Here is a 115,343-nt window from a genome sequence, read left to right as displayed (position 1 = left end):
ACTTTCTAAGCTGAAGTCTTATTTCCTCATACTTTAAAGGCTTAGCTAAGCATCTATAAGCTCTTGTTTCAAAAATATAATCTGCTGGCGTAGTAAACATTACCTCTACATTCTTATCAATTTCTCTTATTTTTCTGGCAATATCCGTGCTGCTTATTCCGTTAATTTTAATGTCTAAAAATAATATATCTAAATTTTTAGGATAGTCATTTAATAATTCTTCTTTACAAGAGTATTTAAGCAAATTATATTCTATACTCTCATCTTTTAAAATTTTATCTATATGCTTTTCTAATATTCCTATATTTAATACATCATCATCGCAAATGGCTAACGTAAAGCTCATATTTACTCCCCCTATGTTTCTATATTTAAATTAAAATAAATATCAATAGAGATTTATAAAATTAAAATCTTTATATGTAAAAAAATATTGTCATCTTTATATTACTATATTTTTAATTTATAAACTACTTTTATCTAATATATAATTAGTAGGATATACATTTTTGCATTAATTAATAAAACAAATAACTAATATAACCTTCCTAAATAAAAATAAAAGCCTTCTTTTTTAATATTTTAAAAGAAGGCTTTTGTTTAAGTTTAATCATATATTATATTTCTATTTTTTTCAAAACACCTAAAAATGTTGCTAAGTCATTATCTGGCGTACTTATATGTCTTATATTAAATGTATCTACTAAGTATTGAAGCACATTAGGACGTCTTGAAGTGCTGCTATTTCTGAAGTCTTTCCACATACTCCAACTTTAGTACATCCCTTACTTCCTGATGTTTGTTCACATTGATAACAAAACATTGGATAATCAATATAGTACCTCCTTATTTTTTCATTCTATAATAGATTTACTATATCTCGTCTATATATAATTACTTATAAAATTTTATTTAAACAAAAGCCAAGATTAAATTAATTTAATCTTGGCTTTTTCAATTTATATTTATCCTAATATTTGTATTTCTATATTTTGTCTACCAAAGTTTGTACATTGTTGCTCACTACCCATGAATATATCTATCTTATTACCTTTTATAGCTCCACCACAGTCTTCTGCAACGAATACTTTGTCAAACATAGGTATATAAACTTTAGTTCCATAAGGTATAACAGATGGATCTACTGCTATTGTTCCCCACTTAGGAGTAGTTCCTGTAGCTGTTATGCTATGTCCTGAATAAGCACTTGCATTTACAGTAAGTTTACGCCCTTTAGTGTTTGATGTAGCTTTCTCTTCCTTAACTGGCTCTTTTTTCTCAACTACATTAGATTTACTTGCTGAAGTCTTTGGACTATCTGACGTAGTATTTGATACTACATTATTTACTTTTTCTACTCTTTCTAATTGTTGCATTTGAGCTAATTCTTGTTGTCTTTTAGCCTCTTCTTCTTTTTGCTTTCTTTCTTGAGATTCTGTTAATACATATTCAGCAGAAACCCAACCAGTTTTTTCTTCTTTTTTATCATCATTTGAAGCTTCTTTTTCTGATTTTGTAGCTTCATCTTCTACTAACTTAACTTGGTGCCATACTTCTTTTGTATCTTTATTTTCATCTTTAATCTCTGCTGTTTTTAACACTTCAACAACAGTATTATTCTTTAATGTTTCTAACTTTTCTTCATCTGTAGATGGTCCTTTTCTTAAGTTTAATTCATCTACATTTACCTTAGCTTTTTCTTTAACTGTAAATTCACCACTTACCCAACCTTCTTTTCCATCAGAAAGTTTTATCTTATCCCATCCATCTTTAGTTTCTAATACTTCTACGACAGAACCTTCTTTTAAAGCACCTATTTTGTCTTCATCTTCAGATGGTCCTTTTCTTATATTTAATATATCTGCAACTACTATTTCATTGTTTTCTATTTTCATTTCTTGTTTTTTATCTGAATTTACTTCCACTTTGTTATCTGCATATATATTCCCAGCTGATGCGTACATCCCACCTATTACTAACCCTAATGCCAATATCGTTGATTTATTCATTCTCTTTTTCAAACTCATAAAAACCTCCTAATAAGTAAAATTATATATTATTAACTATCTCATATTTTTTAATTCATATTCTTTTGTTTGTTACTTTTTTGTAACTTTTCTTAACTTGTTATTAATCTTAATACACTTTTTAGGATTTGTAAACACCATTTTAGGCAAAAATTAAAAAAGGGTAACAAATTAGTTACAAATTGTAACAGTCTTAATCTATTGAAGTTCCAACGTTTCTTAAACATTAGATTTTGCTAAAAAATTTTAAAAAATTTTTTTTTAAAAATAGCTATTTAAGCATAAATTTTTGCCTAAATAGCTATTTTAATCATACTTACTAACTATTATTTTTACTAGTAATTAGTAAAAAATAGTTACAATATTAGCTTCATTTTTTATTTTTATATTCATATATAAATTTTATTAAAAACATTAAATTTATATATTAAATTTATAGTCAAATTAAGCTGTAACTTTTGCTTTTTTAGCTTTTACCATTCTTAGTTGATAATAATTTACTCTTAACAACTTATAAAAAATATTCATGTATAAAATCATCTAATGATAAAATATTTAATAAAAAATTAACGATATTATATGATTTAAAGTCTTATATCAGTGTTATTTTATCTGTTAATTTATACTAATATTTAATACTAAAATAAGTTTATAGATATCCATGTAAATTAATTTATAAAACCTAGTTATTTCAAGATATCCACCTTATTTTTTATTATTTTTTTCAATTTTTTCTTCTATTTAAAATGAAACCTGTAAAATATATTTATTTTTTATATTTAATATAAATTTTATAATTTAAGTCTATTAAGTTATTTTTAAAGTATAAGTAAACTATAAAGAACGAATATTTTGACTTTTGTACAATAATTAAACAATATCTTCAAATATAAAAGTAGTAGTTTTAAATCCTATTAAAACTACTACTTTATTTATATATTATTTATTTACCTACTTATATATATTATAAGAAATACTCACTAATTTACCATTTTCATCCTTGTTAATTATAGCATCAACTTCGTAGACTTCTTTTATAAGTTCTTTAGTCATAACCTCACTAGGAGTCCCATATGCTATAATTTCTCCATCCTTTAAAACATATATTTTATCACAGTACATTAATGCAATATTTAAATCATGTATTGCAGCTATTACTTCTATATTTAACCCTTTTACAATACTCATTAATTGTAATTGATGCTTGATGTCTAAATGATTTGTAGGTTCATCTAATACTAAACAATCCGTTTGTTGAGCAAGTGCTCTTGCTAGTATTATCCTCTGTTGTTCTCCTCCTGATAAAGTATTAAAACTTCTTTCCTTAAAATCTGTCATACCTACTTTTTCTAAAGCAGCATCAACAATCTCAAAGTCCTCTTTAGAATCTCTCTCCATTATCTTTTTATGAGGTGATCTTCCCATAAGAACAATATCATACACCTTAAAATCAAAATCATAATAGTTATGTTGAGATAATACAGCTAGTTTCTTAGCACTCTCCTTAATAGGTATAGTTGATAGGTTTTCATCACCTAACATAATAACTCCGCTAGATGGCTTTAAATTTCTGTAAATACATTTTAAGAGAGTGGATTTTCCACTCCCATTTGGACCTATTATTCCAACAAATTCTTTATTTTCAACATTTATATCTATTCCTTTTAATATGTTTTTGTTACCAATACTTAGTTTTACACCTTCTGTTTTTATGTTCATTAACTTTTACCTCCAAAACCATAAGTCTTTCTAATCATTAACCAAACAAAACAAGGTGAGCCTATAATAGATATAAGAATTCCTATAGGTATTTCCGTTCCTTTTATTATACTTCTTGATAATACATCTGCCCATATCAAAAATATTGCACCTAATATAGAAGCTACTGGAATTAATTTTTTATGATCTGTACCAAATATCATTCTAACTATATGAGGTATAATAAGACCTACAAATCCTATCATTCCAGATGAATAAACTAATAGTCCTATCATAAGAGAGGTTATAATAAGGTATAAATGTCTATATTTATGAAGATCAGTTCCTAGCGTAACTGCAACTTCATCCCCAAGTAACATTAAGTTTAAAATTCTAGATTGAGTAGCGAAAAATACTAACCCAATTAATATAGAAGGAAGTATAAATACTATTTGTTCCCATTTAGCACCAGCTAGGCTTCCCATAAGCCAAAAAGTTATCTTTTGCACACCTTGTGCGTCATCTGTGATATAAATTATAAAACTAGAAAATGCACTACATACAGAACTAAGTGCCATACCTGCTAATAATAATTTTACAGAGTTTGCTCTTCCTCCTATATTAGATATAATTAAGACTGATATAGATACTGCAAATGCTCCTATAAACCCTGCAATCCCAATATAGTTTCCACCAAATACACTTCCAACTCCTAACATTATGGCTAATGTTGCACCTAGTGATGCTCCTGATGATACTCCTAATATATATGGGTCTGCTAATGGGTTTTTTACTATAGCTTGCATAACTATTCCAACTACAGATAAACCTATTCCAACTGCAATAGCAAGAACTATTCTTGGTAATCTTATAAGCCATACTACATCATGAACTGCGCCATTTGATATTACTTCATTTTGACTTAAATTAAATATCTTATTTATTATAATAGTGTAAACTTCTCGAATGCTTATATCTACTGAACCGATTGTTACAGCAAATCCTATCGATAAAAATAATAATACTAATAATACAACAGAAACACCTATATATATAGGTGTCTCCTTAAATAATTTTTTCTTACTTGATGATAGATTCATTCTATTCTCCATAAAGTTGCTCCTACTTATTTAAGTTTGGATATAATCCTTTTGCAAATACATTTATTCCATCTATTGTCCTTATCCCACTGCAATACATATCTCCTAGTGGTATAGGGTTAACTCTATTATTTTTTACTGCTTTTAAGCTTGAAAGAGCAGGATTTTTTAGTATTTTATCAACTTCTTCTTGCCCTGCTTTTTCATCTCCTCTGTTCATGTAAACGACAAATATTGAATCTGGATTTAATTTTATTAAATCTTCTTCTCCAATATTTCCACCTTCAGGATTTAATACTTTACCACCTAATCTAGTTACCATATCTCCACCTAAAGTTTTTGCCCCATAAGTATATATCTTACCATCCATATACTCTATTATTAAAGTTGTTTGTTCTTTTTGGCCTTTAACATTTTTAGATGCTTCACCTATCTTTGTATTTATTTCATCAGTTATTTTCTCAGCTTTATCTTCTACATTAAATATTTTTCCTAGGTTTAGTATATCTGTAATTTCATTTTCAACGGTTCTTTCTTCAGCCACTCCACTATTTAGAGCCATATATGTATTTATACCATTTTTGTGCCAATAATCAACATCACCTAACTTCTTGTCATCAAATAAAGAGTGCCAAGATAATATAAAGTCTGGTTGCTCCATTAATACAGTTTCTTTATCTGGCGCAAATTGGTCTGAATAATTTATTTTAGAGAAAGCTTTTTTATATTCATCTTTAACTTCATGATCAAGTCCTGCTGCTAATTTTATTTTATCCTCTAACCCTAATGCTAACATAGTTTCTATTGAGTTTTGATATATAGCAACAACATTTTCTGGCTCTTTTTCAAAAGTTATTTCTACTGGTTCTTTTTTATAATTATGAGTTGTTATAGTAACTGGATAATGTGAATTAGTTTTACTTGATGACTTTACATCACTTTCAGTTTTTTCAGTTTTTGTTCCACTACATCCTGTTATTCCTAGTATCATTATAGAACTTAATATTATAGCTATACTTTTTTTCAATTTTTTCATATTATTCCCCCAAATTTTGTCATTTAACTATTGATATTATAACACACATTTATTTTGTTTTATTGTCGAAATTTACGAACAATTATGTCGTTATTGTGTCATTTTTAGGACATCTTATATAAATTTAATATTTGTTCAAATTTTATCTACTAATTATGTATTTATTTTGGGATATAAACCTTTTGCAAAAGTTTTTATAATAAAAGTATAATCACTTTATTTTAATGTTAGCTCTAAATAAAAATTTAAAAACACTATGTCCTAAGTATTGCCTTTAAAAATTTACATAAAAATAAATCTTAAGAATATTTTTTCTTAAGATTTATTTTTAGATAGTTATGTTTATTTTTAACTTAAAAATGCCGCTCCTATTATACCCGCATCGGCTCCTAAATTTGCACATACTATGTCTGCAAATTCATTGTTTTTGAATACAAGCTGCTCTCTTACTAATTCTTTTAATCCAGGAAGTATAATGTCACTAGCTCCTGACACTCCTCCACCTAGTGATATTATATCTGGGTCTAATGTACTTACCATATTAGCTATTGCCTTAGATAAGTAAAGTTTAAATCTATTTATAGTTTCTACTGCCACTTCATCATTTTCTCTATAAGCATCAAACACTATTTTAGCATTTATATCTTCTGCATTACCATTTGCCATATCTAATATTATACTTGCTCTTCCTTCATTTATTAGCCTTTGTGCATACTTTATTATGGCTGTTGCCGAGCAAAAGGTTTCTAAACACCCGTTATTTCCACAATTACAGTCAAAGTAATTCTCACCTATTATAACATGTCCTAGTTCAGATCCCATACCATGTGCACCTGAAAATGCTTTACCGTTTATTATTATTCCACCGCCTACACCAGTTCCTAGTGTATACATAACAGCACAATTTTTTCCTTTCATACTACCTGATTTAGCTTCTGCTAATGCTGCAACTGTTGCATCGTTTTCAGCATATACATCAATCTCATTAAATTTATTTTTTAAAGACTCTATAAAATTAACGTCTTTCCAACCTAAGTTTACAGCAGTTGCCATACCTTGTTTATTTATAAAACCTGGTACACCAAATCCTATAGACTTTATATCTCTCATATCTAAATTATTTTCTTTTAGTAATCCCCTCACTAAATATTCTATATCATTCATAACATTTTCAAATCCATCTAAAGAATTAGTCTTACACTCTTTTCTAAAAAGTATTTCACCATTTTCATTAACTATCCCTGCTTGTATTCCTGTTCCTCCAATATCCACTCCTACAAAATACATGCTTCTCCTCCTTAGTAAATCTAATTATAACATGGTAATTTTTTAACTTAATTATATTATAAATGCTACCTTAATTTAATTCTATCTTATATTATTAATTTTTTTACCAAAATTTAAATTATTTATTTTTTTCTAAAAATAAATTCCTTTTCAATTGAAAATACAATCTAAAAAAACATTTTCTTTATTATATATTTCCAATGATTTATACTATATAGTATATATAATAACAACTTAAGGGGGTTTATTATGGAAAGATTTGAGAGATTAAAGTTATTTAAAGATATACAAAAAGTATCAGATAAATATAAGAATTTGCAACTTAAAGATGGTAATAAAGAAATAGAAGACAATATAAAATTAAATTCACTACTTGGATTTTATAAAGAAAAAATAGATGATATAACAAACCGTTCTAATATTTTGTTAATAAAAACTAAGGATGAATTAAAAGACAAAAATTTTAAAGATATACATAAAGTTTTAGTAGATTTAAATACTTTCTCACTTCAAAAATTTAAATCAGTAAAAGATGAAAATATAGATTCAACTACTGTTATGGCAGTAACTCATGCTACAGTTGATGAACTTAATCTTATAAATGAATCTATAAGAAATAAAGAGTATTTAAACGATAAATATACATACTTTTATATTTATGAAAAAGTTTTATTAAATGCATTCATAACATTCCTGGCTTTAAAGGAGATGGATATGAATAAAAAAACTATCTCAGACCTTTCTCAGGGTATATTTACCCAACTTCAAACATTAGCGATAATATCTATATAAAATTAAAAAAATAGGAATGTATTTAAATATATTTCTATTTTTTATATAATATTTTGTTTTCATATGGTAATTTTTGGGTATGGTTTTTATAGAGGTGAAAAATTATTATGAACAGCATAGACAAAATATTTATAAAAGAATTTCTTTCAAAACTTGACTCAAGTACATTTGAGGTAAAACTTTGGGATGGAGAAGAATTCTTAATTGGGCAAGATGAGCCTAAGTTTAAGGTTTACTTTAATAAGCCAATTAGTAAAAAAGATTTATTAAATAGTACATCATTGGCTTTAGGGGAAGCATACATGAAAAAAGATATTGATATTGATGGTGATTTACTACTAGTCTTAGATGCTTTATTTAGCTGTCAAAAAGAACATTTTCATACTAACTTTGCAAAATTATCAAAACTATTCCATAAAGCAGGAAATGAAAAGAATCAAAAATTAGAGGTTTGTTCTCACTATGATATAGGAAATGATTTCTATAGCCTTTGGCTAGACGATACTTTAAGTTATTCTTGTGCTTACTTCGAAAATGATGATGATACTTTATACCAAGCTCAAATGAACAAAATACATCATATTTTAAAAAAATTAGATCTATCAGAAGGTGAAACTTTACTAGATATAGGATGTGGTTGGGGATATCTTCTTATAGAAGCCGCTAAGAAATATAAAATTAAAGGAACTGGTATTACACTAAGTGAGGAACAATATAAAAGATTTAATGAAAGAATAGTAGAGGAAGGACTTCAAGACTATTTACAAGTAAAACTTATGGACTATAGAAATCTTGAAACATCTGGTATGATGTTTGATAAAATTGTAAGTGTTGGTATGTTAGAACATGTTGGTCGTGAACACTATGATTTATACTTTAAAAATGTAAATAGTGTATTAAAACCTAAAGGGTTATTCTTATTACATTATATAAGTGGTTTAGTTGAATCTCCTGGCGATGCTTGGATTAGAAAATACATATTCCCAGGTGGAGTTATTCCTTCACTACGTGAAATTATAGACTTACTTCCTAAATATAATTTTTATACATTAGATGTTGAAAGTTTAAGAAGACATTATACTAAAACTTTAGTTGAGTGGTATAAAAACTTTGATAAACAAAGAGATGTTGTAGAGGATATGTTTGATGAAGAATTCGTAAGAATGTGGGACTTATACCTTTCTTCTTGTGCTGCTTGTTTTAATAATGGAGTTATAGACCTACATCAGATCTTAATGAGCAAAGGTGTTAATAATGAAATAAGTATGACAAGAGAATATATTTATAAAGATTAAAAAATGAGTAAATTTTATTCTATAATTTTTTAAATTATATTATGAAATGTGTACATTTTAAAAAAAAAGAGACATAGTTTAAACTATGTCTCTTTTATCTTTTGTTATATTTACTTGTTTATAAATTACTTTCTTTTAAACATGTCTTCTATTTTTTGTCCAAAAGTCTTTTTCTTTTCGTGAACATCTTCTCCACATTCTTTAGCAAATTCTCTTAGTATTTCTTTTTGCTTTTCATTTAATTTCTTAGGAGTATCAACTATAACCTTAACATATTGGTCACCTCTTGAGTTACCTCTAAGTCTTGGTATACCTTTTTCTCTTAGTCTAAATACAGTTCCAGTTTGAGTTCCTTCTGGTATTGTATACTTAACTTTTCCATCTAGTGTTGGAACTTCTATTTCATCTCCTAATGCTGCTTGAACAAATGTTATTGGCATGTCAAAGTATATATCAGTTCCTTCTCTTGTAAATAATGGATGAGGTTTAACATTAACTATTATATATAAATCTCCTCTTGGTCCACCTTTAGATCCAACTTCACCTTGACCTGATAATTTTATCATTTGTCCATCATCTATACCTGCTGGTATATCAACTTCTATAGTCTTAACTTTTCTATTATATCCCTTACCGTGACACTTTGGACATGGTGATTCTATAACTTCACCCTCTCCATTACAAGCACTACAAGGTCTGCTTGATGCTATGTTACCAAATGGAGTTCTTTGAACAGTTCTAACTTCTCCTGTACCATTACATGTTGGACAAGTTTTCTTAGATGTTCCTGGCTTAGCTCCGCTTCCATGGCATTCTTCGCACTCTTCACTTCTATTTATCTTTACAGATACTTTCTTTCCAAATGCAGCTTCTTCAAAGCTTATACTAACACTTTGTTTTATATCTGCTCCACGTTCTGGACCTCTTCTTCTGGCTCTACCACTGCTAAATCCACCTCCGAATATATCACCAAACATGTCACCAAATATATCTTCAAATCCACCGAATCCTTGACCACCAAATCCTCCTTGGCCACCAAATCCTCCTTGACCGTTTACACCATCATGTCCGAATTGATCGTACATTTGTCTTTTACTATCATCTGATAATACTTCGTACGCTTCATTTATTTCCTTGAATTTTTCTTCTGCTTCTTTATCACCAGGATTTCTATCTGGGTGATACTTCATAGCAAGTTTTCTATATGCTTTTTTAAGGGCTTGAGCATCGGCACTTTTATCTACACCAAGCACCTCATAATAATCTCTCTTAGCACTCATTATTTGTCACCACCTTTATTATTACAAAATAATAGCTTGTAGAATATCATACTACAAGCTATTATTATTTTTAAGCATTAGTCTATGACTATATACTTATGAAAAGATACTCTTTTCTATTATATATTAAACTATATATTTTCGTAACCTATTTTTCGTCATTTACTTCTGTGAAGTCAGCATCTACAACGTTATCGTCTTGAGCCCCTTGACCAGCTTCGCTACCTTGAGCCCCAGCTTCAGCTTGTGCTTGTTGATACATCATTTCAGAAACTTTATGGAATTTGTTCATAACTTCATCCATAGCTTTTCTTATTTCTTCACCTGTTGACTCTTCTTTATCTTTAACTGCCTTAAGTTCAGCTATTGCAGCTTCTATAGCGCTCTTATCTTCAGCACTTACTTTGTCACCTAATTCATTTAAAGTTTTTTCTGTTTGGTATATAGTTGAATCAGCTTGGTTTAATGCTTCTATTTTATCTTTCTTTTGCTTATCAGCTTCAGCATTCATTTCAGCTTCTTTAACTTTCTTTTCTATTTCTTCTTCACTTAAATTAGTTCCAGAAGTTATAGTAACTTTTTGCTCTTTTCCAGTTCCTAAGTCTTTAGCAGTAACGTGAACTATACCGTTAGCATCTATATCGAAAGTAACTTCTATTTGAGGTATTCCTCTTGGAGCTGGTGGTATATCAGTTAATTGGAATCTACCTAAAGTAGTGTTGTCATATGACATACTTCTTTCACCTTGAAGAACATGTATATCAACAGCAGTTTGGTTATCAGCAGCAGTTGAGAATACTTGTGACTTCTTAGTTGGTATTGTAGTATTTCTTTCTATTATTTTAGTCATTACGTTACCCATAGTTTCTATACCTAATGATAATGGAGTAACATCTAGAAGTAATAAATCATTAACATCTCCAGATAATACACCTGCTTGTATAGCAGCACCTGCAGCAACACATTCGTCTGGATTTAATCCTTTGTGTGGTTCTTTTCCTATGAATTTCTTAACAGCTTCTTGAACAGCTGGTATTCTTGTAGAACCACCAACTAATAATACATCATCTATATCAGAAGTTGAAAGACCTGCATCTTGTAATGCTCTTCTTGTTGGTTCCATAGTTTTTTCTACTAAATGAGCAGTTAACTCATCAAACTTAGCTCTTGATATATCCATAGTTAAGTGTTTTGGACCCTCAGCAGTAGCTGTTATGAAAGGTAAGTTTACGTTAGTTGTCATTGTTGATGATAACTCTTTTTTAGCCTTTTCAGCAGCTTCTTTTAATCTTTGAAGAGCCATATTATCATTTCTTAAGTCTACACCTTCAGCTTTTTTGAATTCTTCAGCTAAGTAGTCTATTAATACTTGGTCAAAGTCATCTCCACCTAATCTGTTGTTACCAGCAGTAGCTAAAACTTCGAAAGTTCCATCTCCTATTTCAAGAACTGAAACGTCAAATGTTCCTCCACCTAAGTCAAATACTAATATTTTTTTATCTTGGTCTAACTTATCCATACCATAAGCAAGTGCAGCAGCAGTTGGCTCATTTATTATTCTCTTAACATCAAGTCCTGCTATTCTACCTGCATCTTTTGTTGCTTGTCTTTGAGCATCTGTGAAGTATGCTGGAACTGTTATAACAGCTTCAGTTACAGGTTGCCCTAAGTAGCTTTCTGCATCTGCTTTTAATTTTTGTAAGATTATAGCTGATATTTCTTGTGGTGTATAATCTTTACCATCTATATTAACTTTGTAATCTGTTCCCATGTGAGTTTTTATTGATATTATAGTTCTATCTGCATTTGTAACAGCTTGTCTTTTTGCAGGCTCCCCTACTATTCTATCTCCGTCCTTAGTAAATGCTACTACTGATGGAGTAGTTCTCATACCTTCTGCATTAGTTATTATTTGTGGTTCTCCACCTTCTAATACCGCTACACAAGAGTTTGTTGTTCCTAAGTCAATTCCTATTATTTTTCCCATGACCAAATTCCTCCTAAATAATTTTTTATGATTTTTATTCTATATAGAATTTAGTTATTATTTATTTTATATATTTAAATATCTAAGTTCTAATTTTGCTAGAACATAAGATATATTTTAGCTAAATTCTTAAACTTTATTGCTATTTATATCAAACTAGCAAGATACTTTAACCATACTTGGTCTTAATACTTTATTTCCTAGTTTGTATCCTTTTTGAAGTACCATTACAACCTTATTTGCTTCAACTCCATCAACACTTTCTTGCATTACTGCTAAGTGTAAATTTGGATCAAAGTCTGCATTTTCAGCTTCTATTGCTTCAACTCCATACTTTGTAAGTATTCCTTGAAGTTGCTTATATACTAAGTCTATTCCTTGGTACATACTTCCTTCTTTGTCATCACAAGCTTCTAAAGCTCTTTCCATACTATCGATAACAGGTATTATATCGTTTAGTATTTTTTCATTTGCAAATAATCCTATAGTTTCTTTTTCTTCATTTGTTCTTCTTCTATAGTTTGCATATTCTGCTTGAAGTCTTTGATGCTTATCATTAAGAGCCTCTAATTCTTCTCTTAATTTATTTTCTTCTAATTTGTCATTTATATCTGTAACATTGTCTTCTACAACTTCCTCAGTCGTTTCTTCAATTTCACTTGAAGTTTCTAATTCTTCTTTTACATTTTCTTTTTCTAAATTATTTTCTTGCAATATGTTACACCCCTTAATCTATTTTTTGTTAAAAATCAAACTCATATAATTAACAATTGTATAAATCTTAGCATAGTCCATTCTTGTAGGCCCTATAAAACTTATACGCCCTACTAGATCTCTACTTATATTATAAGTTGCTGTAACTATACTACAATCTTGCGCTAACTCAAAATCATTATCACTACCAATGATTATATTAACATTATCCTTCTGTATACCTTTTGACTTAGCCATACTAGATATCATTTCCTTATGTTCTAGCATATGTAAAAATGACTTGGCCTTAAGTACATCATTAAATTCAGGATAGTTGAATATATTAGTTGCTCCACTTAGTGAAATTGATGTATCATCATTGGCATCAAAATTTAGTGCATCTATTAATTCATCTATTAACACTGCATGTTCACTTATTTCATATTTTATAAATGCTATAAGTTTTTCATCTAAATCAACTATACTTTTTCCTGATAATTTTCTAGTTAGATTGTCAGAAATTATGTTTAATTTTGATTGATCTAAATGAGTGTTAGTAGCTAAATTTACATTTTTTATATCACCTTTATCTGTAACAACTATTAATAAAATGTTGTTATCACTCATACTAACTAACTGTATGTGTTTTATAACACTTTGATTAACTAAGTTTTTAGTAACAGCTACAGTTGTATAATTAGTAATTTCTGACAATAGCTTAGAAGTCTCATGAATTAAATCTCTTATATCATTAACATTTTTATTTATACAACTCTCTATTAAAATTTTCTCTTCATCACTAAGTTCACTTTGACTCATAAGAGAATCTACATAAAGCTTGTATCCTTTCTCAGATGGAACTCTACCTGCCGAGGTATGTGGCTGGATTAAATATCCTAATTCTTCAAGGTCAGCCATTTCATTCCTTATAGTGGCAGCACTTACACCTAAGTCATGTTTTTTTGATATAGTTCGTGAGCCTACAGCCTCAGCTGTTTCTATATAATCTTTAACTATAGCTTTGAGGATCTTTAATTTTCTTTCATTTAATTCCATCACCTTCACTCCTCGCTGTTAGCACTCACTACTTTCGAGTGCTAAAAAGATTATATATATTATATATCATTTTATTTTATTCTTGTCAACACTTTCTAATTAATTTATGAATTCAACAAATACAGAATTTGATATTTCTCTCCCCTTTTGGGTAAGCTTAATACCTACTTTACTTTCTTTTATTAAGTCTTTATTTTTCAAATCCTCAATTTGCTTATTATATTTATTTTTGAATTCTATATTAAATTCTTTTTTAAAGTCCTCAAAATATATCCCTTCATTCATTCTAAGTCCCATAAATATTTTTTCTTGTATTTTATCTTCTATACTTAAATTTTCTAAATTACTTATAGGTTTTTCATTTTTTTCTATCATATGATGATACTCATCTAGATTTTCTACATTATTATATCTAATATTTCCTAGATATCCAGATGCCCCTGCACCTAACCCTATATAATGATAACACTTCCAGTATAGTATATTATGCTTACACTCAAAACCTGGCTTTGAATAGTTTGATATTTCATATTGATTGTACCCATTTTGTTTTAGGTAATTTATTGTGTGATTATACATATTTATATCTGTATCTTCATCTATAAGTTCAAATTCATTGTCTTCATACATATCATATAACTTTGTGCCCTCTTCTAATATAAGTGAATAAGCTGATATATGTGATGGGTTTAATGAAATAATTTTTTCTAAGCTTTCTTTCCATTCATCAATGTTATGATTTGGAAGTGCATACATTAAATCTACATTTATATTATCAAAACCAACATCTAAAGCTTCTTTATAATTTTTCTCAAACTCTTCATATGTATGGATTCTTCCTATTTCCTTTAGTTTATTATTTTGTACTGCCTGAAGACCTATACTTAATCTGTTTACTCCACACTTTTTCATAGTTTCTAATTTTTCTCTTGTTAATGTTCCTGGATTGCACTCCATAGTTACTTCAGCATTATCTTTTATATTGAAGTTCTTATAAATATTATTAAATATTTCTTCAATTTCATTAGATGTTAGTATGCTTGGAGTTCCTCCCCCTAAAAATATACTACATATTTCTTTTTCATAATTTTCTTTTTCTATATCTTTCTTATAAAGTTCCATTTCCTTTTTTAAATCATCTATGTATCTTTTCTTTAAGTTTACATCTAATTTGTATGAATTAAAGTCACAGTAGTTACACTTACTCACACAAAATGGAATATGTATATATAATCCTAACATTTATTTTTCTCCTATTCATATATTGCTTACATTATTAAATATATTTTACTATATTATAACAATATATATGTGATAGTTGTTATCTATTTAAAAATGCTTTATTAATTTAAAATAGATAAAAGGCACCTAAATGTAAAGATGCCTTTTACTTATCTTAATTTAATTTTATAAGAATATACTAGTAAACCAATAAGTGTAACTATTATTCCTCCTAATGAAACTAAAGTCATTGTTATTAATTGATTTATTATAACAAAAAGTCCACCTAGTATAGCAACAATAGGAACAATTGGGTATAATGGAACCTTATAAGGTCTTACCATATCTGGTTTTTCTTTTCTAAGCTTAACTACTCCATAGAAAGTAAATATATAAAATAACCATATTATAAATATAGTTAGATCACTTAACAGGTTAAATTGTCCAGATAAAGCATATATACATCCAAGACCGGCTATTAACCAAATAGAGTTGTATGGAGAACCACCTTTATTTAACTTAGAAAATATTTTTGATCCTGGTAATAATCCCTCTTTTGAAAGTACATATGGTACCCTAGGTGCTGTAAGTAAATATCCATTTAGAGCACCAAATACTGATATTAGTATACCTATGGATATTAATTTTCCACCTGTATTTCCAAATATTTTTTGTGCGACAAGTGCAGCTGGAGCTACTGATGTAGCAAGTTCTGATGCTGGCGCTACCCATAAATATGCTAAGTTTATCAATATATATACAGCCATAACTATTGATAAACCTCCAACTATAGCTAGAGGTAAATTTTTTTCTGGACTTTTCATTTCACCAGCTATAGCTCCAACATTTATCCAACCATCATAAGCAAATAGTGTAGCTATTAATACTTGTCCTAAAGATCCTATGACAGTAGTTTCACCTCCTACTAATGGTGTTAATATTAGGTTTCCATTTCCTTTTATAAATCCAAATATTATTATAAGTATTAAAGGTAATAACTTACAGATAGTAGATACAGTTTGTATAAATCCACCAAAAGATGATCCTACTGTATTTAGCAAAGCTATAAATATTATTATTCCTAAAGATACTGGTAAAACTACTACCATATTTTGCGGACCATACCCCATAATTTCTGATACCTGTTGCGAAAATATAACTGCAAGCGCTGCAATAGTACCTGGAAAATATAATACTGTTTGCATCCATCCTGTCAAGAATCCTATTTTTTCTCCATATATTTCACTGAGATAAGTCATCATTCCACCAGTTTTAGGTATGGCTGCTGATATTTCAGCTGCAGTTAATCCTGCTGTAATAGTTATAATACCACCTAATATCCATGCTATTATACCAAGACCTGGTGCACCATTAGTTGCCGTGTATATTGCTTGAGGCTTAAAAAATACTCCAGACCCTATAACCATACCAACAACTGTTGAAAGAGCTGCTGATAGTCCTATAGTACTATTAAGCTTGTCACTCATATATATCCTCCTTGTACTATTTATAGTTATGATATTTTGTATACTTTGCATTTTTTAGTATTCCCAAGTTTTTATCTATTATTAGAATTTAGATACGAGGACAGGTTTTACACAATATTTTAGTTAATATGACTTATAATTAAAAAAGTCAAAGGAAAAATCCTTTGACTTTAATTATTATTCATCTAATTTTAATACTGACATAAAGGCCTTTTGAGGAACTTCTACAGATCCGATTTGTCTCATACGCTTCTTACCTTCTTTTTGCTTTTCAAGAAGTTTCTTCTTACGAGATATATCTCCTCCATAACACTTAGCTAAAACGTCTTTTCTAAGTGCACTTATAGTTTCTCTGGCAACAACTTTATTTCCAACAGCTGCTTGTATAGGAACTGCAAACTGATGTCTTGGTATTTCATTTTTTAGCTTTTCACACATAGCTTTACCTCTTGGATAAGCACGAGATTCATGTACTATAAAGCTAAGTGCATCTACTTGCTCTTTATTTATTAATATATCAAGCTTAACAAGCTTAGAAGGAGTGTATCCCTTAATTTCATAATCTAAAGATCCATATCCTCTTGTCCTAGACTTTAATGCATCAAAGAAATCGTAAACAACTTCATTTAGTGGTAAGTCATAGTGAAGCATAACTCTCTTTTCATCTATGTATTCCATATTTATCATTGTTCCACGTCTTTCTTGACAAAGCTCCATAACAGTACCGACATAATCTTTAGGGACTATTATATCACCTTTAACGATTGGCTCTTCTATCATATTTATTTCTGATGGTTCTGGTAAGTTTGTTGGATTTTGTATCATTACAACTTCCCCATCATTTTTAGTGACTCTGTATATAACAGATGGTGCTGTTGTTACTAAGTTTAAGTCATATTCTCTTTCTAATCTTTCTTGGATTATTTCCATATGAAGTAGCCCTAAGAATCCACATCTAAATCCAAATCCTAATGCAGCTGAAGTTTCAGCCTCAAATTCTAGCGCTGCATCATTTATTTGCATCTTTTCTAATGCATCTCTTACGTTTTCGTACTTTTCACCTTCACCTGGGTATATACCACAATAAACCATTGGAGTAGCTTTTTTATATCCTGGCATAGGTTCATCAGTTGGATTATTTGCATCTGTTATTGTATCACCAACTTGACAACTTCTTATATCTTTTATACTTGCAGCTATGTATCCAACATCTCCTGCAGCTAACTCATCAAGTTCTCTTTGACCAGGAGCCATAACACCAACTTCAGTTACTTCAAACTTTTTGTTAGTATTCATCATTTTTATAGTCATACCTTTTTTAACAGTTCCTTCATAAACTCTAACATACGCTACAACACCTTTATATGCATCGTAATATGAGTCAAATATTAAAGCTTTTAAAGGAGCATCTTTATCACCTTGTGGTGCTGGTACTTTTTCTACTATGGCTTCTAATACATCTTCTATATTTAGACCACTTTTAGCTGATATTAAAGGTGCATCACTTGCATCAAGTCCTATTATATCTTCTATTTCTGTTTTTATTTCATCTGGTCTAGCACTTGGAAGATCTATCTTATTTATAACTGGTAGTATTTCTAAGTCTTGATCTAATGCTAAATAAACATTAGCTAATGTTTGAGCTTCAACACCTTGTGCTGCATCTACTACTAATAATGCACCTTCACAAGCTGCTAAACTTCTTGAAACCTCATAGTTAAAGTCAACATGTCCTGGAGTATCTATAAGATTTAAATAATATTCATTTCCATCCTTAGCCTTATAAACTAATCTAATATTTTGTAACTTTATAGTGATTCCTCTTTCTCTTTCAAGATCCATATTATCTAGTAATTGATCTTTCATTTCTCTTTCACTAACAAGTCCAGTTTTTTGTATTAATCTATCTGCTAAGGTAGACTTACCATGGTCTATATGCGCTATTATACTAAAGTTTCTAGTTCTACTTTGTTTACTGTCCACCTTTATTCCTCCTTTTTAATACTTAAAAATTTTATTCTTATTTATCATAACTTTTATTTTATAATATATCCGCATTTATGTAAATAATAAGGACAAAAAATAAGACTTAAGTGCCTATAAGTCTTATTTTTTACTATATATTAAGTTGAGAGATTAGTTTTTTAGTGTTATCTGAAAGTATCCCTAACTTATCTTCTATAAATTTTTGTAAATCTTTAATATTTTCTTCTATATTATATGTATCCTCACCTAACATACTTTTGGCACTTTGATTTATTGTAAATATACATATAAATAAGTTTGCAGTCATAATCAATATAAACAGTACTTTACTTATGAATTTTCTTTTTCTTTTTTTTATTTTTTTTTGTATATTTCTTTCAACTCTACTCATACTTCAAGTCTACTTCTTTTCTTTAAAATATTCATCTAGTATATTAGCTATATATTTTACACTATTTTGAGCCTGTTCTAAGGTTGTCCCATTACTTCCTACTTCTATAAGAATATGATTATCAGCTACATACTGATTAAATTTACCATATGGTTTTTCTATTACTGGTAAAACTAAGTCTGGGTACTTTTGTTTTGCAAAATTTGTAATATCATTAGCTAGTGCTCTTACTTCTTTTACATTTGGATTTCTTTGTCCAACTACAAATAAAAACTTAGCTACTTCTTCACCATTATAATTGGCAACCATTCTATTAGTTTCTTTATCTTTTTTTGCCTTTGTATCTAATGTTCTAGCATCTCTATGTAAATCAATGGCTATATCTATGCTGTTATGTTCACTCATTATGCTATTTATAGTTTTTAAACTATTTGAATAAGATGAGTTATAATCTGGGAAATCATGATACTTTGTACTATGAACTACACCCCATCCTTTTTTGTTTAATTCTTCTGTTAAAAGACTCCCAACAGATACTATCGACTTATTATTATCTTGACATCTATAATTATTTTCTGGATAATCTGAATAACTTTCGGATGCATGAGAATGATATATCATCATTGTTGGTTTTTCTCTTGTTATTCTTATATTATTTGTGTAATTTAATGCTACTTCATTTGAAGTCTCTTTGCTTCCTTCTTCATCACTATTATTTTCTTCCTTTATAGTAGGTATATTTTCTTCTCCTATAAAGAACTCTATATATTCTTCATCTTTACTAGTACTTTCTTTTTTTTCGTCTTCTTTTACTTCTTCTTTAGCCTCTGGATATGATGAGTTCACTAAGAATTTTAGAAAATCATCTTTACTTATGGCATATGAGACTGTTGGTAAAATACAAATTAACACACATGACATGATAAATGTCTTAATGCGTTTATTAAACATATTTTCTCCTCCTTACTTGGTTATCCTTCCCGGATGAAGAGACCTATTTAAGCCCTCGCTTATTATTATAGATAGGTTTTCTATTGTTTCGTCTATGTCTTTTGGTGTAACTATAAGATTTTTATCATATGGTTCTAATGATTCTTTAATAAGATGATACTTTTCTTCTTCTTTAAGCTTTTTTAACATATTATAGAAATTATCTGCATTCTCTGATTGATTTATAAGATTGTCTATTGCCAAATCTAATACATCACTAGTTAATGTTGCTGCATCTACTACTGTTGGAACTCCAATCGCTATAACATCTATGCCTAGATATTCTTTATTTAAAGCTTTTCTTTTATTTCCGACTCCCCCTCCAGGAGATATCCCTGCTGTTGATATTTGAATAGTTTGATTTACTCTTTCCATTTTTCTAGATGCTAATGCATCTATTGCAATAACTCTGTCTGGTTTTATTCTATCTACTAATGACTTTACAGTTTCACTTGTTTCTATACCAGTAAGTCCCATTACCCCAGGGCTTAGAGCTGATACTTCTGTAAAATCATCATCATAATCCTTATTATAATTTTTAAATATATGTCTTGTTACTAAAGTCTTAGAAACTGACTTAGGACCTAAAGCATCTGATGTTATATTCCAATTTCCTAACCCTATAACTAATGTTTTTTTAGTTTTGTCAGTACCTAATATATCTACAAGTTCATCTTTTAAGTATGTTATAACCTCTTCTCTTGATTCATCATCATCAAATTTCATTAGATTACTTTCTAAGGTTACATATTTTCCTATTCCTTTATTCATTATTTCTGCGCCTTGTTCATTTATAATCTCAACTATTGTTACTGTTGCATTGTCTAATTCCTTTTTATCTAATTTAACTCCAGGTATTTCTTTTGGTTCTTGACTTTCCTGAACTACTTCACTTGCTTCTAGTGCTAAATCTGTTCTTATATTAATCATACTAAACCTCCAGGTGTAATTTAAATGATACTTATAATTGTTGACAGTTTTTAGTATTTTAAAACCAAATCATATTTAAAAAGTTTAAATTTATAAATCTTTGAATATTTAATTTGGATGTTGTAAATTATTTTTATATAGGTTATAATCTAAAAAGTCAAAACAAAAAGATATTATAAACTTATAAATAATTATCCTTGATTTTTAGATTTATTTCTGTTAAAATCTAATATGTTGACGATGAATAAGATAATAAAGTAAACGAGGGGGTGAACCACGGTGGCAAACATAAAATCAGCTAAGAAGAGAATAAAAGTTATCGAAAAGAAAACTGCTTTAAATAGAGCTAGAAAATCTCAAGTTAAAACTGCAATAAGAAGATTCGAAGAAGCTGTTACTGCAGGAAACAGAGAGGAAGCTACTCAAAGATTCCAATTCGCTCAAAAGAAGATACAACAAGTAGCTTCAAAAGGAACTATACACAAGAACGCTGCAGCTAGAAAAGTTGCTAAGTTAGCTCAAAAGTTAAACGGAATGAACGCTTAATTAACCGTTTAAGTATAGATTTAAACCCTTGATTTATTTCAAGGGTTTTTTGTTTTGCTCAAAATTCAAAATTACCTTATAAAATTTCACCAATATATATCTAAATTTTTTATATAGAAATAAAAAATGAACCCTATTTAGAGTTCATTTATATTACATTATTAAATTCTCTTTTACAATATTTACTAACAAGCATCTCTACTGCTAATGTATCCCTAATTAACCCATTTTTTATCTTATAATCACATTCTAATATATAATTTAACATATCTATTATTATTTCATCTGAAAAGTTTCTACTTTGTTTTATAGCTTTCGTAGCTACAAATGGATGAATTTTCAGTTTTTCAGCTATTACTTTTGATGTGTACCCATCACTTTGTAATTTTCTTGATTGTACAACTACTTTAAACTGTCTTGCTATCATAGAAAATATCCCTAAAACAGATTCACCTTCATTTATCATATCGTTTAATATTTTCATGGCATTAGATGAATTTTTTTCACCTATATAATCTATTAACTTAAATATATCATTTTCTACCTTCTTTTGGGAAAGTTTATCTATTACTTCTCTACTTACAATATTTCCCTTTCCTACAAACGAACTTATTTTATTTATTTCATTTTCTAAATCCGATAATGTTTTTTCACTACTTTTATCCCTATATCCTTCTTGTTCTATAAAATACATTATCTCAGAGTTCTCTACTATTACATTATTGAGTTCAAATTTTTTTTTAACCCATTTAAATAAGTCCATATCAGATAATTTATCACAATTAAATACTATTCCTTTTTTATCTATCTTTTTTACTAGTGACTTTCTTTTATCTATATCCCCATATACTATAAATACTAAAACAGTTGTATCTGGTATATTATCTATATGGTCTATAAAATACTTTTCATCACTATCGCTAAAGTTCTTCTTTTTACCTTTTAATAATTCAAAATCTTTTACTATTACTATTTTTTTATCATCCATAAAAGGGAGTGTCTCTATAGAACTTATAACCTGATCTATAGCAGTTTCCCTTCCATCTATTATATCTAAGTTAAAATCAAGCATTCCTTCGCTTAAACTTTCTTTAAATACTTTTATTGCATTTTCTATTAAATAATATTCTTTTCCATAAAAAAGATATACATTTTCAAAGTTTCTATTTTTAATATTGCCTATAATATCCTTGTAATTCATTTGCCTGCTCCTTCATAACTTTCATTTCTTTATATATCATATATGAAAAAACTACAACATAGTAAATTATTACATATATCAAATTTGGATTTACAATCTCTAAATACAAAAAATCCAACTCACTTATTTTATTTAATATATAATATATATTATCTATTATAATATTATTAAAATACGCTATAAGCTTAGAAATACCCATGTTTACATTAAATAAAATTACACTTACAATACTCATATACATAATAATGCCTATAAAAGGAACTATTATAATATTACTAATTATTGAACTTATTGGTATTCCATTAAAATTATAATATATAATCGGTAATGTTAATATATTTGATGCTATAGTTATTGAAACTAAACTCATATTGATGCTCTTATTTATATATCCGTAAAAGTATATTATAGACAATGTAGAAAGAAAAGACAATTGGAAACTTATATTATATATAATATATGGGTTATTTATTACTAAAAATATGCCTATGAATGATAATGTACTTATACCATCTCTCTTCCTATCAGTAAATATGGATAAGTATAATATAGCAGTAAAAAATATAGCTCTAATTATAGATGGTGACTTATCAATCATCATAGAGTAAAGTGTTAGTAGAGATATAAGTATTATTAATTTATAATATTCATTGATTCTGCCTATTAAAATTGCTATAAAAACACATAAAATCCCCGTATGAAGTCCTGATATAGCAATTATATGACTTGTTCCTGTTCTTGAAAAAACTTCTTTTTGCTCACTAGTCATTTCATATTTTTCACCTAATATCAAAGAATTTATAAAATCAGAATTAACTTTGTATAAATATCTAGTTGTACTTCTTATATATATTTTTAATCTTCCTAAATATTTAAAAATCTTACTTTCACCTATAACTTTATAATCATTTAAATTTATTACTCCTTCATATCCATTGCTTCTCAAGTACTTACCATAATCAAAATCATCAAACTTCATACTATTTAGAGAATTAAATTTTCCATCTACATTTACTTTTAATCCAACCATAATATTTTTTCTCTTGGTATAATCTCTTACTAAGAATTTATCTATTATATATTCATCGTATTTCGCTTTTGTTTTTTTCCCTTTAACTATACCTATTAAATTTATATTAGATTTATCTTCATAAACATCTTCACAAAAAATATTAGTTATAGGGTATGACACTATTAATACTAATATAAATATTATAAGAAGCGGCCTTCTCATTTTTCCTCCTGCTGGTTTTTATCTTGATTATATTCAAATTTTATATTTTATAAACTAATTTCTTATAATTAACTTATACTTAATTTACTTACCGTTAGTTTCAGACTATTCTTCAACCAAGAAAATACATCTTTCCTCTAATATTTACATAGATTCAAATTACATAAAATTTAGTACTCATAAAAAATATACTAAAATATAGGTTAAAACCAAGCATTCTCAATAAAAATAGATAAATGATTTTTGAACTATCTATCAGTGATTTTTTATTTATAATAATGAAATTTCAAGTAAAGTTTTTAAATCGACAATATTATTGTAATATAACTAAAATATGAAATTAAATTACAAAATAAATAAAATATATGAAAATTTTTGTATGAAAGTGCTAAAATAAATATAAGGTAAAATAAGGTAAATAAAGGGTGATTAGTAAGAAATATATTTTAATAAATATAAAGGGCTTGATAGATATTAATTTTTAATATGGAGTAAATTAAAATGGGTGTAAAGCATATAAGAATTTTTATATAGTTAAATTAAGTAAAATACAAGTTTATGGTCACTACTTTATGAATTATATTTTTAAGGGCAAAAGGAGATTATTGACTATGGGAAAACACAAAATTAAAAGTATATTAATTTTAATTATAGTATTTTTAATAACTATATCAAGCTACAATACTTTATATGCCAATGAAAAAGATAGAACTGTAAAAGTAGGAGTGTATGATTTAGATCCATATTTTAATATAAAACCAAATGGTAAAGTAGAAGGTTATTACAAGGATATTTTAGACAAGATTATTTTTAATATAAATAAAAAATTGCCTATAAATAAAAAAGTAAAAGTTAAATATGTAAAAGGTAACATTCCTTCTTTAATTGAAGATTTAGAAGAAAATAAAATCGATATGATGATTGGACTTCATTACACCAATGAAAGAAAAGATAAGCTTATTTATTCTAAAGAAACTATAGGTACTGAACTATTAGGAGTTTACGTTAATAAAGATTATAAAGATATAAAATCTCTTAATAATAAGAAAGTTGCTTTTATAAAAAGTGAATATGAATCTAAATGGTTAATGGATGAGTTAAAAAGAAAAGGAACAAAGCCAATACTTGTATGGGGAGAAAATTTAGATCAAATAATAGATATGCTAAAAGATAAATCTGTAGTAGCAATTATAGCTCCTGTAAATCAAAAGAAATTAAGTAGATTTAAAAAAATCTATGAATTTTCACCAGGACCTGTATATATAACAGCATCAAAAAATAGTAAATGGATTATAGAAGAGATTGATAACTCACTAGAAAACTCTACTAAACATGAAAAAAATGAATTGGAAAAAATACATCTAAATTATTTTTTTAAAGGTATAAACTCAAAAGAAATAGTAACCTTATCTATTATAGCATCAACATGTGTTTTATTTATATTGATAAAGCATATAATACCAGCTATAAAGGTAAATAAATTAAGAAAAAATATAAAGGAAAACTTATCAAAAAATAGGTATAAACTTTATTATCAACCTATAATTAATCCTAAAAACGATAAAGTTGTAGGATTTGAAGCTTTAATTAGATACATAAACCCTGATGGAAAAATAATCTCTCCTTATTTTTTTATAAGTGATATTGAAAAATGTAATATGACAGAAGAATTATCAATATGGATATTTAAAACTGTATTAGAAGATTATAAATGGTTTAAGCTAAATACAAACTTAAAAAATGAGGAGTTTTATATTTCTATAAATATATCATACAATGAAATAAGGAGCAAAGAATTCTTAGAAAAAGTTAATTATATAATTGATAATGACAATGATTTTAAATCGAAAAAAATTGTTTTTGAAATTGTTGAAAATATAGAATCAGGTGACTTTAAACAAATAAAAAGCGGAATGGAGTTTTTGCAAAGTAAAAATATAAAAATAGCTGCTGATGATTTTGGTATTCAATATTCAAATCTAGATATATTATCTAAATTTGATTTTGATGTTGTTAAAATAGATAAATATTTTATAGATGAGATTAAAGAAGGTAATTTTAATTATGAGCTTATAATATTTTTAAGTAAAATTTGCAAATTATCTGGCACTAAGATAATCGCAGAAGGTGTTGAAAATAAAGAGCAAGTAGATATTATAAAAAATATAGATAGTGATAATATATTTATACAAGGATATTTTTATGCACAGCCTCAAGATAAAGAGGATATAGCTTTAATTAAAATAAGCAAAGAATAAAATTTAATAAAACAACAATATAAATCAAAAAGGAGCTGACAAAGTCAGCTCCTTTTATATAATTAGATCTTCCCAATTTACACACTGATATAGGTATATTATCTATAATTCTAAGATTATGCTTTTATATCTAAGTAATTTTTTTATTATCAAATTCATTCCATCTAAACCTTAGTAATCCATCTATTATATACTATTAAATATATTTAATATACAATTTAGCATCTTTTATACATATTCATTTATATAATTATCTTTCTTATCAAATATAGTTTTAAACAGCTTTATAACATTATCACTAGCTTTATTATTATTTATAATTAAAGCATCTTCTATGTCTATATATGAAAATCCTAACTGAGTCATTGTGTTTATGTTAAATGTAACATCAGCTTCAGATTGTATTTTTTCAACATAAATTCTTTTATTTTCTAATTTTATATTAAATATTCCATTATTTTCTTTTATAAACTTATCTTCAACTTCTATATTAGCACTTAAGATTAAGTCACTTTCTATATTTAAACTTTCTAAATATCCTTTTAAATTTATTATTCTTCCCATCATAAAAGGCTTAATTTTTATGTCTGACGTTTTAGGATTATCTAGTATAAATCTTATCTTATCATTTATAGGAGCTGATATAGTAACTTTCTTACATTGCGTATTATGATTATATATAAACTTAAGCATAGTTTTTAGAGAATCTATATTTTTATAATATATTTCTCTTACAAACATATTATCTCCATTTAAAAAATATATTATATATCCTTTTACTTTTTCATCTTCATGAATATATATATGACCATTTTCACTTTTTACTTCTTTAAATAAGTTTTCATAGTATGCTTGATCTCTTTCTATATTTCCATTTGTATCCTTAAGAAAAGAATTACTTATATTTATTAAATCTTTAATGTTAGAATCCTTTGCTTTTATCATCTTTCCTTTTATTTTAAAGTTCTTTAATTCTTCTACATCTAAGTTATATTCTATCTGATCGTAACATTGTTCATATCCATATTTTCTATATAATCTATAATCAATAGGCATTAATATAGATACAAATTGACCTTTATTGTACATTTCATTAAGAGAAAATTCCATGATATTTTTCATATATCCCATCCCTCTTGCTTCTGGGAATGTTGATACTCCTACAACATATGATGTATCGTATATTTTGCTATTTAATTTTAACTTATATTGATTTAGTTGAAGAGAAGAAACTATATTTTCATCTTCTTCTATGACAACTGTATTATAATTTTTATATTTATAATTAAAGTAGTAATCTACGAAACCTTCTTCATCATTAAAACAATAATTCCATATATCTTTTATACTATCTATATCATTGTCTTTGGCATATCTTATATTCATATTATTTCTCCCTAACAGTATACTTTTCAACAAATTTACATGGGTGATATGATAATTTAGCTTTTCTAAGGCCTTCTATACCCATATCTTCTTCTCTATTTACAAATTCTACATCTGGAAATTCATTTACTATAAATTGTTGATTTATATAAGGATATAAGCCTCTTATATCTGGATTCGCTTTTTCTATATGAACTAGTGCCATGTTTTTATTTAAAAGTTCTCCTATTGTAAATGCCTCTAACTTTCCATCTACATATATACCAGCTATTTTTACTCTATCTTTTAGTATGTCATAGCTATCAAATATTTTTTTTATTCCTATTAACTCATCATCCATACCTTCATCAAATTCATTGTGTTCTTCCTTATTTATACTCCACTCTTTTAGTAAATTTAGACACTCCCCAAAGTTTTCTTTATCTAAAAGCTTATATTCAAATCTTCCTTCATATTCCTTTAAGAAGTAATTTATATGATTTCGCTTCTTTTGATTTTTTCTTCCCCCTAAAGTTCTTAAGCTCTCTCCTTCATATATATAATCAAATAAATCTCTTTCTTCTATATATTCAAATCTATCTTTAAAATCTTCTTTAAGTGCTTCTATTACCTCTTTTGTTACACCCCTTAAATATATTTTCTTATTTTCTTTTTCAAAATATTCTATAACAAAATCTATAACTTTGTTTAAATTCTCTTTTTTAGTTAATGGTAATATAGAGAAACTATCTCCTTCATATTCACCAACTAATACTGCGAAATCTTCTTGTGTATAATAACTTGTTTTGTAAACATGTTGCCACATATATAATGTAGCAAAACAATACTCACATGCTTCATAGTCTACCAAATCAAAATATGGATCTAATTCCTTTTTTGCATTTATATCTATTTCTTTAAAAAACATAACTTCCTCCTGTTTACTATCTTCTGTATAATCTTGACTTTCATAATTTTTATCTATGTATAACTTTAAAAATCTCTAAAGTTGAATTTTTCTTTATTTTTTTGTTTAAAATCTTAACATAATAATCAATATTAACTTATATTACCCAAATTATTTTTTAATAAACATTTAAGTGAGGTGGTTTATCACTTGAGAAGTATAATTTTCTCGCTAATACTTATTATAATATCACTTTTATCTGGTTGTGACAAAGTTTCTCATTTAGAAATTCATATTATCGATGTTGGACAAGGCGATAGCATTCTAATCCAAACACCATATAATAAAAATATCTTAATTGACGGTGGAGACGAAGATAGTGATAACATAGTCAAAAGATATCTCAAAAAACAAAATGTAGATGTTATAGACTATTTAATAGCTACACACCATGATTCAGACCATATCGGTGGTCTTGATAACATAATTAATAACTTCAAAGTTAAATCTATTTATATGCCTGAATATAAGCATGATTCAACTTCCTACTCAAACTTAATATCAGCATGTTCTAATAAAAATCTATCTATAAATTACCTGTATAAAAATGATACTTTGCATATAGAAGATAATATAATTTTATCAGTGTTAAGTCCTTCTTTTATACAAAAAGATAGCAATTTAAATTCTATAGTATTTAAGCTATCTTACCTGAACAAATCATTTTTATTTACTGGTGATGCTGAAGAACCAAATGAAATTGATATTATAAATTCATTTGATATTAAGGATATAGATTTTTTAAAGGTAGGCCATCACGGCAGTAGCTCTTCAAGTAGTGATCTATTCTTAGATGAAGTTAATCCAGATATAGCTGTTATATCCTGTGGTTATAAAAATCAATATGGACATCCTCACAGAAATATATTAGAAAATCTTTCTAATAAAAATACCCTAGTTTACAGAACTGACATTTTAGGTGATATTGTTTTTTATAGTGATGGAGACATTATCTACACTAAAAATAACTACGAATATAATACCCATAAATAATATAACAATACATTATATTTATATCAATTAGTTACTTTTTAGTAACTATGCAATTTTATTCTTCACAAGTTATGTGTTGATTACTCCACTCTATCATTTTTGCCATTACATTTAAAAGTGCTAACCCTGATTCGCTAAGATAATACGTAGATTCAACAGTATTTTTTATTAATTTTTTATCATTTATAATAATATTATTTTCTATTAATAAATCTAGCTGCTGGATTAGCATTTTCTTGCTACATTTATTCATCTTCCTTTGTAAATCACCAAATCTTACTTTATCATCTTGTATAGCCCATATAATTCCCCCAACCCATTTTTTACCTAATATACTAGCTAATGCTTCAACGGGGCAATCATATACCATATCACTTATATTGTACATTTTTTGTCCTCCTTATTAAATCTTTGTATATATTAAGTTATAATATTATTTCTATTTTGTCCAATTTTAATCTTTTAAATTTTACTTTAATTTATTTTAGATATTATCTCTTTAAATTTTTTAACGATTTAAATTTTTTTAATAATAAAAAAACCTATGGATAAGTAAATTATACCGTAGGTTTTTTATTATTTCTGTAAACTCATTTGGTTTATTCTCAATTTGTCTAAGTGAGATATTGCACTTGATACCGCCATTTGACCTTCTCCTGATGACTTTAGATATTGATATGGCTTACCTGCACAATCTCCAGCTGCATATAACCATTCTATATTAGTTTTCATTTCTCTATCTGCTTTTATATGAGGTCCTTCAACTTCTAACCCTGGTACCATATAACTTGGCGATACACTATCCTCCATAATAAATATACCATCTGCATATAGTTCTGTATTTTTTAGAACTAATTTATTAACTGTTTTTTCTCCTTTTATTTCTAAAGGTTTATCGTTAATTATTTCTATAGATGAATCTAGTGAATTAGTTAATTTATACATTGGTATATAATATATCTTTGAAGCTATTTCACTCAAGAAGTTTGCATCTTCTTCTCCTTCATGATTGTATCCTACTACTGCAACTACTTTATCTCTATATAATCCCGCATCACAAGTTTCACAATATCCTACACCTTTTACTAGATATTTTTCTTCACCTTTTATTTTTATTTCTTATTTTAGCATTTAATGCAGCAGCCATATCTGCTGATCCACTACCTACTATTGCTATATCATATCTCATATTACTTACTTTCTTATATTTATATATGTGATTTAACAATTTCTTCTAATTTTTGTTTTGGTATAAACCCTACTAATCTATCTACTTCTTTTCCTTCTTTAAAAACTATAACTGTTGGTACAGTATGTATCTCAAATTGTCTAGCTAATTCTAAACTTTTATCTATATCAACCTTTAAAAATTTTGCATCTTCTTTCATATCTTGTTCTAATCCTTCAAATATTGGTGATAACATCTTACATGGTCCACACCAAGTTGCAAAAAAATCTACCACTGTTGTTTCATTTGATAATTCTACCTCATTAACAAATTCTTCTGTATTTATTATTCTAGTCATTACATTATCTCCTTTGTTTATTTTGCTAAATATACTATACCAACTATAGTTTCTTATAACAATTAGTTACTTATTTGTAACCACCTATAAATATAACTTTTTAAAAAATAAAAAAGAAGAACACAAAGCATTCTTCTTTTTTATGTTATTTATTTATTAAATCATTTATAACAACAGATGCTATAACTAGACCTCCAACAGATGGTACAAATGAAACACTTCCTGGTGTAACCTTTTTGCCATTCATTATTTTTTCTTTAAGCTCTCTTGGCTTTTCAGTTGAAAATACTACCTTTAATTTTTTTATTTTTCTATCTCTTAGTTCTTTTCTCATCACCTTAGCTAATGGGCACATAGTTGTTTTATGCACATCTGTAACTACTATTTTAGTTGGATCTAATTTATTTCCCATTCCCATAGAACTTATTATTTCAAGTCCCTTCTTTTTGCAAGTTTCTATTAAATGTATTTTAGAACTAACCATATCTATTGCATCTACTACATAATCATACTTTTCACTTAATAGTTCTTCACTTGTTTCTTCATTATATAAACTTTTTATAGCTTTTATATTTATATCTGGATTTATATCAAGTATCCTTTCTTTCATAACATCAACTTTATCTCTACCTACAGTTGAGTGTAGTGCTGGAAGTTGTCTATTTATATTAGTTATATCTACATCATCAAAGTCTACTATAGTAAGATTTCCTACTCCTGCTCTTGCTATAGCCTCTGCTGCAAAACTACCTACTCCTCCAACTCCAAATACTATTACATTTGAATTTTTTAGTTTCTCTATACCTTCTTGTCCTATTATTAGACCGGTTCTAGTTGTAAAGTTTTTTTCCATATCTTATTTCTCCTGAAATTATTTATTATTGTTTTAAAAAAATATATTCTACCAAGTTATATAATGAGATTTACATAAAATTTATAAATCTACCTTTTAACTTATTATTAGTTTCATCATTTAATCTTATTATTTATTTTTATACGATAACTGATTGTATTTTTTTATTATGTTAAAATTAAATATAATGATAATTATAATTTAATTGTACGAATTTTAAAAGATATAAATAAAAATAATTCAATAAAACATAAAATCATTTTTATATTAAACATTTATATATATTTATTGTATAGTAATTTAATGTACTCTTATAATAAAAAAAGAACTCATAAGAGTTCTCACAAATTGGCGGGAATGCGTGGGAGTCGAACCCACCTAAGAGGCTCTTAACCCCTCATACTAGTTTTGAAGACTAGAGAGCACACCGGCACTCATCCATCCCCATATTAATCATTTAATAAAAATATCATATTTCTATGCATATTTTATTATATTGACATAAAAGTATTTTTAATACCTTAATAATTTGTAATTATACCATAAATATACTCTATTAACAATCTTTATGCAATATATTTTAATAAAAAATTAAGTTCATAGTTTATTTTAATTGTAAACTATGAATCTCTGTACTATTATTTAATCAGATAATATTTATATTGCATTTCTAATAGATATTTACCATTTAAATTGTGACTTTTTTAATATATAATATCAATTTGATAAAAATAAAATGTGCTTAGTAAGTTTTTTCAATAATTCTAGCACATCTTATTATATCATTTATTCTTAATATTTTCGTTATTTTTCAAGTTCATATTTATAGCCTTTTATACCTCCAAATAAACTATATAATTTATTAAATCCATTTATACTTAATACCTTACATGTAGCTTTACTTTGGCTTCCTATTCCACAATATAATAATATTTTCTTATCCTTGTAATCTGCCAAGAAATCCATCTCATCATTTATCTCATTCATTGGTATATTTATAGCCTTTGGCAAATGACCATTTAGGTAATATTCTTCATTTCTAATATCTATAATAAGATCGAATTCATTGTTATCTATCATTGACTTTATTTTTTCTGATTCTAATATATATATACTCATATACAGCCTCCTCTCTTATTTAATATATTATGATTTTTTTCACAATAAGTTACATAGTTAAAGTTAATATTATATATCTAATTATATTTTGACAAATATTTATTGATTTTATCTATAATCATATATTCTTTATTAACAAAATAACTACACCTATATAGGTGTAGTTATTTTTATATATTAGGTATTTGCCACTGTATAGGGCTTTTACCTATTGATTTTAATATTTTATTAGTTTCTAAGAAATGGTTACATCCAAAGAATCCTCTTCTTGCAGATAAGGGACTTGGATGAGGAGATTCTAATATATAATGATGATTAGAAGTTATAAGCGCCTTTTTGCTTCTTGCATTTGCTCCCCATAATATAAATATTACAGGATCTTTTCTATTATTTAAAATTCTTATTATTTCATCAGTGAAAATTTCCCATCCCTTCCCTTTGTGAGAATTAGCTTCATGAGCTCTAACTGTTAGAGCTGTATTTAATAGTAATACACCTTGATCTGCCCACGGAATTAAATAACCATTGTTTGGTATAAAACATCCTAATTCACTATTTAACTCTTTATATATATTTAATAAAGATGGTGGTATTTTTTCTCCTGGTTGCACTGAAAAAGCCAGTCCATGTGCTTGATTTTCACCATGATAAGGATCTTGTCCTAGTATAAGTACTTTTGTATCTTTATATGATGTATGCTTTAAAGCTTCAAATATATTATTCATATTTGGGTATATTATTCTTTCGCTATATTCTTTTTTTAAAAATTCTCTTAATTTTAAATAGTAATCTTTTTTAAATTCTTCTTTTAATAATTCGTCCCAGTCATTATTTAAATTTACCATTTTGTCACCCTTATCTAAAATAGTACTCTGCTATTTTCTTTTCTCTTAGTTATTTTATTTCTATCAAAGTTTTCTAATAATATCACACAATTTTTTCGGCTAGAATTAAGTAAGTCTCTGTATTCGCCTAAAGTTATTTCTTTATTTTCTTTTAAATAATTAATCAAATTATTTTTTAGTGTTTCATACAGCTCTTTATCAATAACATGCTTTTCATCTAATTGTTCTACTTCTTGTCCTATCATAGATTCTAGTACTTCTTCATAAAATTTATTTTTGTTACATATACCATCTATTGTTAATATATTTTCTGATTTATTCATGCTAGAATTTAACTGATTTTTTATAGTGTTTTTTATTTCTAGCTGCTTTGAGTTTAACCTTACTTCAAATTCATATAAAGATATTAGATTATCGTTTACTTTTACTACTTTTTCTTTACTTAACTTATCTATTAATAAGTCCATCTCCTTAGTCTTAAACTTACCTTCAACTTTAGATCTAAACTCTTCTTTTACCATACCATTTCTAAGTCTGTAAGATTTATGATACTTAGTAAGTAAGTCTACACTTTTAAATTTTAGAGTCTCATATTTATTAATATGCATATACATACTATTTATACAGATAGCTTTATCCATATTTATAAGCTCTTGTAAAGCTTTATCTACATTTTCTTCATTTTCTCCAATATAGGCCATTATCTCTTTTTTACTTGGATATATTTCAGTATTTTTTTTAAGATACTCTTCTAATATATCTTTTAATTCACCTTTTTCTTTTATCTTTAATGAATTTATAACGTTTGTATCAAATTTTTTATGCTTTTTAGGGTTTGTGTCTATTATAGTTCCTCCACCTATAGTTTCCATAGGTGAATAACTTCTAATAACAAATTTATCTCCTTTTTTAGCTACTATACTTTCTTCTAATCTTAATTGTACATATCCATCTTCTGATGAGTTTATTATTTCTTTGTCTAATGGTACTGCCCTGCACAAAATTTCTTTTGTACCATGGTAAAGCCTTAACCTATCCCAATGTTTTAAGCTTTTGTTTGAATGATTTACAATAGATATTTTAACATCTAACATCATGGATTCTTCTAAAGAATTTTTTGCACCTAAAACATCTCCTCTTTTTAGATCTTCAACTTTGACATTAGATATATTTATTGCAGTTCTTTGTCCTGCATAAGCAGTGTTTACATTTTCGCCATGAACTTGAATACTTCTTATTTTCGTTTCTATATTTGAAGGATATAGCATTAAATCATCTTCAACACTTATTTTTCCTTCTGTTAGGGTCCCTGTTATTACAGTTCCAAATCCTTTTACAGAAAATACTCTATCTATATTAAGCCTTGCAGGTGAACTTATATCATTATCTTCTATATCTTTACTTATTTCATCAATTTTGTTTATAAGTTTATCTATACCCCTTTTAGATATAGAATCAACTTCTATTATATCTGCATCTTCAAGAAAAGTTCCTTTTACCTTTTCTATTACATCTTCTTTTACTAATTCTATAAATTCTTCATCTACTGTATCACATTTTGTTAAAACTATTATTCCATTTTTGACATTTAAAAATTTTAATATATCTAAATGCTCAATAGTTTGAGGCATTACACCTTCGTCAGCTCCAATTACAAATAAAACCATGTCTAAACCAGATGCTCCTGCAAGCATGTTTTTTATAAATTTTTCATGCCCTGGAACATCAACTATACCTGCTCTTTTTTTGCTCGGCAAATCAAAATATGTAAATCCTAAATTTATTGATATTCCTCTCTTTTTTTCTTCTGCTAAAGTATCTGTTTCTCTTCCTGTAAGTGCTTTTATAAGGGTAGTTTTTCCATGGTCTATATGACCTGCTGTACCTATTACTATATTTTTCATGTTAATCTCCCCTCTTGTATACTATTTAAATATATTTTTAAGTTCATTTATTATTAAATCATATTCGTCTTCAAATATAGTCCTTACATCTAATATGTATTTATTTTCATACACTCTTGCTATTATATGAGCATTACTTAATCTTAGTCTTCTCTCTAGTGTTGATACATTCATATTATTTGGAGTTATCGCGACTACCTTACTTTTTATAGTCTCTAAAGGCATAGATCCTCCCCCAACTTGAGATAAACCATCTTCTACACATACTTTTGCATCTATTTTTAGTTCTTTTATTTTATTTAATAAATCGTTAGCTTTTTCTTCTAATTCATCTATTTTATAAGTTAACATTCTAAGCGTTGGTATTTCTTTAATTGCTTTTTCTTCATCTAAATAAGTTCTAAGTGTAGATTCTAGAGCGCATATAGTTAACTTATCTACTCTTAGGGCTCTTGTTAATTGATTTTTTTTCATTTTATCTATGTACTCTTTTTTACCAACTATTATACCAGCTTGTGGTCCACCTAGCATTTTGTCTCCACTAAAAGTAACTATATCAGCACCTTTTCGTAGAGAATCTAAAACAGTAGGTTCATAAGACAGTCCATATTTTGATAAATCGATAAATACTCCACTACCTAAATCTTCTATCACAGGTATATTATGCTTTTTGCTAAGGATAGATAACTCATCTATATCTACACTTTCTGTAAATCCAAGTATTCTATAATTACTAGTATGAACCTTCATAATAGCTTTAGTATCTTCACTAATCGCTTCTTCATAATCTTTTAAATGTGTTTTGTTAGTAGCACCAACCTCTAAAAGTTTTGCACCACTTAATTCCATTATACTTGGTATTCTAAAAGAGCCACCAACTTCTACTAACTCACCTCTTGATACTATAACTTCGCCATCTTTAGCTAATGTGCTTAATACAAGCAGTACAGCTGCTGCATTATTATTTACCACTAATACATCCTCAGCATTTGTAAGCCTTTTTATTGTATCTGCTAGATGATCGTACCTCGAACCTCTTTGACCTTTTTCAATATTGTATTCTAAATTAGAATATCTAGATGCAGAATTCCAAAGTTCTTCTTTTATACTTTCACTAAGTAATGATCTTCCTAAATTAGTATGTAATACTGTACCTGTAGCATTTATAACCTTTTTTAAGGATAATGCATAGCTTATATTAATCTCATTTTTTATATCTTTAATTATATTATTTAAATCTAAATTTATATTATTTTTATCATCCTTAATATCTATTATTTCTTTTCTTTTTCTATCTATAACCTTCCTTATGCACTCTATGACTAAATTTCTAGGATACTCTTCTAATGTATTTTTTATATCTTCTTGGTTTAAAACTTCATCAACTGAAGGTAGCTTAGAAAATAATTCTCTTTTATTCAAATAAATCACAACCTTTGCTCTAAATTTCTAATTATTTAATAATATTTTATATTATTCTATTTTATAGCTAACCCACCTTCTATGTAGTACATAATATTTTCAAAATAAAATTTTATTTGTTTAGCTATTTTATTGATCTATTTTAGTATGTTTTATGCAAATTTTTTCATATATAAAATATGGAAATCATATACTGTATGATTTCCATATTTTATATTATCTATATAACAGTTATGTACTTACTAGATTTTTCTTTAACTTCACCAATTACTTTAGCCTCTATAGATCCATTTTTCTTCATATCTTTTATTAGCATATCTGCTAATTCTTCTCTAACAGAAATTAGTAATCCACCTGATGTTTGAGGATCGTACAATATATCTTCTATTTCAGTTGCTATATTATTTGTACTAACATCTTTTCCTATGTATTCTTTATTTCTATACATACCTGCAGGTATTATACCCATTCTTGCCATATCGACAGCTCCCTCCAATATAGGAACTTCCTTCGAATCTATTTCAATACTTACATTTGATGCCTTTGCCATTTCTAGGGCATGTCCTAAAAGTCCAAATCCTGTTATATCTGTAACTGAATTAACTTCTATATTATCAAAACTCATTGCTGCATACTTATTTAAATGTATCATAGTTTCTATTACTTTTTCAGAAACTTCTTTATCTACTAATCCTTCTTTCATAGCTGTATTTAATATACCTACACCTATAGGTTTAGTTATAATTAACTTATCACCCGCTTTAGATGTTGCATTTGATAATACTTTATCTGGATGAACTATACCAGATACTGAAAGTCCATATTTGGGTTCTTTATCATCTACAGTATGCCCCCCAACTAAAAGTGCGCCACTCTCCTTAACTTTATCAAATCCACCCTTTAATATTTCTGCTAAAACATTCATATCATGACATGATGGAAAACAAACTATATTCATAGCTACAATTGGTTTTCCCCCCATAGCATAGACATCTGATAAAGAGTTTGCTGCTGCTATTTGACCAAATATATATGGGTCATCTATCATTGGAGTGAAAAAGTCTAGTGTCTGAATTAAAGCACTATCATTATTTAATTTATATACAGCTGCATCATCGGATGTTTCTAATCCAACTAATAAATTGTCTGTGCTTTCATTTCTAGGTAGTTTACTTAATACTGATGCCAGAACCTCTGGCCCAATCTTAGCCGCTCAGCCACCTGAAGTAGTCATATCTGTAAGTTTTCTTAACATCTCCATATATATCTCTCCTTGTTATGTCTTATAATAATTATAATATCATATTTTTACTTTTAAATTTACAAGTTTATATCAAATATTATTTTATTTAATGGTTATTTTACTCTATAGTAATCATATCCTTAATATCTTCATATTTTTTATCTCCAATTCCATTTACATTTTTTATTTCCTCAATACTCTTAAACTGACCTTTTTCTTCCCTATAATTTAATATTTTGTTAGCCGTAGCCTCTCCAACCCCAGGCAGTTTGTCTAAATCGCTTACGTTAGCTATATTTATATTGATTTTTGAATTATCTTCTTGAGATTTAGTATTATTTTGTGTTACATTTTCGTTATTATTATTTATTTCTTCACCTATTTTAGGTATTATATAATGCATTTCATCTTCTATAGTCATAGCTAAATTTATTTTATTTAAATCTGCCTCTTCTGTAAATCCTTCTAGTAAATCTATAGCATCTATTAACCTTTTGCTATTTTCAATTGTGACCACCCCAGGATTTTTAACCTCTCCACTTATAAATATCCTTATTTCTTTTGATTTATTTTCATTTATATCATTTTTATTTGCTGTTTTTTCCAATATTTTATCTTTGTCCATTTGTTCATCGTACTTTAAATTTTTAGTTTCTTCTTTCTCACTTTTGCTAACTACATATACATTATCTCTAACTTTTAACCCTCTATTAATTACAGTAGCAGATATAGAAAATACGGTTATGAGTATTACTATTGCAACCTTTTTTTGCTTGTTCAAATAAAATCACTCCTTCATTTTAATTATTGACAAAATTATGTTATACTAAAATATAAGTTTTGTTTTGGAGGTTAGTAAATGAAGAAAATTTTATCAATTTTGGCATCCTTGATGATTATACTCTCACAAATTTTAGGAGCTACTAATGAGGCTTTTGCTCAGGATAAAAAGCCTGACCTTACAGCAGAATATGCAGTATTAATGGACTATGAGACTGGAAAGGTTTTATACAATAAAAATGGACATGCCAGAATATATCCTGCATCAACTACTAAGGCATGGACAGCTTATGTAGTTATAAAGCACGTATCTGATTTAAGTTCAATGGTAACAATAAAAAACTTACCACCTATAGATGGATCTAGTATGTACTTAAAAAATGGAGAATCTTTTACAGTTAAGCAATTATTACAAGCTCTTTTAATACATTCTTCTAATGATGCTGCCTTTGTTTTAGCCAAATATGTTAGCGGTTCTGTGGACAAATTTGTAGACCTTATGAATAAGGAAGCTAAAGCTATTGGAGCTGAAGGTACTCATTTTAACAATCCACACGGTTTACCAGATGAAAAGCACTGGACTACAGCTTATGATATGGCTTTAATGGCCAGACAAGCTATGAGTAATGATGTCTTTAGAGATATCGTTAACACTAAATCTATAAAGTTTGAACCAAATGAGGCTTATCCTCATGAAAGATATTTTATAAATACTAATAAATTTTTAACATCTAATGAGAAAATAGACTACAAGGGTGAAAAAATCGATATTAAATATGATATAGTTGATGGTATTAAGACTGGTTATACAGATGATGCTGGTAGATGTCTTTTAAGTAGTGCTGTAAAAAACGATATGAGATTTATAGCTGCTGTTTTTAAAGCTGTTGGAAATGATTTATATCTAGATTCTAGAACACTACTAGATTATGGCTTTGATAACTTCTCTAATACTACTGTTATTGATAAATCTGACTATATAAAACATAAAAAAGTAATTTTTAGTAAACAAGGAGAATTAATTTACGAACCTGAATATAGTTATAAAGTAGTTCTTCCTAAGGGTACTAAAGATGGAATATATACTACAAAAGTTAAATTAGATGATATTAGTTTACCTATAAAAAAAGGGGACAAAGTTGGTGAGCTAGAAGTTTATAATAAAAATAAACTAGAAACTACTATCAACCTTGTAGCTACAGATGATGTCAATAGCATTTTTAGCTTTATAACAGAAAATAAAATCATAATGACAATAATAAAAGTTGTATTGTTAATTGGAATTATTGCTTTTGTATTATTTATAACTATGAGAAGAAAATCAAATAAAAATAGACGTTATGCAAGTATCTATTCAAATAAAAACAAAAAATATAAAAGAAGAAGATAAGAGTAGCAATTTATTGCTGCTCTTTTATTTTGTGTAACATTTGTTACAGACAAGTTTTAACTTTTAAGTTATAATGTATTTTTTAATATATTAAATTATTGGAGGTTTATTATGAGCTGTGGATGTTCAAACATGGATAAAAATAACGGTAGAAATGTAGTAGATTTAGTTAGAAGTAAAGGTAAAGGAGATTTTCCTCTAAGAACTACTCATGATATAGAATGTGTTAATTGTAGTAAAGTATTTACAATGACTACTCATGTAGACAAATGCCCTCATTGCAACATGGTTTATGGAGTTACACCTTGTAGTTCTATGGATAAAAATAATATAAAGCCAGCTGGTGTAAATTATTAATCATTTTAACAAATTAAGTTTTTCAAAGAAGTTACTTTTTATATTTTAAGTAGCTTCTTTATTTTTACTTATATAAAAAGAGCTGTTCTCTATGAGATACAGCTCTTATATATTATCCAAATATTTTCTTAGTTAAAGAACATCCTGTGCAAGTAGCAGCAACTCCACCTAATGCAGTTTCTCTTAACTCCATTGGAAGTGTTTTACCTACTTTGTACATTGCTTCAACAGTTTCATCAAATGGTACTATGTTTAATATTCCAGCTAAAACTAATTCAGCAGATATTAAAGCATTAGCAACACCTATAGCATTTCTTCCTTGGCAAGGCGCTTCAACAAGTCCTGCTATTGGGTCACATATAAGTCCCATAACATTTTGTAAACAGTGAGATGCAGCATGAATAGCTTGTTCAGGTTTTCCACCCATCATTTCAACTACACCAGCAGCAGCCATAGCAGCAGCAGCACCAGTTTCAGCTTGACATCCACCTTCTGCACCAGCAACTGTAGCATTTCTAGTTATTATAGCTCCTATTGCTGAAGCTGTAAATAATGCATCTACCATTTGCTCATCAGTAAATCCATATTCTTTACCTATTGTAACAACAGCTCCTGGAAGTATACCACAAGAACCTGCTGTAGGTGCAGCAACTATTAGACCCATAGAAGCATTAATTTCCATAGTACCCATTGCAGCAACCATAGCTTTATTCATTAATTCTCCACATACACTTCTAGATGAATTTCTATAATTAGTTAATTTCTTAGCTTCTCCACCTATAAGTCCACCCATAGACTTTATATCTTCTTCAACAGCTCTTTCAGTAGCTGCTTTCATTATGCTTAAGCTATACATCATTTTTTCTCTTATTTCTTCTTTAGATAAACCTGACATCTCAGCTTCTCTTTCTAAACATAATTGATGTATAGGCATATTTAACTCTTTACATTTTTCTAATAATTCTGCTCCACTTGTAAAGTTATATTTCATTTTTTCGTCTCTCCTTACTCATTAGAATTTGTCTAAAACTACAACCTTAGCTATTACTTCAAACTTTCTTAATTGCTCAACTAAATCTTGTTCTAATTTTTCATCTGTTTCTATAGTAACAAATGTAAACTCAGATTTAGCTGGCTTATTTGTTGATATTGTTGATATATTTTTATTGTTATGAGCAAGTAATCCTGTTACAAACGATACTGCACCTGGGATATCTTTTATTTCTAGTACTACTGCAGCCTTTGAACCATTAAAATCAAGAGCTAATCCATCCATTTCTGTAAGTTTTATGTTACCTCCACCTATAGAAGCACCCATTACAGTTGACTTTGATCCATCTTCTAAAAGCATTTCCATTTTAACAGTGTTAGGATGTACGTTTTCTCCTAAATCAGTTTTGATAAATTCAAACTTAATACCAGCTTCTTCTGCTAATTTGAAAGAATCTTTTATTCTAGCATCATCAGTCTCAAATCCTAATATCCCACCTACTAATGCTTTATCAGTTCCATGTCCTTTGTATGTTTCTGCAAAAGAACCATGTAACAAGAATTTAACTTCCTTTATACGTTTTCCTGCTATCTTCGAAGCAGTTTTCCCTAGTCTAGCTGCTCCTGCTGTATGAGAACTAGATGGTCCTATCATGTTTGGTCCTACGACATCAAATACACTATAATCCTTAGCCATTGTATTACCTCTTTCTCCTAAAAGTCTTAATTAAAATTTTTTGATTTTAATTGCATTGCATATTAGTATTAATTTTAAATAGCTTAATATTATTATTTATCCAAAACTATCTTATATACATATTTATATCCTTAAATAAATGTATATAAACTAGTTTCTCATAAAATTCAATTTAAAATTTAATCCATTGATAATATTTTATTTAAATTCGTCATATTTTGTCAAGAAGGAAAGCAAAAAAAACTTTTTTGACTATATAATTTTATTTTGTAATTAAATATTTTTTTAACAAACTTTCCTATAAATTACAAAATGACCAGATTTAATCTGGTCATTTTAGTAATTTTTGGTAAAATATTATTTTACAGCTATTACTTCTATTTCAACTTTAACATCTTTTGGTAATCTTGCAACTTCTACACAAGCTCTTGCAGGCTTGCTTTCACCGAAGAATTCAGCATAAACTTCATTTATTTGAGCGAATTCGTTCATGTCTTTTATAAATACTGTAGTCTTAACTACATCTGCAAAGTCATATCCAGCTTCTGTTAATATAGCTTTTATGTTTGTTAATGATTGAGCTGCTTGAGCTTTAACATCTCCTTCAACTATTTCCATAGTTTCTGGTACAAAAGGAACTTGTCCAGATACAAATAACATATTTCCAGCTTTAACAGCTTGTGAGTATGGTCCTATAGCTTTAGGAGCATTATTTGTGTGTATTACTTCGTGTTTCATTTTAAATTCCTCCTTATACATTAACTATATGTATTTAGTATTAGTCTTTCGATACTATTATACTACTATATTTATATTTGTACACATATTTTTTTAAGCAGGGTTACAAATATACTATATTTTTATTTGTAAACACCTGCTTTTAGTATATTTTTTAAAATTACATTTCTACTATATCAAATCCAGCACTTGTTACTGCATCTTTTATTTCTTTTATATGATCTTCTGATACAGTTTCTACAACTAGCTCAGCAGATTGTTTTCCTAGAGTACTTCCCATTGCTAATCTAGATATATTAGCTGCTAATATATTTCCATTTTTTTCACTTATTATCTTAGTTAATTCAGCAAGTCCGCCTGGCTTATCTTGTATTACAGTATTGAATGAGTATCTTCTTCCTTCTGTAGCTAATGCTGTTCCTATAACTCTATATAAAGTGTTAACGTCTACGTTACCACCAGATATTACACAAACAACGTTTTCATCTTTAGCTGGAACATACTTTCCACTTACCATTGCTGCTGTACTTACTGCCCCTGCACCTTCTGCTATAACTTTTTGATTTTCCATTAAGAATAAAATCCCTTGTGCTATTTCTTCTTCAGTTACAACTATAACATCATCAACTAATTCTTTTATTATTTCAAATGTTAAATCTCCTGGTGTTTTAACTGCTATACCATCAGCTATTGTAGTATCATTGAAAGCTGTAGTTACTTCACCATTTTTCATAGATTCCTTCATTGAAGGTACGTTAGAAGTTTGAACCCCTATAATTTTTACATTTGGGTTTAAAGCTTTAGCAGCTACTGCTATACCAGCTATTATTCCCCCTCCACCGATTGGACATAATATAGTGTCTACTTTATTGTCTAATTGCTCAAATATTTCAAGAGCTATTGTTCCTTGTCCTGCTATTACATATTTATCATTAAATGGATGTAAGAATGTTGCTCCAGTTTCTTTTTGTATTTCAACAGCTTTTGCATATGCATCATCATATACTATTCCGTTTAAAACAACTTCTGCTCCATATCCTTTAGTCGCTGTTACCTTTGCAAGTGGTGCTGTTGCTGGCATAACTATTGTTGCCTTTATTCCAGTCATCTTTGCTCCTAAAGCAACTCCTTGTGCATGGTTTCCTGCACTTGAAGCTATAACACCGTTTGCCTTCTCTTCATCAGTTAAGTTAGCTATTTTGTTACAAGCCCCTCTTAATTTAAAAGATCCTGTTTTTTGTAAGTTTTCGCACTTATAGAAAACATTTGCCCCAGTCTTAGCACTTAGCTTAGCACTTTCTAATAAATCTGTTTTTTTAACTATATCTTTTATAGTTTCTCTAGCTTGTTGTACATCTTGTAAAGTAACTTTTGTCATCGTATAAGTCTCCCTCTTATTAGTAATTTTTGTAATCACCCTTTAACAATTATTATTCTATACTCTTTTTTTACAAAATGCAACAGGAAATCGCTATTTCATAATTTTTTAATTTTTCTAAAAAAGTGACACAATTACAATTTTCTCCTTTATTAATTAAGAGTATACCTTTGTTACACCTTATTTTTTTAACTTGTATACATTATATTTTACTATATATTTGATACCATTTTATTTTAAAATTTTTTTAAATAATTTTAATTTATTTAGGATTTTATTGTATAAGTTTATTTCTTTTATATTATCCCTAAGCGTAAAAAAGAGGTAGCTTAGCTACCTCTTAAAAACTATTTAACAACTATATTAACTAACTTCTTAGGAACAGCTATAACTTTAACTACAGTTTTACCTTCCACTAAAGCTTTTATTTTTTCGTCTTCCATTGCTACTTTTTCCATATCCTCTCTAGATATATTAGTAGCAACACTTAATTTTCCTCTAACTTTTCCATTAATTTGAACTACTATTTCAACTTCATCTTTAACTAATGCAGTTTCATCATATTCTGGCCAAGATATATCAAATATACTTCCTTCTTTACCTATCATTGCCCATAATTCTTCTCCAATATGAGGAGCAAATGGTGAAAGTATAGTAACTATTGTATCTACACCTTCTTTTATAACAGCATCATTTCTAGCTTCTAATTCTTTGTATTTATACATTTCATTTACTAATTCCATTAATGCTGATATAGCAGTATTAAATCCAAACTTTTCATTAAGGTCTTCTGTAACTTTCTTTAAAGTTGCATTTATTGTGTATCTCATAGCCTTATCTTCTTTAGTTAATTCACCTAGAGAAACATCCTTCTTAGCTACATCTGCTAATTCATCTATTAGTCTATATACTCTATTTAAGAATCTAAAGCATCCTTCAACACCTTGATCTGACCATTCTAAATCTCTTTCTGGTGGTGCAGCAAATAATACGAATAATCTAGCCGTATCTACTCCGTATTCTTTTATTATTTCTGATGGTGCTACAACATTTCCTTTAGATTTACTCATCTTAGCTCCATCTTTTAAAACCATACCTTGAGTTAATAAGTTCTTAAATGGTTCTTTAAAATCTAACATTCCCATTTCATTAAATGCTTTAACAAAGAATCTTGAGTAAAGAAGATGAAGGATTGCATGTTCTACTCCACCTATATACTGGTCAACTGGCATCCAATTGTTAACTGCTTCTTTATTAAATGGCTCTTCAGTATTTTTAGGATCTATGTATCTTAAATAATACCAAGAAGAATCAACGAAAGTATCCATTGTGTCAACTTCTCTTCTAGCTGGCTTTCCACAACAAGGACAAGCAGCATCCATAAATGTTTTTGAAGTTGTAAGTGGAGATTCACCTTTACCTGTAAATTCAACATCTGTAGGTAATAATATAGGTAAATTTTCTTTCTTTTCAGGAACTATACCACATTCATCACAGTATACTACAGGTATTGGACATCCCCAATATCTTTGTCTTGAAAGTAACCAGTCTCTTAATCTATAATTAACTGTTTTCTTACCTCTTCCCATTTCTTCTATTTTTTCAATTATAGCTTCAAAAGCTTTTGAAGCTTCCATTCCATTAAATTCACCAGAGTTTACCATTATATTTTCTTCATTTATAACTTCAACTACTGGTAATTCATATTTAGCTGCAAATTCTCCATCTCTTTCATCATGAGCTGGTACTGCCATAACTGCACCTGTTCCATAATCTGCAAGAACATAGTTAGCTATCCATAACTGAACTTTCTCTCCATTTACAGGATTTATAACGTGCTTACCTATAAATAATCCTTCTTTTTCTACATCACTTGAAGTTCTTTCTATTTCAGTCATAGTATGCATTTTAGCTACGAAAGCATCCACAGCCTTTTCGTATTCTGTTCCTGCTACTAATTCTTTTACTAGCTCATGTTCAGGAGCTAAAACCATATAAGAAACCCCATAAACTGTATCTGGTCTAGTTGTAAATACCGTTATAGTTTTATCACTTCCATCTATATCAAAAGTTATTTCAGCTCCAGTACTCTTTCCTATCCAGTTCTTTTGCATTGTTTTAACTTTTTCAGGCCATCCATCTAAAGTGTCTAAGTCTTGAAGTAATTCTTCTGCAAAGTGAGTAGTCTTGAAATACCATTGTTCTAGATCTTTCTTTATAACGATAGAATCGCATCTTTCACATGCACCTTGAACAACTTGTTCATTAGCAAGAACTGTTTCGCAAGATGGACACCAGTTAACAAAAGATTTTTTCTTATATGCTAATCCATGTTCTAAGAACTTTAAGAATATCTCTTGTGTAAATTTATAGTACTCTGGTGTAGAAGTTGCAACTTCTCTATCCCAGTCAAAGCTAAGACCTAATGTCTTAAATTGCTTTCTCATATCTTCTATGTTTTCCATAGTCCATTTATCTGGATGTATCCCATGCTTTATAGCTGCATTTTCCGCTGGAAGTCCAAATGAATCCCATCCCATAGGATGAAGTACATTGTATCCTTGCATTTTTTTAAATCTAGCTACTACATCACCTATAGAGTAGTTTCTAACATGACCCATATGTAATTTTCCTGATGGATAAGGGAACATTTCTAATGCATAATATTTTGGTTTTGTTGTATCATTTGTATCTGTTTTGTATTGGTTGTTTTCTTCCCAAGTTTTTTGCCATTTGGCTTCAACTTCATTTGGCTTATAAACACTCATTTTAATCCTCCTATTATTTTTATAATATTAAAAAATCCCCGTCTCTAAACATAATGTTTAGGGACGAGGATATATTTTCGCGGTACCACCCTAATTAGTCTATAAATAGACTCTCTTAGATAGTTTTTATGCCAACTACGGCTAAATAGATACTTCTAGCAAGTTCAAAGGTATATTTTACTAGTTTTCACCTACCACTAGCTCTCTGAAAAAACATATTCTTTTACTACTCTAGTCTATTTAATTATTTTTAGTTATAATAGTTTATATTATCACCTTTATGCTAATGTGTCAACATCAACATATGGAGCATCTTTCCATAATTTTTCTAGATTATAGAATGATCTATCTTCTTCATTAAATATATGAACCATTATATCGCCATAATCTAAAAGTATCCAAGTTTGAGATTCGTATCCTTCTTTTCCTCTTGGTTCTATACCAATCTTTGTAAGTTCATCTTCTACATTATCAGCTATTGCCTTTACTTGTCTTTGAGATCCTGCTGTTGCAACTATGAAGTATTCACATAAACTTGAAACAGCTCCTATATTTATTATAGATATATCTTGACCTAACTTATCATCTATTGCATCATATGCAATCTTAGTGATTTGTTCTACTGTCATATTATTTCCTACCTTTCTAAAATTAAACATATTTTTATATTATATCATAAATTGTGATTTAAATATATTACTATTTATTGCTTCTATTCTCTAGCATATAGTTTCTTGCTTTTATAGTTTTTTCATGTATCATTTGATTGTTATCTATAACAAATTTTATAGTATTATTAAAAGACAACAACAATGCTTCGTCTAAATTGCCACCATATACAAGTTCTCTTAATTTTTCCACACCATTAAAGTTTCTATCTTCTTCTATTAAGTCAGCTATATATATTATTTTTTCAAGAAGTGACATATTTTCTCTTCCTGTAGTATGAAATCTTACAGCTCTTATAACATCTTCATTTTCTATATTATATTCATATTTACATATATATGAACCTATTATACTATGAGACAATGCTAAACTATTTTTTTCTAATTTATCTAGTTTTATATCATATTTTTTAACATAAAATTTGACATCCTCATTACTTAAGTATTTTGCACAATCATGAACAATTCCTGCTAAATAAGCCATATCTTTATTATATCCGTAAATTTCGCTAAGTTTTACTGCACAATTGGCTACATTCTCAGAATGTCTATATCTTTTTTCTGGTAACATATTTCTTACTTTATCTTTTATATCATTGTAATTCATTTTCAATCTCCATTATTATATAGTTTCTTACATTCTATATACTCTCTAACTTCTTCTGGTACTAAATATCTTATAGATCCATTATTTTTTAATTTTTCTCTTATATAAGTAGATGATATATCTAAAGATGGTACATATACCTCTATAATATTTGCACTATATTTTTTTCTTAAATCATTTATTTTTTCTTTAGTACTAGCTTTGCTTATGCCCGGTCTTGTAGCTGCTATAAATGTTGCTAATCTAAAATTTTCTTCTACATTTTTCCAAGTTTCTATATCACAAATTGCATCTGCCCCTGTTATAAAATATATATCTATTGAGTCGTATTCTTTTTTCATATCTCTAAGCGTATCTATGGTATAAGTTCTTTTATCTCTTATAATTTCCATATCTGATACTATGAAATCTTCATTGCTCATGGTTGCTAACTTTACCATTTCATATCTATCATATTTGTTTACAATGGTATTTTTTTTATGTGGTGGATTGCCCGATGGTATAAATATTATTTTATCTAGTTTATATTTATCCCTAATAAATTCAGCAGTTGCTAAATGTGCAGAATGAATTGGATCAAAAGTTCCCCCCATAATTCCAACTTTTGTACCTTTATATGTTTTGTTAAACTTTCCTAGTTTTGTCCTATTTATCTCCTCTGCTTTCTCAACTAGATTACTAGTAATCATTTTTACTCTCCTTTATATATTTATACTATTATTTTATCATTTTTTTTATAATATTAAAGATTATAAATCATATTTTAGTGTATACTTATATTTATATAATTATAAAGGAGTTTAAATATGGCTATAATTACTAAAATAGAGGCACAAAAAAGGAATACTGACAGAGTAAATATTTATGTAAATAATGAATTTTTCATGGCTATATTTACTGAATTAGTATATACATTCAGTCTAAAAAAAGGTATGGCTATAGATGAAAATGACTTAAAATCTATACTTAAAGAAGAGATGTATATAAAAGCTAAAACAAAAGCTCTAAATATTTTATCTAAAGCAGATCAATCAGAAAATAAAATAAGAGAAAAGCTTTCAAATGACTTTGAAGAAGATACTATTGATTTAGTTATAGAATTTTTACAAAAAAATAATTTTATAAATGATGAAATTTTAGCTCAAAAAATAGTCAATACAAATGTTAATTTAAATAAATATGGTAAAAATAAAATTAGACAAAATCTATATAACAAAGGTATAGATAAAGATTCTATAGAGCAAGCTATATCTAGCTTAGATCAAGATAAAGAATTTGAAAATGCTATGTATTTAGCCAAAAAAAGATATGATAGGATAAAAAACGACGATAAACATAAAATATATCAAAAAATTTATCAACATTTAGCTTATAAAGGCTTTAGTTATGATATTATTAAACGTGTACTAAATAAATTACTAAACGTTGATGAATACGATATGTAGTTTTAGGAGGATTTACTTTGAGCGAGGTTAAAAGAATATTAATAGGTGCTATAAGCCTAGGAATAGGTATATATAATCTTATTCAACTATATAGACAAGATAGCCTTAGATAAAATGGATTATAAATTTATAATCCATTTTTTGCTATAAATCTTAAAGTTTATACTTTATTTAAATTAATATATATTTTTTATCTATAAATATTTCTTTTTGCTACAGCAAATACTATTTCCTGGGTAATTAATTATATAAAAACTATTTTATGAGGAGTTTATAATGATTGATTTAATTTTACTTGGATGCGGAGGGAATCTCCCTACCCCTAATAGATATTTATCTTCTCTTTTTATAAATTACAATGGTAGTAAAATATTAATAGATTGTGGTGAAGGTACTCAAATATCTATGAAAATGAAAAATTGCGGATTTAAAAACCTCAATCTAATTCTTATAACACATTTACACGGGGATCACTTTAACGGATTACCTGGCCTTTTATCTACTATTGGTAATAGTGGCCGTACTGATGACCTAACTATAGTTGGCCCAGTTGGTATAAAGGAATATATAAATGCTGTTATGGTTTTAATTGAATACATACCTTATAAATTAAATATTATAGAAAATCCTAAAAATACTTTTTCCCTAGACCATGATATATTAAAAGACATTGAAATCTCAACTATGGAACTTGACCATTCTAGAGAATGTCTCGGATATAGTTTATATTTTAAGAGAAGGCCTAAATTTAATAAAGAAAAGGCAATTAGTAATAATGTTCCTATTATACTTTGGCAAAAACTTCAATCTGGAAAAAATATTGTATATAACGAGGTAGAATATACTCCTTCTATGGTGCTAGGAGATAATAGAAAGGGAATTAAAGTTAGTTTTATTACAGATACTAGACCTTTACTATCTATACCAGAATTTATAAAGGATAGTAATTTGTTTGTATGTGAGGGTATGTATGGTGATGATATGGATATTTCAAAAGCTGTTAAAAATCATCATATGACCTTTAGAGAAGCTGCAAACCTTGCTAGATTAGGAAATGTAGACAAGCTTATTTTAACTCATTTTAGCCCTTCTCTTGAAGACCCATATATATATTTAAATAATGCTACTAGTATTTTTAAAAATACAATTATAGGAGAAGATAGATTAAGCTTTAATTTAAACTTTAAAGATTAATTATCAAAACGTATTATATTAATATTACATTAAAAATAGGTTATTAAGCATAATAAGCATACCTAATAACCTATTTTTAATCATTTATCGATATTAAGTTACTATTTAGCCACATTTCCTGCTACGTTTAGTACATCCCAAGTTCTAGCAAATGGAGGTGCATAACATAAATCTAACATACCTAATTGATTAGTTGTTAATTTAGCAAATACTGCTGTTGCTATTACATTAGTTCTTTGAACTGCATCTTTAAATCCAACAACTTGTCCACCTAATATAACCTTTGTTTTTGCATCATATACTAACTTGACATATATCTTATTTCTACCTGGGTAGTAATTAGTTTGGTTAAAATCAGATATAAACTTAACTTTAAAGTCTAATCCAAGCTTTTGTGCTTGTACTTCTGTAAGTCCTGTAGAACCTGCTTCCATGTCCATAACTTTAATACAACTTGATCCTAAAGAACCTTGGAACTTATTATTAGCTCCAGCTAAATTTTCTCCAACTATTCTTCCTAATTTATTGGCTCCTGTCGCTAATGGAACATAAGAATCTTGTCCGCTTACTATATTTTTTATAGTAGCACAATCTCCAGCTGCATATATATCTTCTATAGAAGATTTTCCATATTCATCAACTATTATTGCTCCATTAGGTAACATATTTATACCTGTATCTTTTATAAAATCAGTAGCTGGTCTAACTCCAGTAGCTATTATAACTACATCAGCTTTTATTTCACCTTTATTAGTTATAACTTTTTCTACTTTAGTTTGTCCAACAAGTTCTGCTGCAAGTTCTTCTAATCTTAAATCAACATTATGTTTTTTAATTTCCTCTTCTAAAACATCAGTCATTTCTTTATCAAATACATTCTCAAGTATTCTACTTGTAGATTGAATTACTGTTACATTTTTACCTAATTTTTTAGCAGCTTCAACAGCTTCTAGACCTATAAATCCAGCCCCTATTATAACTACATCTTTATTTTCTTCTTTATTTAATAATTCTTTTACTTTTATTCCATCTGCCATGCTCTTTAATGTAGATACGTTTTCTAGCTGTACATTCTTTATAGGTGGTATTACACTATATGCACCTGTTGCTACCATTAACTTGTCGTAAGAATCTTCAAATTCAACACCAGTTTCTAAGTTTTTAACTATAACCTTTTTGTTTATTGCATCGACTTTTACTACTTCATGATGTATATTTAAGTCTATTCCAGTTTCTCTAAACTTTTCTGGACTTCTTGCTATCATATTGTTAGGGTCATCAAAAAATCCTCCAACAAAATATGGCAATCCACAAGCTCCAAATGATACAACTTCTCCCTTTTCATATACCACAACTTCATAATCTGGTTTAATTCTTTTAAGTTTTGCAGCCGCACTCATTCCAGCCGCAACTGCACCAATTATTATAACTCTCATTTTTGCCTCCTAAATTGCAGTCATTTTATATTTTATAATTAAGTTAGTATTTTACCTTACTTTTTATACCATTCTTAGTTATTATATTAACATTATTTTTTGTAAAAATCTATATACTTCATTATAATATAAAATCTTTTTTATAAAAAATAACCATCTAAAATAGATGGTTATTTTACTAACTTATTTTCTAAATGCCTTTTTAGTAGGCTTTCCTTTTTTAGTCATATTTTCTGGCTTAACCTTTGGTTTAGCTGGTTCTTGACCTGGGAAGAATATCTTTGGTTCTTCTTGATTTTTTCTATATATTGTAAATTTATATCCTATAGCTTGTACAAATTCCGCTCTTAAAGCTTCACATACAGCATTAGCAGTTTCTTTAGCATCTAATCCTGCATTATCAAGTATAGTTACTTTAACTATTTCTCTAACTCTTAACATATCATCTAATTGTTCTAAGAAACTCTCTGTAACACCATCTTTACCTATTTGAGTAACAGGCTTTAAAGTGTTAGCTATTGATCTTAAGTATGCTCTTTGCTTACCTTTTAACATTTTGTCACCTCTTAATTTTTAATTGTAGAATTCAAATTCTAATTCATATATTCTAACAGTATCTCCATCTTCTATTCCCATCTCTCTTAGTCTATCAAAAACACCTTCGCCTTCCATAGCCTTTTGGAAATATTGGATAGATTCCATATCATCAAAGTTAACAGAGTACATTATTCTTCTTAGTGCCTTACCAGTAACAACATACACTCCGTCTTCTATTTCTATGTTTAAACCTTCTTCTTCTGTATTATCAAGTTCTGGCTTATACATTTCTTCTTCTGTGAATAACTCTATTTCTTCAACATCTCTTAGTATCTCAGAAACATATGCTATTACATCATCTACACCCTCTCTAGTAGCAGCAGACATTTTAAATACTTTATACCCTCTGCCTTCTAAGTTGTTTTTAAATTCTTCAAATACACTTTCATCTTCAAGTATATCTATTTTATTAGCAACAACAATTTGTGGTCTAGTTGATAATTTTTCATTGTATAACTTAAGTTCATCATTTATCTTATCAAAATCTTCTAATGCATCTCTACCTTCTAGTCCTGATATATCAACTATATGTATTAATACTTTAGTTCTTTCAACATGTCTTAAGAAGTCGTGTCCAAGACCAACTCCTTCAGCAGCTCCCTCTATAAGACCTGGTATATCTGCTAACACAAAACTATCACCAAATTTAGTTTGAACAACACCTAAGTTTGGTGTTAATGTTGTAAAGTGATAGTTTGCTATTTTTGGCTTAGCCTTAGTAACTACTGATAAAAAAGTAGATTTTCCTACGTTAGGGAATCCTAGTAACCCAACATCAGCTATCATTTTAAGCTCAAGAGTTACCCATCTTTCTTCTCCATCTGTACCAGATTTAGCAAAAGCTGGAGCTTGTCTTACTGAGTTACCAAAGTGTTGGTTCCCTTTTCCACCTCTACCACCTTTAGCTATTACAGCTCTATCTCCCTCTTCTTTTAAATCCGCTAATATAAGTCCTGTAGCTTCATCTCTAACTACAGTACCTGCAGGAACTTTAAGAATTAAATCCTCTCCATTTTTACCTGCTTTTCTTTTTTTACTTCCGTCTCCACCGTTTTCTGCAGCATATTTTCTCTGATATTTGAAATCCATTAATGTTCTAAGACCTAAGTCAACTTCAAATATAACACTTGCACCGCGTCCACCGTCTCCTCCATCTGGTCCACCAGCTGGAACATATTTTTCTCTTCTAAAAGATACCGATCCGTTACCACCGTTCCCGGCCTTAATAAAAATTCTCGCTCTATCTATAAACAAATTAATCACCTACTTGATCGACCTTAAATTAATTTAATTAGGGTCTTTTTGATTATTTTTCCCGATTTAACTGACTTTAATCAGTAAAATATCTATCTACAAGAAAAAGGAGTGCATTAACACTCCTTTTTTAAGTATTACTCAGCTATAGATACTGGGTATACACTTACTTTCTTTCTCTTCTTATCTTTTCTTTCGAATTTAACAGCACCGTCAACTAATGCAAATAAAGTGTCATCTCCACCTTTACCTACGTTAGTTCCTGGATGTATCTTAGTTCCTCTTTGTCTTACTATTATACTACCAGCAGTAACTACTTGTCCGTCAAATCTCTTAACACCTAATCTCTTAGATATAGAATCTCTACCGTTCTTAGAAGATCCTACCCCTTTCTTAGATGCAAGTAACTGTAAGTTCATGTTTAACATTTGGAGTCACCCCCTACTTTTTTAAGATTTTTATGTTTTTGGGATATTCCCTTTTAATTCCTTCAATAGCTAATTGAAAATGATTTAATAATAGTTGAGAATCATTTAGATGTTTATCTTTAACTATACACTCTATATGACCTTCTTGACCTACTACTTTTTCAAATTCAACTTTAACAAGCTTGTCTAAAGAATTTATGACTGCAATTGCATTAGATGTTACTGCAGAACATACTATATCATAGCCTATTTCAGCGAAATCAGCATGACCTTTTAGACAAAAGCCTTTCATTAAGAAATCATCGTTGTAATAATATTTAACTTTAATCATTACTATTCACTAATTAAGCGTTTATTTTTTCAACAACTATCTTAGTGTATGGTTGACGATGTCCTTGCTTTCTTCTGTAGTCTTTCTTAGCTTTGTACTTGTAAACTACAACTTTCTTAGCTTTACCTTGCTCAACAACTTTTGCTTGAACAGAAGCACCTTCAACAACTGGAGCTCCAACTACTAACTCTCCGTCTTTAGTGCAAGCTAATACTTCGTTTAAAGTAACCACATCACCTTCGTTAGCTTCTAACTTTTCAACGAATAATACATCACCTTCAGCAACTTTATATTGCTTTCCACCTGTTTTAACTATAGCGTACATTAAATACACCTCCTCGGTCTCAAACTCGCCATACAGGTACTTCAGTAAGAAGTTTTAAACCTGTTCTGTGCGGCATTACATTTATTAATATTACTACGTTATTATACATTTGTCAACTAACTATTATAAATTATATTTACTTTTTCTATATTAATTTCAGGTAAACCTTTTAACTCAAGATTTATACTATATTTTTTACTTATACTTTTAATTATATCCTCAAAATTTTTATTTATATCTTCATATACTTTTTTATTAATTTCAATTGTTATATTGTTATATGATGTATGTTCTTTAATTCTCATAGTTTCTTTTTCTATATTATCTATTATAGTTTTGGTAGATATAACAAAAGAGTCGCCCTTGCATAAATTGCACTCATCTAAATAATAATTATATATAGGGTCTTTTTCTCTTCTTCTTGCTATCTCAACTAAACCTAATTTTGTCATCCCTAATACCTTAGATTTTCTTTTATCTTTACTTAATTCTTCTTCTAGTACCTTTATAAGTTCTCTTTTTTGACTTTCTTTTTCCATATCTATAAAATCAATTATAATTATTCCAGATATATCTCTAATTTTTATTTGTCTAGCTATTTCTATAGCTGCTTCTAAATTAGTTTTATATATTGTGTCTCTTAGTTTTATATTGCCTATATTTTTTCCTGTATTTACATCTATAACCGTTAAAGCTTCAGTTTTTTCTATTATTAAGTATCCGCCACTACTTAACCATACTTTTTTATTAAGACACTTTTGTATTTGAGAATTTACATTGTATATATCAAATACATCTTTATTTTTTTCTAATATAATTTTATCTACATATTTTTTCTCTATAGATTTTAATAGTTCTTTTAATTCATTATATTTTTTTTCATCATTTGTAACTATTTTACCTAAATCTTCACTTATATAATCTTTAATGTATTTACTTGCAAAATCCAATGATTTATGAAGCAGCTTAGGTCCTATTCCTAATTTAAACTCTTTTAAGATTAAATCATATTGACTTTTTAAGTTTTCTATGTCCTCTTTTAAATCTTCTAAGCTACATCCTACTGCTTCTGTTCTTATAATTATACCTGTATTGTCTTTAATAATTGATTTAGCTAGCTTTTTTAATCTAAATCTTTCTTTCTCATCTGTTATTTTGTTAGACATAGTTATTCTATCATTTGACGGTATATAAACTATATATCTTCCAGATAAACTTATTTCAAGATTTAATTTGGCTCCTTTATTTCCTATCTCTTCTTTATTTACTTGAACCATTATTTCTTGCCCTGCTTTTATATTGTCTTCTTTTTTTAATTGAAGGTATGCAAGTCTATCGAAACCTATGTCTACAAAACATGCTTCTATTCCTGGCAATACTTTTTTTACTATACCTCTATATATATTAGAGACTTTTTTGTTCTTTTTATTATCCTCTATATATACCTCACTTAATTTATTGTCTTCAAGTACAGCCACTTTCTCAGATGATATAAGAGATTCTATTATTATATCCTTCATACTTCACTCCTAATAAATCAATAATCTTTTTAACTACTAAAAAAGGTGGATAAATCCACCTTTTTTTACATAGGACTTACTAATTGTCCATCTTTCACTACATATAAGTCTCTTCTTAATATATCTACATCTAATGGGTCCATTTCTAATTCTAACATTTCTAATATTTTTGGTATAAATATAGAAGTATTTAAGTTAGCCTTAGATCCTGTCGCTATTGTAGCTTCTAAAATTATTTTATTATCTTCTGCATCTAATAAATCAAATAATTTTATCATAGGTCTTATATCTGACTCTACTAACTTACCTTTTTTATTTCTCTTAGTTATCATTATTTCTTTTTGAGCCATAAAATCTAATATTTGATTTTTTATGAACTCTTTAGTTAATATTTTTTCTGTTTCTATAGTAAATACATATTCTCCATACTCTATAGTAGATGATAATGATGGAGTTTGTTTAGTTATTTCCTCAGCTTGTATAAATTTTATACCTTCTGGTAATTGTTCATTCATTCTAGATAAATACTCATCTACAGTTATATCACCTTCTATTTCAACGTCTACATACTCTCCTTGACTTTCTGTACCTAGAGCTAAAGCATTTCCGTAACTTATTTTTGGATGGGGATTGTATCCTTGAGAATGTGCTAAATCTATTTCAGCTCTTCTAAAGGCTCTTTGTAAAAGTTTTTGCAAATCAAGATGCGATATATATATCATATCTCCTTCTTTGTTAAATTTAGTTCTTATTATTTTGTTTTCCATTAACAAAGCCCCCTTCCTATTTCATGTGCATTTATTCCACAACCATTACATTTATGTCTACAATCTACTGTAACTGTGTCTTGTTTAGCTTTTTCATTTTCTCTAACTAAGAATTTCTTAGAAACTCCAACGTCTATATGGTCCCAAGGGAATACTTCTTCATATTCTCTCTCTCTATTAGCATAAAATGCTATTTCTAAGTTATTTTTAGCCATAGCTTCTTTCCAAGTATCTAAATTAAAGTGTTCTGACCAACCATCAAATTTAGCACCCATTTTGAAAGCATCATATATAACTTTACCTATTTTTCTATCTCCTCTAGCTACAACAGCTTCCATTAAACTAGTTTTTGAATCATGGTAGTTATATTTTATATTCCCATTTTTTAACTTTTTAACTAAATATCTTTGCTTTTCTATAACTGTTTCTGTTGTATCTTGTCCATGCCATTGGAATGGTGTAAATGGCTTAGGTACAAATGTAGATGTACTTACTGTAACACCAAATGCTCTTCTTAACTTTCCACCATTTACATCTCTGTAAGTATCGATTACATCATAAGCAAGTTTTGCTATTCCATCTAAATCATCATAAGTTTCTGTTGGAAGACCTATCATGAAGTATAATTTAACACTATTCCATCCCATTTCAAATGCTTTTCTAGTTGCATTTTCTAAGTCTTGTTCGCTTACACCTTTATTTATAACATCTCTTAATCTTTGTGTTCCTGCTTCTGGAGCAAATGTAAGTCCTGACTTTCTTACTTGTTGTATTTTTTCTGCTATCTCCATAGAGAAATTATCAAGTCTTAATGATGGTAGAGATATTCCTATATTTTTAGGAGTATATTCATCAACTAAATAATCAGTAAGCTCTGCTAATTCACTATAGTCACTAGTACTTAACGAAGATAATGATATTTCATCATATCCAGTGTTTTTAACTAGTTTTTCTAGTAATTCTTTTAATCTCGCTACACTTTTTTCTCTTATTGGTCTATATATCATACCTGCTTGGCAGAATCTACATCCTCTTGTACACCCTCTAAACAGTTCAAGTACTATTCTGTTATGAACAGTTTCTATAAAAGGAACTATTAATTTTTCTGGATATGGAACTTCTTCCATATTTTTTATTATTCTTTTTCTTGGTTTTTGAGGTACACCTTCTCTATTTGGTACTACTTCTTTGACAGTTCCATCTTCATTGTATGAAACATCATAGAAGCTTGGTATATAAACCCCTTCTATTGTAGATATCTTTTGTAAAAAGTCTTCTCTAGTTGTTTTATTTTTTTTCCATTCTTTATAGGCATTTATAACTTCTGGGTTTACTTCTTCACCCTCACCTAATATTACTATGTCAACAAAATCAGCTAAAGGCTCTGGATTGTAAGCACATGGTCCACCTACTAATATAAATGGATCATCTAGCTTTCTTTCTTCTCTTAATAATGGTATATTAGCTAAATCTAACATATTCAATATATTAGTGTAAGAAAGTTCATATTGAAGCGTAAATGTAACAAAATCAAAATTTGTTATAGGTTCTCTTGATTCTAGAGCAAATAATGGTATATTTTTTTCCCTCATCATCGCTTCCATATCTACAGCTGGAGCATATACCCTTTCGCAAAATACTTCTTCATCCTTATTTATAACATCATATAATATATGACTTCCTAAGTGACTCATTCCTACTTCATATAAGTCTGGGAAACAATGTGCATATCTTATTAAATTTTCATTTGTTGTATCTTTATGAATTGAATTTATTTCATTTCCAAGATATCTAGCAGGCTTTTCAACTTTTTTTAAAATTCTTTTTAAGTCTACTTTATTCATTTATGTTAAAACCTCCAAATAAGTTTATTGTTTATAAGCATAAGTATTATTATACACGATATAGCATTATCTATCAAAATATTATTAATTATTTTATATAGTTTTAAGTTTTTAAAATTAGTATATTAAAACATTGTGCCTATATTTTATAATTAATAAAAAAAATCTAATTTATACCTTTTATAAAAAGTATTTTTTGTTACAATAATAGTAGGTATCAAATAAATAGCTGCCTAAAGTACATAAGTTATTTATTTTTTACATTTAATTTAAAATTAAATTGTTTTAATGTAATTTATATGGGTATAATCTTTATATAATGTTTTTAGGAGGATTTATAATGAGTAATGTATTTGAAGTAAAAAAAGATATTTACTTTACAGGTGTTGTAGATAAAGATTTAAAAGTATTTGATATTATAATGGAAACAGAATTTGGTACTACTTATAACTGTTATGTTATAAAAGATGAAAAAACTGTATTATTCGATACTGTAAAACCAAACTTTAAGGACGAGTTTTTAAAAAACGTATCAGAAGTTACTGATATAAAAGACATAGATTATGTAGTTATACATCATACAGAACCAGATCATGCTGGTTGCTTAAAATATATATTAGATATAAACCCTGATGTGGAAGTTTACTGTACAGCTGTTGCTAAAACTTACTTAGCTGAACAAGTAAATAGACCTTTTAAGTGCCACGTTATAAAAGATGGAGAAACTTTAAACATAGGTAAGAGAAATCTTAAGTTCATAACAGCTCCATTCTTACATTGGGCTGATACAATGTTTACTTATGTTGAAGAAGATAAAACTTTATTCACTTGCGATGCTTTCGGATGTCACTTTGCAAGTGTAGATCCTGATGCTGTAGAAAGTGAAGATTACTTAAAATCAGCTAAGCACTACTATGATTGTATAGTTAAACCATTTGCTAAGCATGTTTTAAGTGCTATAAATAAAGTTGTTGAACTTAAAATAGACTTTGATACAATATTAACTTCTCATGGTCCTATGCTTACTAAAGATCCAATGGCGGCAGTTAAGAGATATTTAGATTGGTCAACTGAAGTTGTTAATACTACAAACCAAAATCAAGTTGCAATATTCTACTTATCAGCTTACACTAATACTTTAGAAATGGCTAAAAACATAGAAAAAGGACTAGTTGAAGAAGGTGCTGAAGTTAAACTTTATGATTTAGAAGAACTTGATTTAAAAGAAATGCATGATGCAGTAGTTATGTCTAAAGTAATATTATTAGGTTCTCCAACTATAAACAGAACTATGGTTAAACCTATGTGGGATTTATTCTCTACTATAGACCCTATGGCTAACCAAGGAAAAATAGCTGGTGTATTTGGTTCTTACGGATGGAGTGGAGAAGGTATAACTATGGCTGAAAACTTATTAAAGGCTATGGCTTTCAAAATGCCAGTTCCTACTATGAAAAAGAAATTCTTCCCTTCAGAAGAAACTTGTCAAGAATGTGTTAACTACGGTAAAGAATTTGCTAAATTAGTTAAATAATAATATATTAAAGTACCTCATATATGAGGTACTTTTTTAGTTACTTACAAAAATTAATAAACTTCTTCATATTAAAAGAGTATAAAAATAAGCACCTAATATTAGGTGCTTATTTTTATACTCTTTGACTTTTAGTTTTTCTAACTTCTCTCCAAGAAAGCTCTCCCCTATCTAAAGCTTTTATAAAAATCTCTGCTGATGCTAAATTTGTAGCTACTGGTACATGATATACATCACACAATCTAATTAAGGCTTGTATATCCGGCTCATGAGCTTGAGATGTAAGAGGATCTCTTAGAAAGATCACTAAATCTATATCTTGAGAAACTACTAATGATCCTATTTGCTGATCTCCTCCTAAAGGTCCTGAAGCTAACCTAGTTATTTTAATATCTGTAGCATCCATTATTATTTTTCCAGTTGTTCCAGTTGCATACACCTTATACTTTTTAAGAATTTCTTCATATCCTATACAAAATCCTACCATTGTATTTTTCATTTCATCATGTGCTATTAATGCTATATTCATATTCCCTCCCGTTTATATTTTGACTTTATCTAAAAGTTAATTTTCTTTCTTCTCATACATACATTTAGTACCAGTCCTAAGTTTGCTAAAGATGTTAAAAGTGAACTTCCTCCATAACTTATGAATGGTAATGTTACCCCTGTAACCGGTATTAAAGCTACTGTCATACCAATATTTTGTATTATCTGGTATGCAAACATACTCATAACCCCAACTACAATTAAGGTTCCATAAAAATCTTTTGCTTCTTTTGCTATAATAAGCATTCGTATCAAGAATATTGCATATAAAACTAAAACAGCTATCATACCTATAGCTCCTAGTTCTTCTCCTATGACTGCAAATATGAAGTCACTTTCCTGAACAGGTAAGAAATCCTCCTGGCTTTGTGTACCACCGTATAGTCCTTTACCTGTTACTCCTCCTGACCCTATAGCTATCATTGACTGCATAACCTGATAATTACCCTTTTTAGTTGGATCATCAGGATGTAAGAAAGCATCTATTCTTTCCTTTTGATGCGGCGCCATTACCATATACATAAGTGGTGCTGCTACTAAAACACCTATTATAACTCTTTTTATCAGTTTCATATCAAGCCCTGCTGTAAACAACATTCCACCTATTATACAACTAAATACTATAGCTGTACCTAAGTCTGGCTGAGCAAATAATAATCCTATAAAAGGAACTGCATACATCACAACAGGTATTATCTCCTTTAAATTATTAAGTTTACCTTTTTTTGATTCTACTATCTTTGCATAGCTTAATATAAATGTAAACTTAACTATTTCTGAAGTTTGAAAATCTAAAGGACCTAAATTTAACCAAGATCTAGCTCCTCCTCTTGACGCACCAATTACTGGTATTAATACTATAGCCAGTAAAATTAAACTAACTATATATAAAGCCTTATAGTACTTTCCTAAAAAATTATAGTCTATTAATAATATTCCAATGACCATAACCATACCTAGGCCAAAACCTAATCCTTGTTTGTATATCTGTCCATAATTTCCTGTCATATGGGCATGAGTTGCACTACTTAATACAACTAATCCAAATCCAAATATTGCTAAAACAGTAGCTATTAGCTTCCAGTCTAGTTGTTTTATTAACTTAACGGTTGACTTATATTCAATCACATTTTCACCAACTTCCTAATGTCTTTTGTCTTATATTTAGTATATTAAAATATGGGGGACTTAACAATCCCCCATTTAGTCTATTATATATTTCTATCCTTTAAATTCTTTAGTGGTATATTAGCGATTAATGCAGATACTGGCATATCATCATCTTCTCCTCTGGTTTTAGACATTTTAATTTCCAGTCCATCTTCTTCTATTTCAGCATAATTCGCTATTACTTTAAGTATATCTGTCTTTATAAGCTCTAAAAACTTTGGAGAACAATCCGCTCTATCATGCACTAAAACTAACTTTAATCTTTCTTTTGCTACTGATTTACTAGTTTTAGATTCATTTGAAAAAACTTTAAATAAGTCTAACATGAATATACTCCCCCCTTTGCTACTTAGCCATACCAAACATCTTCTTTATTTTGCTAAAAAATCCACTTTCTGCTTCTATTTCTAGTATAGGTACATCATTACCTAATATTCTTTGTGTTATATTTTTGTAAGCTTGTCCTGCTAATGATTTTGAATCAAGTATTGCAGGTTCACCTTTATTTGTAGATACAATTATACTTTCATCATCTGGAACTAATCCTAATAGCTTTATAGCCAATATTTCTATTATATCCTGCTTGTCCATCATGTCTCCACGTCTTACCATATCGTGTCTTATTCTATTTATCACTAATTCTATAGTTTTTATCTCATTGGCTTCTAATAATCCTATTATTCTATCTGCATCTCTTACTGCAGAAACTTCCGGATTAGTTACTACTATCGCTCTGTCTGCTCCTGCTATGGCGTTTTTAAATCCTTGTTCTATACCGGCAGGGCAATCTATTAATACATAATCAAATGTTTCTCTAAGTTTTTGGCATAAATCATGCATTTGCTCAACAGATACTGCATTTTTATCTCTTGTTTGAGCTGCTGGAAGTAAATATAAATTTTCAAATCTTTTATCTTTGATTAAAGCTTGTTTTAATCTACATGTTCCCTCTACAACATCAACAATATCATAAACAATTCTATTTTCAAGTCCCATTACTACATCTAAATTTCTAAGACCAATATCTGCGTCTACTATAACTACTTTTTTATTTTCCAAACTTAAAGCAGTTCCTAAGTTTGCTGCGGTAGTAGTCTTTCCTACTCCGCCTTTACCAGACGTTATGACAATAACTTCACTCATGTTACTACCCCCTATGGATTAATACTTATTTTTAAACTTTATTTGAATAGTTTTCTATGACTATAGTTCCATCGCTTACAAAAGCTATTTCTGGATTAATTGTTTTTCCTTCAAAAAACTCATCTTCTGGAGCTTCAGCTATATTATTTGCTATTTGTAATATTCTAGCATCTAGGTGGTTAGCTACTACATAAGCACTTTCATTTCCATCTGAACCTGCATGGACAAACCCCTTAACACTTCCCATTATTATAACATTTCCATTAGCTACTATTCTTGCACCTGGATCTACATTTCCCATAACTACTACATTTGACTTTGAGCTTACTTGTGATCCTGATTTCATATCATTCATAACTACTACATCTCCATCAAACTCTATGTTTTCACCAGATCTTAGATTATTGACATATTTTGTTTTAAATTCATACTTTTCTTTTTTATACTCATCATCAATAAATTCAACATCAAACCTTGATGATATGTGTTCTTTTATCTCTAAAATTTGTATATCACTTAAACAATCGCAATTAATCTCACATATTTTAGCTCCATTAAAAAATCCTACTGATGACTCTAGCCTGTTTATTATACTTTGTTTTATTTCTTCAAAAGAGGCTTCTTTCTTTATATTTACAATTATCCCTCTTTTGCTACCCTTGAACTCCACAAGTTCTCTGGTACTAAACTCTTTAAAAGACATAACAACCTCCAGAGTAATGTATCATTTTTATATATTCTTCAAAAAATATTTTTTTCCTCTTATTTTTTCATCTGAGAAGCAAAATTTATATCATCATTATTCGATTTATTACTACTTTCTTCTTTCTTAGCAGTACCTTTATTAGCTGCTAAATAATCATCTGTCAATCCAAGATATGTTCCTATTAACTCTCTTACAGGTAACATTGCATAAGTACTTGAATCACCTTGAGGTATCATACATACAACTGCTATCTCTGGATCATCTGCTGGTGCAAACCCTACACTCCATGCAAAAGAATCATAATCTGCTTTGTATCTATCTATTTCTTTATCTGTTATTTTAGGGTTTAATTGTTTTATAGCTTTTCTTAGGTATGCAGCGTTTATTTTATCATCATTTTTATCTAATTTAACGCTTACACCTTCTTTTAATTCTTCTTCTATTTCTTTCTTTCTTTCTTCAGTTATATCTTTAGATTTTAGCTCTTCTTTTAACTCTTTTTCTCTTTCCTCTGATAACTCTTGCTCTCTTCCCTCTTTAAGAGTTTCCGCAAGACTTAGCGCTTGATCTAAAGCCACTCCATAAGATCCCATATGGCTTTTTAAATAATCAACCTCATTTTCTGTAGGTATCTTACCACTTTTTTCAGCTGTTCCTGTTTTTGCTGCTACACTAACAGGGAAGTTCTTAAATAAACTCTTAACAGAACTTGAAGTCGTAACTCTCTTCATACCTTCAGTTATATGCTTTAGATTTTCACTATTTTTAAATGGTATCTTTTCTTTTTTATTTTCATCAATATCAACAGATTTATAATCACTAGGTACAACTCTATTTATAACTGATAAATCAACTAAATCACCACCATTTGCTATGGCTGCAGTATATCTTGCCATTTGAGCTGGCGTATATTGATTCTCACCTTGTCCTATAGATAAGTTAAATGTATCTGCTATACTCCATTTAGCAAATTTTAAGTGATTAAACACTATTTCATCAGCTAAAGGCTCTATGTCTTTTTCTTTAACATTTAACTTAGCAAGCCTTTCAATAGCTTCACCTCTAGTGACTGTAGTTGGTTCGTCTGCCCAACTAACAATTTCATCTATTCTTTTTTCATACTCAGCTTCATTCTTTTCCTTAGTTATATCAGTAAACTTATTTTTCATTTCTTTCTCTAAAAATGTTCTAAGTAAAGCTTTAGCTGATTTTAATTTAGTTTCTATACTTGGTACACTACCCTTTTTTTCATCTATTTCGTCATTAAGACCTGTATAATCATCTAATCCAAATAATTTAGCATATTTAAGAGTATCATTTGGACCTATTTTTACATTAGGGTCTTTCCCACCTACTCTATTTTCACCACTACCAATTGTGTAGAAGTAGATATTACATGATTCTTGTATAGCTTTGTATAAATTTGTTGCTCCATGATTACTTCTTGACTTATGCCATACATAATCGGCAAATGGTCTATTTCCAAGCATTATAACACCTGGATCATTTATTGTGTAATTTGGATTCATTCCATTATCTATAGCTGCCATACCTGTAACCATTTTAAATGTAGAACCTGGTTGGAATACCCCTTGAGTAGCTAAGTTTACTTGAGCGTTAGGTGCTAGTACATCATTTTTATTTTTAGGTTGTAATTTTTCATAGTCTTCATAAGATATACCATTTACAAATTTATTAGGATCGTAATCTGGATAACTAGCCATAGCTAATACATCCCCAGTTTTTACATCTATAGCTACTACAGCTCCTGAATTTGCACGAGGTGCAGCTTGTGAAAAACTTTTATTTCCAAAAGGACTTTTGAAAGTTCCTGCTGTTCTAGCTACATCTATAGTTCTCTTTAATACATCTTGAGCTACTTCTTGTAGGTCTTTATCTATACTTAGATATACAGTATCTCCTGATTGCGGTTCTTGTACATCTAGTTCTTTTGTTACTCTACCTAGTGCATCTACTTGAACTTTTTTATGCCCATCAACACCTTTAAGCTTCTCTTCATAACTCTTTTCAACACCAGTTATACCTACTGTATCTCCCTTTGAGTACTTTTTACCTTCTTTTTCAGGATTTAGATATTTCTCTTCTTGATTATATGGCATTTTACCCATATGACCTATTATGTGAGAAGCTAAATTTGTTTCTGGGTAATATCTAACTGGCTCTACTGCCACAGATACCCCTGGAAGTTCCATTCCTTTTTCCTCAATTTGAGATATTGTATTTTGATTTATATCTTTTGCAATGGTAACTGGATTATATCTAGAATAACCTTGAGATTTTATAAGGTCTCTAACTATAAGTATTTTTCTAGCGTCCGTATTACTTAGCTTAGGGTCTATCTTATAGTCATTTCTAATATCTCTAAATGCATTTTTAGCACTAATATCAGGATTTTTTATTTTATAGCTTTCTAACCAATCTTTTTTATTCTTTTCTTCAGTAAACATCCATTTACTTACAAGTATAGGAGGATATTCTCCATTTTCATTAAGCTTTTTTTGTAGCTTACTAGGGTCTAAATTTCTATCTTCTTTCGTAAGTACACCTTCACTAATTAGCTTATCTACAATAAAGTAGAAACTTTCTTTAGCATTTAATTCTTTTGGTATACCTTCTTCTTCTTTGTATTTATCTATTTTATCATCAAACGTATAATAGAATTTACCATTTTTAAAGTATATAGGGAATTCATCTATATATTGCTCTTTATTAGACTCTAAAAGATTAATTATGTCTAATGATATTTCATTAGCCATAGGCTTACCATCTGCGCCTTTTTTGCTTATACCATCTGCAGATACTTGTACAGTAAATAAATTTTTATTTCCTGCAATTAGACGTCCATATCTATCTCTTATTTCTCCCCTTGGAGCTTTTATAGGTAATTCCTTATATGTCTTATTTTCAGCTAATTCTTTATAATAGTCATGTCTAAAAATAGTCATATATAATATTTTAAAGGAAATAACTATAAATACACATATGATGATTCTCTTTATTATCAATAATCTATCTATCTTTTTGTTTTTCTCCATTAAATCACCAACTAATCTTCTTTTAGTTTTAATATAGATTTTTTAGATATTTTGTATAAAATAATACTTAAAAGGCTATTTAAAGTAGGCATTATTAAAATTCCTACAATCAGTAACTTAACTATTCCATAGCTATTATAAACCAAGATAGTGGTTGCTATATTTACAATAGAATCAACTAGCGTAGTTAAAAAAACTAGCGCAAATATAGTCATACTACTTTCCTTGTATATTTTATCTTTTAAATGGCTTATTGTGTAAGAAGTTAAAAATAATATTAAACCATTAACTCCAAATATTCCACCTACGGCTATATCTTTAGTTAAACCTACTATAGCACCTATTATACCTGCTTCTAATTCATCTAAATACAGAGATATAATAGTCATATATATTATTACTATATTAAAGCTCACGCTAAATATATTTATATAGTTAGTAACACTACCTTCTACTATAACTAACAAAATACCTAAAAGACAAAGTAAAACTCTTTTCATATCTATAGTCTCCTTTATCTTATATTTCTAGGTTCAATGATTTTAACATCATCTATATTTTTAAAATCAGCATAAGGTTTAACAACTACAGATTTCATAGATTTATTCTTGTCATCTATAACTTTATCAACTTCACCTATAGGTATACCTTCTGGATATAACCCAAGCCCTGATGTTACAATTACATCTCCTGGGATTACATCATAATTACTATCAAACATATATCCATATAAATATCCTTTATTTTTGTAGTTTTCCTTATTATCTAAAGTAGAGTTTTGAGTTAATACGCCTTTAAATTTAGAGTCTTTTAATAGTCTAAAACTTACTGATGATTTACTATCAAGTAATGAAACTGCTTTGCTATAGTTTTTAGAAACTTCATATACCATACCAACTAAACCATTACCATTTACTACTAAACTATCTTTTTTAACTCCATCTGCACTACCAGCGCTTAGTACAAAACTTTCGTACCAATTGCCATCATTTTTTGAGACAACACTAGCTGCTACAGACTTAGCTTCGTACTTTTCGTCTATAAAGTTTAATGATTTTTTTAAACTTTCTAGTGATTCTACTTCATCTAGTTTTTTATTCAATTCAGCTATTTCTAATTTTAACTCATTCTTTTCTTTTTCTAGCTTATCTATTTTATTAGCATTTTTCTTATAATTAATTAGATCACCAAGGCCATCACCTAGGAATTTAAAACCTTTATTAAATGTCGATTCTACAGCAGATACAGCATCTAAAATAGGTCCAGGACCTATTGGATTTCTACCTGAAAATTTACCTATTGATATTCCTATAATTCCAATTAAAGTGATAGCAACAGTTCCTGTTGCTATCACTTTAACGTTGATCTTTTTCTTCCCTTTTTTATTGTTATCAAATCTCAAAGATATCACCAACTTTTAATTACTTTCTTGCATTCATCATTAATACTTTTTCAAATATTTCTTGGTCTTCTACTGATTTACCAGTACCTAAAGCAACACAATCTAGTGGGCTTTCTGCTATTGTAACAGGCATGCCTGTTTCTTGTTTAACTAACTTATCAAGACCTCTAAGTAATGCTCCCCCTCCAGTTAACATTATTCCATTTTCCATTATGTCTGATGCTAATTCTGGTGGTGTCTTTTCTAAAGTTGATTTTATCGCATCTACTATTGAGTTTATAGGCTCTTTTAAAGCATCTCTAACTTCTGCTGATCCTATTTCTATTGTTTTAGGAAGACCTGATATTAAGTCTCTACCTCTTATTTGCATATTAGTTTCTTGATCACCTTTAAATGTTGATCCTATGCTTATTTTAACATCTTCAGCTGTTCTTTCCCCTATAGCTAAGTTATATTCTTTTTTAACATATGCTACTATAGACTCATCAAACTCGTCCCCACCAATTCTTATTGACTTAGCAGTAACTATACCTCCTAAAGATATAACAGCTATTTCAGTAGTACCTCCACCGATATCTACAACCATATTTCCTTCTGGCTCTTCAACTCTAAGACCAGCTCCTATAGCAGCTGCCATAGGTTCTTCTATTAAGTATGCATCCCTTGCTCCTGCTTGTCTTGCAGCTTCTTCTATAGCTCTTTTTTCTACTTCTGTAACGCCATAAGGTACACATATTGCTATTCTAGGACTTACTACACCCTTTTTAGCTGCTGCTTTTTGTATAAAGTAACTAAGCATTGCTGATGTAACATCAAAATCAGCTATAACCCCATCTTTCATAGGTCTTATAGCTACTATATTACCTGGTGTTCTACCTATCATCTTTTTAGCTTCTTCTCCAACTGCTAAAACTTCCTTGCTATCATCTCTTATAGCAACAACAGATGGTTCTCTTACTACTATACCTTGTCCTTTTATATAAACTAAAGTATTTGCTGTACCTAAATCTATACCCATATCCTTTGTCATCTTTTTAAATCCAAACATCGACATTAACCCTTTTTTCTCTTTTTTTTCTTTTTTTTCCTTAGACATACTTAATTCTCCTTCCTTACTATATCCAATTAGATTATCATACTCTCTTTAAAGCTAAAATATAATCCGTCACCTATGATTATATGATCTATTACTTCTATTCCTATTAGTTCTCCGCACTTAATAAGTCTTGATGTAATGTTTTTATCTTCATTTGATGGCTCGACAGAACCAGATGGATGATTGTGCATTAGAATTATCTTATTTGTACTTCGTTTTATAGCCTCTCTAAATACATCTCTTGGATGTACTAAAGAAGAATTTAAAGTACCTTTTGATACTTCTACATCTGATATTATTTCATTTTTCGTATTTAAAAGAACCACCTTAAAAACCTCTTGCTTTTCATATCTTAAAATATCCATATAATACTTGTATATATCCCAAGGGTTTTTTACCTTATATCGACTAGGCTTAAAACTAGCGATTCTAGACCCTAGTTCTAGCGCTGCCTTTATTTGCGTTGCTTTAGATAGTCCTACTCCATCTATTTCACATAACTCTTCTATGGTCATATCCTTTAGGTATCTTATACCTTGAGTGTCTTTATTTATGATATAATTAGCTAATTCAATAGCATTTTTTGATTTAGTGCCTGTTCGGATAATAATTGCTAACAACTCTGAATTAGATAAGCATTTTTCTCCTTTAACAAGCATCTTTTCTCTAGGTCTTTCTTCTAATGTCATATTCTTTAAAGTCATTTTAACATCAAAAGAGTCCTTCAGTTATATCATCCTCCATAAAAAAAGTTTATATCAAAGTGCGTTTTGACTAAATCACTTAACTTTGATATAGGTAATCCAACTATATTGAAGTAATCACCTTGTATCTCCTCAATTAGTAATGATCCATACCCTTGAATTCCATATGCTCCAGCTTTATCTAATGACTCACCAGTATTAATATAATCATTTATATCATCTTCTGATAAGTCCTTAAATTTAACTTTACTAACTACATAATCGATTATTTTTTTATTTGCACTTAAATTAATTAAACTAATACCTGTTATTACTTCATGAGTATTTCCAGATAATAACCTAATAGTATTTATAGCATCTTCTTTGTCCTTTGGTTTCCCTAATATTGTGTTATTAAACACAACAATTGTATCTGCTCCTATAACCAAAGACTCCTGATTAGATTTTGCTACATCCATACTTTTCTCAAATGCAAGTCTCATTACCACTTGAGGTGGTAACTCATCCTCTAATATAACCTCATCTATATCACTTTTAACTATATCAAATTTTACGTTGATATTTTCTAGAATTTCTTTCCTTCTAGGAGATGCTGATGCTAAGATTATATTCATTTTATCACCTCATTTGGTACTTAGAATTGTACTTATTTAGTCTATCATTATATTGTAAAAAATTCAACACAAATGTCGAACGATTTTTGTAACATAATTGTTATATTTCAATGAGTAGATTTTATTTATTTATAAATTTATTATAATTCCATAAAAAATAAAGGTATGGAAAAAACCATACCTTTATCTTATCCATATTATATAGTTTTAATAGCCTTTTTAGGACATTTTTCTAAGCATAAATGACATCCAACGCATTTTTTCTTATCAACTTTATGCTTACTTTTTAATTCACCTTCTATGGCGTCAAACTTGCATTGCTTTTTACAAATAGTACAACCTATACATAAGCTTTCTTCTATCATAACTTTTTTTCTATTTTCTAAGCTACCTTTTATAACTTTGGTTGGACATTTTTCAACACATACCATACACCCTACACATTTATCATAGTTTACTTTAGCAATTTTATTTTCAAATTCTATTGCATCAAATTTACATGCCTTAGCACAAATTCCACATCCTATACATCCAGCACTACATTTTTCCTTAACTTCTTTTCCAAAATCTTTACTGTTACATTCAACTACAATTTCTTGTTTTGCTGGCTTTTTCGATATTATTCCCTTTGGACAAACTTCAATACATTTTCCACACATTACACATTTTTCTTCATCTATTACTGCTAATCCATCTATTATAGATATAGCACCAAATTTACAATAATCTTTACATGTTCCAAGACCTAAACATCCATATTTGCATAATTTAGCTCCAGAGTTCAATGTAGCTGCTGATCTGCAGTCATAAATACCTTCATATGTATATTTATCTTTTGCTACATCACATCTTCCTTTACATATAACCTTTGCTACTTCTTTCTCACCTTCTTGAGATGATATTCCCATTATTTCTCCTATTTTTAAAGAACAATCAGAACCTCCAACAGGACATCCATTTACAGGGGCATTTCCTTCTACTATTGCATTTGCTAATCCCCCACATCCTGGAAATCCACATCCTCCACAATTAGCTCCTGGAAGTATACTTAATATTTTTTCAACTCTTTCATCTACCTCAACATAAAACTTTTTAGAAGCATATGCAAGTATTGCTCCAAATATAAGTCCCATACCTCCTAAAACAAAAATCGAATTAAGTATAGACATATTATCCCCCCCTATTTTATAACTTTATTAATCCAGCAAATCCTAAAAAAGCAATAGACATTAAACTTGCTGATATAAGTGTTATAGGGAACCCTTTAAAACTTTCTGGTATATCTGCTAGTTCTAATCTCTCTCTTATTCCCGCAAATAATACTATAGCTAATGTAAATCCTATACCTGCACCAAATCCGTTAACTATAGTTTCAATTAAGTTATACCCCTCATTTACATTCACTAAAGCTATACCTAAAACTGCACAGTTAGTTGTTATTAATGGTAAAAATACACCTAACGCTTGATATAAGGCTGGACTCATTTTTTGTATTACCATCTCAACAAATTGAACTATAGATGCTATGACTAGTATAAACGCTATAGTTTGTAAAAATTCATTATTAGTTATAACCAATAGTTCTTGTATAAAGTATGTTATTATTGATGCTAATGTTAAAACAAAAGTAACTGCTGCTCCCATACCTAATGCAGTATCAACTTTTTTAGAAACTCCTAAGAATGGACATATACCTAAAAACTGACTTGTTATAACGTTATTAACAAGAACTACACTTAAAAATATAAGTACTAAATTCATTTAATCCACCCCCCTACGCTTTTTTACTTCTTATTTTATTAAATCCTGCTAAAAGAAAACCTAATGTTAAAAAGGCTCCAGGAGGAAGTATAAATAGCAATATAGGTTCAAATGAAGCTCCAAATATACTCATTCCAAATATACTTCCATTTCCAAGTATTTCTCTTATAGTTCCTAAAACTGTTAATGCTAAACTAAACCCAAGTCCCATACCTAATCCATCTACAGCTGATTCAACAGAACCATTTTTAGATGCAAAACTTTCTGCACGTGCTAATATTAAACAGTTTACAACTATTAAAGGTATAAAAAGCCCTAGTGCTTTATCAAGTGAAGGCACATATGCCTTTAAAAGCATACCAACTATTGTAACAAACGTTGCTATTACTACTATAAATGCTGGTATTCTTATTTTATCTGGCACTATCTTTCTAATTAATGAAACAACTATATTTGAACAAATCAAAACTGCTGTTGTAGATAATCCCATACCTAATCCGTTTATAGCTGATGTTGTAACAGCTAATGTTGGACACATACCTATTACTTGGACAAAGGCTGGGTTTTCATCTATTAAACCATTTTTGAATATTTTACCTAATCTCATATTCTTCCCCCTATTTATTCAAGCTTTCATTAAATACTTTTATTGCTGCATTAACTCCCCTAGTTACAGCTTCAGATGTTATTGTAGCCCCTGAAATCGCAGCTATTTGATTATCACTTGTTGCACTACCTTTTACTACACTAAGTTCTTTGGCTTCTTTTTCACTAAATTGCCCTTTAAAATTAGGTTCATTTGCTTTCGTTCCAAGCCCTGGAGTTTCAGCCATATTTCCAATATTTACTCCTGTTATTTTTCCATCTTTTGATATCCCTACTATAACTTCCATAACCCCACCATATCCGCTAGGTAAAGTTTTTATAGTATATCCAACAACATCACTTCCACTAATACCTTCATATACTTCTGATACTATCCCCTCTTCTAATCCATCGATATTTTCTATTACCTTTTTATCTAATTGCTTAAATTCTGTTGCGTCTTCAAGCACTAATTGTCTTAATTCATTGTTTGCTTGTATATTTCTATCTTCAATAATTGGCGCTGTTATTTGATTTATAAACCCAAGTGCTAAAGCTGCTACTGCACATATTGTAAATAATATGGCTCCTAGCCTTAATATATTTTTCATTATTTAGCCACCTCCCCAAATACTCTACCTTTCATGTATTTGTCTATAAGTGGAGTAGCTACATTGGCTAATAATATAGAATATGAAACTCCTTCTGGGTATCCACCATACATTCTTATAACTATAGTTATAACTCCTGCTAAAATAGCATAAACAATTTGACCTGCTTTGGACATAGGTGATGTTGTGTAATCTGTAAGCATAAAAAATGCACCTAACATAAGTCCACCTGCCGCTAATTGATATATAGCAAAGTTTATGTCAAATCCTCCTAGTATAAATGCTAATATAAAAACTGTTCCTATGTAAAATACTGGAATTATGTAATTTATTATTCCCTTATAGATTAGATAAAGCCCACCTAGTACTATGAATATAGATGATGTTTCCCCTATACATCCTCCTATATTACCTATTACCATATCTGTTAGGCTAATTCCATTTGATGTTAATTCTGATATGCCTATTGCTCCACTTTTTAGAAAACTTAATGGAGTCGCTGTTGTATATGCATCTATATTTCCCGAACTTACCCAGTTAACTCCAGGTATTGTCCAAGCTGTCATAGCTACTGGAAATGATGCAAGTAAAAATGCTCTTGCACCTAATGCTGGGTTTAAAAAGTTATTTCCTATTCCACCAAAAACCATTTTAACCACTATTATAGCAAACGCTGAGCCTAATATGCACATCCACCATGGAAGAGATGCTGGCACATTAAATGCTAATAATATTCCTGTAACTACTGCTGAAAAATCTCCTATAGTAACATCTTGTTTAGTTAATTTTTGATATAAAAATTCACATCCTACTGCTCCTACTGTACAGAAGAAAATTACATTTAATGCACTTAATCTGTAAAGAAACACTGCTGATGCCATAGCAGGTAGTAAAGCTATTATTACTTGTTTCATTATGTAAGACGTATCTTGGTTACTTCTCACATGCGGAGAAGACGATACAATCAATTTATTATTCATTTAAATTCCCCCTAGCCCCAATTATTTTTTAGCTGATTCTTTTCTTCTATTTGAAATAATTTCCCTTTTTGCATTTCTTACTGATTGAAGTAGCGGTCTTCTTGCTGGACAAACAAATGAACAAGATCCACACTCTATACAATCTAAAGCTCTATAACTTTCTGCACTTTCAAAATCATTTTTTAAAGAATAAGCACTTATATATAACGGTTGTAAAAATGCTGGACATACTGTTAGACATTTACCACATCTTAGGCAGTTTTGTGGTTTTGGTGTTTTAGACTCTTCATCGTCTAAACATAATATACCTGATGTTCCCTTATTTGTAGGTATGTCTATTGTATACTGCGCTAGTCCCATCATTGGACCACCCATTATTACCTTCCCAACTATCTTATCTTCTTTAAAGCCTCCACATTGGTCTATTATCTCTGATACTAGTGTTCCAACTTTTGTAACTAAATTTTTTGGTTCATTTATACAACTACCTGTAACAGTAGTAATTCTTTCTATTAATGGCATTCCTGTTTTTATAGTTTTAGCAATTTGTGCTGCTGTTCCCACATTATTTACTACTGCCCCTGCATCCATAGGTAGCCCACCGGATGGAACTTCCCTTTTAGTACATGCATATATAAGTTGTTTTTCTGCCCCTTGTGGATACTTAACTTCTAGACCTACAACTTCAATATCATCATATTTTTGAGCTTCTTTTTCTATTGCAGAAATTGCATCAGGTTTATTTACTTCAATTCCTATATATCCCTTTGATACATTTAAAGATTTCATAAGTACTTTTAATCCATAAACTACATCTTCTGGATTTTCAAGCATTAGCCTATGATCTGCTGTTAGATATGGTTCACACTCAGCTCCATTTAATATAACAGTATCAATTTTCTTATCTGGTGGTGGTGATAGCTTTACATGAGTTGGAAAAGTAGCTCCTCCCATACCAACTATTCCAGCCTCCTTTATTATTGATACAATTTCTTCTTTACTTAAATCTTCTAAATTCCCTTTAGGTTTTATGCTTTCGTATATTTGTTCCTTAAAATCGTTTTCTATAACAATACATGTGCCTCTTCCACCAGCTAATTCATGTTCTTTTATAGCTATTACTTTGCCAGATACAGAAGAATGTACGTTACAAGAAACAAATCCTTGTTGCTCACCTATTTTTTGACCAACTTTTACTAAATCCCCAACCTTAACTATCTCTTTAGCAGGTGCACCAATATGTTGTTGAAGTGGTATATAAACTACCTTTGGTGACTTAGCTATTTCAATAGCTTTTTTCTCTGAGTACTCTTTTTTATATGGAGGATGTATTCCTCCTTTGAAAGTTAAGAGTTTCATTCCTTTACCCCCTTACTTATGTATTTAAACATTCCTATCCCTTAGTATAAGTATACTATATATCATATTAAAACTTAACTATTGTTAAAACTTTATCAACTTAAAAAGACTGTTAATAAAACAGTCCTTTTAAGCCTTACTTATTGATGTTATAAATGTAAAATATCCCTGCATTGATGATAAATATAAGCTTTTTGCCATACTATATTCTCCTTTTTCTATAGATTCAACAGAGATATTTATTTTTTCATCCAAACCATCAACATACTTAATTAAATTCTCTTTAAATAAATCAGCTGGTTTATAATCAATTTTATCGGCCTCTTTTTTCATATTAGCCACTATATTTTTTCTATCTGTTAATATTTTTTTATATTCTTTTACATCAATATTTTCATTACTTTTATCCCAAAATTCTGATTCTAACTTAAAATTAGATACCAATTCATTTAAAAAATTTGATAATTCACCTAAATATGAGTACTTACTTGTATACTTCATAGATAATACTGGTACTTTAAGTTCTGATATAAATGCATCATCAAAAACTTTTTTAACACTATCTATATTATTTTTTAATGAATCTTTGCTAAATGATGAATACGTCTGTACTTTTTTTGTTCCATCAACTTCTATAACAGAAAAAGGTAAATTATTTTCATTCAATTTAGCTTCTATTTTATTCATTTCATTTTCATTATCTATTGATGCCACTTGAATAGTATATAAACTCCAAGAATCTGCTATAGCTACTTTAACATCTCCTTCTACTTTTTCACTAGCTTCTTTTACAACTTTTTTTTCAACTTCTTCTTTGTTATTTTCTTCAGAAACTTCTTTTATTCCAAAGTCTTCAAATCCTTTAAACTTGTCCTCTTTAATATTTATACTTTTAAAAGATGCAATCTTTTCATCCATAATTTTTACAATATCACTATTTTTTAATTTAATAGCTCCAAATGTTCCTATTGATATAACAGGAATCATAATTAAAATTAATCTTAACGTTTTTTTCTTTCGTCTTTTATTAAAACCTCTATATATAGTTTTTCTTTTATTCATTAGTTTGTCCCCCCTAAAACTATTATTACTAATATATATTTTAGGGTTGTACAGATTATGATTAATTTTTGGCTTTAATATAGAAAATAACTATTTTGTATTAATTTATATCCTTATCTTAGCTATTATAGGGTAATGATCTGACATACTCTTTATTAACACATCATAGTCTAATATTTCAATATTATTAGATACAAATATATAATCTATTCTATCAAGCCCCGTTGCAAAGGTTAATATGTTTGACTTTTCTAATTCTATAGCTACATCTCTTAAAATATTTTTATCGACACCTATATTGCCTTGATTAAAATCACCAACAACTATATATGGCTCTTTATTTAATGTATTTATAAATTCTATAAGTTCATTGAGCTGCCTCTCTCTTTCTTCATTCCCAAGTCCAAGATGTACGTTTATAATATTTAACTTACTTCCTTTTACATTTACTACTGTATGAAGCATCCCCCGTTGTTCTCTTTTGCTACTTAAATATATATGATTTTCATATTTTATAGGATATTTAGAGTATGTAACCAACCCATAATTAGATCCAAGTTTTGTTACGTTTGCACCAAAATGAGAATACATTTTTAACTCTTCTTTAAAACTACTTACTTGAAATCCAGCCTTAGCAGATTCATTTACTTCTTGAAGACAAATAATATCTGCGTTACATACTCTTAAAAAATCTATAATATCAAATAATGTAGGAAACATATTTTTATCTAGCCCACTATGTATATTGTAACTAACTACTTTTAATTCTTTTTTAGGTGGAAGATAAACTATTTCTATAACTACACTTATAGCTATACATATAAATACACATGCAAGACTTATTATCTTTCTGATTTTTATACATATCAACTCCTATCATAGTTTTATTTTATATTATATGCCTTTTTATAAAATTAAAGACGTCTCAAAGACGTCTTTAATTTTATATTTATTTTTTATTTAACTTTTCTTTCATAATATAATTTATAACCTTTCTTCTTATATCCTCCGCATTATCTTCATCATCAACACTTATTTCTAGCAATTTAGCTATAGACTTCATATCATTTCTAGCTTTTGATTTATAACTTTCAATTAAGTCTTCTTTTATTCTTTCAGGCTCTAAAATATATTCTCTATCTCCTCTTTGATATGAAAAATATCTTTTGGAATACTCACTTCTATTTGAATAAATATGGCTAGCTATTCTTCTTAATATACTATTGTAAGAGTTTTTTGTTGTGGCATTTATACCTAAGTATCTAGCAAACTTAATTAATTCTTTTTTGGATTTAAACAAATCTTCTGATTTTATAGACTTTACAATTAAGGATATATTTTTCTCATTAGATCCATTTTTCAATATATTTAAATATACATTGTTACAAGACATACCACTCGATGCTTTTTTTATATTTTCATTTATTATTTTATCTATATTTCCTTCAAGGTATTTTTTTATACCTCTCTGAGATGCATTTCCTTCTAAATCTTTTTGAGTCATTTCAAGTACAATTTTTTTTAAATCATCTCTATATCCTCTTTCATCCACGACACTCCCCCCTTAATTATTTATATTATATTCAAAAGTTTTTTTAATTGTGAATTTTGCTATTGGATTTCTAATTATACGAATGATTTTTTATATTGTTTATGTATATATTATTGATATAAGGACATAATATTAATGTAAAATCAAACATACTCAATCTCCCCCATTTAGACTTCTATTATTTCCCCCAATAGAAGTCTTTTTTTATTTCAAAAATCTTATATAAAAATTTCACTTCGCCCATGTCGCAAATAACTTTGTCCATTGCTCAAAATATTATTTTTTACATTATATACAAAAAAATATGCACAACTGTAAGTTAACAGTTGTGCATATTTTTTTATTCAATTCCAACTAATTCATAACCTATATCTTCTATAACAGATTTTAATTCATCTTTACTTACTGAATCATCCATTTCTACTATAGCATATTTACCTTCTAGATTAACTTCTATTACATTTACACCTTGTATATCTTCACTTAATGCTGTTTTTAAATGATTAACACAATGTCCACAGCTCATTCCATCTATAAGTAATTTTTTTCTCATAGTAATTACCTCCTTATATACCCTATAAGGGTATTTTATCATACTTTTTATAACTTGTGTCTATATTTTTCTCAAAAAAATTAATAATATTTAATTCCAATATAAATCCTTGTATAAAAAAAGTAGACATAATGTCTACTTTCTAATGGTGCGGAAAGCGGGACTTGAACCCGCACGAGCATAAGCTCGCTACCCCCTCAAGATAGTGCGTCTGCCTATTCCGCCATTTCCGCATATCCTTTATATTATAAAGGATATGACTTTTGCTTTTTTAAGTCAATTATTTTTTTATTAATTTACTTATTTTTTATAGTTAAATTTGTTATACCCTCATAAACGTCAAAATCATTTGGTTGTATTTTACCTTCTATTCTACTATTTGTAACCATATAATCATTTCTTATAACTAAACTTATCATAGGCACATTGTTATTTACATATTTTTGTATAGAATCATATATGTCTTTAACTTGGCTTTCGCTAGTTGCTCTTGTTAAAGAAGCCATATAGTCATTAAGTTTTTCATCTTTATAATCTAAACTTTTTATTATAGGAGTTGCATCAGGTATAAATGATAGTTCCCATCCAACTAGTGCTAAGTCATATTTTTTCCCAGAAATAGCTTTTTCAAGATCTTCACCTTCTAGTTCATCCACCTCAGATTTTATTCCTATAGTTTTTAGATTTTCTGAAATAATATGTGCAGACTTTACCCTATCTGTATTATTCTTATTTACAACTATTTTTAAGTTTATCTGTGAATTACTCTTTGTATTACTTTTGTTTTCTTTTTGATCTTTTGAGTTACTCTTATCACCATCAAACTTAACTTTACTTAAATATTCTTTAGCTTTTTCTTTATTATAATTAATAGATTTTATATCTTTGTTGTAATATTTTGAACTTGTATTAAGTGGAAAATTAACAATATTAGCATCCCCCATATAAGCCTCTTCTAATATTTTTTTCTTATCTATTGAATATGCTATAGCTTTTCTTAAGTTAGAGTCTAATAATATTGGATTATCGTAATTAAAGATTATATTCTCATAATCTCGTCCTTCATATTTAGTAATATTAAATTCAGTTTCATGAAATTTACTTAAATCATTTAAAGATACCTTGGCTATATCACTATCTAACGCCATAACCATAGCAACTTGTGCCTCTTGATCTGGAACTATACCTACTCTTATATCTTTGGCTGTACTTGGTATTTCTTTATAATAATCTTCATTTTTAGTTAAGAACATTCCGTCTCGTTCTTCATATTTTTCTATTTTGTAAGGTCCATTTCCTATTAAATTATTCTTATTATTAGTTATATCTTTTTTAGATAAAGAAGATAAATTATTTTTAGATAATATAGGGAATATAAGTGTCTCTATAGAAAATGAATAATTTTCATTTAAGCTTATATTGAATTCTTTATCATTTATTATATGCACTGATTTTATATTTTTCACTAATTCACTATAAGGATTTTCTTCACTTTTTTTTATAAAATCTACTGTAAACTTAACATCACTAGATGTAACTGGGCTTTTATCATGCCATTTTGCATCTTTTAGTTTTATATTTATTTCCTTACCACCATTTTCAATTGAGTACTCTTTTACTAGTTGAGGTACTACATTGTAATTTTCGTCTATTGTAAATAAGCTATCATATATTAGATTCATTACATACCCAACAGACTTGTCTTTGTTTAATATAGGATTTATAGTCTTGGGCTTTACCATAGTTAAATTTATATAATCTGAATTTATATCACCCTTACCACTTTCTTTTTTATCTTCAGTTTCAATTTTAGAACTACATCCTACTACAATCATTGCTATAACTAGGATTATAGATAAAACCTTAGTTTTTTTCATTAGTTTTTTCCTTCCTTGCCATATATACTATTATAGTTTTTATAATTATTTTTGACTTTATCTAAATAGTTAGATGTTTCTGTAAATGGTATATTGTGAAGCATTTTACCATCCTTGCTATACTCATTATTTCCAAGCCATTTATTAACGTTACCTGAACCACCATTGTATGCTGCTACAACTAAATCCAAGTTTCCAAATTCTTTATATAGCTTATTTAAATACCAACATCCTATTTTTATGTTAGTTTCAGGATCAAATATATCTATATTATTTTCTAGATTAAGCTCATCTATAGCCCAATTTCTAGTTATATCACTTATTTGCATTAATCCTTTCGCTCCCTTATTAGATATGGCATCCTTTTTAAATTTACTTTCAGCCTTCATAATACTATAGACTAAATTTTCTTCTATATTAAATTCTTTTGAGTATCTTTCTACATAATCTGAATACTTTTTAGGGTATAAGATTTTATGTATTGTTTTAGTTTCTATTAAAAAACCAGTTAATATAATCAATGAGATAGATAATATTATAAGTATCTTTTTATTATTCACACCAATTCTCCTTTATATATTCAATGAGTTGGTTAGCTTTTATCTCTAATTCTTCAAATGAATAGGAATTATCTATTGTATAGTCTGCATATTTGATTTTTTCTTCTTGACTCATTTGAGACATTATGCGACTTAAAGCTTCATCTTTTGTACAATTATCCCTTTTTTGTATTCTTTCTATCTGTATATCTTGATTACATGTTACAACTAGTAATTTATCTACTACATCTAAATATCCACCTTCAATTAATAATGCTCCATCAATTAAAATAATATCGTTATGTTTTAACCTATATTCTTCAATTTTACTAATTATCTTCTCATAAATTTTAGGATGGGTTAAATTATTTAATTCTATAAGTTTTTCTTCATTGTTGAAAACTATATTACCAAGTGCCTTTCTATCTAAAGTCCCATCTTCTCTTTTTATATACATTCCAAATTTATCGAATACTTCTTCAAGAAGCAAATTATCTTCAAATATATTCCTTGAAATTATATCTGCATCTATTACTTCTATGTTTTTACTCTTAAATATATTAGATAGGCTACTTTTTCCACAGCCTATATTCCCTGTAAGTCCTAATATTAGCATATACTCACCTACTTTGTTTCATACCAAGAATTACCTATATTTAAATCTACATCTAAATGCACATCCATGTTAACTGCATTTTCCATTTCATCTTTAACTATTTTTTTAACTTCTTCTACTTCATCATCATAAGCTTCTACTATAAGTTCATCGTGTACTTGAAGTATTAATTTTGACTTTAATTGTCTTTCTTCTAACTTCTTGTAAACATTTACCATAGCTATTTTTATTATATCAGCTGCACTACCTTGTATAGGCGCGTTCATTGCAGCTCTTTTACCTGCATTTCTTAGCATAAAGTTACTTGATTTAAGTTCTGGAATATATCTTCTTCTATTTTGTATAGTAGTTATATATCCATTTTCTGTTGCATTTTCTACTACCTTATCCATAAAATCTTTTATTTTACTATATTTATTAAAGTAGTTTTCTATATATTCTTTAGCTTGCTTTACAGGTATATGTAAATCCTCTGATAGTCCAAAATCACTTTTTCCATAAACTATACCAAAGTTTACAGCTTTTGCATCACTTCTTTGCTTACTTGTAACTTCATCCATATTAACATTAAACACTTGTGATGCTGTTTTTGTATGTATATCTTCATTGTTTTTAAATGCTTCTATCATAGTTTCATCTTGACTCATGTGAGCTAATACTCTTAATTCTACTTGAGAATAATCCGCATCAACTAAGCTACAACTTTCATCTGATATAAATACCTTTCTTATGTTTCTTCCCATTTCAAGTTTAACAGGTATATTTTGAAGATTTGGCTCTGTTGATGAAATTCTTCCTGTTGTAGTTATAGTTTGATTAAATGATGAATGTATCCTACCATCTAATGGATTTATTATAGCTAATAAGCCTTCAACATAAGTTGAATTTAACTTAACAATTTGTCTATACTCTGTTATTTTATCTATTATTGGACTTTTATCCCTTAGCTTCTCTAATACTTCTGCATTTGTTGAATACCCTGTTTTAGTTTTCTTGATTATAGGTAATTCTAGCTTTTCAAATAATATAACACCTAATTGTTTTGGTGAATTTATATTAAATTCTTCTCCAGCTATATCATATATTTCTTGTTCTAATTTTTTAATTATAGTTTTAAATTCTATACCTAATTCATGTAATTTTTCTTTATCAACCTTTATTCCTTGATATTCCATCTCACCTAAAACTTCTACTAAAGGCATTTCAACATGATAAAGTAATCCATCCATTTCACTTTCTTTTATGCTTTTTTCCATTATAGGATATACTTCATATACTGTATTTATAACTTTTCCTATATAATCACATAGCTCTTCTAATTCTAAATCCTCATATTTTTTTGCTTTTACACCCTTACCTAGCAACTCTTCTTTTGACTTAACTTTTTTAGTAAGATATTTCATAGCTATTGCACTACATTCATAAGATGTAGATGATGCTGAATCTATTAAATACTCTGCTATTGTTATATCAAAGTGCATGTTCTCTAATTTTATATTATAAGGTCTTAAAGCTATATAATCCTCTTTTAAATTATATCCAAATTTCTTTACTTCCTTACTTACAAGTACTTCTTCTAGCTTATTTATCTCTTCTTCATTTATATAATATATATTAGTTCCATCTACACTTATAAAAATATGTATAATATTTTTTTCTAATATGTTCCCTTGTCTACTTACAGTATCTATGTATAGCTTTCCTTCTTTTTTAATATCATTTATAAATGCGTCTATATTTTCTAATTTTTTTATATTTAGATTAGACTCAATTTCCTCTGTTTCATTTCCTCCATCTATGCTAGATAGTCTAGATAATAAACTTGTAAAACCTAAATTCCTAAATGATTCTATTACCTTATCTTTATCATAATCTCCATATTCTAAATCATCTAGATTTATTTCTATAGGCACATCTCTTATTATAGTAGCTAACCTCTTACTCATTATGGCAAGTTCTTTATTTTCTTCTATTTTCTTTTTCACACTACCTTTTAGGTTTTCTACATTTTCTATTATATTTTCTATGCTAGAATATTCTTTAATAAGTTTTATCCCTGTTTTTTCACCTATACCTGGTACCCCTGGTATATTATCCGATTTATCCCCCATAAGACCTTTTAAGTCTATAAATTGAGTTGGAGTCATTTCATATTTTTCCATTACAGAATCAAAATTATACTCTTCAACTTCTCCTACACCTTTTTTAGTTATTAAAGTTGTAGTCTTATCTGATGCTAACTGTATAGCATCTTTATCTCCTGTAACTATGTATACATTGTATCCATTTTCTTCACCTAGCCTTGATACTGTTCCTATTATATCATCAGCTTCATAACCATCTATTTCTAATCTATTTATATTAAATTTGTCCAATAAATCTTTTAATGGTTCAAATTGTTCTCTTAATTCATCTGGCATTTTCTTTCTTCCAGCTTTATATTCATCAAACTCTAAATGTCTAAATGTAGGAGCCTTTCTATCAAATGCAACACTCATGTGAGTAGGCTTATATGTATCTATTATCTTAAATAACATTGTTGTAAATCCATATATAGCATTTGTTCTTAGCCCTTCCTTATTAGTCATTTCTGGTAATGCATAAAATGCTCTATTTATTATAGAGTTCCCATCTATTATAATTAATCTCTTATTCAAATTTATCACTCCTAGTTTTTGTCTATCTAGTATAATAGTTATTATATACCACTCTTATACTATTTATATTACCATAATATTAAAAGTATATTAACCATAAATATATTGCAAACGTTTCATTAAGTTGCTACAATATTTATATACTAATACTTGCCGAATTGGTGGAATGGCAGACACGACAGACTCAAAATCTGTTGATAGTATTATCGTGTGGGTTCGAGTCCCACATTCGGCACCATTTAAGTTCTAACTATAACAGTTAGAACTTTTTTATTTATAAGTACTATTTTTTTGACTTTAAGTTTATTTGTACTATTTCAGGCTTACAATTTATTCTTATTACTACCTTAGAACCGCCTAATCCTTTACTTAAAATCATCTTAGATCCATTAAGATTATATTCACCTAAATCGTATTTTGGGAAAAACTCTCTATTTGGTGAAAGCACCCCTCCTATTTTAGGTATCCTTACTATTCCTCCATGAACATGTCCTGAAAGTACCAAATCTGCTCCCCAATTAGAATAATTTTCAAAAAAGAATGGATTATGAGCAAGTAATATATTGTAGCTATTTTTATCTATTTTACCTAAACTTTCATCCATGAAATTTTTATCTAAAGCTTTATTTTTATTTCTATAGTTACTGAAAAAATATGGATAATATTCTAGCGGTACTACTACCCCATATAAATTTATATAACTACTTCCTTTATTAACTTTTATCTTATCATTATCTAGATCTATTATGTCTTTATCTTTAAGTAATCTAAAATATTCTTTATATTCTTTTTTATATTTCTTATTAAGAGATTTCTGCTCGTGATTTCCAACTACATGGACTACTTTATATTTACAAGATATATAATCAATTAAGTCTAGAGCCACTTTAAAATTATCTTTTTCTCCATCTACTAAATCTCCAGTAATTACTATTATATCTGGATTTATTTTGTCTATCTCTTCTATAAGTTTTATATTACCTTTTCCAAATGTTTTATTATGTAAATCACTAATTTGTAATATTTTATAATTATCAAATTCTTTAGGTATCTTTTCATCTTCTATATTATATTCTATTTTTTCTAATGTAGTTGCTTCTCTTTTTAAAAATTTATATGTAATACCAACTGCTATGCCTGTTATTAATATTTCACTTATCATTGATTTACCTTCCTTGTCTAAATTTAAAAGAGCGACTAATTACAAATTAATCGCTCCTTTAAGCTTAATCCTTTTTCTTTACTTTGCTATAAAGTTTTGATGTCTTAGTCCTATTGCTTCCACTATCTTTTGCTCCTATATGAAGACCATCTTTTATCCCTAGTTCTGATCCATGCTCTGAAAGCATGTTTCTCCTTTCAGATTTGGTCTTAGGTCTATCTTTTAATCTATTTTTATTGTTATTCATTATTACTTCCTCCTAAATACTTAGTATTTAGGATTAATTTAACCAAAAAAAACTTATTTATTATCTAAATATTGCTTTAATATATTAACAAGTTTTTCTTGATTAATGATTTTTATATCCTCTATCTTATTTTCTTTGCTAAAAATTACTAGTAATTTAATCTCTCCGCTACTTTCAACTTCATACAAATCTATATTTCTATTACCTGCCTTGCTATATGCTTCTAAACTTGGGGATTTATCACCAAAGTATTCATATACTAACCTTGTATCCTTTCCTATGAAATTGTTAATATCTATTTTTTCTACACTGCTTAATGATATAGGTAATGCATAATTATATCTATCTACAATTATATCAGCACCATCATTAATATATTTTTCATTTAAATCTTCTTTAGATATCTCATAGGTTTGTACTTCTACAACATGATCATCTCTTAAATTTATATATAAAGCACTCTTATCTAACTTATTACCTTCAGTATATTTTGGATATATAAGCCTTTTATCCCTTATTTCCCTTGGATTATCCGAGTCTATGTAATAAGTCGTACAATATGGTTTCCCCATATTTTCTATAACATATTCATAGTCTTTATTCATTATCTCATTAACATTATTTTGAACCTTCGTCATCATCCTATGTTTCATTTCTTCATTAGGTAGGCTTTCATTTGTATTAATATTCTCGCTCTTACTACATCCCGTTACAAATGCACTAATGATAATGATGCTATATAATAATTTCCGTAGCTTCATAAATTAGTCCTCCTTTTGTTTATTAACACTTATTTTTTCCGATTTTATTTTACACATAATTATTCTAGTCTATCATTTATATGATTATATACTATTTATATAATAATAATAATACTTTTATGTATTTTGTAATGATTTTGTAACAGGTCATTTTTATACTATGCTATAATACTTATAAACAATATAAGGAGGTTTTGTCTTGGATTTTAAGCAATTGGAAGTGTTTGTTGCAGTTTGTAAGTATGAAAGTTTTTCTAAAGCTGCGAAGGAATTATTTTTAACTCAACCAACAGTTAGCTCTCATATTAATAACCTCGAAAAAGAACTCGGTACTGTTCTTATAAATAGAAATAATAAGAATTTAACTTTAACAAAATCAGGAGAAATACTTTACAATCATGCCATATTAATATTAAATAATTGTAAAAAAGCAGTTTATGATATAAAAGAGTATTCCGAAAAAATAGAGGGTATTATAGATATAGTTTGCAGTTCTATCCCTGAATCTTATATTATTCCTAATTTTTTAAATAATTTTTCTAACCAATTTAAAGATGTTAAGTTTAATATTAGTCACTATGACTCTAAGTCTGCAATTTCAGAAATCTTAAATGAAAGAATAAGTTTCGGACTTGTTGGTTCAAAATCTAACAACCCACAAATTGAGTACATAGATTTAATGGATGATGAGTTAGTCCTTATAACTCCTTTAGACGTTGTCCTTCCTAATTCTAATGGATTTATAGATATTGATTTATTATATTCTCTTAAGTTTATTATGAGAAAAGAAGGTTCTGGAACTAAAGATTTAATTATAAATAAGCTAAAATCTAATAATTTCGATACGGACAAACTAGATGTAATAGCCCATCTTGAATCTAATGAATCTATAAAAAAACTTGTACAATCTGGTCTTGGAGTTTCTTTTGTATCATATATATCTTGCATTGATGAATTAGAATCTAAAAAACTGAACATCTATAGAGTAAAAAATATAGAATTTAAAAGAAAGTTTTATTTTATTTATTCTAGAAAAAAAGTTTTTTCACCTTTAGAAAATAAATTTTTAACAGGACTATATAAATATTTCAATATAAAAAGATAGACCAAAATAAAAGGTCTATCTTTTTTAATAGTCAATTACTTCTAATATTACTTAAAGGTTTATGTTAAAGAATGCTTTATATCCTTTATACATCTCATATATATCAACTTTAGAAACTATTTCATATGGAGCATGCATATTTAACACACCTACTCCACAATCTATAACCTCAGCACCATAGTTTGCTAATATATAGGCAATAGTTCCACCACCACCTTGGTCTACTTTTCCAAGTTCAGCAGTTTGCCATACAACTTCGCCTTGGTTGAATATTCTTCTTACTTCTGCCATAAACTCTGCATTAGCATCATTGCATCCGCTTTTTCCTCTTACACCTGTATATTTGCTTAAAACTATACCATGTCCCATGTATGCAGAATTTCTCTTATCATACACCTCTGGGAAATTAGGATCATATCCTGCAGATACATCAGCCGATAATACCTTAGTATTTGCCATAGCTCTTCTTACTCTTAAGTTACAATAGTTTCCTTCTAAAGCTATAAGCTCTGCTACTGTATTTTCAAAGAATTTAGAGTGCATACCAGTATTTCCTTGAGACCCTACTTCTTCCTTATCTACACATAATGCTACTGCACAGTATTCAGGTTCAGTAGTTTCTATTAAGGCTTTGACAGCACCGTATGAACAAACTCTATCATCATGCCCATAAGCTAATACCATAGATTTATCAAATCCTAAGTGACGAGCACGACCAGAAGGTACTATTTCTATTTCAGCACTTAAGAAGTCTTCTTCTACCATATTGTATTTTTCATTTAATATCTTTAATACATTTTGTGCTACAGTTTCTTTTTCTTCGCCTTCAAGCGGCATATGACCAACTAGTAGGTTAAGTCCTTCTCCAGTTATACCTTCAGAAAGTTTCTTTTGCATTTGATCTCCTGAAAGATGTACTAGTAAGTCAGTTATACAAAATACTGGATCTTCTTCATCTTCACCTATACATATATCAATTTTTTTACCATCATTTAGGATAACTACTCCATATATTGAAAGTGGTATTGCTGTCCATTGATATTTTTTTATTCCTCCATAGTAATGAGTTTTAAAAAGTCCTAGATTAGCTTCTTGATATAGAGGGTTTGGTTTTAAGTCAATCCTTGGAGCATCTATATGACCACCTACTACTTTCATACCTTCTTCTAAAGATTTTTTACCCATAACAAACATAGCTACTGATTTATCTTTATTGACTGCATATATTTTGTCTCCTGGATTTACCTTTCCTTTTTGTATAGCTTCCTCTAGTGATATGTATCCATTTTCTTTTGCCATATTTACTATTTCTCTAGCAGAGGTTCTTTCTGTTTTTCCTTTGTCTAAAAATTGCATGTAATCTTTAGAATAAGACATTACATCTTCTATATTATTTTTACTTCTTTCAATATCCCATGCATTTTTAGCTTCATACTTTAAATTCATATTGCCCCTCCTTAAGTAATTATTAAATTTATATTATATTTAGTTTTGACTATTTTGGTTATTTTTCATATGCTCGTCGCATTCTTCTTTTGATACTACCTTTATATTATCTAATCTAGATCTAAAGTGCGCTCTAAAATGTTCTAGATATTCTTTTCTTAATCCTTCTCTTTCTATAGTTTCTTCTTTTGTTAATCCTTCTGCTTTATTCTTTTTAGCTAATTCATTTATTCTGTCTAGTTTCTTTTGATCAAACATTATTTCATTCTACTTAAAATAAATTTATTTTAAGTATTCTCCTTTCTATTTTCTTGTCTTAATAAAAAAATTTATTATTTTTTATTGTTATATTATCTTTATATTTATAAAGAAATTCGTCTAAGTTATCACTTATTATAGATATTCCCTTTTCTATATCTTGTATACTTGCCCTAGCTATATTTATCCTAAAAAACCTATCATCTACTATATTATCAAAAAAGTAAGTTCCTGGAAGAACAGATACTCCTTTATCTAATAAAAATTCTGTTAAGTCATGTGATAAATAGCCTCTTGGTAGTTCTATAAAAAAGTTAATACCTCCACTTCCATTTCTTATCTTTAGTCTATCGCTTAATTTATTATATATCAACTCTTTTGCCAAATTATATTTTTGTGTATATTGACTTTCCACACCTTTAAGATATTCATCCCAATTAAAGTTTTCCATATAATAATACATTGATTTTTGAATCAAACCTGGCGTTGATATATCAGATGAGTACTTAGCCCAAAGTACCTTTTTTAGTAATTCACTTGGAATTTCAACTATACCTATTCTAAGTCCAGGCATAAATATTTTAGAAAAACTTTTTATGTATATAACCCTATTTTTATCATCATAACTCTTTAATGGTTTATTATCAAGAGAATTAAATTTAAAATCACTTATAAAATCATCTTCTACTATATAAAAATCATATTTTTCAGCTAGTTCTATTAGTTTTTTCTTTTTATATGTAGAATATGATATGCCTGTTGGATTTTGAAAATTTGGCATAGTATATATTATTTTAGGCTTTATCTTTTCAAGTTTAAGTTTTAATACCCCTATGTCGATTCCATCATCTAACATAGGTATTGATATTATCTTTGCTCCTCTACTCTTAAATACTTCTATAGCTCCATTATAAGTTGGCTCTTCAACATATACTACATCTGAGTAATTTATAAGACCTTTGCAAACAATGTCTATACCTTGCTGAGCTCCTGATATTATTTGTAGATTATCCTTAGTTGTATTTATGTCTTTATTATGTAGATATTGTGCTATTTTTTCTCTTAATGGTTCATATCCTAAACCTTCATCATATTCGAATATAGTGCTTCCTTCATTAGTCAAGGCCATATTTATAGCCTCTTTAAAATCATCTATTGGAAATATTTCTGTAGAAGGATTTCCTGTATCAAAACTTATTATACCTTCTTTTCTTTGTATAGTACTTGAACTTTCTTGATTTATAGATGTAGCAAAAGTTCCACTTCCCATACTTTTATTGACATATCCTTCTTTTTCTAATAATTCATATGCTTTTACTATTGTCGTATTATTAACCCCTATTAACTTTGCTAACGTTCTTATTGGCGGTAGCTTTTCATATTCCTTTATTTTATTTTCACATATAAGTCTCTTTACATGATTATATATTTGTAAATATTTAGGACTATCTTTGATTAAATCTAAGTTATATTTTTCCATACTATCCCCACTTGCTTCTTTGATATTATCACTTGATGGTTATTACTATATTTGATAAGATTTATTATGTATATAATACCAAAATTTTATCAAAAAGGGGAAGTTTTTATGTTTTATGATTACCATATGCACTCAAGTTTCTCAAATGATAGTAAGACCGATATGGAAGATATGATTAAAAAATCAATAGACTTGGGTCTTAAAGAAATATGCTTTACAGATCATGTTGATTATGACCTTGCAAATGATTTTGATTGGGGTATTGATTATGATAAATACTTTGAAAAATTAGATTTCTTTAAATCTAAATATGCTAATCAAATATCTATAAAAAAAGGTATAGAACTTGGTCTTCAAAAGCAAATAATAACTAAGTGCAGTAATGATGCTAATAAATATCCTTTTGACTTTATAATATGTTCTTTACATGCTATAGATAGAATTGACTTATATTTTGGCGAGTTTTTTAAAGATAAAACTCAACATCAAGCTTATGAAGCTTATTTTAAAGAACTATATAATATTGTTAAAAACTACAAAGACTATTCTGTATTAGGACACCTAGATCTAGTTAAAAGATATGGAGATTATAAAAATATTTTAGATGATAGCTTATTTTCAGATATAATAGAAGCTATATTAAAACAAGTTATACAAGATGGAAAAGGAATTGAGATAAATACATCTTGTTATAGATATAATCTTCCTGACTTAACACCTTCAAGAAGTATAATAAATATGTATAAAGACTTAGGTGGTGAAATAATAACTACAGGATCTGATTCTCACCATCCATCTCAAATAGCATATCAATTTGATTATATTTACTCTTATCTAAAAGAAGTAGGATTTAATCATGTATGTAAATTTACCAATATGAAACCTGAATTTGTAAATATATAATTATTTTTTCACCTCCTTATGAATATATTTAAACATAAGGGGGTGATTTATTGAGAATACCCAATCTTATTTTTTCTACAGCCGTGTTGTTTATTTCCAACTTAATAGTTAGGGTAATTGGTTTTTTATATAAAATATTTTTATCAAGGTCAATTGGTGAAATTGGTCTTGGAATATACCATATATTATTTAATTTCTTAATGATTTGCTTAGCTTTAACTACTACAGGTATACCTACTACTTTGAGTTGTTTAGTTGCTAATAAAAAGGCTCTTAATGATAAACACAATAGCAATGTATTGTTTATATCTACACTTTATGTAGCATTTTTTATATCACTTGTGATTTCTCTTATAATAGCTTTTAATGCCCGTTTTTTGTCATTAAAACTATTAAAAGATGCTAATTTAAGTTTATTAATTTTATCTATCTGTCCAGCAATAGTCCTTATAACAGTATCAAATATATTAAGAGGATACTACTATGGTTTGAAGGAAGTCGTAGTTCCTGCTATAGGGCAAGTTCTAGAGCAATTAAGTAGAATATTTTTCGTAGCTTTAACTATTTTATTTATAAATAATAAATCTTTTAATTGTTATATTGCACTTTTAGGTATTTCTATTGGAGAAGCCATAAATATATTATATATATCAATTTGCTTATATAAAAACTCAAATTTATATAATACCTATACTATAAAAATAAAGGATTTTTACAATGCTTCTATAGAAACTATTAAAATGTCTATTCCTATAACTTGCAATCGTATGTCAAATATATTACTTCATTCTTTAAGCTCTATAATTGTTCCTTCTAGGCTAGTCTTATCAGGCATTAGCTATAGTCAAGCATTAAGCATGTATGGTGTTATAAATGGGATGGTTATGCCTTTTATATACTTACCATTTACCTTAGGTTCTGCATTAATTGTAAACTTGATACCTAGTATATCCCAAGAAATGTCACTTGGTAGATACAAAAGGGTAAAAGAAAAAATTAATTTTGCTATGCTTTTAACTCTAGGTGTAGGAATATTTTCCTCAGTATTTTTTTATACATTTGGTGAAAATTTATGTCTTTTAGTATATGATAATGAGCTTGCAGGTACTTACTTAAAATCAATGTGGTTAATCCCTCTATTTATGTCTTTAAATCAAACACTATCAGGCATACTTCATTCTATAAGGAAAGAGGTAATTTCAAGTTTAATTACTATTTTTAGTATGTGTATTCAGCTATTTGGAGTATATTTACTTACTCCTCTACCTAATCTAAATATTTATGCATATATCTATACAACAACTTTAATGTCATTTTTCACATGTATATTACATATTTTTGTTGTTATCAAAACTTTAAAAAACTTTTCTAAAAATATTAAATCTTAGGAGGTTATTATGAAAAATATTAATCCATTTTATATATATACAGATAAAAATGTTTTATATATTAAAAATATAAATGGGCAAACAGAAAGATTATCTAACAATATACATTCTTATTGCGCAACTATAGATAATTCTAGTAATATACATATCTGTGCACTTGACACTAGGGGTAGATTAAATCATTTTCTCAAACACAATGGCTCGTGGAAAAAAAAATCTATTTTGAAAGCCCTTAATACTACAAAAAATATTAAGGATATGAGATTGTATTCTATCGATGATTCTTTAAATGTTTTTATCATCGAAAAATACCCTCTTTCAGATAATTTGCATAAGCTATCTCACTTTAACTTTGATGTACCTAATTATCGATTATCTAAATATATAATTGATAATGTTCTAAAAGATAATGGATACTTTTATAAACTTGATATTGATGATTTTTCAAATATAGTACTAGAATATAAACCTTCTTCATCTTCTGATAGAACTACATCTAAACTTTTTTTTAATAGTAGTTCTAAACAATGGTCTAAATCTAATATTGAAAATACCATTCATTCAAGTAGATGTTCAAATGAAAGTAAAACAACTATAAAAGATGATATCTTTGAATATTGTTATGGGATAACATATAAAATATGAAAAAGAGCTATCTAAAACAGATAGCTCTTTTTCATTTATATACTATTCTCCACAACTTCCAAAGTCGCAAACTTTAGAGAATGTATCTACAACTCTTGGTTGCACACCATTTGGTGAAGTTAAAACAACTAGTTGCTCATTAATTAAAGTACTGACATTATTTTGTAAGCAAAGTATTAAATCTATATCATTTGGTATGCTTAATTCACAATGACATTCACAATCATCATGATCTATACAGCTTAGTAAAGCTTTTCCGATACAATCTACTGTTAAATGTGTTTGGAATTCTTGTCTTAATGTAAATCCTCTTCCATCTGATGGTACACCTATTGGTGCTGATAATGTATTAAATAAGAATTCAACATCACGGCATCTCTTAGATTGACCTCCATGGCATTTTACAGCAGGAAATGCAAAAGCTATAAATTCTGTGCATCCGCATCTTCCTCTTAATTCTAGTACTAAATCTTCTACAAGTACACTTAATCCTTTTTGTTTATATACTACTGATTGTCCTTTTCCCCTATTACAACATCTTCTATGTGTTTCTCCACATACTGCATATTCAAAAGTAGTTTCACATCTTTTTCCTACTGTTGGTTCTAACGGTTCTATATCAAAATCTTCTAAAGTTGTCATTCCTGTATTTATTATTATTCCATTATGGTTTATACAAATTTTTTCTATTTCTACATTTACTTGACCTACTCTAGGTATTGGACCATTTATTTCTACTAATTCAACATCAAATACTAATGGAGCACCATTTGGAGCTGTTGCATCTGTAAATGTTTGAAATACCATAGTATCAAATATCCTATTGGCCTCAATTGCAACTGGTACACTGTTTGATACATTAAATCTTGGTGGATTTATAGGACCAAGACACTCAGGTCCACATTTATTTTTTATACATGTATCAGCATCTGGTTCACAAGGCTCACAGCACTGTGGTTCTGGATGACATACACACTCGCACTCGCACTTCATATTGTGGTTACAATCTGAATGTTTATCACAGTTTGAGTCTTTTTTACATCCACATCCTCTAGTTAAATCATCATCTACTTCTTGACTTACATGTTCTTCTAAACAGTCGTTTTCCATTTGATCTATATGCTGATTAGGAACTCTTTTTCTATTTCTTTTTAAATCTTGCATATAATGTCCTCCCCTTAAATGAATTATTGTTAATATTCAGCTTTTCACGCTTAATAAATATTATGCATTTAACTTATGATTTGTTACTTACTTGTACTTCTATTTACTAAAACTAGAATAATTTTCTATTATGACAATATACATTTAATATGAATTAATTTACAGGGAGATGATTTTTTGGGTTTTGTTAATGATTGCCATACAATAATTAGACGTTCTAACAAGGATATATTTAGATTTAGAACATCTAATGTTTTAACTTATGATTATTTTGATACCTATAGTAATCTGATCAAATCAACATATATTACAGATAAACCTTTAGATTTTACCAAGTTTTATTTTAACCTAGATAATAATGATAACATATATGGTATTTACATAGATGATAGCTTAAAATTAGTTGATATAAAAAATTCTGAAACTACATTTACTAATTTTGATGTGTTTACTTATAATAGCAATAAGTTTACTTTATTATTTCCTTATATTAAAAAATTAGATAATGAAATTCATATTTTATACTATGTTTATAGCAATGATAGCGGTAATATTTGTGCACTTATTCACCATCATAAATTAAATGGTGTTTGGACGGAAAATAAAATAGATTTTATAAATAATACTATTTTAAATAATTTCACAGTGATTTGGATTCAAAACTCACCTACAGTTTTTTACCTAAACCTCGTAAACGGATTTGAAGAAGTTTTTATGTCAAAGTTTAATTTAAGTACTTCAACTTGGTCTAAGCCTTCTCAATTAACTAATACAAGAAAAAATAAAATATACTTATCTGTATTAAAAGATAGCCTAAACTTTTGTCATATAGTATTTTGTGAAAATGTTGATAATGGGTATGCTGTTAAATATATAAATGGTTATTTAATGGATAATAAACTAGATATTAATATATCTAAATATATAACAGGTTCTTCATCCTGCATGTATCCAAGTATTATGAAATTTAAATCTGATATATATATTATGTGGGTTAACTATAATAGATTACATACATCTATTTCAAATGATTTAGGAAAGACTTGGAGTGATCATAAGATTGATGAGTTTAGTTTAGAGGAAGAGTTTACTAGATCTTTATTTTACTCTAATTATAAATATGACTTAGATTACAATACAACTTCAGTATTTACTACTTTTGATGACATAGGTATATTGGGATTTTAAATTAAAAGAGTGTTGCTTTTGCAACACTCTTTTAATTTAAAATCCCGAAACACCGTTAGCTTACGTAAATTCATACCCGAGATACTCCCAGGTGGGTGACCTGCCAATAACTTTTAACTTCCCAGTTAAAAACTAGGCTTGTTATCCATCATTAGACTTAGTCTCCCTTATAACATTTGTCGGTTGAATTTAAATAAGCAATATCGTATGCTTCAGGATTTTATATACTTATTATATAACAAAATCAGTAATTTTAAAAGTAGTTTTATATAGTAATTAATGAAATATTAAGATATATTTCCATATTATTCATCTAAATCATCTATGTACTCACAAAAGTCGTCATCATCTTCATTAAAATCATCATATGCATCATATTCACTATCATAACTATAATATTTTTTATCATCTTTATCATCATCGACTCTTAAAAGGCTTCCCAATAATTTTAAATTATTCATGCTTCCCAAATTATTTAAACTCGCTAGAGAACTTATACTAAATCCATTTTCTTCTATATCATCTGGTAAAAATAATTCTGCAAATAAATCTATTTTCTTTTTCATATCGATAGCCTTTTCTATAGATTCTTTCCTTTTTTCAGGAAAAACTTCTAAAATTTCCCTAATCATCATATTCTTCTTATCTTCCTCATCCATACATCTAAAAAAGTTTGTTTCTTCTTCCTCGATATCCTCTATTGAACTAAGTTTCTTTATTCCCCTAACTAAGTCTAATACACTCTCAATCTTAACTAAAAACTTTCTTTCATCTTGTGACATATACTTTTTAGTTCTAGTTATTATTTCCATGCCACGCTCTAAATCTTCATCACTTAAATCCATAAGTTTTAAACCTTTATTTATATCATTTATACTAAATGTAATAGAATTATTATTTGAATTATCACTACTCTTTTTTCTTCTTTTTTTATTAACTCTTACTTTTTTTGTTTTATCTCTACTATTTCTATCATTTTTTTGAGTCATATCAATATTTTCCTTAACCCCCTTTGATTTAGCTTTATTTTTATTATCAAATAAGGATAAATCTCCTAATGATATATTCCCGTTACTAAGTGCAATCATTCCAAGTATTAAAAGTAGATTATTCAATAATCGTCACCCCTTAAAATATACTTCTCCCTCATATATATTTATGTTTTATTTGTTATTAGTGTTACTTTTTTTTATTTCGTGTGCATATATATTATCTATAGAAATTTTTATCTAAGATAGAATCTCTTCACATTTTATAATTTTTTCTATATATAAATAGTATGAGAAAAATTCAATATATATTATAGAAAGGGGCATTTTTATGAAAAAGATAAATGCAGAAGCTCTAGAGAAAATGGCTAAAGAAAAAAATATAGATAAAGATAAAATAGAACAAATTGCTGACAGCTATAAAGGTAAGTCTGAAGGTGAGTTAATGGATGAACTAATCAAAATAGGTCAAACTCTAAAGGGAAGAGATGAAGTTGTCTCTAAATTTAAGACTTTCCTAGATGAAGAACAGCGAAATAAACTAGATGTTATAATGAAAAAAATATCTGATGCTGAAATTGAAAATAAAATTAATGCTAAGAAATCTAAAACTAAAAAAGGATCTGGAGCTTCTACTAGTGAATCTAAAAATTCTAAATCTAGTAAAAAGTCTAAGCCTAGCAAAAACAAAATATCTTCTCCTAGTGAGTCATCTTCCCCAGCACATCCAAAAAAAGTAGTTAAAAAAGTCAAAAAAACTAAAAGACCATAAATAAAAAAAGCTATCCTAAAATTAGGATAGCTTTTTTTAACTTATTTTAGAATGTATATCCTCTATTACCTTATCTTTAATCTTATTTCCTAGCTCTAATATTTCACCACAACATTTAGTATAGTGATTTTTTGTATTATCATCCTTAATACTAGATAAATTTACCTTTACATTAAGTATAGCACCTTCTAACCCTGTATAAATCATTAATGTCCCTACACCTATATCTGTTATGGCATTTTGATTTCCATAAGTAGCTATATAATCTACTAATTTTAATGCTTCTAGTGATAATTCTGCTGTCTTATACGGAACTTCTATTGAAAATAAAGTTGCATCTTGAATTGCACTATTTCTATTTTTTATTTCTTCCTCACTATTTTTAGGCATTTTTAAAGCCTTCATAACTTCATTAAATGCTTCTGTATCTTTATCAACTAAGTTTACTAGTTCTTGCCTTATATCTGATAGTTGATTAAATATATTTACAAATTCTATTCTTGTAGCTTCATCTAAATTTTCATATTTTTTCTTTCCAAAACTTAAATGAGCCATCATTTTGCAAAGTCCTACCCCTATATTACTAGCTAAAGCAGCTACTGAACCTCCACCAGGAGCTGGTGAGCTAGAATCTACTTCATCAGAAAATTCATTTAAACTCATATCTATTAATTTCATACTTTCCCCATCCTTTAATTGTTATAACATACACGCTTATCTTTTACTACTAGTTTTCCATCTTTATAAACTCTATCTACATGGTTTATTCCAAAGTGATACATTAAGTATTCTATATTAGGAGAATCAAATATAACAAAATCTGCTCTTTTACCGACTTCTATTGATCCTATTTCATATTGCCTATCAATACAATACGATGCATTAATAGTTACTGCATTTAAAACTTCATTTGGAGTCATTTTCAATCCTAAACATCCTAATTGCATTGCAAATTGAAGATTTTCACTTGGACAACTCCCTGGATTATAATCACTAGATATAGCTACTCTAACACCTAAATCTATCATTTTTCTTGCATTTGCATATGATTTATTTAAATTAAATGATGTTGCTGGAAGAATATTAGCTACTACATTTTCTTTTGCCATCATTTTAATACCATCTTCACTAGCTGCCATTAAATGGTCGGCTGATATACAGCCTAATTTTGCAGAAAGCTCTGCTCCTCCTAGTGATACAATCTCATCAGCATGAATTTTTAGTTTATATCCACATTCCTTTGCCTTTTTAAGTATTAATTCACTTTCTTCTATTGAAAATACACTATCTTCACAAAATACATCGCAAAATTCAGCTAAATCTAATTCCTTTATCTTCTTCATGTCTTCTAATATTTTAAATATAAACTCATCATGATTTTCTCTATATTCTAACGGTATAGCATGTGCTCCTAAATATGTATGTACTAAATCTATAGGATGATCATTATCTAACTCTTTTGCAACTTCAAGTTGTTTTATTTCTGTATCTAATTCTAATCCATAACCACTCTTAGCTTCTACTGTTGTTACTCCAAACTCTAACATTCTATCTAAGCTTTTTTTAGCTTTATCGTATAATTCTTCTTTAGTAGATATTTTAGTAGCATTAACCGTGCTTAAAATTCCTCCACCTTGTTTTAATATATCTATATAAGAAACACCCAAAAGTTTCTTATAAAATTCATTTTCTCTTGATCCGCCATGCACTAAATGAGTATGTGAATCTATAAGCCCTGGTGTTACTAATAAACCATTTGCATCTACTACCTCTGTTTTTTCATCTATCATGCTATGATAATCATCTTTACTTCCTATTGAAATGAATTTACCATCTTTTATTGATATATATGCATCTTCTATCATTTCTATATTGCTCATATCTTTTTTACTTTTAGTTTCATCACTTTTACAAGTAGCTAATTTACCAATGTTTTTTATAATCAAATCTGCTATCATACTATTACTCCATCAAACTAGTTTCTAATACTTTTTCTAAATCAAAGTTTTCTAATCCTAAATAATAAGAAGCAACATCTATAAGTGCCTCCATAGGGCAAAGTCCTACTACTTCACTTCCAGTAACATTTACTCCAAACCTTCTAGCTTCCATTTTTACAGCTTCAAAAGCCCTATACATACTAGTTTTTGTGTAATCAGTTAGATTCATCGTTACTTGAGTAATTTTTCTTTCTGGTATTTCAACAGGTCCCGCTTTTATATACCTATAACCTCCGCTTGAGTGTCTAATAGTTTTAGCTATTTTATTTGCAATTTCTATGTTATCAGTATCAAGGTTTATATTATATGCAATAAGAGGTCTCCTAGCACCTATAGCTATTGCACCTGCGCTTTCATGCTTTTTAGCTTCTCCAAAATCAGGTATCCAATTGCTATCTTTTAGCTTTTCATCTAAACCTTCAAATTCTCCTTTTCTTACGTTAGCAAGATTTTGTCTATCAGGTTTTGTCGCTGCATCTTCATATAAAAATACTGGTATACTTAATTTATCTGAAACTTCTCTTCCAAGTTCTTTAGCTAAATTGACAGCATCCTCCATAGTCATATCTTTTATAGGTATAAATGGACAAACATCAGTTGCACCAAATCTTGAATGTTGCCCCTTATGATTATTCATATCTATTATATTTTTAGCAACTTCTATAGACTCAAACACTGCCTTTTTAACTTGTTGTGGTTCTCCTATAACTGTTACAACCAGTCTATTGTAATTTTTATCAGCTTCATAGTTTAATAGCTTTACACCTTCTTTTTTTCTTAGTGGTTCTACTATTTTCTCTATTTTTTCTAAATCTCTTCCTTCACTAAAATTTGGTACGCATTGAACTACGGCCATATACTTCCCCCCCCTATAACTTTATATGTTTTATATAGAATTTAAAATTTATTATGTGGTTAATATTTTCTATAATAATTTGCTAAAAATTTAAATTCTCTATAATCTCATCTATAACTTCTTCTTCTACCAAATATGGTAATGTTATATGATCTTTGCCTTTACACATTTTATTATATTCAATAACTGTACTTATAGAATTTTCATTTCTAGCCCATGCTCTTCTTGCAACACCACTCATAACATCCCAAGGCATAGAACTTCTTAATATATCGTCAACTCTTAAAGATCCATCTAATACCATTCCAAACCCGCCATTTATAGATTTACCTATACCAACTCCTCCTCCATTGTGAAGAGCTACCAAACTCATTCCTCTTGCACAATTACCTGCAAAACAATGAGTTGCCATATCAGCCATTATATTACTTCCATCTTTTATATTTGATGTCTCTCTAAATGGAGAATCTGTACCTGACACATCATGGTGATCTCTACCTAACATTACTGGTCCTATTTCACCTTTTCTTACCATGTCATTAAATTTAAGTGCAATGTTAGTTCTTCCCATAGCATCTTGATATAATATTCTAGCTTGAGTACCTACAACCAAAGCATTTTTCTTTGCATCTCTTATCCATATCCAGTTATCTCTATCTTGATATCTTCTGTCTGGATCTATTATCTCCATCGCTGCTTTATCTGTTTTTTCTAAGTCTTCTTCTTTTCCTGATAGGCATACCCATCTAAATGGACCATATCCATAGTCAAACAATTGAGGCCCTAGTATATCTTCAACATATGATGGGAATATAAATCCATCTTTTTCATCTACTTTATTTTTTGATATTTCCTTACACCCTGCATCATATATAGCTTTCATAAAACTGTTACCATAATCAAAGAAATATGTTCCTCTTTTATTAAGTTCTTTTATCAAATTAAAATGATTTACTAGAGTTTTATTTACAAGTTCTATAAATCTAGTTTTATTCTTATCTAAAAGCTCTGTTCTTTCTTCAAATGTAATACCTTGTGGGCAGTATCCTCCATCATAAACAGCATGACAAGATGTTTGGTCAGAAAGTAAGTCTATAAATATGTTATTATTAACAGCATATTCTAATAAATCTACTATATTTCCATGATATGCAATGGCACATTCTTTTCTTTTGTCCATATACTCCTTCGCTAAATTAAATGCTTCTTCACAGGTATTAGCAATTTTACTAACCCAACCTTGATTATATCTTGTTTCTATTCTTGAATAATCAACTTCAGCTATTATACCTACTCCACCAGCAATTTCTATAGCCTTACCTTGAGCACCACTCATTCCTCCAAGGCCCGAAGTTACAAATAGTTTGCCTTTTAAATCTTCTTCCTTCCCTAAACCTAGTACTAATCTTCCTGCATTTAAAAGTGTTGAATAAGTTCCATGAACGATTCCTTGCGGACCTATATACATCCATCCTCCAGCTGTCATCTGTCCATAATTTGAAACACCTATAGCAGCTGCTCTTTTCCATTCTTCTTGGTTATCAAACATTCCTATCATAAGGCCATTTGTAAGTATTACTCTTGGGGCATCTGGTTTTGACTTAAAAAGACCTAATGGATGGCCAGATTGTATAACTAATGTTTGATCTTCAGTTAAAACTTTTAGATACTCTTTAACCAGTACATATTGCATCCAATTTTGAAACACTTGCCCTGTTTCTCCATAAGTTACAAGCTCATATGGATAAAGAGCTATATCAAAATCTAGGTTATTATCTATCATAACCTGAAAGGCTTTACCTTCTATACATTTTCCTTCATACTCTTCTATAGATTTTCCTTTTATATTTCCTTTTGGTCTAAATCTATATCCATATATTCTTCCCATTGTCATTAGTTCTTTTAAAAACTCTGGTGCTAATTCTTCATGATAATTTTCAGGTATATATCTTAATGCATTTTTAAGCGCTAACTTTATATCCTCTTTAGATAGTTTTGCCTCTCTTTTTGGCGCTCTTCTTATCCCTTTAATAAATTCACAATTATCTTTAGGTATTTCATTAATTTTTATAGACATTCCTTCAAATATTTCTTGATTTAAAATATTTAATGTTTTCTCCATTAGCATCCTCCTTATAGTGCTTTATATAAAACTTACTTCTGGAATTTCTTAATTTACTAAAATATCTTCTTCTATAGCTTCTTCTACTTTATCAATTATTAAATTTGAAATTATTATATCTTCGCATTTATCAATATCTTTATACATTATCCTATCTTTATCAACAAATGGTATATTATCTCTCACAACTTTATAGGCAGCCTTACTTCCTACTCCTAAATTATTATTTTCTCTTAAATCTATGGCTTGGACTGCTCCTAATATTTCCATTGATAATACTTTTCTAGTATTTTTCATTATTTCTCTTGCTTTTCTAGCTGCTATAGTTCCCATAGAAACATGATCTTCTTGATTTGCTGATGATGGTATTGAATCTACACTTGCTGGATGTGCTAAAACTTTGTTTTCAGATACTAGAGATGCTGCACTATACTGCACAATCATAAATCCTGAGTTTAATCCACCTTTATTTACTAAAAATGCTGGCAAATTATGATTTATTGCTGGGTTTACTAATTTTTCTAATCTTCTTTCTGATATATTAGCTATCTCTGCTAATGCTATTGATAAAAAATCAAAAGCTAATGCCATTGGTTGTCCGTGGAAGTTTCCACCTGATATAACTTCTTCTTGATTTGGAAATATTATTGGGTTGTCTGTTACTGAGTTGATCTCTATATTTACTTTATTTTTAACATATTCTATAGCATCTTTGCTAGCACCATGTATTTGAGGAGAACATCTTAATGAATATGCATCTTGTACTCTTATTTCTCCTTGTTTTGTTGTCATTTCACTATCTTTAACTATATTTAATATATTTTTAGCTGTATTTATTTGACCTTTATGTGGTCTTACTCTATGAACCTTCTCGTCCATTGCACAAGATATTCCATTTAAACCTTCCATAGTTAAAGCTAATGCTATATCTGCATGCTTTAATAGATTTATGGAGTCATATAGTGTTAATAGACCTATTGCCGTCATAACTTGTGTTCCATTTATAAGAGCTAAACCTTCTTTATAAGATAAGTCTTCTAATATATCTATGTTTGCTTTTTTCATTGCTTCTTTTGAAGGTAATCTTTCACCTTTATATATAGCTTCACCTTCTCCTATCATAGTTAAAACCATATGAGATAGTGGCGCTAAATCTCCAGATGCACCAAGTGAACCTTTCTCTGGTATTATAGGATGTACTCCTTCATTTACCATACTTATTAATACTTCTAATGTTTGTAATCTTATCCCTGAATATCCCTTTGACAAAGCATTTATTCTAAGTAGCATAATAGCTCTTACTATTTCTTCGTCTAGTGGATTTCCCACTCCACAAGAATGACTTATAATTAAATTTCTTTGTAATTCTTTTGCGTCATCTTTAGATATAACTATATCTGAAAATCTTCCAAAGCCTGTAGTTATTCCATAAGATACTTTATCTTCTTTCACGAATTTATCTACTAAAGCTCTAGATTTTTGAATATTATCTATAGCTTCCTTACTAAGCTTTACCTTATAATCATTCCTTGCTACTTTTACAACATCTTCTATGGTTAAATCATTTCCATTTAGTGTAATTATCCCCACAGCGTAACCTCCCCAATGTAAAAATATATTCTATTTAAAAGACTTCTATACTTTTTTATGCAATCCTCCTTAATAATAATTAAAATTATATGATATAGCTATAATAAAAAAGTGTCTTAAAATAATGCTAGTATTATTTTAAGACACTTTTTTATTATCTTTCTATTACACTTTCTCTTTCAACTATTCTGTATGGTAATTCTATTTTCTTTTCGTCTAACTGTTCTTTATTTATCATTTTGATTACCATTCTTATAGCTACAGCTCCCATATCATATAATGGTTGATGTACTGTAGTTAATTTTGGTCTATACATATTAGCTATTTTTACATCATTAAATCCTGCAACTGATATATCTTCCGGTACTTTATATCCAGCATCGCATATTGCATTTATGGCTCCTATTGCAGCTTCATCTCCCGTTACAAATGCTGCATGAGGTATTATTCCTTCATCAAGTAGTTCTTTCATACTTTCATATCCAGCTTCATAAGTAGTTCCACCATATTTAACTAAGCTCTTATCTAATTGTATATTTCTTTCATTTAAGGCTTCTTCATATCCCGATAATCTTTCCATTTCAAGTACTGTATCATCTTTACTAGTCATCACAAATGCTATTTTTTCATGCCCTTTATCTAAAAGATATTTAGTCATATCATAAGTAGCTTCTTTATTACTTGTACTTACTGTATATATATCATAATTTCTTGCTGTTTTACTTATATAAGTTGCTGGTATTCCACAGTTTTGTATATAGTTTATATGATCTTCTTCTACTTTCCAAGATATCATAACGATACCTTCAACTTGTTTTGCTCTTAGTAAATTTATACTTTTTAATTCTTGTTCTTTATTTGAGTAAGTATTAGCTAATAATATCTCATAATCATACATTTTAGCTACTTCCTCTATACCATTTAATATTTCATTTACAAAAGAATCCGATACTTCTGGTACTATAACTCCTATTAGCTGACTTTTTTTAGTAACTAAACTTCGAGCTAGAGGGTTTGGTATATAACCTGTTTCCTTTATAACATCTAAAACTTTTTGCTTTACTTCATCAGTAACTGGTTTTGAATCATTTATAACTCTCGATACCGTAGATATAGAAACTCCAGCTCTTTTTGCCACATCTTTTATAGTTATGTTGCTTTTCATTTTAGTTCCTCCTTATACATATTTTATGTATTTTAAAGTTTAATCCGTCTACTTTCTTAAATTTTAATTTTACCATATATTATAAATTTTATAAATATTTTAAGACGATTATTTATTAGTTTTATTATGTAATATAATTTTTATACCCAAAAACAGCGTATTAATTTACCTTCATAAGTAAATATTTTATCTCTAAATTAAAAAAAAAGCAACGGTATTTAACACCGTTGCTTTTTTAGTAAATATTAACAGCAATCTCCGTCTTCGAAAAGACCTCCACAAGAACATGTTATTAATAATAATATTAAGAATGGTATCCAATCAGTTATACAAATCTCACTCCAACATTCTTGGAAAGCTAAGAATAAGAAGAATAATACTATTATCCACCAAGCTCCACCTGCGAAAAATCCACAATCTCCAAAAAATCTATCTAGCATAACAAATTCCTCCCTTTGATAAATTTTTTAATGAATTAACTTTTAGATGTCTATACATAATCTAAAATTTTGTATAGTATATAATATGAATCTTTTAAATTTTTGTTACTCATAATGTTTTTTATTTTTTAATTTTACTAACAATCTCCTCCAATTTCTCCACAACTACAAACTATTAATAGTAATATTAAGAATGGTATCCATTCAACTATTTCTATTTCACACCATTGTTCTCCAAATACTAAGAATAAGAAGAATAATATTATTATCCACCAAGCACCTCCAAAGAAACCATCACAACCACCAAATAATCTATCTAACATTTTGCTACCTCCTGTTGTTATTATAATTTGAGTTTTCACTCTTAACATATAATATGCAAGAAATTAAATTTGTGATATTAGTTTGTATAATTTTTATTTTTATAATTTAAAATAAAAAAACAAAAGAATGCAAAGCACTCTTTTGTTTTCTTATTTAGCATCCACAGTCGAAGTTAGCCTCACAGCATCCAAAATCTCCATCATTAACTCCTACACATGAACACACTATTAATAATAATATTAGGAATGGAATCCAGTCAGTTATGCATATATCGCTCCAACATTCTTGGAAAACTAAGAACAAGAAGAATAGTATTATTATCCACCATCCTCCTCCTCCCATACAATCAAAAACTCTACTTAATTTGCTACTCACAAAAATCCCCCCTACATAAGAATAATTCTTTAGTGAAGTATATTTATGTCTCGTTAGGGCTTTTGCCCACTTAATACATAGTATGTAATTTTTCAAAAAGTGTTATTATTTTTTTATAATTTATAAAATTTTTTGTTAATAAAGAACTCTAAATAGAGTTCTTTATTAACAACATCCACATCCACAATCAAAATCAAAATTAGTCAATAAAAGTATTATAAGAACTATCCAAATAATACCCATATCATCACATAATATCCATTCAAGAAGATCATCTCCTAGTAAAAGTATTACACCTATTACTATCAATACTATTAGACCAGTGTTGCCAAATAATCCTCCTCCAAAGAATCTTGATAATCCTTGATCTGTTGACATTAATATCCCACCTTTAATTTTATGAATAATAGTATATTACTAACTATTTAATAAATATTATGTAATAATGTGTAAAATTGTTACCCTTTTATTAAATTAAATCATAATATATTTGTCTATTACTAAATTTTTTTACACAAAAAAAGAAATCAAATGATTTCTTTAAAAAAGCTTATTAACAAAGACTTTCATCAAAATTAAATAATAAAAGTAGTACTAATATAATCCACATCCAAGCATTATCGTTTTCTAGAAAGTCATCTAATAAATCTGTAAATATAACAATAAATACTAATACTATAACTATTAGCATTCTATTGTTTAAAATATTATTATTCCCTCCAAACAAACGAGTTAGGGTATCTTCTAATTTTGCCATTAAACCCCCCCTTTTAATTCATGATGTCTTTATTAAATGTATATAAGATTACTATACTAAGTTTTTATTGATTATTAACCTATCAATCTCTCTATCACATAATTTATTGTACTTTTCTACTTCTCCTAAATATATCTTTTTACCTTCTGTCTCTTTTAAGCTTTTTACTAAACTATCTATGGACTTTACCTTATAGTTTTTATAATTATCTATTAAAAATGTTGTATCAGTATTATTTAATCCTTCTTTAAGACTATTAAGTCTTTTTATATAGTCTTGTTTATTTTCTAATACATAATATTCCTTATCTATTATATCTTCTAGTATAATATTTGTTTCTGCCACATAATCTTTAATCTTTTGCATATCTAATGTTACTGAATTATAATAAAAATTTCCTAATATTACTAAAAATACTCCAATTGAAGATATTAGTAAACTTATATACTTCATAACAATTCCTCCTATGTATAAAATTTATATATTAATTTATATTCTCATTAAAAAAGTTTATTACATTTTCTTAAAAACTCTATTGAAAAATTTTTAATATTATATTAAACTACAAGTAAATTTATAAACCGTTTCTAGGAGGGTTAAACCATGTTTGAAAAAATAAAATCAATAATAGCTGAACAATTAGGAATAGATAACACAAATGTAATGACTAAAGATACTTCTTTAATAGAAGATTTAGAAGCTGACTCTTTAGATGCTGTTGAAGTTATAATGGCTCTTGAAGATGAATTTGGAATAGAAATTCCAGATGAGGAAGCTGAAAACTTCAAAACTATAGGTGATATCTGTAAATATATAGAAGATAACCAATAATCTAAAGAAATAAAGCCGAGCATATGAAGCTCGGTTTTAACTTATTAACAGCAAAAATCATCATGGCAACCATCATTTCTCCCAAGCATAAATACTAAAAATACTAAAAGTATAATCCAAACTAATGAATTATTTTGGTCGAAAAAACAATCTAAGTTTCCATTTGAATTAATTAAAAGAAGTACAACCAATCCTATTATCAAAAAAAATATCATTGGATTATCATCTACAAAATCAAACCCTCTTAACATATCTTTTAGTTGTTCCATATTTACCCCCTTAATATGTAACAATTTTAGTCCTATTATATTTATATGGCTTTCAATAATATATATTGCATGTACACTAAAAAATTAAATTTACTCCTAATAATTAAAATATTATTTTTAACATGCGCAGATTTCTTGAAATTACTTTACTCTAAAAATTAAACATATATTTTAAGTTTAATACAGAAAGTTTAATACAGAATATTTGTATACAAAAAACACCAAAGCTTTATAAGTCTTTGGTGCTTTTTGCTACTTCTCTTCGTAAAATCTAATATTTTTTAATGTTATATCTATACTTCCATCTGGGTTTTGCTTTACACTGTATTTCATTGGGTCTTCAAAATCTTCTAAATTTCCTTTTAAATCAAATCCATTATCCGTTTTTATACTTCTTTTCTTAAGCTTTTTTTCAACCCATGTTTTATCTATATTGAAACCTTCATCTAATCCCTTATCTTCCATATGTTCTTTGAAGCTTTCTTTTAGATTTTCATCTTTTATATTATTTTCTATAAAATCATTCACATCTATTTCATGCTTTTCTTTTAATGTATAATTAAGTACACTTCTCATATCTTCTGCTTGTTTTATATTTTCTGTTAATGCATTTGTTATCCAATTTTCCGCTGACTTTTTAAATACCTTCGTCTTATATTTGTCATCATCAATTCTTTCTGCATTTAAGAATTCCTTAATGAACTTTGATTCACTTTCTTCCTTCTCTGCATCTTTATCTAACAATCTTAAATGAAACTCATCATTTATTCCACTTACTCCTATAATTGCACATTGCTTTTGTCTTCCTGTTTCTGGTATACCTATTTCATTTGCAACCATTTGTATATTAAACTTATCATCTATAAATTCTATAGAGTGAGTGTAAAGTTTTTTATAATCTAGCTTAAGTATAGCTACATATTTTTCATCCTTAACTGTATATAAACATATTGCTAAATCACATGAATCTATTTCTGAATTGATTTTCATTATATCAAATAAATATGCTGCTATTTCCTTAGAATTTTCTAAGAAAGTGATTTCATCATATATTATCTGCTCACAGCAATTTTTTATTATATTATTGTTATAATCCTTAAATATTCCTTTTCTTAAATCATCATCTTTAGTTACTCTTTTTATTATTTTTTGGAAAAACTTATCTACCTCAGGATTTATTTTTCCCTCATAGTCATTTAGTATTGGAACATCACTATTTTTATCTAATACATGTATTATAAACTTATGAATTATCATAATCTCACCTCTAATTATATTTGTTATTTTAGCTTATTTATTAAGTCTTCTATATCTTTTGGTAAATTAGCCTTAAACTCTAACTCTTCTTTCGTTCTAGGCTGATTAAATTTTAAGCTATATGCATGTAATGCTTGTCTATTTATGAGATTTTCATCTACATATCCATAAAGCTCATCACCTATTATACCATGACCTATATAGTTCATATGGACTCTTATTTGATGTGTTCTCCCTGTTTCAAGCTTTACTTCTAGTACTGTAGCATCATTTAATCTTTCTAATACTTTATAATGAGTTACAGATTCCTGCCCTCTTTCATCCACAACTCTTTTTATACTATCTTCCGTGGGTCTATATATTGGTTGATTTATAGTTCCAAAATCTTCTTTTACTATTCCTTTTACAACAGTTATATAAGTTTTTTCAACTTTATCTTTGCTCATATCTAATGATAAAGTATGATGTGCATAAGCATTTTTAGCAACTATAACTAAACCAGATGTATTCATATCTAATCTATTTACAAACCTTACTTTAACTTTTTCATTTTTCTTGATTATATAGTCAGTTATCCCATTTGCTATTGTGCTTTCACTATGGCTTTTAGTCGGATGTACCACCATAAACGGTGGTTTGTTAACCATTATTATATCAAAGTCATCATACAATATGTCTAAATTTAAATCTTGTGGTGTAAAATTCGCCATATCTTCTTCTATTTTTACTTCTATTAAATCACCTTTTTTAACTTTAGTACTAGGCTTTTTAAATTCACCGTTTACTAACATACTTTGTTCTCTTTTCATCTTTGATAATGATCTTACAGAGAAATTTAATTTATCTAATAGTATCTCTTTTAACGTTGAATTTTCTTCACTCGTATAAGATATGATATTATACCTTTGTTCTTCCTTTTTAAACAAATCTGCACCTACCTTCTTTTCTTATAACATTATATATTTTATACTATTTTAGATTAATAGATAAGACCTTTTATTATTAATATCTTACTTATATTTGTTTATAAACTTTAAATTTTACTTATTTTTAGTATACATAAATTCTTTCTTTATGTATTATCTTATATATGTACCTCTATAATCAACTATTTGAGTATAAAGAGTTTATTTGTCTACTTTTAATTAACTATAATTTAACCTATTAAGTTATGCTATAATACAAAGTATAGAGGGGTGGAAAAATGAGAAAAATTATAACTGTAAAATCAAATGAACTTAAAAAATCTATTGCAACGAAAAACTTATTAACTAACAAACTGATCTCTGCTGGATTTGAGGTAATCGATTATTTCCATCCAGATACAGAACTTGTTATATCAATTGGTGGAGATGGATCTTTTTTAAAGACTGTTCACGATTTTAATTTTCCTGATGTTCCAGTAGTCGGGATAAACACAGGGCACCTTGGCTTTTTCCCAGATATTTCTCCAGATGATATTGATAGATTTATAACATCATACATAAATGAAGATTATTTGATACAAGATATACCTCTTCTTGGTGCTAGTATCTGTACTGATAAACATTGTAATGATATATTTGCTATAAATGAAGTCGTTGTAAAAGGAGATAAATCTAGGATTATACACATTGACGTAAATATAAATGATAGACATATACAAAAATTTAGTGGAGATGGAATGATTATATCAACTCCTACAGGTTCAACAGCCTACAATTATGCAGCAGGAGGTAGTATTGTTGATCCAAGTATAAGCTTAATGCAGCTTACTCCACTTTATCCTATAAATACAAATGCTTATAGAAGTTTTACTTCTAGTATTATATGTTCTAATGATTCTGTAATAAATATTACTCCTGAATATAGATTTGAAAACTCAATTATAATAGTAATAGATGGAGTCGAGCATAAATTTAATCGTATTTCTAGCATTAAAACTTTTATGTCTGATGTTAAAATAAAATTACTCAGAATGTCAAACTATGAATTTTGGAGTAGGGTTTCTGAAAAATTCTTGTAATCTTAACTTAGGAGGAAATGAAATGAAAATAGGTGTAATGAGCGATACTCATGGAAGTTTACTTTATTTTGAAAAGGCACTAGATGCATTATCTGAGTGTGATGTGATTTTACATGGTGGTGATGTTCTGTACCATGGACCTAGAAATGATATTCCAGAAGGTTATAATCCAAAAGGAGTAATAGCCAAAATTAATGAACTTAATAATATAATTATCGCTAGGGGAAATTGTGACGCTGACGTTGATCAAATGGTTATAAATCATCCTATCCAAAGTCCGTATGTTATGAATCAATTTGGTGAAACTAGAATAATAATGACTCATGGATATACTAAGTCTAAAGAAGATACTATACAAGATGCTAAAAATATGGGTGGAGATATACTTATTCTTGGTCATACTCATGTTAAAGAACTTTATATAGATGAAAATTTAATAGTATTAAATCCTGGAAGTACATCAATTCCTAAAGATGGCACTCATTCAGTCGCTATTATAGATATAAATCAAAGTGATGATGAAGTTGATATGGAATTTAACTTACTAGATATAAATAGCGGTGACGTAATACATATAAATTAAAAGGGAGAGGTTATTTTAGCCTCTCCTCTATTTATATATATCTACTTTTTATTCATCGTTTCCACTTTTTTTAACCGTTTTAGAATCGCTCACTTTTTTACTATTTTTTATTGGTTCACTCTTACTATCATGTTTGCTATCGTGTTTGTTGTCATGCTGGCTATCGTGTTTGCTATCATGTTTACTATCGTGTTTGCTATCATGCGAGCTTTTACTACTCTGCATTTTTTTTCTAAAATTCATATCCCATATACTCCTTATTTTTTAATAATTATATTTTCCTATTTTCTTGCTAGTCCTAACAACAATTGTTATTGTTATTATCATTATCACAATTATCATCATCGCAATTGTTATTATTGCAATTTATTTCGTCATGTTCAAATTTATGTTTTTTTCCACAACATCCACAAGTAACATATATATTTATAGGTGTATGAACAGTTATTGGTCCTATATTGTTGTTTGCATTTGATTGATTGTTTGCACTAGATTCTGATGTTGAATCTACATCTGCACTTGCATCTGCTGTTGAGTCTGAGTCTGATGTTGAATCAGATGTTGCATCTGCGTCTGCTGTTGAGTCTGCATCCGCTGTTGCATCTGCGTCTGAACTTGCATCAGATGTTGAATCTGAGTCTGATGTTGAATCAGATGTTGCATCTGCGTCTGCTGTTGAGTCTGAGTCTGATGTTGAATCAGATGTTGCGTCTGCATCTGCTGTTGAGTCCGCATCTGCTGTTGCATCTGAGTCTGATGTTGAATCAGATGTTGCATCTGCGTCTGCTGTTGAGTCTGCATCTGCTGTTGCATCTGAGTCTGATGTTGAATCAGATGTTGCATCTGCATCTGCTGTTGCATCTGAGTCTGATGTTGAATCAGATGTTGC

At 28.3% G+C, this 115,343-nt stretch carries 117 protein-coding genes, 3 tRNA genes, 1 other RNA gene, 1 pseudogene and 1 other annotated feature (1 of these 123 running past the window's edge); of the genes and pseudogenes, 20 read left to right on the top strand and 102 right to left on the bottom strand.

Going from position 1 to position 115,343, the window contains the following annotated elements; all coding sequences use genetic code 11:
* The 8 genes and pseudogenes from I4U66_RS00605 to I4U66_RS00575 form a co-directional block, all read right to left on the bottom strand.
* Positions 1-346: the 5' end (the start) of a LytR/AlgR family response regulator transcription factor gene (locus tag I4U66_RS00605; protein WP_166504927.1), read on the bottom strand. It extends 353 nt beyond the left edge of the window; only the first 346 of its 699 coding nucleotides appear in the window; it begins with the start codon at positions 344-346; the stop codon falls past the left edge of the window.
* Positions 347-617: 271 nt separating this feature from the next.
* Positions 618-764 (bottom strand): hypothetical protein, encoded by a 147-nt coding sequence (locus tag I4U66_RS14625; protein WP_207743608.1) that lies wholly within the window; start codon positions 762-764, stop codon positions 618-620.
* A pseudogene (locus I4U66_RS14955) lies at positions 719-823 on the bottom strand (hypothetical protein); the annotation flags it as partial. The pseudogene I4U66_RS14955 and the gene I4U66_RS14625, both read right to left, overlap by 46 nt.
* Positions 824-965: 142 nt before the next feature.
* Positions 966-2,027 carry an SH3 domain-containing protein gene (locus I4U66_RS00595; protein ID WP_166504926.1) on the bottom strand — a complete coding sequence of 354 codons (1,062 nt, stop codon included), beginning with the start codon at positions 2,025-2,027 and terminating at the stop codon, positions 966-968.
* 951 nt (positions 2,028-2,978) lie between these two features.
* A complete protein-coding gene (locus I4U66_RS00590; RefSeq protein WP_166504925.1) occupies positions 2,979-3,746 on the bottom strand; it encodes an ABC transporter ATP-binding protein in 768 nt (255 codons plus the stop codon).
* Positions 3,746-4,837, bottom strand: coding sequence for a FecCD family ABC transporter permease (locus tag I4U66_RS00585; protein ID WP_243248158.1), 1,092 nt, complete (start codon positions 4,835-4,837; stop codon positions 3,746-3,748). The genes I4U66_RS00590 and I4U66_RS00585 overlap by 1 nt, the downstream gene beginning before the upstream one ends.
* A gap of 10 nt (positions 4,838-4,847) precedes the next feature.
* Positions 4,848-5,861: an ABC transporter substrate-binding protein gene (locus tag I4U66_RS00580; RefSeq protein ID WP_195928299.1), complete on the bottom strand. Its 1,014-nt coding sequence runs from the start codon at positions 5,859-5,861 to the stop codon at positions 4,848-4,850.
* 348 nt (positions 5,862-6,209) lie between these two features.
* Positions 6,210-7,148 carry an ROK family protein gene (locus tag I4U66_RS00575; protein WP_092927154.1) on the bottom strand — a complete coding sequence of 313 codons (939 nt, stop codon included), beginning with the start codon at positions 7,146-7,148 and terminating at the stop codon, positions 6,210-6,212.
* Between the two features lie 249 nt (positions 7,149-7,397).
* Between I4U66_RS00575 and I4U66_RS00570 the strand changes: the two genes are divergently transcribed.
* Both I4U66_RS00570 and I4U66_RS00565 read left to right on the top strand, forming a co-directional pair.
* Positions 7,398-7,940: a hypothetical protein gene (locus I4U66_RS00570; protein WP_092927156.1), complete on the top strand. Its 543-nt coding sequence runs from the start codon at positions 7,398-7,400 to the stop codon at positions 7,938-7,940.
* Between the two features lie 107 nt (positions 7,941-8,047).
* Positions 8,048-9,235 carry an SAM-dependent methyltransferase gene (locus I4U66_RS00565; RefSeq protein ID WP_092927158.1) on the top strand — a complete coding sequence of 396 codons (1,188 nt, stop codon included), beginning with the start codon at positions 8,048-8,050 and terminating at the stop codon, positions 9,233-9,235.
* Positions 9,236-9,360: 125 nt separating this feature from the next.
* Here I4U66_RS00565 and dnaJ read toward each other — a convergent pair whose 3' ends face one another.
* The 10 genes from dnaJ to gpr all read right to left on the bottom strand — a co-directional run bounded on the left by dnaJ (position 9,361) and on the right by gpr (position 21,256).
* Positions 9,361-10,515, bottom strand: a complete 1,155-nt coding sequence (gene dnaJ / locus I4U66_RS00560) for a molecular chaperone DnaJ (RefSeq protein WP_166504913.1) — start codon at positions 10,513-10,515, stop codon at positions 9,361-9,363.
* Between the two features lie 148 nt (positions 10,516-10,663).
* Positions 10,664-12,502: a molecular chaperone DnaK gene (gene dnaK / locus I4U66_RS00555; RefSeq protein WP_195236823.1), complete on the bottom strand. Its 1,839-nt coding sequence runs from the start codon at positions 12,500-12,502 to the stop codon at positions 10,664-10,666.
* Between the two features lie 156 nt (positions 12,503-12,658).
* Positions 12,659-13,216, bottom strand: coding sequence for a nucleotide exchange factor GrpE (gene grpE, locus I4U66_RS00550; RefSeq protein WP_207741676.1), 558 nt, complete (start codon positions 13,214-13,216; stop codon positions 12,659-12,661).
* A gap of 18 nt (positions 13,217-13,234) precedes the next feature.
* A complete protein-coding gene (gene hrcA, locus I4U66_RS00545) occupies positions 13,235-14,251 on the bottom strand; it encodes a heat-inducible transcriptional repressor HrcA (RefSeq protein ID WP_195580852.1) in 1,017 nt (338 codons plus the stop codon).
* 99 nt (positions 14,252-14,350) lie between these two features.
* Positions 14,351-15,493 carry a radical SAM family heme chaperone HemW gene (gene hemW, locus I4U66_RS00540; protein ID WP_195928298.1) on the bottom strand — a complete coding sequence of 381 codons (1,143 nt, stop codon included), beginning with the start codon at positions 15,491-15,493 and terminating at the stop codon, positions 14,351-14,353.
* Positions 15,494-15,642: 149 nt separating this feature from the next.
* Positions 15,643-16,959: an APC family permease gene (locus I4U66_RS00535; RefSeq protein ID WP_195928297.1), complete on the bottom strand. Its 1,317-nt coding sequence runs from the start codon at positions 16,957-16,959 to the stop codon at positions 15,643-15,645.
* 177 nt (positions 16,960-17,136) lie between these two features.
* Positions 17,137-18,942: a translation elongation factor 4 gene (lepA, locus tag I4U66_RS00530; protein WP_166504910.1), complete on the bottom strand. Its 1,806-nt coding sequence runs from the start codon at positions 18,940-18,942 to the stop codon at positions 17,137-17,139.
* 133 nt (positions 18,943-19,075) lie between these two features.
* Positions 19,076-19,336 carry a hypothetical protein gene (locus tag I4U66_RS00525; RefSeq protein WP_195580849.1) on the bottom strand — a complete coding sequence of 87 codons (261 nt, stop codon included), beginning with the start codon at positions 19,334-19,336 and terminating at the stop codon, positions 19,076-19,078.
* 9 nt (positions 19,337-19,345) lie between these two features.
* Positions 19,346-20,287: a stage II sporulation protein P gene (gene spoIIP, locus I4U66_RS00520; RefSeq protein WP_195580848.1), complete on the bottom strand. Its 942-nt coding sequence runs from the start codon at positions 20,285-20,287 to the stop codon at positions 19,346-19,348.
* Between the two features lie 12 nt (positions 20,288-20,299).
* The gene (gpr, locus tag I4U66_RS00515) at positions 20,300-21,256 is read right to left on the bottom strand and encodes a GPR endopeptidase (protein ID WP_195580847.1); all 957 of its coding nucleotides are present in this window, start codon (positions 21,254-21,256) and stop codon (positions 20,300-20,302) included.
* A gap of 279 nt (positions 21,257-21,535) precedes the next feature.
* On the opposite strand from gpr, the gene rpsT reads away from it, so the two are divergent.
* On the top strand, positions 21,536-21,802 hold the full coding sequence (gene rpsT, locus I4U66_RS00510) for a 30S ribosomal protein S20 (RefSeq protein WP_092927179.1): 267 nt from the start codon (positions 21,536-21,538) through the stop codon (positions 21,800-21,802).
* Positions 21,803-21,950: 148 nt separating this feature from the next.
* Here rpsT and holA read toward each other — a convergent pair whose 3' ends face one another.
* Both holA and I4U66_RS00500 read right to left on the bottom strand, forming a co-directional pair.
* Positions 21,951-23,003: a DNA polymerase III subunit delta gene (gene holA / locus I4U66_RS00505; RefSeq protein ID WP_195928296.1), complete on the bottom strand. Its 1,053-nt coding sequence runs from the start codon at positions 23,001-23,003 to the stop codon at positions 21,951-21,953.
* On the bottom strand, positions 22,972-24,237 hold the full coding sequence (locus tag I4U66_RS00500; protein WP_195928295.1) for a ComEC/Rec2 family competence protein: 1,266 nt from the start codon (positions 24,235-24,237) through the stop codon (positions 22,972-22,974). Before I4U66_RS00500 ends, holA begins: the two co-directional genes overlap by 32 nt.
* A gap of 611 nt (positions 24,238-24,848) precedes the next feature.
* Here I4U66_RS00500 and I4U66_RS00495 point away from each other — a divergent pair.
* Positions 24,849-26,495, top strand: coding sequence for an EAL domain-containing protein (locus I4U66_RS00495; RefSeq protein ID WP_195580845.1), 1,647 nt, complete (start codon positions 24,849-24,851; stop codon positions 26,493-26,495).
* 228 nt (positions 26,496-26,723) lie between these two features.
* On the opposite strand, the gene I4U66_RS00490 is transcribed toward I4U66_RS00495, so the two are convergent.
* Both I4U66_RS00490 and I4U66_RS00485 read right to left on the bottom strand, forming a co-directional pair.
* Complete coding sequence (locus I4U66_RS00490) at positions 26,724-27,881, bottom strand: GNAT family N-acetyltransferase (RefSeq protein ID WP_092927187.1); 1,158 nt, start codon at positions 27,879-27,881, stop codon at positions 26,724-26,726.
* Between the two features lies 1 nt (position 27,882).
* Positions 27,883-28,788: a DUF2156 domain-containing protein gene (locus I4U66_RS00485; protein ID WP_092927189.1), complete on the bottom strand. Its 906-nt coding sequence runs from the start codon at positions 28,786-28,788 to the stop codon at positions 27,883-27,885.
* Between the two features lie 189 nt (positions 28,789-28,977).
* Here I4U66_RS00485 and I4U66_RS00480 point away from each other — a divergent pair, with 189 nt between their 5' ends.
* Positions 28,978-29,820, top strand: a complete 843-nt coding sequence (locus I4U66_RS00480) for a ComEC/Rec2 family competence protein (RefSeq protein WP_092927191.1) — start codon at positions 28,978-28,980, stop codon at positions 29,818-29,820.
* A gap of 55 nt (positions 29,821-29,875) precedes the next feature.
* Here I4U66_RS00480 and I4U66_RS00475 read toward each other — a convergent pair whose 3' ends face one another.
* The 11 genes from I4U66_RS00475 to I4U66_RS00425 all read right to left on the bottom strand — a co-directional run bounded on the left by I4U66_RS00475 (position 29,876) and on the right by I4U66_RS00425 (position 39,513).
* Positions 29,876-30,208: a winged helix-turn-helix transcriptional regulator gene (locus tag I4U66_RS00475; protein ID WP_092927193.1), complete on the bottom strand. Its 333-nt coding sequence runs from the start codon at positions 30,206-30,208 to the stop codon at positions 29,876-29,878.
* 188 nt (positions 30,209-30,396) lie between these two features.
* Positions 30,397-30,801, bottom strand: a complete 405-nt coding sequence (locus I4U66_RS00470) for an NAD(P)/FAD-dependent oxidoreductase (protein WP_330383777.1) — start codon at positions 30,799-30,801, stop codon at positions 30,397-30,399.
* 227 nt (positions 30,802-31,028) lie between these two features.
* The gene (gene trxA, locus I4U66_RS00465) at positions 31,029-31,346 is read right to left on the bottom strand and encodes a thioredoxin (protein ID WP_092927195.1); all 318 of its coding nucleotides are present in this window, start codon (positions 31,344-31,346) and stop codon (positions 31,029-31,031) included.
* A 145-nt stretch (positions 31,347-31,491) separates the two neighbouring features.
* Positions 31,492-32,199 carry a tRNA threonylcarbamoyladenosine dehydratase gene (locus I4U66_RS00460; protein ID WP_092927197.1) on the bottom strand — a complete coding sequence of 236 codons (708 nt, stop codon included), beginning with the start codon at positions 32,197-32,199 and terminating at the stop codon, positions 31,492-31,494.
* A gap of 349 nt (positions 32,200-32,548) precedes the next feature.
* Positions 32,549-32,645, bottom strand: a tRNA-Sec gene (locus I4U66_RS00455).
* Between the two features lie 358 nt (positions 32,646-33,003).
* Complete coding sequence (locus I4U66_RS00450; RefSeq protein ID WP_092927199.1) at positions 33,004-33,318, bottom strand: rhodanese-like domain-containing protein; 315 nt, start codon at positions 33,316-33,318, stop codon at positions 33,004-33,006.
* 170 nt (positions 33,319-33,488) lie between these two features.
* Positions 33,489-34,163, bottom strand: a complete 675-nt coding sequence (locus I4U66_RS00445) for a uracil-DNA glycosylase (RefSeq protein ID WP_092927201.1) — start codon at positions 34,161-34,163, stop codon at positions 33,489-33,491.
* A gap of 14 nt (positions 34,164-34,177) precedes the next feature.
* Positions 34,178-36,067: a selenocysteine-specific translation elongation factor gene (selB, locus tag I4U66_RS00440; protein WP_092927203.1), complete on the bottom strand. Its 1,890-nt coding sequence runs from the start codon at positions 36,065-36,067 to the stop codon at positions 34,178-34,180.
* Positions 36,068-36,088: 21 nt separating this feature from the next.
* On the bottom strand, positions 36,089-37,489 hold the full coding sequence (gene selA / locus I4U66_RS00435) for an L-seryl-tRNA(Sec) selenium transferase (protein WP_207743596.1): 1,401 nt from the start codon (positions 37,487-37,489) through the stop codon (positions 36,089-36,091).
* A gap of 220 nt (positions 37,490-37,709) precedes the next feature.
* Entirely contained in the window at positions 37,710-38,750 is a 1,041-nt protein-coding gene (gene selD / locus I4U66_RS00430; RefSeq protein ID WP_092927207.1) for a selenide, water dikinase SelD, read from the bottom strand.
* Between the two features lie 100 nt (positions 38,751-38,850).
* The gene (locus I4U66_RS00425) at positions 38,851-39,513 is read right to left on the bottom strand and encodes a helix-hairpin-helix domain-containing protein (protein WP_207743595.1); all 663 of its coding nucleotides are present in this window, start codon (positions 39,511-39,513) and stop codon (positions 38,851-38,853) included.
* Positions 39,514-39,591: 78 nt separating this feature from the next.
* Here I4U66_RS00425 and I4U66_RS00420 point away from each other — a divergent pair, with 78 nt between their 5' ends.
* Together I4U66_RS00420 and I4U66_RS00415 are read left to right on the top strand one after the other, a co-directional pair.
* Entirely contained in the window at positions 39,592-40,902 is a 1,311-nt protein-coding gene (locus I4U66_RS00420) for a D-alanyl-D-alanine carboxypeptidase family protein (RefSeq protein ID WP_092927209.1), read from the top strand.
* 111 nt (positions 40,903-41,013) lie between these two features.
* Complete coding sequence (locus I4U66_RS00415; protein ID WP_092927211.1) at positions 41,014-41,259, top strand: hypothetical protein; 246 nt, start codon at positions 41,014-41,016, stop codon at positions 41,257-41,259.
* A 112-nt stretch (positions 41,260-41,371) separates the two neighbouring features.
* On the opposite strand, the gene sdaAA is transcribed toward I4U66_RS00415, so the two are convergent.
* The 8 genes from sdaAA to nadD form a co-directional block, all read right to left on the bottom strand.
* Positions 41,372-42,250 (bottom strand): L-serine ammonia-lyase, iron-sulfur-dependent, subunit alpha, encoded by an 879-nt coding sequence (gene sdaAA / locus I4U66_RS00410; protein ID WP_092927213.1) that lies wholly within the window; start codon positions 42,248-42,250, stop codon positions 41,372-41,374.
* A gap of 21 nt (positions 42,251-42,271) precedes the next feature.
* Positions 42,272-42,946, bottom strand: coding sequence for an L-serine ammonia-lyase, iron-sulfur-dependent subunit beta (gene sdaAB / locus I4U66_RS00405; protein ID WP_092927215.1), 675 nt, complete (start codon positions 42,944-42,946; stop codon positions 42,272-42,274).
* 357 nt (positions 42,947-43,303) lie between these two features.
* Positions 43,304-43,684 carry a RidA family protein gene (locus I4U66_RS00400; RefSeq protein WP_092927217.1) on the bottom strand — a complete coding sequence of 127 codons (381 nt, stop codon included), beginning with the start codon at positions 43,682-43,684 and terminating at the stop codon, positions 43,304-43,306.
* Between the two features lie 160 nt (positions 43,685-43,844).
* Positions 43,845-45,062 (bottom strand): threonine ammonia-lyase, encoded by a 1,218-nt coding sequence (gene ilvA / locus I4U66_RS00395; RefSeq protein ID WP_092927219.1) that lies wholly within the window; start codon positions 45,060-45,062, stop codon positions 43,845-43,847.
* 347 nt (positions 45,063-45,409) lie between these two features.
* Complete coding sequence (gene leuS, locus I4U66_RS00390) at positions 45,410-47,830, bottom strand: leucine--tRNA ligase (RefSeq protein ID WP_092927221.1); 2,421 nt, start codon at positions 47,828-47,830, stop codon at positions 45,410-45,412.
* A gap of 56 nt (positions 47,831-47,886) precedes the next feature.
* Positions 47,887-48,079, bottom strand: a binding site (T-box leader).
* Positions 48,080-48,108: 29 nt separating this feature from the next.
* The gene (gene rsfS, locus I4U66_RS00385) at positions 48,109-48,459 is read right to left on the bottom strand and encodes a ribosome silencing factor (protein WP_092927223.1); all 351 of its coding nucleotides are present in this window, start codon (positions 48,457-48,459) and stop codon (positions 48,109-48,111) included.
* Between the two features lie 70 nt (positions 48,460-48,529).
* On the bottom strand, positions 48,530-49,105 hold the full coding sequence (yqeK, locus tag I4U66_RS00380) for a bis(5'-nucleosyl)-tetraphosphatase (symmetrical) YqeK (protein ID WP_092927225.1): 576 nt from the start codon (positions 49,103-49,105) through the stop codon (positions 48,530-48,532).
* Between the two features lie 2 nt (positions 49,106-49,107).
* Positions 49,108-49,794, bottom strand: a complete 687-nt coding sequence (gene nadD, locus I4U66_RS00375) for a nicotinate-nucleotide adenylyltransferase (protein WP_092927227.1) — start codon at positions 49,792-49,794, stop codon at positions 49,108-49,110.
* 117 nt (positions 49,795-49,911) lie between these two features.
* On the opposite strand from nadD, the gene recX reads away from it, so the two are divergent.
* Together recX and I4U66_RS00365 are read left to right on the top strand one after the other, a co-directional pair.
* Positions 49,912-50,550 (top strand): recombination regulator RecX, encoded by a 639-nt coding sequence (recX, locus tag I4U66_RS00370; protein WP_092927229.1) that lies wholly within the window; start codon positions 49,912-49,914, stop codon positions 50,548-50,550.
* A gap of 276 nt (positions 50,551-50,826) precedes the next feature.
* Positions 50,827-51,744: a ribonuclease Z gene (locus I4U66_RS00365; protein WP_195928294.1), complete on the top strand. Its 918-nt coding sequence runs from the start codon at positions 50,827-50,829 to the stop codon at positions 51,742-51,744.
* A gap of 101 nt (positions 51,745-51,845) precedes the next feature.
* On the opposite strand, the gene I4U66_RS00360 is transcribed toward I4U66_RS00365, so the two are convergent.
* The 9 genes from I4U66_RS00360 to I4U66_RS00320 all read right to left on the bottom strand — a co-directional run bounded on the left by I4U66_RS00360 (position 51,846) and on the right by I4U66_RS00320 (position 60,246).
* Positions 51,846-53,180, bottom strand: coding sequence for a CoA-disulfide reductase (locus I4U66_RS00360; RefSeq protein ID WP_092927233.1), 1,335 nt, complete (start codon positions 53,178-53,180; stop codon positions 51,846-51,848).
* Positions 53,181-53,363: 183 nt separating this feature from the next.
* The gene (locus I4U66_RS00355) at positions 53,364-53,735 is read right to left on the bottom strand and encodes a YhbY family RNA-binding protein (protein ID WP_092927234.1); all 372 of its coding nucleotides are present in this window, start codon (positions 53,733-53,735) and stop codon (positions 53,364-53,366) included.
* Between the two features lie 18 nt (positions 53,736-53,753).
* Positions 53,754-55,031 (bottom strand): GTPase ObgE, encoded by a 1,278-nt coding sequence (gene obgE / locus I4U66_RS00350; protein ID WP_092927236.1) that lies wholly within the window; start codon positions 55,029-55,031, stop codon positions 53,754-53,756.
* 137 nt (positions 55,032-55,168) lie between these two features.
* Positions 55,169-55,459, bottom strand: coding sequence for a 50S ribosomal protein L27 (rpmA, locus tag I4U66_RS00345; RefSeq protein ID WP_071121257.1), 291 nt, complete (start codon positions 55,457-55,459; stop codon positions 55,169-55,171).
* A gap of 13 nt (positions 55,460-55,472) precedes the next feature.
* On the bottom strand, positions 55,473-55,790 hold the full coding sequence (locus I4U66_RS00340; RefSeq protein ID WP_092927238.1) for a ribosomal-processing cysteine protease Prp: 318 nt from the start codon (positions 55,788-55,790) through the stop codon (positions 55,473-55,475).
* A 13-nt stretch (positions 55,791-55,803) separates the two neighbouring features.
* Positions 55,804-56,115 (bottom strand): 50S ribosomal protein L21, encoded by a 312-nt coding sequence (gene rplU, locus I4U66_RS00335; protein WP_092927240.1) that lies wholly within the window; start codon positions 56,113-56,115, stop codon positions 55,804-55,806.
* 116 nt (positions 56,116-56,231) lie between these two features.
* Positions 56,232-57,635, bottom strand: a complete 1,404-nt coding sequence (locus tag I4U66_RS00330) for an Rne/Rng family ribonuclease (RefSeq protein ID WP_092927242.1) — start codon at positions 57,633-57,635, stop codon at positions 56,232-56,234.
* A 65-nt stretch (positions 57,636-57,700) separates the two neighbouring features.
* Complete coding sequence (locus I4U66_RS00325) at positions 57,701-58,402, bottom strand: TIGR03936 family radical SAM-associated protein (protein ID WP_092927244.1); 702 nt, start codon at positions 58,400-58,402, stop codon at positions 57,701-57,703.
* Positions 58,402-60,246 (bottom strand): TIGR03960 family B12-binding radical SAM protein, encoded by a 1,845-nt coding sequence (locus I4U66_RS00320; RefSeq protein WP_092927245.1) that lies wholly within the window; start codon positions 60,244-60,246, stop codon positions 58,402-58,404. The genes I4U66_RS00325 and I4U66_RS00320 overlap by 1 nt, the downstream gene beginning before the upstream one ends.
* Positions 60,247-60,586: 340 nt before the next feature.
* On the opposite strand from I4U66_RS00320, the gene I4U66_RS00315 reads away from it, so the two are divergent.
* Positions 60,587-61,780: an FprA family A-type flavoprotein gene (locus tag I4U66_RS00315; RefSeq protein ID WP_092927247.1), complete on the top strand. Its 1,194-nt coding sequence runs from the start codon at positions 60,587-60,589 to the stop codon at positions 61,778-61,780.
* A gap of 115 nt (positions 61,781-61,895) precedes the next feature.
* Here I4U66_RS00315 and mgsA read toward each other — a convergent pair whose 3' ends face one another.
* From mgsA to polA, 26 genes are all read right to left on the bottom strand, one after another.
* Positions 61,896-62,309, bottom strand: a complete 414-nt coding sequence (mgsA, locus tag I4U66_RS00310; RefSeq protein WP_092927249.1) for a methylglyoxal synthase — start codon at positions 62,307-62,309, stop codon at positions 61,896-61,898.
* A gap of 29 nt (positions 62,310-62,338) precedes the next feature.
* A complete protein-coding gene (rodA, locus tag I4U66_RS00305) occupies positions 62,339-63,457 on the bottom strand; it encodes a rod shape-determining protein RodA (RefSeq protein ID WP_092927251.1) in 1,119 nt (372 codons plus the stop codon).
* A gap of 83 nt (positions 63,458-63,540) precedes the next feature.
* A complete protein-coding gene (gene minE / locus I4U66_RS00300; protein ID WP_092927253.1) occupies positions 63,541-63,825 on the bottom strand; it encodes a cell division topological specificity factor MinE in 285 nt (94 codons plus the stop codon).
* Positions 63,826-63,844: 19 nt separating this feature from the next.
* The gene (minD, locus tag I4U66_RS00295; protein WP_092927255.1) at positions 63,845-64,642 is read right to left on the bottom strand and encodes a septum site-determining protein MinD; all 798 of its coding nucleotides are present in this window, start codon (positions 64,640-64,642) and stop codon (positions 63,845-63,847) included.
* Positions 64,643-64,673: 31 nt separating this feature from the next.
* Positions 64,674-65,345 (bottom strand): septum site-determining protein MinC, encoded by a 672-nt coding sequence (locus I4U66_RS00290; RefSeq protein ID WP_092927257.1) that lies wholly within the window; start codon positions 65,343-65,345, stop codon positions 64,674-64,676.
* Between the two features lie 59 nt (positions 65,346-65,404).
* Entirely contained in the window at positions 65,405-68,404 is a 3,000-nt protein-coding gene (locus I4U66_RS00285) for a penicillin-binding transpeptidase domain-containing protein (protein ID WP_092927259.1), read from the bottom strand.
* A gap of 11 nt (positions 68,405-68,415) precedes the next feature.
* Complete coding sequence (mreD, locus tag I4U66_RS00280; protein WP_092927261.1) at positions 68,416-68,904, bottom strand: rod shape-determining protein MreD; 489 nt, start codon at positions 68,902-68,904, stop codon at positions 68,416-68,418.
* A gap of 14 nt (positions 68,905-68,918) precedes the next feature.
* Positions 68,919-69,815 (bottom strand): rod shape-determining protein MreC, encoded by an 897-nt coding sequence (mreC, locus tag I4U66_RS00275; RefSeq protein WP_240276287.1) that lies wholly within the window; start codon positions 69,813-69,815, stop codon positions 68,919-68,921.
* A gap of 10 nt (positions 69,816-69,825) precedes the next feature.
* Positions 69,826-70,902, bottom strand: coding sequence for a rod shape-determining protein (locus tag I4U66_RS00270; protein WP_092927265.1), 1,077 nt, complete (start codon positions 70,900-70,902; stop codon positions 69,826-69,828).
* Between the two features lie 29 nt (positions 70,903-70,931).
* Positions 70,932-71,591 carry a RadC family protein gene (gene radC, locus I4U66_RS00265; protein WP_141664395.1) on the bottom strand — a complete coding sequence of 220 codons (660 nt, stop codon included), beginning with the start codon at positions 71,589-71,591 and terminating at the stop codon, positions 70,932-70,934.
* Between the two features lie 44 nt (positions 71,592-71,635).
* Positions 71,636-72,220, bottom strand: a complete 585-nt coding sequence (locus I4U66_RS00260; RefSeq protein WP_092927269.1) for a Maf family protein — start codon at positions 72,218-72,220, stop codon at positions 71,636-71,638.
* Between the two features lie 197 nt (positions 72,221-72,417).
* Positions 72,418-73,389 carry an RnfABCDGE type electron transport complex subunit B gene (locus tag I4U66_RS00255; protein WP_195580835.1) on the bottom strand — a complete coding sequence of 324 codons (972 nt, stop codon included), beginning with the start codon at positions 73,387-73,389 and terminating at the stop codon, positions 72,418-72,420.
* 16 nt (positions 73,390-73,405) lie between these two features.
* A complete protein-coding gene (rsxA, locus tag I4U66_RS00250) occupies positions 73,406-73,981 on the bottom strand; it encodes an electron transport complex subunit RsxA (RefSeq protein WP_092927272.1) in 576 nt (191 codons plus the stop codon).
* Positions 73,982-73,994: 13 nt separating this feature from the next.
* Positions 73,995-74,588 (bottom strand): electron transport complex subunit RsxE, encoded by a 594-nt coding sequence (gene rsxE / locus I4U66_RS00245; RefSeq protein ID WP_092927274.1) that lies wholly within the window; start codon positions 74,586-74,588, stop codon positions 73,995-73,997.
* Positions 74,589-74,598: 10 nt separating this feature from the next.
* Positions 74,599-75,177: an RnfABCDGE type electron transport complex subunit G gene (locus I4U66_RS00240; RefSeq protein ID WP_092927276.1), complete on the bottom strand. Its 579-nt coding sequence runs from the start codon at positions 75,175-75,177 to the stop codon at positions 74,599-74,601.
* Positions 75,177-76,157: an RnfABCDGE type electron transport complex subunit D gene (locus tag I4U66_RS00235; protein WP_092927278.1), complete on the bottom strand. Its 981-nt coding sequence runs from the start codon at positions 76,155-76,157 to the stop codon at positions 75,177-75,179. The genes I4U66_RS00240 and I4U66_RS00235 overlap by 1 nt, the downstream gene beginning before the upstream one ends.
* Before the next feature lie 21 nt (positions 76,158-76,178).
* Entirely contained in the window at positions 76,179-77,516 is a 1,338-nt protein-coding gene (rsxC, locus tag I4U66_RS00230; RefSeq protein ID WP_195580834.1) for an electron transport complex subunit RsxC, read from the bottom strand.
* 129 nt (positions 77,517-77,645) lie between these two features.
* On the bottom strand, positions 77,646-78,578 hold the full coding sequence (locus I4U66_RS00225) for a hypothetical protein (RefSeq protein ID WP_092927282.1): 933 nt from the start codon (positions 78,576-78,578) through the stop codon (positions 77,646-77,648).
* A 105-nt stretch (positions 78,579-78,683) separates the two neighbouring features.
* Positions 78,684-79,448 carry an endonuclease/exonuclease/phosphatase family protein gene (locus I4U66_RS00220; RefSeq protein ID WP_242871349.1) on the bottom strand — a complete coding sequence of 255 codons (765 nt, stop codon included), beginning with the start codon at positions 79,446-79,448 and terminating at the stop codon, positions 78,684-78,686.
* Between the two features lie 79 nt (positions 79,449-79,527).
* Positions 79,528-80,130 carry a hypothetical protein gene (locus I4U66_RS00215; RefSeq protein WP_092927284.1) on the bottom strand — a complete coding sequence of 201 codons (603 nt, stop codon included), beginning with the start codon at positions 80,128-80,130 and terminating at the stop codon, positions 79,528-79,530.
* Positions 80,131-80,470: 340 nt separating this feature from the next.
* The gene (locus I4U66_RS00210; protein ID WP_092927286.1) at positions 80,471-80,683 is read right to left on the bottom strand and encodes a heavy-metal-associated domain-containing protein; all 213 of its coding nucleotides are present in this window, start codon (positions 80,681-80,683) and stop codon (positions 80,471-80,473) included.
* 146 nt (positions 80,684-80,829) lie between these two features.
* A tRNA-Leu gene (locus I4U66_RS00205) sits at positions 80,830-80,916 on the bottom strand.
* Positions 80,917-80,979: 63 nt separating this feature from the next.
* Positions 80,980-82,560 carry an ABC transporter substrate-binding protein gene (locus tag I4U66_RS00200; protein WP_092927288.1) on the bottom strand — a complete coding sequence of 527 codons (1,581 nt, stop codon included), beginning with the start codon at positions 82,558-82,560 and terminating at the stop codon, positions 80,980-80,982.
* Complete coding sequence (locus tag I4U66_RS00195; protein WP_092927290.1) at positions 82,560-83,120, bottom strand: lytic transglycosylase domain-containing protein; 561 nt, start codon at positions 83,118-83,120, stop codon at positions 82,560-82,562. The genes I4U66_RS00200 and I4U66_RS00195 overlap by 1 nt, the downstream gene beginning before the upstream one ends.
* Positions 83,113-83,715: a dephospho-CoA kinase gene (coaE, locus tag I4U66_RS00190; protein WP_092927292.1), complete on the bottom strand. Its 603-nt coding sequence runs from the start codon at positions 83,713-83,715 to the stop codon at positions 83,113-83,115. Before coaE ends, I4U66_RS00195 begins: the two co-directional genes overlap by 8 nt.
* An 8-nt stretch (positions 83,716-83,723) precedes the next feature.
* Positions 83,724-86,372 (bottom strand): DNA polymerase I, encoded by a 2,649-nt coding sequence (gene polA / locus I4U66_RS00185; RefSeq protein WP_166504892.1) that lies wholly within the window; start codon positions 86,370-86,372, stop codon positions 83,724-83,726.
* 152 nt (positions 86,373-86,524) lie between these two features.
* On the opposite strand from polA, the gene I4U66_RS00180 reads away from it, so the two are divergent.
* Positions 86,525-86,610 (top strand) — tRNA-Leu (locus tag I4U66_RS00180).
* A 45-nt stretch (positions 86,611-86,655) separates the two neighbouring features.
* Here the strand turns inward: I4U66_RS00180 and I4U66_RS00175 are convergent.
* From I4U66_RS00175 to I4U66_RS00165, 3 genes are all read right to left on the bottom strand, one after another.
* On the bottom strand, positions 86,656-87,534 hold the full coding sequence (locus I4U66_RS00175) for a metallophosphoesterase (protein ID WP_092927296.1): 879 nt from the start codon (positions 87,532-87,534) through the stop codon (positions 86,656-86,658).
* Positions 87,535-87,598: 64 nt separating this feature from the next.
* Positions 87,599-87,781 (bottom strand): hypothetical protein, encoded by a 183-nt coding sequence (locus I4U66_RS00170; protein ID WP_092927298.1) that lies wholly within the window; start codon positions 87,779-87,781, stop codon positions 87,599-87,601.
* Positions 87,782-87,834: 53 nt separating this feature from the next.
* Complete coding sequence (locus I4U66_RS00165; protein ID WP_092927300.1) at positions 87,835-88,542, bottom strand: hypothetical protein; 708 nt, start codon at positions 88,540-88,542, stop codon at positions 87,835-87,837.
* 199 nt (positions 88,543-88,741) lie between these two features.
* Here I4U66_RS00165 and I4U66_RS00160 point away from each other — a divergent pair, with 199 nt between their 5' ends.
* A complete protein-coding gene (locus tag I4U66_RS00160; RefSeq protein ID WP_092927302.1) occupies positions 88,742-89,647 on the top strand; it encodes a selenium metabolism-associated LysR family transcriptional regulator in 906 nt (301 codons plus the stop codon).
* Between the two features lie 51 nt (positions 89,648-89,698).
* Here I4U66_RS00160 and I4U66_RS00155 read toward each other — a convergent pair whose 3' ends face one another.
* From I4U66_RS00155 to pdxR, 3 genes are read right to left on the bottom strand one after another with little or no spacing between them, the layout of a single operon-like run.
* On the bottom strand, positions 89,699-91,093 hold the full coding sequence (locus tag I4U66_RS00155) for an aminopeptidase (protein ID WP_092927304.1): 1,395 nt from the start codon (positions 91,091-91,093) through the stop codon (positions 89,699-89,701).
* Between the two features lie 39 nt (positions 91,094-91,132).
* Complete coding sequence (locus I4U66_RS00150) at positions 91,133-91,351, bottom strand: DUF896 domain-containing protein (RefSeq protein WP_195928293.1); 219 nt, start codon at positions 91,349-91,351, stop codon at positions 91,133-91,135.
* A gap of 58 nt (positions 91,352-91,409) precedes the next feature.
* On the bottom strand, positions 91,410-92,831 hold the full coding sequence (gene pdxR / locus I4U66_RS00145; RefSeq protein ID WP_092927308.1) for a MocR-like pyridoxine biosynthesis transcription factor PdxR: 1,422 nt from the start codon (positions 92,829-92,831) through the stop codon (positions 91,410-91,412).
* 108 nt (positions 92,832-92,939) lie between these two features.
* Here pdxR and I4U66_RS00140 point away from each other — a divergent pair, with 108 nt between their 5' ends.
* The 3 genes from I4U66_RS00140 to I4U66_RS00130 are packed head-to-tail and all read left to right on the top strand — an operon-like array spanning position 92,940 to position 95,767.
* A complete protein-coding gene (locus I4U66_RS00140) occupies positions 92,940-93,734 on the top strand; it encodes a histidinol-phosphatase HisJ family protein (RefSeq protein WP_092927310.1) in 795 nt (264 codons plus the stop codon).
* 50 nt (positions 93,735-93,784) lie between these two features.
* The gene (locus I4U66_RS00135; RefSeq protein WP_092927312.1) at positions 93,785-95,122 is read left to right on the top strand and encodes a polysaccharide biosynthesis protein; all 1,338 of its coding nucleotides are present in this window, start codon (positions 93,785-93,787) and stop codon (positions 95,120-95,122) included.
* A gap of 9 nt (positions 95,123-95,131) precedes the next feature.
* Positions 95,132-95,767 carry a hypothetical protein gene (locus I4U66_RS00130; RefSeq protein WP_195580832.1) on the top strand — a complete coding sequence of 212 codons (636 nt, stop codon included), beginning with the start codon at positions 95,132-95,134 and terminating at the stop codon, positions 95,765-95,767.
* 42 nt (positions 95,768-95,809) lie between these two features.
* Here the strand turns inward: I4U66_RS00130 and I4U66_RS00125 are convergent, their stop codons facing one another.
* Complete coding sequence (locus I4U66_RS00125) at positions 95,810-96,931, bottom strand: hypothetical protein (protein ID WP_195236803.1); 1,122 nt, start codon at positions 96,929-96,931, stop codon at positions 95,810-95,812.
* A gap of 177 nt (positions 96,932-97,108) precedes the next feature.
* Here I4U66_RS00125 and I4U66_RS00120 point away from each other — a divergent pair, with 177 nt between their 5' ends.
* The gene (locus tag I4U66_RS00120; RefSeq protein WP_092927318.1) at positions 97,109-98,119 is read left to right on the top strand and encodes a hypothetical protein; all 1,011 of its coding nucleotides are present in this window, start codon (positions 97,109-97,111) and stop codon (positions 98,117-98,119) included.
* 37 nt (positions 98,120-98,156) lie between these two features.
* Here I4U66_RS00120 and ssrS read toward each other — a convergent pair.
* Together ssrS and I4U66_RS00110 are read right to left on the bottom strand one after the other, a co-directional pair.
* Positions 98,157-98,341: non-coding RNA, 6S RNA (gene ssrS / locus I4U66_RS00115), on the bottom strand.
* 83 nt (positions 98,342-98,424) lie between these two features.
* On the bottom strand, positions 98,425-99,207 hold the full coding sequence (locus I4U66_RS00110) for a hypothetical protein (RefSeq protein ID WP_195581162.1): 783 nt from the start codon (positions 99,205-99,207) through the stop codon (positions 98,425-98,427).
* A gap of 232 nt (positions 99,208-99,439) precedes the next feature.
* On the opposite strand from I4U66_RS00110, the gene I4U66_RS00105 reads away from it, so the two are divergent.
* The gene (locus I4U66_RS00105; protein WP_092927320.1) at positions 99,440-99,880 is read left to right on the top strand and encodes a hypothetical protein; all 441 of its coding nucleotides are present in this window, start codon (positions 99,440-99,442) and stop codon (positions 99,878-99,880) included.
* A 36-nt stretch (positions 99,881-99,916) separates the two neighbouring features.
* On the opposite strand, the gene I4U66_RS00100 is transcribed toward I4U66_RS00105, so the two are convergent.
* The 12 genes from I4U66_RS00100 to I4U66_RS00045 form a co-directional block, all read right to left on the bottom strand.
* A complete protein-coding gene (locus I4U66_RS00100; protein WP_195236801.1) occupies positions 99,917-100,558 on the bottom strand; it encodes a cyclodeaminase/cyclohydrolase family protein in 642 nt (213 codons plus the stop codon).
* A 14-nt stretch (positions 100,559-100,572) separates the two neighbouring features.
* Positions 100,573-101,838, bottom strand: a complete 1,266-nt coding sequence (gene hutI / locus I4U66_RS00095; RefSeq protein ID WP_092927324.1) for an imidazolonepropionase — start codon at positions 101,836-101,838, stop codon at positions 100,573-100,575.
* A 4-nt stretch (positions 101,839-101,842) separates the two neighbouring features.
* A complete protein-coding gene (gene ftcD, locus I4U66_RS00090) occupies positions 101,843-102,736 on the bottom strand; it encodes a glutamate formimidoyltransferase (RefSeq protein ID WP_092927326.1) in 894 nt (297 codons plus the stop codon).
* A gap of 82 nt (positions 102,737-102,818) precedes the next feature.
* A complete protein-coding gene (locus I4U66_RS00085) occupies positions 102,819-104,858 on the bottom strand; it encodes a urocanate hydratase (RefSeq protein ID WP_195580830.1) in 2,040 nt (679 codons plus the stop codon).
* Between the two features lie 48 nt (positions 104,859-104,906).
* The gene (gene hutH, locus I4U66_RS00080) at positions 104,907-106,448 is read right to left on the bottom strand and encodes a histidine ammonia-lyase (protein ID WP_195580829.1); all 1,542 of its coding nucleotides are present in this window, start codon (positions 106,446-106,448) and stop codon (positions 104,907-104,909) included.
* Between the two features lie 154 nt (positions 106,449-106,602).
* Entirely contained in the window at positions 106,603-107,613 is a 1,011-nt protein-coding gene (locus I4U66_RS00075; RefSeq protein WP_166504885.1) for a LacI family DNA-binding transcriptional regulator, read from the bottom strand.
* 245 nt (positions 107,614-107,858) lie between these two features.
* On the bottom strand, positions 107,859-108,053 hold the full coding sequence (locus tag I4U66_RS00070; protein WP_092927334.1) for a hypothetical protein: 195 nt from the start codon (positions 108,051-108,053) through the stop codon (positions 107,859-107,861).
* Positions 108,054-108,190: 137 nt separating this feature from the next.
* Positions 108,191-108,376, bottom strand: coding sequence for a hypothetical protein (locus tag I4U66_RS00065; protein ID WP_092927336.1), 186 nt, complete (start codon positions 108,374-108,376; stop codon positions 108,191-108,193).
* Between the two features lie 154 nt (positions 108,377-108,530).
* Positions 108,531-108,719 (bottom strand): hypothetical protein, encoded by a 189-nt coding sequence (locus tag I4U66_RS00060; RefSeq protein ID WP_092927523.1) that lies wholly within the window; start codon positions 108,717-108,719, stop codon positions 108,531-108,533.
* 198 nt (positions 108,720-108,917) lie between these two features.
* Positions 108,918-109,130, bottom strand: coding sequence for a hypothetical protein (locus tag I4U66_RS00055; RefSeq protein ID WP_092927338.1), 213 nt, complete (start codon positions 109,128-109,130; stop codon positions 108,918-108,920).
* Positions 109,131-109,305: 175 nt separating this feature from the next.
* On the bottom strand, positions 109,306-109,509 hold the full coding sequence (locus I4U66_RS00050) for a hypothetical protein (protein ID WP_092927340.1): 204 nt from the start codon (positions 109,507-109,509) through the stop codon (positions 109,306-109,308).
* Positions 109,510-109,560: 51 nt separating this feature from the next.
* A complete protein-coding gene (locus I4U66_RS00045; protein ID WP_092927342.1) occupies positions 109,561-109,962 on the bottom strand; it encodes a hypothetical protein in 402 nt (133 codons plus the stop codon).
* Positions 109,963-110,112: 150 nt separating this feature from the next.
* Here I4U66_RS00045 and acpP point away from each other — a divergent pair, with 150 nt between their 5' ends.
* Entirely contained in the window at positions 110,113-110,340 is a 228-nt protein-coding gene (acpP, locus tag I4U66_RS00040) for an acyl carrier protein (RefSeq protein WP_092927344.1), read from the top strand.
* Positions 110,341-110,384: 44 nt separating this feature from the next.
* Here acpP and I4U66_RS00035 read toward each other — a convergent pair whose 3' ends face one another.
* The 3 genes from I4U66_RS00035 to I4U66_RS00025 all read right to left on the bottom strand — a co-directional run bounded on the left by I4U66_RS00035 (position 110,385) and on the right by I4U66_RS00025 (position 112,792).
* Positions 110,385-110,609 (bottom strand): hypothetical protein, encoded by a 225-nt coding sequence (locus I4U66_RS00035; protein WP_092927346.1) that lies wholly within the window; start codon positions 110,607-110,609, stop codon positions 110,385-110,387.
* A gap of 252 nt (positions 110,610-110,861) precedes the next feature.
* Positions 110,862-111,866, bottom strand: a complete 1,005-nt coding sequence (locus I4U66_RS00030; protein WP_092927348.1) for a nucleoid-associated protein — start codon at positions 111,864-111,866, stop codon at positions 110,862-110,864.
* A gap of 23 nt (positions 111,867-111,889) precedes the next feature.
* A complete protein-coding gene (locus tag I4U66_RS00025; protein WP_092927350.1) occupies positions 111,890-112,792 on the bottom strand; it encodes an RluA family pseudouridine synthase in 903 nt (300 codons plus the stop codon).
* 278 nt (positions 112,793-113,070) lie between these two features.
* Between I4U66_RS00025 and I4U66_RS00020 the strand changes: the two genes are divergently transcribed.
* Together I4U66_RS00020 and yfcE are read left to right on the top strand one after the other, a co-directional pair.
* Complete coding sequence (locus I4U66_RS00020) at positions 113,071-113,871, top strand: NAD(+)/NADH kinase (RefSeq protein ID WP_092927352.1); 801 nt, start codon at positions 113,071-113,073, stop codon at positions 113,869-113,871.
* A gap of 22 nt (positions 113,872-113,893) precedes the next feature.
* Positions 113,894-114,454 (top strand): phosphodiesterase, encoded by a 561-nt coding sequence (yfcE, locus tag I4U66_RS00015; protein WP_092927354.1) that lies wholly within the window; start codon positions 113,894-113,896, stop codon positions 114,452-114,454.
* Positions 114,455-114,502: 48 nt separating this feature from the next.
* On the opposite strand, the gene I4U66_RS00010 is transcribed toward yfcE, so the two are convergent.
* A complete protein-coding gene (locus tag I4U66_RS00010) occupies positions 114,503-114,697 on the bottom strand; it encodes a hypothetical protein (RefSeq protein WP_195928292.1) in 195 nt (64 codons plus the stop codon).
* Positions 114,698-114,752: 55 nt separating this feature from the next.
* Positions 114,753-115,343, bottom strand: a 591-nt coding sequence (locus I4U66_RS00005) for a hypothetical protein (protein WP_207743594.1), incomplete at its 5' end; no start/stop codon positions are given.

Origin of the sequence: Romboutsia sp. D33t1_170424_H2 (genome assembly GCF_015669105.1) — a bacterium.
In the GTDB taxonomy this organism is placed as follows: domain Bacteria; phylum Bacillota; class Clostridia; order Peptostreptococcales; family Peptostreptococcaceae; genus Romboutsia_C; species Romboutsia_C hominis.
The sequence above is the reverse complement of the archived record's forward strand: the minus strand, read 5'-3'. Positions and strand labels throughout refer to the sequence as shown.

What these genes read in the sequence shown, in the direction of transcription:
- I4U66_RS00035 (WP_092927346.1), bottom strand. Translation starts at nt 110,609, where the DNA reads ATGGAACAACTAAAAGATATGTTAAGAGGGTTTGATTTTGTAGATGAT.
- I4U66_RS00150 (WP_195928293.1), bottom strand. Translation starts at nt 91,351, where the DNA reads ATGTTTGATCAAAAGAAACTAGACAGAATAAATGAATTAGCTAAAAAG.
- I4U66_RS00595 (WP_166504926.1), bottom strand. Translation starts at nt 2,027, where the DNA reads ATGAGTTTGAAAAAGAGAATGAATAAATCAACGATATTGGCATTAGGG.
- I4U66_RS00475 (WP_092927193.1), bottom strand. Translation starts at nt 30,208, where the DNA reads ATGTACAATATAAGTGATATGGTATATGATTGCCCCGTTGAAGCATTA.
- I4U66_RS00170 (WP_092927298.1), bottom strand. Translation starts at nt 87,781, where the DNA reads ATGAATAACAATAAAAATAGATTAAAAGATAGACCTAAGACCAAATCT.
- I4U66_RS00450 (WP_092927199.1), bottom strand. Translation starts at nt 33,318, where the DNA reads ATGAGTATATATATATTAGAATCAGAAAAAATAAAGTCAATGATAGAT.
- I4U66_RS00460 (WP_092927197.1), bottom strand. Translation starts at nt 32,199, where the DNA reads ATGGAAAAAAACTTTACAACTAGAACCGGTCTAATAATAGGACAAGAA.
- I4U66_RS00010 (WP_195928292.1), bottom strand. Translation starts at nt 114,697, where the DNA reads ATGAATTTTAGAAAAAAAATGCAGAGTAGTAAAAGCTCGCATGATAGC.
- I4U66_RS00565 (WP_092927158.1), top strand. Translation starts at nt 8,048, where the DNA reads ATGAACAGCATAGACAAAATATTTATAAAAGAATTTCTTTCAAAACTT.
- yfcE (WP_092927354.1), top strand. Translation starts at nt 113,894, where the DNA reads ATGAAAATAGGTGTAATGAGCGATACTCATGGAAGTTTACTTTATTTT.
- mreD (WP_092927261.1), bottom strand. Translation starts at nt 68,904, where the DNA reads ATGAAAAGAGTTTTACTTTGTCTTTTAGGTATTTTGTTAGTTATAGTA.
- I4U66_RS00315 (WP_092927247.1), top strand. Translation starts at nt 60,587, where the DNA reads ATGAGTAATGTATTTGAAGTAAAAAAAGATATTTACTTTACAGGTGTT.
- rpmA (WP_071121257.1), bottom strand. Translation starts at nt 55,459, where the DNA reads ATGTTAAACATGAACTTACAGTTACTTGCATCTAAGAAAGGGGTAGGA.
- I4U66_RS00110 (WP_195581162.1), bottom strand. Translation starts at nt 99,207, where the DNA reads ATGATTGCACTTAGTAACGGGAATATATCATTAGGAGATTTATCCTTA.
- I4U66_RS14625 (WP_207743608.1), bottom strand. Translation starts at nt 764, where the DNA reads ATGTGGAAAGACTTCAGAAATAGCAGCACTTCAAGACGTCCTAATGTG.
- I4U66_RS00340 (WP_092927238.1), bottom strand. Translation starts at nt 55,790, where the DNA reads ATGATTAAAGTTAAATATTATTACAACGATGATTTCTTAATGAAAGGC.
- minD (WP_092927255.1), bottom strand. Translation starts at nt 64,642, where the DNA reads ATGAGTGAAGTTATTGTCATAACGTCTGGTAAAGGCGGAGTAGGAAAG.
- dnaK (WP_195236823.1), bottom strand. Translation starts at nt 12,502, where the DNA reads ATGGGAAAAATAATAGGAATTGACTTAGGAACAACAAACTCTTGTGTA.
- I4U66_RS00285 (WP_092927259.1), bottom strand. Translation starts at nt 68,404, where the DNA reads ATGGAGAAAAACAAAAAGATAGATAGATTATTGATAATAAAGAGAATC.
- I4U66_RS00070 (WP_092927334.1), bottom strand. Translation starts at nt 108,053, where the DNA reads ATGCTAGATAGATTTTTTGGAGATTGTGGATTTTTCGCAGGTGGAGCT.
- I4U66_RS00165 (WP_092927300.1), bottom strand. Translation starts at nt 88,542, where the DNA reads ATGAAGCTACGGAAATTATTATATAGCATCATTATCATTAGTGCATTT.
- rsxE (WP_092927274.1), bottom strand. Translation starts at nt 74,588, where the DNA reads ATGAGATTAGGTAAAATATTCAAAAATGGTTTAATAGATGAAAACCCA.
- I4U66_RS00130 (WP_195580832.1), top strand. Translation starts at nt 95,132, where the DNA reads ATGAAAAATATTAATCCATTTTATATATATACAGATAAAAATGTTTTA.
- hutI (WP_092927324.1), bottom strand. Translation starts at nt 101,838, where the DNA reads ATGATAGCAGATTTGATTATAAAAAACATTGGTAAATTAGCTACTTGT.
- rsfS (WP_092927223.1), bottom strand. Translation starts at nt 48,459, where the DNA reads ATGACAGTAGAACAAATCACTAAGATTGCATATGATGCAATAGATGAT.
- gpr (WP_195580847.1), bottom strand. Translation starts at nt 21,256, where the DNA reads ATGATTAATATAAGAACAGATTTAGCACTAGAAGCAAGTGAAGTAGTT.
- mgsA (WP_092927249.1), bottom strand. Translation starts at nt 62,309, where the DNA reads ATGAATATAGCATTAATAGCACATGATGAAATGAAAAATACAATGGTA.
- ilvA (WP_092927219.1), bottom strand. Translation starts at nt 45,062, where the DNA reads ATGACAAAAGTTACTTTACAAGATGTACAACAAGCTAGAGAAACTATA.
- I4U66_RS00420 (WP_092927209.1), top strand. Translation starts at nt 39,592, where the DNA reads ATGAAGAAAATTTTATCAATTTTGGCATCCTTGATGATTATACTCTCA.
- I4U66_RS00325 (WP_092927244.1), bottom strand. Translation starts at nt 58,402, where the DNA reads ATGGAAAACAAAATAATAAGAACTAAATTTAACAAAGAAGGAGATATG.
- I4U66_RS00235 (WP_092927278.1), bottom strand. Translation starts at nt 76,157, where the DNA reads ATGAATAATAAATTGATTGTATCGTCTTCTCCGCATGTGAGAAGTAAC.
- I4U66_RS00290 (WP_092927257.1), bottom strand. Translation starts at nt 65,345, where the DNA reads ATGTCTTTTAAAGAGTTTAGTACCAGAGAACTTGTGGAGTTCAAGGGT.
- I4U66_RS00065 (WP_092927336.1), bottom strand. Translation starts at nt 108,376, where the DNA reads ATGTTAGATAGATTATTTGGTGGTTGTGATGGTTTCTTTGGAGGTGCT.
- I4U66_RS00360 (WP_092927233.1), bottom strand. Translation starts at nt 53,180, where the DNA reads ATGAGAGTTATAATAATTGGTGCAGTTGCGGCTGGAATGAGTGCGGCT.
- I4U66_RS00060 (WP_092927523.1), bottom strand. Translation starts at nt 108,719, where the DNA reads ATGGGAGGAGGAGGATGGTGGATAATAATACTATTCTTCTTGTTCTTA.
- I4U66_RS00570 (WP_092927156.1), top strand. Translation starts at nt 7,398, where the DNA reads ATGGAAAGATTTGAGAGATTAAAGTTATTTAAAGATATACAAAAAGTA.
- I4U66_RS00075 (WP_166504885.1), bottom strand. Translation starts at nt 107,613, where the DNA reads ATGAAAAGCAACATAACTATAAAAGATGTGGCAAAAAGAGCTGGAGTT.
- I4U66_RS00580 (WP_195928299.1), bottom strand. Translation starts at nt 5,861, where the DNA reads ATGAAAAAATTGAAAAAAAGTATAGCTATAATATTAAGTTCTATAATG.
- I4U66_RS00085 (WP_195580830.1), bottom strand. Translation starts at nt 104,858, where the DNA reads ATGGAGAAAACATTAAATATTTTAAATCAAGAAATATTTGAAGGAATG.
- I4U66_RS00140 (WP_092927310.1), top strand. Translation starts at nt 92,940, where the DNA reads ATGTTTTATGATTACCATATGCACTCAAGTTTCTCAAATGATAGTAAG.
- hemW (WP_195928298.1), bottom strand. Translation starts at nt 15,493, where the DNA reads ATGTTAGGATTATATATACATATTCCATTTTGTGTGAGTAAGTGTAAC.
- I4U66_RS00320 (WP_092927245.1), bottom strand. Translation starts at nt 60,246, where the DNA reads ATGAATAAAGTAGACTTAAAAAGAATTTTAAAAAAAGTTGAAAAGCCT.
- rsxA (WP_092927272.1), bottom strand. Translation starts at nt 73,981, where the DNA reads ATGAATTTAGTACTTATATTTTTAAGTGTAGTTCTTGTTAATAACGTT.
- I4U66_RS00415 (WP_092927211.1), top strand. Translation starts at nt 41,014, where the DNA reads ATGAGCTGTGGATGTTCAAACATGGATAAAAATAACGGTAGAAATGTA.
- radC (WP_141664395.1), bottom strand. Translation starts at nt 71,591, where the DNA reads ATGACATTAGAAGAAAGACCTAGAGAAAAGATGCTTGTTAAAGGAGAA.
- holA (WP_195928296.1), bottom strand. Translation starts at nt 23,003, where the DNA reads ATGAATTACAAGGATATTATAGGCAATATTAAAAATAGAAACTTTGAA.
- coaE (WP_092927292.1), bottom strand. Translation starts at nt 83,715, where the DNA reads ATGCTAATATTAGGACTTACAGGGAATATAGGCTGTGGAAAAAGTAGC.
- I4U66_RS00590 (WP_166504925.1), bottom strand. Translation starts at nt 3,746, where the DNA reads ATGAACATAAAAACAGAAGGTGTAAAACTAAGTATTGGTAACAAAAAC.
- I4U66_RS00355 (WP_092927234.1), bottom strand. Translation starts at nt 53,735, where the DNA reads ATGTTAAAAGGTAAGCAAAGAGCATACTTAAGATCAATAGCTAACACT.
- I4U66_RS00495 (WP_195580845.1), top strand. Translation starts at nt 24,849, where the DNA reads ATGGGAAAACACAAAATTAAAAGTATATTAATTTTAATTATAGTATTT.
- spoIIP (WP_195580848.1), bottom strand. Translation starts at nt 20,287, where the DNA reads ATGTTTAATAAACGCATTAAGACATTTATCATGTCATGTGTGTTAATT.
- I4U66_RS00485 (WP_092927189.1), bottom strand. Translation starts at nt 28,788, where the DNA reads ATGTTTTTTAAAGAAATAGATATAAATGCAAAAAAGGAATTAGATCCA.
- I4U66_RS00525 (WP_195580849.1), bottom strand. Translation starts at nt 19,336, where the DNA reads ATGAGTAGAGTTGAAAGAAATATACAAAAAAAAATAAAAAAAAGAAAA.
- rsxC (WP_195580834.1), bottom strand. Translation starts at nt 77,516, where the DNA reads ATGAAACTCTTAACTTTCAAAGGAGGAATACATCCTCCATATAAAAAA.
- I4U66_RS00225 (WP_092927282.1), bottom strand. Translation starts at nt 78,578, where the DNA reads ATGAATAAAAGAAAAACTATATATAGAGGTTTTAATAAAAGACGAAAG.
- I4U66_RS00210 (WP_092927286.1), bottom strand. Translation starts at nt 80,683, where the DNA reads ATGAGAAAAAAATTACTTATAGATGGAATGAGCTGTGGACATTGTGTT.
- pdxR (WP_092927308.1), bottom strand. Translation starts at nt 92,831, where the DNA reads ATGGAAAAATATAACTTAGATTTAATCAAAGATAGTCCTAAATATTTA.
- I4U66_RS00030 (WP_092927348.1), bottom strand. Translation starts at nt 111,866, where the DNA reads ATGATAATTCATAAGTTTATAATACATGTATTAGATAAAAATAGTGAT.
- I4U66_RS00125 (WP_195236803.1), bottom strand. Translation starts at nt 96,931, where the DNA reads ATGCAAGATTTAAAAAGAAATAGAAAAAGAGTTCCTAATCAGCATATA.
- I4U66_RS00175 (WP_092927296.1), bottom strand. Translation starts at nt 87,534, where the DNA reads ATGATAAGTGAAATATTAATAACAGGCATAGCAGTTGGTATTACATAT.
- I4U66_RS00535 (WP_195928297.1), bottom strand. Translation starts at nt 16,959, where the DNA reads ATGAGTGACAAGCTTAATAGTACTATAGGACTATCAGCAGCTCTTTCA.
- trxA (WP_092927195.1), bottom strand. Translation starts at nt 31,346, where the DNA reads ATGACTAGAATAATAAATACAGAAGAATTTGTTAATGAGGTAGAATTA.
- I4U66_RS00105 (WP_092927320.1), top strand. Translation starts at nt 99,440, where the DNA reads ATGAAAAAGATAAATGCAGAAGCTCTAGAGAAAATGGCTAAAGAAAAA.
- I4U66_RS00400 (WP_092927217.1), bottom strand. Translation starts at nt 43,684, where the DNA reads ATGAAACACGAAGTAATACACACAAATAATGCTCCTAAAGCTATAGGA.
- I4U66_RS00045 (WP_092927342.1), bottom strand. Translation starts at nt 109,962, where the DNA reads ATGAAGTATATAAGTTTACTAATATCTTCAATTGGAGTATTTTTAGTA.
- sdaAB (WP_092927215.1), bottom strand. Translation starts at nt 42,946, where the DNA reads ATGGCTAAGGATTATAGTGTATTTGATGTCGTAGGACCAAACATGATA.
- I4U66_RS00270 (WP_092927265.1), bottom strand. Translation starts at nt 70,902, where the DNA reads ATGTCTAAGGAAAAAAAAGAAAAAAAAGAGAAAAAAGGGTTAATGTCG.
- minE (WP_092927253.1), bottom strand. Translation starts at nt 63,825, where the DNA reads ATGTTAGACTTATTTAAAGTTTTTTCAAATGAATCTAAAACTAGTAAA.
- yqeK (WP_092927225.1), bottom strand. Translation starts at nt 49,105, where the DNA reads ATGAATTACAATGATATAAAAGATAAAGTAAGAAATATGTTACCAGAA.
- I4U66_RS00330 (WP_092927242.1), bottom strand. Translation starts at nt 57,635, where the DNA reads ATGAAGGATATAATAATAGAATCTCTTATATCATCTGAGAAAGTGGCT.
- I4U66_RS00020 (WP_092927352.1), top strand. Translation starts at nt 113,071, where the DNA reads ATGAGAAAAATTATAACTGTAAAATCAAATGAACTTAAAAAATCTATT.
- I4U66_RS00255 (WP_195580835.1), bottom strand. Translation starts at nt 73,389, where the DNA reads ATGTCTATACTTAATTCGATTTTTGTTTTAGGAGGTATGGGACTTATA.
- I4U66_RS00365 (WP_195928294.1), top strand. Translation starts at nt 50,827, where the DNA reads ATGATTGATTTAATTTTACTTGGATGCGGAGGGAATCTCCCTACCCCT.
- I4U66_RS00490 (WP_092927187.1), bottom strand. Translation starts at nt 27,881, where the DNA reads ATGAATATAAGATATGCCAAAGACAATGATATAGATAGTATAAAAGAT.
- sdaAA (WP_092927213.1), bottom strand. Translation starts at nt 42,250, where the DNA reads ATGAAATATAACTTTACAAGTGGAGCAGAATTATTAGAAAAATGTAAA.
- I4U66_RS00155 (WP_092927304.1), bottom strand. Translation starts at nt 91,093, where the DNA reads ATGAATTTAAAGTATGAAGCTAAAAATGCATGGGATATTGAAAGAAGT.
- I4U66_RS00260 (WP_092927269.1), bottom strand. Translation starts at nt 72,220, where the DNA reads ATGAATATAATCTTAGCATCAGCATCTCCTAGAAGGAAAGAAATTCTA.
- I4U66_RS00055 (WP_092927338.1), bottom strand. Translation starts at nt 109,130, where the DNA reads ATGTCAACAGATCAAGGATTATCAAGATTCTTTGGAGGAGGATTATTT.
- I4U66_RS00240 (WP_092927276.1), bottom strand. Translation starts at nt 75,177, where the DNA reads ATGAAAAATATATTAAGGCTAGGAGCCATATTATTTACAATATGTGCA.
- dnaJ (WP_166504913.1), bottom strand. Translation starts at nt 10,515, where the DNA reads ATGAGTGCTAAGAGAGATTATTATGAGGTGCTTGGTGTAGATAAAAGT.
- I4U66_RS00200 (WP_092927288.1), bottom strand. Translation starts at nt 82,560, where the DNA reads ATGAAAAAAACTAAGGTTTTATCTATAATCCTAGTTATAGCAATGATT.
- recX (WP_092927229.1), top strand. Translation starts at nt 49,912, where the DNA reads ATGGCTATAATTACTAAAATAGAGGCACAAAAAAGGAATACTGACAGA.
- I4U66_RS00445 (WP_092927201.1), bottom strand. Translation starts at nt 34,163, where the DNA reads ATGGTAAATTTAAATAATGACTGGGACGAATTATTAAAAGAAGAATTT.
- I4U66_RS00500 (WP_195928295.1), bottom strand. Translation starts at nt 24,237, where the DNA reads ATGAGAAGGCCGCTTCTTATAATATTTATATTAGTATTAATAGTGTCA.
- ftcD (WP_092927326.1), bottom strand. Translation starts at nt 102,736, where the DNA reads ATGGCCGTAGTTCAATGCGTACCAAATTTTAGTGAAGGAAGAGATTTA.
- I4U66_RS00585 (WP_243248158.1), bottom strand. Translation starts at nt 4,837, where the DNA reads ATGGAGAATAGAATGAATCTATCATCAAGTAAGAAAAAATTATTTAAG.
- nadD (WP_092927227.1), bottom strand. Translation starts at nt 49,794, where the DNA reads ATGATTACTAGTAATCTAGTTGAGAAAGCAGAGGAGATAAATAGGACA.
- leuS (WP_092927221.1), bottom strand. Translation starts at nt 47,830, where the DNA reads ATGAGTGTTTATAAGCCAAATGAAGTTGAAGCCAAATGGCAAAAAACT.
- I4U66_RS00100 (WP_195236801.1), bottom strand. Translation starts at nt 100,558, where the DNA reads ATGAAATTAATAGATATGAGTTTAAATGAATTTTCTGATGAAGTAGAT.
- I4U66_RS00575 (WP_092927154.1), bottom strand. Translation starts at nt 7,148, where the DNA reads ATGTATTTTGTAGGAGTGGATATTGGAGGAACAGGAATACAAGCAGGG.
- hrcA (WP_195580852.1), bottom strand. Translation starts at nt 14,251, where the DNA reads ATGGAATTAAATGAAAGAAAATTAAAGATCCTCAAAGCTATAGTTAAA.
- rplU (WP_092927240.1), bottom strand. Translation starts at nt 56,115, where the DNA reads ATGTACGCTATAGTTAAAACAGGTGGAAAGCAATATAAAGTTGCTGAA.
- acpP (WP_092927344.1), top strand. Translation starts at nt 110,113, where the DNA reads ATGTTTGAAAAAATAAAATCAATAATAGCTGAACAATTAGGAATAGAT.
- selB (WP_092927203.1), bottom strand. Translation starts at nt 36,067, where the DNA reads ATGAAAAATATAGTAATAGGTACAGCAGGTCATATAGACCATGGAAAA.
- I4U66_RS00050 (WP_092927340.1), bottom strand. Translation starts at nt 109,509, where the DNA reads ATGGCAAAATTAGAAGATACCCTAACTCGTTTGTTTGGAGGGAATAAT.